Origin of the sequence: Novosphingobium sp. (assembly GCF_019748365.1) — a bacterium.
GTDB lineage: Bacteria > Pseudomonadota > Alphaproteobacteria > Sphingomonadales > Sphingomonadaceae > Novosphingobium.
On record NZ_JAIEPN010000068.1, the window covers coordinates 1 to 84,477 of the forward strand.

Here is an 84,477-nt window from a genome sequence, read left to right on the forward strand (position 1 = left end):
TCTAGCAGGACTGGCCCATTTTTAATCCGGTGCTACCGGCCGATCCGTGGCCCCTTTTATTCCCGGTGTTCTCAGATCGAGACGCGGATCGAGGACCAGAACGCCCAGCTCCTTCAATCGCTCGAAAGCGCGACCCGCACCCAGCTGCGCCTGCAGCATCTCGTCGAAGGTTTCTCCACCGTCGCGATCACCTACTACGCCGTCTCGCTGCTCGCCTATCTCAGCGGCGGCCTCGCGCTCTTTGGCGTTCATGTCGAGCACGATCTGTTCGCCGCGCTCGTCATCGTCCCCGTCTTCATCATGCTCTTCATCTACCTGCGCCGCGAACGCAGCCGCCTCGGCGCGCACTAGCAAATTTGCACCTCAAGCCCCGCTTTACGGCGCGCAAAAGGCAGGCAATAGCCTTCCGCAACAGACGTTTCCGGGAGTGCTGAGCCATGGCTGAAGATGAAACCTTTGCAGATCTGCGCGAGGGCGTGCGCAAGCTCTGCGCGCGTTTCCCCGGCAGCTACTGGCAAGCGCTCGACCGTGACCGGAAGTATCCCACCGAATTCGTGACGACGCTGGCGCAGGAAGGCTGGCTCTCCGTCCTCATTCCCGAAGCTTACGGCGGCTCCGGCCTCGGCCTCGCGGCAGCAACAGCGGTGCTCGAGGAAGTCCACCGCTCCGGCTGCAACGGCGGCGCGGCGCACGCGCAGATGTACACGATGGGCACGCTGCTGCGCCACGGCTCAGAAGAACAGAAGGACCGCTATCTCCCCGCCATCGCGCGCGGAGACTTGCGCCTTCAGGCCTTCGGCGTGACGGAGCCCACGAGCGGCACCGATACCACGCGCCTCACCACTTTCGCCCGCCGCGATGGCGACCGCTACGTGGTCAACGGCCAGAAGATCTGGATCAGCCGCGCCGAACATTCCGATCTCATGGTCCTCCTCGTGCGCACCACCCCGCGCGAGGAATGCGCCAAGTCCACCGAGGGCATGAGCGTCCTCCTCGTCGACATGCGCGAGGCGGTGGGCAAGGGCCTCACCATCCGCCCGATCCGCACCATGCTCAACCACGCGACGACAGAGCTGTTCTTCGATGATCTCTCCGTCCCTGCCGAAAACCTCATCGGCAAGGAAGGCGAGGGTTTCCGCTACATCCTTTCGGGCATGAACGCCGAGCGCATCCTCATTGCGTCGGAATGCATCGGCGATGCTCGCTTTTTCATCGACCGCGCGAGCGCCTATGCCAAGGACCGCAGCGTCTTCGGCCGCCCCATCGGCCAGAACCAGGGCGTCCAGTTCCCCATCGCCCGCGCCTATATCCAGACCACCGCCGCCGCGCAGATGGTGGCGGACGCCGCCGCGAAGTTCGATGCGGGCGAGGGCGCCGGCACCGAAGCCAACATGGCCAAGCTCCTTGCCTCCGAGGCCTCATGGTTCGCGGCGGACATGTGCGTGCAAACCCACGGCGGCTTCGGTTTCGCCGAGGAATACGACATCGAGCGCAAGTTCCGCGAAACCCGCCTCTATCAGGTCGCGCCGATCTCCTCGAACCTCATCCTCAGCCATGTGGCGACGCATGTGCTGGGCCTGCCCAAGAGCTTCTGAGACAAACCGTTGCGCGCGCAGCCGGGAGGCGTAGGATCACCCGGCGCGCGGAAACTTGGCCCGAGTCTGAAGGCCTTGGCCGTCTCGCCCTGCAAGGAGAAGATGCGATGACCAAGCTCCCCGCCCTCGTACTCGGCGCCTGCGCCGCTGCCTTCGCGCTCGCCCCTGTGGCCGCTGCGGCGGAGACGGTAGTCCTCACGGCAAACCTCTCCGGCGCCAACGAAGTCGGCGGCGGCGCTCCCGAAGGCAACGGCGCCTTCCGCGTCGAGATCAACACCGAAACCGGCGACTTCTGCTATACGCTCTATGGCGAGAAGATTTCCGCGCCGACCATGGCCCATGTCCACACCGGCGCCGCCGGCACCGACGGCGGCCCCGTCATCACGATGGACGTCACCGGCAAGGGCAGCGACATGTGCATCGCGGTCGAGCCCGACAAACTGAAGCCCATCATCGCCAACCCGGCCGGGTACTATGTGAACATCCACACCGCGGACTTCCCCGGCGGTGCGGTGCGCGGACAATTGGCGAAGGGGTAAGTCGTCCCCGCGCCGGAAGCGCCCTCAGGCGGCGGCGCCCGGTTCCTCCGCCGGTGCCTTGTCTCCCTCCCGCTTCGCGCGGTGCCGCTGCGGGCGGGGGGAGGGTAGCAGCAGCTGGTCGACCAGCGCCGCAAGCCGAGCCGTGCTCACTTGCTCCACCTCGTCCTGCAGCTTGCGATACTGCGCCAGGATCGCCTCGCCGAGCGGCGTCAGCTGCGCGCCCGCCTTCTGGTTCCCCGGCGTCGTCGCGACCAGCGGGCCCTGCCAGCACCGGTTCATCGCATCGACCAGCAGCCAGGTCCGCCGATAGCTCATCCCCATCGCCCGCCCTGCTGCCGAGATCGAGTGGTGCTGCGCAATCGCTTCCAGCAGATCGGCCTTGCCCGGACCCATGGCCACTTCATCGCCGCACAGGATCTGCAGTTTGAGCTTGAGGGGGAGCACCGATGTCATGCCCGCATTCTAGACCGCCGCGCCTGCCAGTCCACCAGGAATGAACTTGCGCGCAGAAGGGCTTTGAAGCCTGCCGTCCGAATCTGTACCAGCACCCGTCTGGTCACGCCCATCGCCTCCCGGCAGCCCCTGCAGGGCGGATCATCAGGATTCCGAGCCACCGTGAATTATCGCCATTCCTTCCATGCCGGTAACAGCGCCGATGTCGTGAAGCACAGCCTGCTGATCGCCCTCGTGCAGGCCCTGCAGCAAAAGCCAGGCGCGCTCACGCTTATCGATACCCATGCCGGCTGCGGGCTCTATGACCTCCACGGCGACGAGGCGGGGCGCACGGGTGAGGCCGCGCAAGGCGTGCTGCGCGCCATCGCCGATCCGACCCCCTTGCTCGCCGACTACCGCGCCGCCGTGCAGGCGGTGAATGCCGGGGCGGGGCCGCGGCTCTATCCCGGCTCGCCGCAGATCCTGTCACAGCTTCTGCGCCCGCAGGATTCGCTGATCCTCAACGAAAAGCATCCCGCGGATGTCCAGACCCTGCGCCAGGCGATGCGCGGCACCTCTGCCGCCGTGCACGAGCGCGACGCCTACGAGTTCTGGCTGGCGATGCTGCCGCCGCGATCCCCGCGCGGCGTTGTGGTGGTCGATCCGCCCTACGAGCAGACAGACGAGCGCGAGCGGATTTCCGCCACGCTCGCTGCCGCCATGCGCAAATGGGCCCATGGCGTGACGGTGATCTGGTATCCGCTGAAAGACCGCAGCACGCATCAGCGGTGGAAGGCGCAATTGCGCAGGCTGGGTGTGCCCAAACTGCTGGGGGTGGAGCATTGGCTCTACGACAGCGACCAGCCCGGCCTCTATAACGGCGCGGGCCTGTTTATCGTCAACCCGCCCTATGCCTTCACGCAGGCGCTGCCGCCTTTGCTGGAAGCCTTGCGCGCCGCGCTGGCGCCCGAGGGGCATCGGGGCGAGCTCGCAGCCGCGTGGCTGAGCGATTGAAGCCCGGGCGCCGCCTGCCGTGCTGCTCCGCCTCCTTTCGCGAGAGGGCCCGGGATGGCGCAGCGGCAAAAAAAGGTAACGGTTCAAGACGAACGCTTGGCCTGAAGGCTGGTTAACGTTAGCTTGGCCTCGCCGCAGAATTTGGAGTGCGCGCCGTGTTTGAAAGCAAGTAGGAAAGGCGCTCCTCCGACGTGATGCACGACTATTGGCGGACCCGGTTTTCGGCCAGCCATCCTGCTCGCAGCAAAGGCGGTTTTTGCACCATGCTGGGTGCGGCGGCCAGCCTTGGCGCGCTCCTGACCGGATGCTCGGGGGCGCCTGCCAAGCGTTCGCCGCCGACGCCCGAGGCGGGCTATGTCGTCCTGCGCGAGGAAGCTGTCGCGCTGCCGACGGTCCTTGCCGGCCGGACCGCCGCCTATGAAGTGTCCGAGGTCCGGCCGCAGGTGTCCGGCGTGATCCGGACCAGGCTGTTTACCGAAGGCGGTCAGGTCAGCGCCGGACAAACGCTTTATCAGATCGACCCCAGCCTCTACCGCGCGGCGGCGGCCGAGGCTGAGGCCAATCTCGCCAGCGCGAGTGCCTTGCAGGCTTCGGCAGCGCAGAAGGCCGAGCGGCTGCGTCCGCTGGCCGAGATCGAGGCGGTGAGCAAGCAGGACTACACCGATGCCCTTGCCGCATCCCGGCAGGCATCCGCGAGCGTGGCGCAAATGCGCGCGCAGCTCGAAACGGCGCGGATCAACCTGCGTTTCACGCGTGTTCCCGCGCCGATCAGCGGGCGTATCGGCCGGTCACTCGCGACCACCGGCGCGCTGGTGACGGCCAATCAGGCCGCCCCGCTCACCACCATCGAGCGGCTGGACCCCATCTTTGTCGATATCCAGCAGTCCAGTGCCGATCTGCTGAGGCTGCGCCGCTCGCTGGCGTCAGGCTCGACCGCGCCGTCTTCGGCGGCGGTCAGCCTCACGCTGGAGGATGGCAGCCGCTACAGCCACACCGGCACCTTGCAGTTCACCGAGCCGATGGTCGATCCCAACACCGGCACAGTGACCTTGCGCGCGCGCTTCCCCAATCCCGATGGCCTCCTGCTGCCGGGCATGTATGTCCGCGCGGTGCTGTCGCAGGCCACCGTCGCGCACGGCATGCTTGTGCCGCAAGCCGGCGTTTCGCGCGATGTGCGCGGGGGCGCCACGGTCATGCTCGTCGGCCCCGGAAACACGGCCAAACGCGCCGGCATCACGGCCGAGCAGACCATCGGCGACAAGTGGCTGGTGACCGGCGGACTGAAGCCGGGCGACCGGGTGATCGTCGAGGGGCTGGGCAAGATCAAGCCGGATGGCAAGATCATCCCTGTTCCCGCCGGTTCGAAGCCGGTGGCCGGCCCGAAACAGCCAAAGCCTTGATCGGGGCATGATCTCCCGCATTTTCATCGATCGGCCCATCTTCGCGTGGGTCATCGCGATTGTCATCATGCTGGGCGGGCTGGGCGCGGTCTTCACCCTGCCGATCGAGCAATATCCCGATATCGCGCCCCCTTCGGTCAATATCCGCGCCAGCTATCCGGGCGCTTCGGCCGAGACACTCGAATCCAGCGTCACGCAAGTCATCGAACAGCAGCTGACCGGCATCGATGGCCTGATCTACTTCACTTCGTCATCGAGCTCGTCCGGCTCGGCCACGATCACCGCGACCTTTGGCAAGGGCATCGATCCGGACATCGCGCAAGTGCAAGTGCAGAACAAGGTCCAGCAAGCGCTGGCCCGGCTGCCCCAGCAAGTGCAGCAGCAGGGGCTCACGGTCACCAAGGCCAGTTCCGACTTTCTGATGATCGTCACGGTCTACGATTCGACCGACCGGCTCAACAACAACGACGTCTCGGACTTCCTCGTCTCGAACCTGCAGGACCGGATCGGGCGGATCGACGGCGTGGGCGATGTCAGCGTGTTCGGGTCGCAATATGCGATGCGCATCTGGCTCGATCCGTTCAAGCTTGCCGCGGTCAAGCTCATGCCCTCGGACGTGACCGCCGCGATCCAGGCGCAGAATACCCAGGTTGCGGCCGGCCAGATCGGCGCGCAGCCTTCATCAAGCGAGCAGCGGCTGACGGCCACGGTCACCGCCCGTTCGCGGCTGACCACCCCCGAGGAATTCCGCAAGATCGTGCTCAAGACCCAGAGCGACGGGTCCCGCGTGCTGCTGCAGGACGTGGCGCGGATCGAGCTGGGCGCGGAAAGCTACAGCATCGTGAGCCGCTTCAACGGCCACCCGGGCGCCGGCCTTGCCGTCCAACTCGCGCCGGGCGCCGATGCGCTCAAGACAGCCGAGCTGGTCAAGGCCGAAGTTCAGGCCCGCTCGCCGACCTTCCCGGACGGGTTCAGGTTTACCTACCCGGTCGACAGCACGAAGTTCATTCGCCTCTCGGTCGAGGAAGTGGTCAAGACGCTGATCGAGGCCATCGTTCTGGTGGTCATCGTGATGTTCGTGTTTCTGCAGAGCTGGCGCGCCACGCTGATACCCGCGATCGCGGTGCCGGTTGTGCTGCTCGGCACCTTCGGCGTGCTCGCCATCGCCGGGTTCAGCATCAATACCCTGACCCTGTTCGGCATGGTGCTGTCGATCGGCCTGCTCGTCGACGATGCCATCGTGGTTGTCGAGAATGTCGAGCGGGTGATGGACGAGGAGCCCGAGATCTCGGCCCGCGATGCGACGATCAAGTCGATGGGCGAGATCCAGACAGCGCTCATTGCCATCGCCCTCGTTCTTTCCGCCGTGTTCCTCCCCATGGCGTTTTTCGGCGGTTCGGTCGGGGTGATCTACAAGCAGTTCTCGATCACCATCGTCGCCTCGATGGCGCTCTCGGTGATTGTCGCGCTGGTCCTGACCCCGGCGCTCACCTCGACCCTGCTCAAGCGCCCGGATGCCGAGGCAAGGCCGCAGACGGGCCTCGGCGCAAGGGCCGCGGTGCTGGGCGAACGCTTCAACGCCTGGTTCGCGCGCACTTCGGATCGCTACCGGGAACGCGTCGCGAAAACCATCGCGGGCGCGCGGGGGGCCATGGCCGCTTATGCCGCCATCGTCGGTCTGCTGGTGCTCGTCTTCAGCTTCCTCCCTTCGAGCTTCCTGCCGGTCGAGGATCAGGGCCGCGCCCAGCTGCAATACACGCTGCCCCCGGGCGCGACCCAGCCGCGCACCGAGGCGGCGGCGAAGATCATCCAGGACTACTTCGCCACATCGATGCGCGACGGGGTCGAGGCGGTCTACACCGTATCGGGCCAGGGCGGTGGCGGGGGCGGCGGGCAGAACGCCGGGCGCGGCTTCATCCTGCTCAAGCCGTGGGACGAGCGCACCAGCAGCGCGCTCACCTCCGATGCGATCACCAAGCGCGCCACGGCAGAGCTCGGCAAACGCTTGCGCGATGCCGAGTTCTTTGCGCTGGCGCCGCCCGCCGTGCGCGGCCTCGGCCAGTCGAACGGCTTCACCATGCAGTTCCTCAACACCGGGGGTTTGAGCCGCGCCGAGTTCAAGGCCCGGCGCGATGCTCTGGTGCAGGATGCGCAAAGCGATCCCGCACTCGCTGCCATCCGGCTCGGCACGCTGGAGGACAATCCGACGCTTGCCGTGAGCATCGACGACGAGAAGATCGGCGCGCTGGGGCTGACCTCAGCACAAGTCGACCAGACGCTCGCCACGGCATGGGGCGGCACCTATGTGAACGATTTCATCGACCGGGGCCGGGTCAAGCGCGTCTTTGTTCAGGGCGACGCGCCCTATCGCAGCCGGCCCGAAGACCTTGCCAACTGGTTCGTGCGCGGCAGCACGGGGACCATGGCGCCCTTCTCCTCCTTCGCGAAAGTGAGCTGGGGGCAGGCGCCTTCGAACCTCTCCCGCTTCAACGCCACGCCGTCCTACCAGATCCAGGGGCAGGCGGCGCCGGGCCACAGTTCGGGCGAGGCGATGAACGCGATTGCCGCGCTGGCCGCAGGGCAGCCGGGCACCTCGGTCGCATGGTCGGACTTGTCCTATCAGGAGCGCCTTTCGGGAAATCAGGCGCCGTTCCTTTATGCCATCTCGCTGCTGGTCGTGTTCCTGTGCCTTGCCGTGCTCTATGAAAGCTGGTCGATCCCGTTTGCGGTCATGCTGGTGATCCCCATCGGTCTGCTTGGCGCGGCGCTGGCCGTGTGGCTCCGGGGGCTCGACAACGACGTGTTCTTTCAGGTCGGCCTGCTCACCACGATGGGCCTTTCCGCCAAGAACGCGATCCTCATCATCGAATTTGCCGAGCAGGCCGAAAAGGCCGGGAAATCGGCGGTGGACGCCGCGCTCGAGGCCGCGCGGCTGCGGCTGCGCCCGATCATCATGACGAGCCTTGCCTTCATCTTCGGCGTCCTGCCGCTCGCAATCTCCACCGGCGCGGGGGCCAAGAGCCGGGTCGAGATCGGCACGGCCGTGATCGGCGGCATGGTCACGGCCACCGCGCTTGCCATCTTCTTCGTGCCGCTGTTCTTCGTGCTGGTCCGCCGGATATTCAGCCGCAGGAGCAAGCAGGCATGAGGCGCCCTGTGTCCCTCCAGCTGGTTGCGCTGCTCCCGGGCCTGCTCGGCGCCTGCAGTCTTCAGCCGAAATATGTGCGGCCCGATCCGGCCATTCCCGCAGGCTGGCGGATCGCTGACCCTGCCTTGCTCGCGAGCGAGAGCGATCTGGCCTCCCTCGGCTACCAAGCGGTGTTCCGGGATTCCCGGCTGCAGGCGCTGATCGGGCGCGGCCTAGAAAACAGCCAGAACCTGAAGGCAGCCGTGGCCAATGTCGCCGCCGCGCGCGGGCTCTACCGGGTCCAGCGGGCGGCGCTGCTTCCCGCGATCAACGGAACAGCGGCGGCCAGCGCCGTTGAGAACGGCAACGGCAACTTTTTCAATGGCGGTGCTGGCGGCGGTGCCGGCGGCGGGGCAGGCTCCGGCGGCCCGCGGGAGAATTACAGCGTCAATATCGGCGCATCGGCGTTCGAACTCGATCTGTTCGGGCGGCTGCGCAGCCTGAGCGATGCCCAGCTCAACGCCTACTTCGCCACCGAACAGGCCGCCCGCGCGACCCGGCTGACCCTGGCCGCCGACATTGCCGATGTCTACTTCACGCTCGCCGCCGACCGCAGCCTGCTGGCGATCGCCCGGCAGACCGCGGCCAGCGCGCAGCGCAGCGTTGCCCTGACCAAGGCGCGGCTTTCCGGTGGTATCGCCCCCCGCACCGATCTGCGTCAGGCCGAAACGATCGAGGCGACCGCGCGTTCGGATGTGGCGAACCTGACGACCATCGTCGAGCAGGACCGCAACGCGCTCGAGCTGCTGATCGGTGGCCCCGTCGCCGATAGCGAACTGCCCGCCGCGATCGAGAGCGTCGACGGCGCAGTCGGGCCGGTTCCGGTCGAGCTTTCATCGAGCATCCTGCTTCGCCGCCCGGACGTGGTGGAGGCCGAATACCAGCTGCGGGCCGCCAATGCTCGCATCGGTGCCGCCCGCGCCGCGTTCTTCCCGCGCATATCGCTGACCGCAACCGGCGGGCTTGCGAGTTCGGCGCTGTCCGCCCTCTTCACCGGCGGCGCGTTTGCCTACAACGCGGGCGCTTCGGCCAGCATCCCGATCTTCGCCGGTGGGGCCAACAGCGGCAATCTCGCGGCCGCGCGGGCGCAGGCGCAAGCCGCAATGGCGACCTACCAGCGCGCGATCCAGCTCGCTTTCCGCGACGTTTCGGACGCCCTTGCGCGGCGGGCGACGATTGCCGATCAGATCGCCGCGCAGACCGCGCTGGAGGCAGCGGCCCGCGATACAGCCTATCTGACCACCGAGCGGTACAAGGGCGGCGTCGCGTCGTTCCTCGAAAGCCTTGATGCGCAGCGGTCGCTCTATGCGGCGCGACGCTCGCTGATCAGCACGCGGCTGCTGCGGGCGAGCAATATGGTCGCGCTCTATCGCGCGCTGGGCGGTGACGATTTTTCCGGTACGGCGCTGTCTGCGCGGCCCTGAAATCGGCGAGTCGGCCCGCTTTTCATCGACTTGCGGCTGGATTCGGGCTGACCGGTAGCAGGTTGGCGGCGGCAAGGCCGGTGACTTGCGCCGTCGCAAAGCTGATGCCGTGGAGGTTGCGCTGCTGCGGCACCCCCTCGATCGGGCGCGGATAGCCTGAGGCGTGGTAGACGCCGTCGTCCGCCAGCCGGACCGACCCGCGCGCCACGTCCCAATCGAGCCCCACCGCGATGATGCCCGCCAGCATGCCGGGCCAGCAGGGCGCGTCATCTGCTGCCGTTCGCGGTGCGACGATGCGCGCGGTGCTGCGGGCCACCGCCGCTGCAAAATGATCGGCATGCGCGGGATTGGTGGTGCCAAGGCTGAGATTGATGAAATCGGCGCCCTCGGCGCTCGCCCAGTCCATCGCGGCGATCAGCGCGCGCGGCGAGGCGCGCAAGGCATCGCGGAATACCCGGATCGGCAGGATCAGCGCCCGTGGGGCCAGTTCCTGAATCGCGGCGGTAACGGCAGTCCCATGGCCGACCCGGTCGAGCGCCGCGTTCGCGCCTTGCTCCGGCGTCCCATCGGGGAGGATCGTCACGCCGGGCAGCAGGCGGCTGGCGGCGATATGCGGATGGCCGGGATGCACGCCGCTGTCGATCACGGCAATACGCACGGGATCAGCCACGCAGATTCGCCTTCCCATCGGTCAAGGTCACCACCATGTCAGCGCCTTCGGTCAGTGCGGGGCGGTGGGTGATCACGATCAGCGTGGCATCGGGCAGAGCTTCGCGCAATCCTTCGGCGACACGCTGTTCGGTAGCCGCATCAAGTGCGGCGGTGGGTTCATCGAGCACCAGCACCGATGGCCGCCGCAGCAGCGCGCGGGCAATCGCGATGCGCTGACGTTCGCCGGCGGACAGCGAGAGGCCGCGCTCGCCAACCGGGGTCTGCAATCCCTGCGGCAGGCGCTGGAGCAGGGGGCCAAGCCCGGCGGCTTCGGCGGCGGCCTGCACGTCTGCGGTGGTCGCACTTTCCAGCGCGAAGGCGATGTTGGCGGCGATCGTCGCGTTGAACAGGAACGGTGCCTGATCGACCAGCAGCACTTCGCGGCGCAGATCGGCAAGCGCCAGATCGCGGATATCCGCCCCGTCGATGGTGATGCGCCCTGCCTGCGGGTCCTGCAGCCGGACCAGCAGATCGGCCATGGTCGATTTGCCCGCGCCGCTTTCGCCGAGCACCGCGCAATGCGCGCCCGCCGGAATGACGAGATCGACGCCGTCCAGCACCGCCTCACGGTCATGCCGGAAATGCACGCCTTCGAAGCGGATCGCGCCGCGTACCGGGCCCATGGGCAGCGGATCGGCGCGCTGGATCACTTCGGGCGCGGTATCGAACAGCTCGAAAATGCGGCCCAGCGAGACGCGGGTGGAGGCAAGCCCCGACGAGAGCCCCAGCAGGGCCTGCACCGGCGCGAAGAGGCGCGCATGATAGGCCATGAACGCGACCAGCGTGCCGATGGTAAGCTCGCCCGAGAAGACGCGCCAGCCGCCATAGAGCGTGACGGCGGCGGTCGAGATCGCCAGCAGCGCGCCGGGGAGGGCACCGGTCAGGAACGAGGCGACCTGCATGCGCAGCATGGTCTCGACAAAGCGGCCATTGGCTTCGCCGAAGCGGGACAGTTCGTGCCGCTCGGCGCCGAGCGCGCTGACGACACGCATGCCCATCACCGTATCGACCAGCAGACTGCCGAGATCGGCCCCGCGCTCGCGCATCTCGCGCGTGATCTCGACCAGCCGTCGCTGCAGCCGCACGAAGGCGAGCACGGCGAGCGGCACCAGCACCGTGCCCACCAGAAACAGGCGCCAATCGAGCCAGAGCATCAGCACCACGCTGCCGATCAGGAACAGCACATTGCCCAGCGCCGCGAGCAGCGTATCGGCGGCGGCGCGCTGCACATCGCTGTCATCGCTGTTGATCCGGCTCATCAGATCGCCCAGCCGAAACCGGGCGTAGAAGCGCGGGCTCAGCATCTGCAGGTGGCGCAGCAGATCGACGCGGATATCGAACAGCATCGCCGCGGAGATCTTCACGTACCGGTAGCTGGAAGCGATATTCAGCGCGTAGCCGCCCAGCGTCACCCCGATTGTTGCTACCGCGATCCACCCCAGCGCCGCGAGATTGTGCCCGAGCAGCGCCTCATCGATCATCAGCTTTGAAAGGTAGGGCTGCGCCAGCGTGACCGCCGTCGCCATGAGACTGAGCGCGAGCACGAACAGCAGGCGGCCGCGATAGGGCAGGATGTAGGGCACGAGCCGGCGATAGGTGTGCCACTGCGCGACCGGTGGGGCGGGGTGGGCGCTGCTCATGCCGGGACGCTGCGCGGGACGAGGCGGCTGCCGGTGAGCACGAAAGCAGGCTCCGGCTCCACCGCGAGCTGGCTGGTGCACCAGGCATGGCCCTCGGCGGTTACCCGCGCCTGTTCCTGCCACCACGCCCCCGAACCGCCGCGCTGATAGAACGGCAGGCACGCCGCGAGATGGCGGCGCAGCGCGGCGATCAGCATCGCGCGGTAGTGGCGCAGCAGCGGCGCGGGGTCCTCGCCCGCCGCAACTGCGCTGGCGGCGGCGCCTGCCAGAATGCCGCCGCGCGCGGCCATCGCGGTACCGTCGCCGCAGAGCGGATCGAAAGCCAGCGCGGCGGAGCCGAGCACCAGCCAGTCGTCCCCGACCAGCCGCTCCAGCACGCGCGGTGCCGTCTCGAACCGGGCCTCGACTGCGCCAAGCGCGGCAATCGCCGGCGCCACGAGGCGGCTTGCGGCCAAGAGCGCCTCCGGAGCATCGCCCACCGCCAGCAGCCACGCGTGATCCTCGCCCAGCGGGATCAGAAACAGCCAGCCCGCCGCCACCGCCTCAACCAGCACGGCCGCAGCATCGGCGCCCGGTGCCAGGGTGACAGGCGCCGCCGCAGCCTCACGCCGTCCGAAGCGATGCAGGGCAGGGCCCGGCGCGTGGGCGTGGAGCGTGAAGCGCGCCGGTGCGGGTAGGGGGCAATCCGTGGCAAAAGGCAGCGCGCCGAGCAGGTCCATGCCGGACACGGCCCAGGCCCGATGCGGGATCGCCACCGGCTCGGCCTCGTTCCATAGCACGATGCGCCGCGTGATCCGGTGCGATCCGGTGACGCGGCCCGCGCCGAACAGGCTGTCCAGCAGATGCAGCGCCTGCTCGCCCAGCATGACAACGGGCGCTGCGCCGCGCTGCGGGCCTTGTTCTGCGGAGAAACCGGAACCATTCTCGGCCAGCACCGCCTGTGCGGCTGCCACGCCAACCCCGCGCCCCATGACATGCACGGACGACCGCCCGGCGGCGGTCATGCAGCCGGTCTCACTTGAGGACCAGCATTCCGGCCATGGTTGCGTCGGCACCGAGATCCCAGGTCTTTTCCAGCTTCATGGTCTGCGCGTCATAGACCTCGATATCGTAGCTCGCACCGTAGATATAGAGCTTGGTACCATCGCCGGACATGCCGAGCTGGAAGCGCGAGCGGCAGGCGAACTCGACCTTGTCCTTGAGCTTGAGGCTGGTCATGTCGAACTTCCAGAACTCGCAGCGCTTGTTGCCGGTCTGGCCGTTGGTGACGACGGTGTAGCCGGTCTTGCCATCGGGCGTGATTTCAAGGCCGGACATGCCGGTGGTGATCGGCCCCATCGGCGTGAACTTGAACTTGCGCGTGTTGAGATCGAACTTGCCGAGACCGAAAACCTTGTTGTGCACATAGGGATCGGCGGCGGTGAACAGCGAGACAAGCTCGCCCGCATTGGTCATCTGAAAGGATTCGACGCCGCCGCCGAAGGCGACGTTTTCATAGCCGGTGGATTCGGGCTTCTGCACATCGATGCGGTCCACCACCTTGAGCTTGGCGGTATCGACCAGCAGCACCTTGTCCTTGAACAGGTAGAGCGTCTTGCCATCGGGCGAGACCATCATCGGCGCGCGCCAGCCGCCGCTCAGCGCATCATCCTCGGGCTCGAGATCGGCGGTGCGCACCACTTTCCCGAGCTTGGTGTCGATCACCGCATACATCTGCTTGCTGACCTTCCAGCGGTCGATCAGCTTTTCCATGCGCAGCATCGTGGTGTAGAAATAGCGCCCGGTCGGATCGGGGGCGCCGCCGTTGAAGCGGTAGCGCGTTGTCGGCGTGTTGAGATCGAACTGGGTCGTGATGGTGCGGGACTTCGCGTCCATCACGATCACGCTGCTGTTGGTGATCGTCGTTGCGAAGATCTTCGCCTGATCAGGGGTGATCCGCAGCGAGACGGGGAGGCCGCCCGGTAGCTGGATCTTCTCGCCTATCTTGCCCGTCGCTTCATCGACCGTGAACAGCTTGTCCGGGTACGTGCCGAGCATCAAGGTGCCGGCCATGGCGGGCATGCTGGCGGCAAGGGCAAGGGCTGCGGTGCCGAGAACGGCCTTGCGGGCAAGCGTGATCATGCGAAAAGTCCCTTTGCAGTTCAGCAGCGCAGGCGGGCCGGATTCTTACGGGAAGACGATATCAAGGTTGCGCCAGTCCTTCGTCGCCGCCGCGCAGTTGCTGGCCCAGTCCGCCGAATAGTTGACATGGTCGGCCATCTGCACCGGCCAGAAGCAGGTGACGTAACAGTCATAGATGTCGCGCTCGGCCGGCTGGCACAGGCCCGCCGTGCCGCCCGTGGCATCGACTTCCCAGCCCGGCGAGAACGAGAGCGAGCAGCCCAGCGGCACATGCGGACGCGGGGTCTGCTGCAGCGCGACGACATCCTCTTCCATCGAGGCCATGTCGGCCTCGATCTTGTGCGCCTTGGCGTTGAGCGGTTTCAGGTGCTTCATGACAAGCCCTTTCGTTCGGCGAAACGTGTGAGAAATTCGGGATTGCGCTGGGCGAGCGCGCCGTAGATCTGCAGGCAGCGGTCGGTCCACTGGCGGATCCAGTCGCAGTAATGCAGGTTGGCATGGCCGGTATCGCCATAGCGGACGAAGGCTTCGTGGTGGCAGCCCCCGGCGCACATCGGGCGCGCCCAGCAGGTGCCGCATTCATATTTGGAGGCGACATGGCCGCGGGTGAGGAAGTCCTCGCGCTTGGTCTGGTCGAGCCCGGTATCGATATGGCCCAGCGTATGCGTATCGGCATCGGTGAAGCGGTGGCACGGCGAAAGATCGCCCGAGGGGCTCACGCCGAGGAGGCCGAGACCCGCGCCGCAGGGGTGCGACTTGTTGGTGCCCGCGATCAGTTCCGAAATGGTCTCCGAAACGTTGGTGAAGCCGTGGACCTTGCCTTGCAGCGCATAGTCCAGCCATTCGTCCGCCAGCGCTTCGAAATCGGCCAGAACGCCTGCCATGGCATCGCCATTGAGCGAATAATCGCGCTCCTCGGCGGTGGTGACGGGGGCGAAGCCGACTTCGTGGAAGCCGATATCGTGCTTCAAGTGCTGGTAGATGCGCTTCACGTCGGTCACCCCGGCGCTCAGCGTGACGCGCGCGGTGACGGCGCGGGTCTTGTGCCCGGCGATCAGCTTGCGCAGGCGCGGCTCCATCACCGCATAGCTGCCCTTGCCGTTCTTGTAGACGCGGCGGGCATCCTGCAACTCGGGCGGGCCGTCCATCGAGACGGTGACGCCGATCGCATGGTCCGAAAGGAAGGCGATGATCTCGTCTGTCAGCAGCGTGGCGTTGGTGGTCAGGCTGTAGGTGATGCGCTTGCCTGCCGCCGCCGCCGCTTCATCGGCATAGAGCACGACATCGCGCAGCAGGCGGAAGTTCATCAGCGTCTCGCCGCCGAAGAAAGTGATGTGCACCGCCTCGCGCCGATCCGCGCTGCGCAGCAGAAAATCGACCGAGGACTTTGCCGTCTCCAGCGACATGTACTTCGGCTTGCCCGCCGGGGTCGCGATCTTGTCCGCGCCGAATTCGTAGCAATAGGTGCACGCGAGGTTGCACTGGTTGGTGACGTTGAGCACCAGCGCCTGAAGCGGATAGTCCGCCGGGGGCGCGGCGGGCATCAGCGCGTGACGAACCTGCGTAGACTCGATGGCCCGCGCCAGCCGCAGCTCGCGCACCAGTTCCTCGGCATCGGTGGCGGAAATGCCATCGGCGACCAGCGCGCGGACCAGATCGTCGTGATCCAGCTCGCCATGCTGCCCCAGCAGATCGAGCACCTTGCGGGTCATCTCGTCGGCCGCGAAGATCGCCCCTGCCGTGACAAGATAGATGAAGTCCGCGCCCTGCGCCCGGAACTCGTGGATTTCGCCGCTGCGATAGCGGTGGTTGAGGGTCGTGGTCACTGCGATACCCCCGGATTGTCCCACCGCTTGTAGGCGGGCACCGTCACGACAAGGTAGGAACGCGCCGTCAGCGGCTGGCCGGTCGCATCCTTCTCGTCCTTCGCGGTCGCCACCACCCAGACATCGCCGTAGTTGTTGCGATTGCCGCTGCGCTCGGGGTTCGGTCCGTCGCTTGCGGGGGTGAAGAAGCCGGTCGGCGTGAGCTTGCCGACGAAGTCCTTGTCGTCGTCATAATAGGTCGCCTGGAATTCCTCGATGTGGAACTCGGCGGGCACCACGCCGACCTTGACGTCATCCGCAGTGTTGGGCTTGCCATCGGCGCCCGCGTCAAAGCCCCAGGCTTCGAACTGCGCGTAGCCCGGCGTGCGCTTGCCCGAACCCAGCCGCGAAATCCCGGTTTCTGGGCTGACCTTGAGGTAGGCAATTTTCTGGTAGACGGGCAGGGCATTGGCCAGCACCGCCGAGCCGACCGAGACATCGTGCACCGCAGGCTTCACGTCCGCCGCTGTATCGACCGTGACGACGACTTCACCGGGCGCGGCCGAAACCAGCTTGGTCACGGTGATCCCGCTGCCCAGATCGACGTCCTTTGCCGTCAGCCCCGCCGGGAAGGCGTCGCCATAGATGTGCACCGTCTGCGCCTTGCTGCCGCCCTTGATCGAAGCGGGCCAGACCGCGCCGATCACCGGGCTGCCGTCGGCGCGGGTCAGCGTCACGTCGTAGCCGAATTCCTGATAATCGCCCCAGAACCAGCGGCCCGACGCACTGCGGCGGTCCGTGCCGAACATCATCGTGCTGCGCAGCGGCTGGTTGAAGGCATTGGGTGCGGTGGGGGCCGCTGCCGGTACCGACCGTCCGCGCCAGGCATAGCCGCCATAGACGAGCCCGCCGCCCGGTGCGCTGAGCACATCGCCATCGGCCAGGTTCTTCAGTGCGGTTTCGGTCTTGAACTCGCCCTCCGCAGCGCCCGGCGCTACGGTGAAGGTGCCGTAGAACAGGCCCTTGCCCGGCAGCCATGCGCTTGCCAGCCACTTGCCGGCAAGGCGCGGCGCCTGCTTGCGGCCTTCCCACGCGGTCCATTCCGGCGTCTTGAGCGGGGCAACCTTGCGCAGATACTCCAGTGCCACTTGTCCCGCTGTCACCGGGATCATGCCAGGCTTGTTCACGATCGGCTCGGTCTGGCCGAACACCGCGCCGGGGCGGTCTACCGCCGGGCGGCGATACTGGGCATCGGCCTGCGAATAGAGTGCGACGTGGAATTCCTGCAGGTTCTTCCATTCCGCCGCCGAACGCCGCCAAGATAGCGGCTGGGCAAAGGCGTGGCAGGCGGCGCAGCTGGTGCGCACGGATTCGCTCGGAATATTGGTTTCGTCGATCACCCGCTTCTCGACGAGGTATTGGACCGGCTTCGCTTCTTCGGGCGCAAGGCCATGCGTATCGGCGAGGTAGCGCACGATATGGCGCGCTTCTTCGGGTGTGAGCACAGCCCCGTTGAGCCGGACCATGCGCTTGATGGCCGAATCCCAGCCTTCGGGCGTAGTGCGGACCCACGAGATGCGCGAGAGATTGCCCTTGTCGTCCGCCGTGTGGCACGCGCCGCACTTCTCGCGGGTGAGGGCATCGGTCACCGGGATGCCGTCTTCCTTCTCGATCCCCTCGTCAGCGGGGAGGCCGGCCTGACCGATCACCGCCGAGGCGGAAAACAGGCTGGCCGCGCCAAACAGCAGCGCGGCGGTCAGGCGGCGAAGGATCGGGCTGCGGGACGAAGGCGCTGGCGGCGCAGGCGAGGCGAGGTCATGGCCGAGGGCCTGGAATGCATCGTCTGCCGCGCCTGGAACGTCCATCTGCGTAAAGCCCCCTGAAGAATTATCCCCGTTACCCCTCCGGCACGACTCGAATTCTGTACAACTGTACGGGATTGGTCAATCGTTAACTTGCGCCATTTTGTGCGTTTGCGAAGATTCGTTTTGCCCCGCGAAAAATGCTGTTCAGGCCAGTTGCAGCGGGAGGCTGCGCAGGCGCTTGCCGGTCGCGGCGCGGATCGCGTTCGCAACCGCGGGAATGACCGGGGGCAGCGTCGGCTCGCCAAGTCCGGTCGGCGGATAGTCGTTCTTGACCCAGCTGATCGCAATCTCGGCGGGCTTGGCATCCATGCGCAGCAGCGGGAAATCGCTGAACGTCACCGTCTGCACCGCGCCCGCTTCCTGCACCACCGGCTGCCAGACCAGCGCCTGCGCCAGCCCGTCGATCGCCGCGCCCTGCGCCTGGTGCTCGGCGTTCAGGGGATTGATGATCTGCGAACCGATGTCGCCCGCGATCCACACCTTGTCGACCTTCACCGCCCCGTCCGTAACGGTCACGTCGACCACTTCGGCGAAGTAGCCACGGTGGCTGAAATAGAAGCCGAACCCGCGGCCCTTGCCGGGCACTGCCGAGGGCTTGCCCGTCCAGCCCGCAAAGGCCACCACGCGCTCGATCACCGCACGCGCGCGGGCCGTGCTGAACACCACGGTAGGGCGTTCGGTCGGCAGATCGCGCGGGGCGCCCAAAGTGCGCAGCATCAGCGCGGGAAGGTCGGTTCCCGCCGCCTCGGCCACTTCGTCCATGAAGCTCTGGTAGACAAACGCCATCGCGTTCGAGGTCGGCGCGCGCAGCCAGCCGGTGGTGAGGTTGGTCGTCAGGAATGATTGCGCCAGATGGGTATCGGGCACGACCGAGGCGGGAAACTCCGATGCCGGCATGTCCGCCGCGCGGATCGCCTTGCCGTTCGCGCCGAAGGTCACGAAGTGGTCCTTGAACGCCACCAGCGCGCCGCTCGCATCGATCCCGGCAGTGAACCGGTGCCAGCCACCGGGCCGGTAATAGTCGTTGCGCATGTCGTCGGTGCGGTCGAACAGCAGCTTGACCGGACGGCCCGGCACGGCCTTCGCGATCTGTCCGGCCATCACCATGTAGTCGTTCATCAGCCGCCGGCCGAACCCGCCGCCGATCCGCGTCATGTGGATGGTGATCGCCTCGGGCGCGATGCCCATCATCGCCGCCACATCCTTGCGGCCATTGCCGGGGTTCTGCGTCGGCGCCCAGAATTCGACCGTCCCGCCTTCATGCCACAGCGCCGTGCAGTTCTGCGGCTCGAGCGTGGCGTGGGCGAGGAAGGGATAGCTGTAATCGCCGGTGACGACCTTGGCCGCCTTGGCAAGGGCGGCATCGGCATCGCCCGCCTTGAACAAGGTGGCATCGGGCGCCTTGCCCAGCGCTTCGGCGGCCTGCCTGGCATAGAGTTCGGTCGAAAAACCCTGCTGCGCGGCGATGTCCCACTGCACCACCAGCTTGTCGCGCAGCTTCTGCACCGCCCACCACGATGTGCCGACAATCGCCACCGCATCCTGCTTGCCCGCCGGGCACTGGCCGCTGCTGATCGGCACCACCGCGACGACGCCGCGCGCGGACTTGACCGCGCTGTCGTCATAGCTGGCCAGCGTGCCGCCGATTGCCGGGCACTTCACCATCGCGGCATGCAGCAGCCCCGGCAGCCGCGTATCGATCCCGAACAAGGGCTCCCCGCGCACGATCTTCGGCGTATCGACACCCTTTTTCGGCGTGCCGATGATGTGGAATTCGTTCGGCTTCTTGAGCGGCACTTTGGCGAGATCGGGCGCCGGCTGCGCGGCGGCCGCCTTGGCCAGCGAGGCATAGGTCGCGCTGCGGCCCCCGGCCTTGTCGACGACGCGCCCGCCGGCGGTGGTCAAACTCGCGGCGTCGACCTTCCACTGCGCCGCCGCGGCGCTAACCAGCATCGCCCGCGCCGCCGCCCCCGCCTGCCGCGCGGGCAGCCAGTTCATCGGCGTCGCGGTGCTGCCACCGGCGACCTGCGGGCCATAGAGCTTCTCGTTGGCATCGGTCTGCTCGATCTTCACCTGCTCCCAGCTCACATCGAGCTCGTCGGCCAGCAGCATCGGCAGCATCGTCTTGATGCCCTGGCCGATTTCCGGGTTCTTCGCCCCGATGATCACGCTGTTGTCCGGCAGGATGCGGATGAACGCGTTGAGCATGGTCGCTTCCGCCACGCCCGGACCCGCCGCCAGCGCGATCTTCGCCTCGAACGTCAGCGCCGCACCCGCCGCGAGCGAGGCCGCGATGAACGAGCGGCGGTCGATCCCCTTGGTCCGGTCCCGGTTCATGCTTTCGTCTCCAGCCCGGCGGCTTCGCGGATGGCCCGCTCGATCCGCACATAGGTCGCGCAGCGGCAGATATTGCCGTTCATGCCGAGCAGGATGTCTTCCGCGCTCGGCTTCGGGTTCGCGGTCAGCAGCGCGGTGGCCGACATGATCTGCCCGGCCTGGCAATAGCCGCACTGCGGCACGTCGATCCTGGTCCAGGCCTCGACCACCTTCTGCCCGGCCGGCAGCGCGGTCACACCCTCGATCGTGGTGATCTGCTTGCCCGCCGCTTCGGAAATGAGGGTCTGGCACGAGCGGACCGCCTGACCATCGAGCAGGACGGTGCACGCCCCGCAGAGGCCCGCACCGCAGCCGAACTTGGTGCCCGGCATGTCCAGATCCTCGCGCAGGACCCACAGCAGCGGCTTGTCGGCATCGGCGTCCACGCTCCGTTTGCGGCGATTGACGGTCAGGACCATGGACATAGGCAAACTCCGATTCGGCGAGCGTGCGGGGAGGCAGCGCCTCGGCGAAGTGAAATCTGAACAGTCTTCAAGGATTGCGTCAAGCGCTGAGGGTGGGGGGCTGTTTGCGGCGCTCTTGCTGGCAGGTTACGACCAATGTCGGTCAGTCACACCCGACCCAATGAGCGCCCGGTGCTCCTCTTAGCCGCAATTCCTCTTAGAGATAGTGCATCGACCGGGCACATAGCGGTCTTCAAGCGTGCCACTGTAGCCTCGAAGCTAGAAGTCGCTCCACTCGTCCTTGCGGTGAGTAGGTTTGATGGCGAGATTGCCGACCACGTGCGAAAGTGGAGCGGGAACCAGGCTGGTAGGCATGCGAGCAGCAGTTTCTGACGGTGCCAGGCGGTTATGCGCCGGACGAGTCCGTACTGACATGGAAACACCCGCTCCGTTCACCGTACCGCTCAACCGGAACTGTGAGACCAGATCGCCCAGCCGCTGGGCTTCATTCGAAAGGCTGCGGGTTGCCGCAGTTGATTGCTGGACCATGGCTGCGTTCTGCTGGGTCATCCGACCGATAGTAGTGACCGCAGAGTTCACCTGTTCGAGATTGGTCGCTTGCGCGGCGGTTGTCTCGGCGATTTCGTTCACCTGCTGAGTCATCGCGCCGACTTGTCCGACAATCTCGGCTAGCAAGGTGCCGGTCTCGCCTACCAAGCTTACCCCCTCAGCCACATGCGCAGTCGACGCTTCGATGAGGGTCTTGATATCACGCGCTGCGTCGGCCGAACGTTGGGCAAGCGCGCGGACCTCGTTGGCAACGACCGCAAAGCCTCTACCTGACTCGCCGGCGCGCGCCGCCTCGACACCCGCATTGAGGGCCAAGAGATTGGTCTGAAAGGAGATCCCGTCGATCACATCGATGATCTGCGTTATCTCCTTCGCCGATCGCTCAATCGCCCCCATCGCTACCACTGCCTTGCCGACTACAACGCCGCCTTGAGTGGCACGAGTATGGGTCTGCATAATAGCCGATCGGGCTACACTGGCGCTGGCGGCTGCATGGCGCGTAAGGCTAACGGTCTGTCCGACCGCAGCAGTGGTCTCTTGGAGACTGGCGGCCTGCTGTTCGTTGCGCAAGGCAAGGTCTTCCGAAGCTGCACGGATCTCATCGGAGCCGTCCAGAACATCCGTTGCCGTGGCGCGAACAGCGGCAATCATCTCTTCAAGTTTGCCAACCGCAGCGTTGAAGGCTGTGCCGATGGCGTCAAATTCTTCGATTCCGGTTGAGGGAACTTGCTGGTCGAGCTGACCTCGCTCAAGCGCCTGCATCGCGGTCAGAACGGTATTCCGAGCCTGGCGGTGCGGGCTGACATCGGTCGCGATCTTTACGACCCGTTCAACCTTACCCCGAGCGTCGAATGCCGGACCGTAGGTTGCCTGAATCCAGATTTCCTTGCCGGATTTAGTTATGCGGGGATAGCGCGCTGTAAAGCTCTTGCCTGCCCTGAGGTCAGCCCAGAACTCCTTGTATTCGGGGCTATCAGCAATCTCTGGCGCGCAAAACATGCGATGATGGCGGCCTTGGATCTCGCGAAGGCTGTACTCGACTACGCTGCAAAACGCCTCATTGGCCTCCAATATGGTTCCATCCGGCGAAAACTGGATTATTGCTTGGGTGTTTTTGACAAGCTGCAACAGAGCATCATCGAATTTTGACAGCGCGGTGCTCCCAAAACCAAACATGATCAAGATATTCCAAGAATGAAGTGAATGTGGAGGTACGAGCGGTCTTGCACGCGCCTACCATTTACCCGCTAATGGATACGGAAATCTGCGTTACGTAAAAACCTGAGGTTCGGCGATCCGCTTTGAAAAACTTCAGCCTAGCGCGAACGTTGCTATCAAATGCCCGCTCCAAGCCGACGATCTGTGAGGAGGGTTCGACAGAAGATGCCTGCTGAGTGGCAAATCCTGCAACTCGGTTTTTGCAGAGTTGCCCGTTGAGAGCACTTTCCGACCAATCTGGCTCACCGTGACGGAGTCGATCTTGGCCCAAAGAACCAGACAGGGCGCAAGGCGAGAGGAGGGAGCTATGCTGGCCCATAGTGACCGACGATCAACGTGGCCATGGGCCAGAAGCGGCCCGCCCCTTCGGGGTTGCTTCAGGAAGCCCCTCGGCGAATGAAACTCAGGCAGCGTCGCGCCGCTGGCACGGGCTACCAGCCCGCACTGCATGGCCCTCCTTGCCGAGAAGGTTCCTGACGCAATCACGGAGAGCCAGATTGGTCGGAAAGGGCTCTAACGTCAGCTTTTAGTGATGTCGGTCTTACGACATGATGTTCTTGAACGACCGCTTCGTCCCACTTCGCGCCCTACGGCACAGCCAGCAACCCTTGGCCAAAGTCCGTCGCCATAAATAACAGACGCGTCTGTTATTTATAAAGCGCTGTCCTACATCTGCCGCTCTGCCGCATGATGGCGGGGTGTGTAGCGAATCGATCTCAGTGCCGCCGGTTTCAGCCGGTTGCAGGCAGGGGGGAGGGCCGTGTCAGGGCTTGGCAGTTTTTGCTCAGGACTGTGTCAACCGTGTCAACCTCGTCCCGAAACCGGATTCCTCGGCCGGTTTCTGGTGGGAGTATGCCCGAAGGCGAGAGCCGGAAAGCGGAGGCGGGAAACCGGTTGCCCCGAAAGCCAAATGGGGGCCGGCATTGCTGCCGGCCCCCACTGTCGCCGCTGCTGGCACTCTGGCTTTCCAGCGCCTGAGCTCACCGCGTCCTTCCGCCGTTCCCTGCCCTTCGGTTCCCGTCCTTTCGAACGGTCTTCCTCCAGTCCGCTTCGCCGTCCGGTCCCGCCTGCAAGCAGGCGCTTCCTTGTCCGCTCAGCCTTCAGTCCTGCGGCGTCCGCAGTTCCTGACCACATGGGCCTGGCAGTCGCTGGTGCCCGTACCGCGTTCTGCGCGTTGCCGCGCGTCCTGCCGCTGCGAGCGTGTTTCCTTGCGCTCTTCCTCGGGCGCCGCTCCCGTCAGCCCGGCCTTGCGGCCTCACCTTCGGACGGTTCCTCCCGGGGGGAGACAAGGGCCCTTCCGCGCGGCTTGGCGTGCTGCCCCTCGCTCCGTTTCCGCCGGCGCTTGCCCCCGGTCTTGCGACCATCGGCCTTGCCGCTTTCACTGTGCTTCGGGACGCCATTCCGGCCTCCGGAGCCAGCCCTTCCGGTTTGCAATCCGCCGCTTCCAAAGCGCGCCTCAGCACGCCGAAAGTGGTTTCATTGCATACTTTCCAGTCTAGCCCGATCAGGAAATTTATGCCTTTCAATCAGTGCCTTGCGGCGCTTTTTTCAGGCTTCGTTTCCCTCTCGACAAGACAGATGCTGCGCTTCGTGGGTGAGTCGCACAAGCAGGAAAATGCGAAGTTATCCACAGGCAGCCGAATGGCTGGTGGACAACTTCGCAAGCTGCGGAATCCGCTTTGTTTTAGTTTTGTGACGATTCGTCGCGGCGCTTATTGCCCGCGCTGCGCCAGCAACCGGAGGCGGAGGGCATTGAGCTTGATGAAGCCCGCCGCGTCCTTCTGGTCATAGGCGCCGGCATCGTCCTCGAAGGTCACGTGGCGCTCGGAATAGAGGCTGTCGGGCGACTTGCGGCCCACCACGCTGGCGTTGCCCTTGTAGAGCTTGAGGCGGACGGTGCCGTTCACCTTGGCCTGGCTGTGGTCGATCGCGGCCTGCAGCATCTCGCGCTCCGGGCTGAACCAGAAGCCGTTGTAGATGAGCTCGGCATACTTGGGCATGAGCTCGTCCTTGAGGTGCGCGGCGCCCCGGTCGAGCGTGATGCTCTCGATCCCGCGGTGGGCGCGGGCATAGATTTCGCCGCCGGGCGTCTCGTACATCCCGCGGCTCTTCATGCCGACGAAGCGGTTCTCGACCAGATCGAGGCGGCCGATGCCGTGCTTGCGGCCAAGCTCATTGAGCGCGGCGAGCAGCGTGGCGGGCGACATCGCCTCGCCATTGAGCGCGGTGCCGTCGCCCTTCTCGAAGTCGATGGTGATGTATTCCGGCGTGTCCGGCGCGTCCTCGGGATTGACCGTGCGGCTGTAGACGTAGTCCGGCGTCTCCTGCCACGGATCCTCGAGCACTTTGCCTTCGGACGAAGTGTGGAGGAGGTTCGCGTCGGTCGAGAACGGGCTTTCGCCGCGCTTGTCCTTCGGCACCGGGATCTGATGTGCCTCTGCCCAGGCGATGAGGGCGGTGCGGCTGGTCAGATCCCACTCGCGCCACGGAGCGATGACCTTGATGCCCGGCTCCAGCGCATAGGCGGACAGCTCGAAGCGCACCTGATCATTGCCCTTGCCGGTGGCGCCGTGGGCGACGGCATCGGCACCGGTCTCGCGGGCGATCTCGATCAGGCGCTTGGAAATGAGCGGGCGCGCGATCGAGGTGCCGAGGAGGTAATCGCCTTCGTAGCGGGCATTGGCGCGCATCATCGGGAACACGAAATCGCGCACGAATTCCTCGCGCAGGTCGTCGATGTAGATGTGCTCTGCCTTCACGCCCATGAGTTCGGCCTTGGCGCGGGCCGGCGCCAGCTCCTCACCCTGTCCGAGATCGGCGGTGAACGTCACCACCTCGCAGCCATAGGTCACCTGCAGCCACTTGAGGATGACGCTGGTATCGAGACCGCCGGAGTAGGCGAGGACGACGCGCTTGATATCGGACATGGCAGCCAGCTTCCCGTGGACAGGTACAGAATGGCGCGGCGGCTAGCAGGGCCGCGCGCGCGGTGCAACCTGTTGGGAGCGATCAGCCCTTACGCGCGGCGCGGTAGCCCAGTTCGGTCTCGTTGATGTAGTTGCGCGTCAGCGGCAGGGCATCACGGTTGCGCACGATCTGGAGCTGGAAATTGAGGAGATCGGCGTGTTCGAAGCCGGTCGCAGCGCCCGCGAGATAAAACTGCCACATGCGGAAGAAGCGCGCGTCGTAGATGCGCGTGATCGTCTCTTCCTGCTCGGCGCAGCGCTTGTACCATTCGCGCAGGGTCAGCGCGTAGTGGCGGCGCAGGACCTCGCAATCGGTGAGCATGAGCTTGCACGGCTCGATCGCCTTCACCGTCTCGCTGAGCGAGGGGATATAGCTGCCGGGGAAGATATACTTGCGGGTGAAATCGTCGGTGACGCTGGGCGGACCTGCGCGGCCGATGGTGTGGAGCAGCATCACGCCGTCCTCGCTGAGCAGATCGTGGCACTTGCGGAAGAAGGTCTCGTATTGCGGCACGCCGACATGTTCGAACATGCCGACCGAGACGATCCGGTCGAACGGGCCCTGCTGCTCGCGGTAATCGGTGAGGCTGAAGGTCACCTTGTCGGCGACGCCTTCCCGCTCCGCCCAGGCCTTGGCGTAGCCGATCTGCTCGACGCTCAGCGAGATGCCGTGGATGCTGGCGCCCGAGATCTTGTGAAGGTGCAGCGCGAGGCCACCCCAGCCGCAGCCGATATCGAGCACGCGCATGCCGGGCTTCAGGTCGAGCTTGGCGGCGATGTGGTCCATTTTGGCGAGCTGGGCTTCTTCCAGCGTGGTGACGCCTTCGTCCCAGTAGGCGCAGGAATACTGTCGCGCGGGATCGAGGAAGAGATCGTAGAGCCGGTCGTCGAGATCGTAGTGGTGCGCGACGTTGCGCTGTGAGGAGCGGCGCTGGTTGATCTGGCCGATCCGGTTGGTGATTCTCACGCGGGCCTTGTCGAACAAGTTGAGGTTGTCGAGATCGCCGCCCTTGTCCCACGGGTTGTTGCGCCGGATGAAGCCGACGAAATCCATGATGTCGCCGTTCTCGATCGTGACGCGCCCGTCCATGAAGCATTCGGCCATGCCGAGGCTGGGATTGCGGGCGATGGTGCCGGGCACGCGCGCATCATGGAGCTTGAGCCCGAGATCGGGCCAGCCCGGGGCCGCTGTGCCATAACGGCGCTTGCGGCCCGAGGACTCGGTAAGGGTGAGCGTGCCGTGCTTCACCAGACGGCGCAGCGCGGCATCAAGCAAAATCATCGACATCGGCGACCTCATTGACCGGTAAGAACGTTAAGCGGCCTATGGCGCGCCATGGCCGCGCGGGCAAGCCACGCAGCGCATAAGAGCGATGCGTCAGCGGCAGCGCGAGCCGCTGCGTTCGATTTCCCGGCCGAGCAGGGCGCCGCCTGCCGCCCCGAGCAGGGTGCCGAGCGTGCGATCACCGCGCGTATCAATGGCGCGGCCGACGAGAGCACCGCCGACGGCGCCGATCACGAGGCCGGTCGTGCCGTTGCTGCGCTTGCAATAGTAGCGCCCGTCGCGGCCGCGCCAGACCTGATCCCGGCTGTTGATAGGACGTGGTTCGACGTAGCGCCCATACTGATCGTATTCGCCGCTCTGGGCGCGTCGGCCGTTGGCCGGGGCCCACGACGGGGGATCGGCGAGCGCCGGAGCGGCGCCAAGTGTGGTTGCGGCAAGGACTGCGGCCGTGATGAACCTGTTCATGGAGAAGCATCCTTCTTGATGATCTTCGACGTGACGGACTTCTTCGCTCGAACCTGCGGACATGATGCCCAACCACAGATGAACGCGGCCGCAAAGGCGACAAGGCGAGGGCAGAGTGCGACGAACTGGGATAGTGGTTCACATAGCTTTCCTACATGAACCAAATGGGTTATTCCTGATCTTGCCAGTCCCTTCTGCCCATCTGTCTGGAGAGAATTCATGCCCAATCCGCCTGTCACCTTCCCTGCGCTCTTCACGCCCGCAAATGCGGTTGCCTTTACCAATGCCGACGGCACAGCCCAGACTGTCAGCACCGACGCTCCGCTGCCCGTTGCGTTTGCCGGCAGTGTGGGGACCCAAGCGGTGAGTGCAGTCAGCCTCCCGCTTCCAAACGGCGCGGCAACCGCTGCGAACCAGACAACGACCAACACCTCGCTCGCTGCGATTTCCGGGCAGCTTCCCGCCAGCCTGGGGCTCAAGACAGCAGCGGCAAGCCTTTCGGTGGGCCTGGCGAGCGATCTTGCCAACCTCGAGCCCGCTGCAACCGCCATCACCGGCACCACGATGCCCACTGGCGGGACAGGTCTCACCGGTTGGCTTTCGGCCATCTACCGTTCGTGCAGCGAAGGCGCGACGCTGGCGGGCAGCGTGACATCGGCTGCCGTCGTGGTTTCAACGAGCAACAATCTCTACATGGGTGGCTCGTTTCAGGTCACCAGCGCCGGAACTTCCTGCACGATCACGTACGAGCAATCGAACGATGGCATCAATTGGGTGACGCTTCCGGTCATTTCTGCCGCCGTGGCCAATGCGGCACCGGCTACCACCTCGACCGCTGCAGGCATCTATACCTACGTCTCCTCGGCTGCTTTCGTGCGCGCGCGCGTTTCTACATACACAAGCGGGACGGTATCGGTGGTGCTCAGCCAGAAGCAGGAGGTTGCCCCGTCGAGCGGTGTCTCGCTCGCCGGGGGCAGTGCGGGCATCGGCAGCGTTTCGGTGACCGGCACGGCGACAATCTCGGGCAGTGTCAACCTTGGCAACGGCTTCACCGATAGCACGACCGCGCTGGCCGCCTCGGCGACGTTCACAGGGACGGGCAGGGCCAACAGTGCAGCCCAGTTCGCCTTTTTCAATGCGACGGCGTTCGCCGATCAGGCTGGTACGCTTTTCATCGACCAGTCGCTCGATACCGGCACAAGCTATCAGGCGATCGCCAGCCAGGCCTTGGCGGCGGGCAGCGGTGCCAATCTCTCGGTGCGCTTGTGCGGGGCGGTCGGCACGGCGACGCTGTACCGCGTGCGCTATGTCAACGGCGCGGGCGCGCAGACGACCTTCCGGCTTTCGAGCAGCTTTTCGGCAAGCTGATCGCCCTCAGCCGAGCGCGGCCTGCTTCTCTTCAAGGAGCCGGTCGACCTCGGCGCGGGACTTGCGTTCGGCCGCGGTCTTGAGCTGCCCGCAGGCAGCATCGATATCGCGGCCGCGCGGCGTGCGCACCGGGGCGGAGATACCCGCGTCGAACACGATCTTGGCGAAGCTCTTGATCCGCTCCGGGGTCGAGCATTCGTAAGGCGCGCCGGGCCAGGGATTGAACGGGATGAGGTTCACCTTGGCGGGAAGGCCATACTGCTTGATCAGGCGGACCAGTTCGTGCGCATCGCTGTCGCGGTCGTTCTTGTCCCTGAGCATCACATATTCGAACGTGATGCGGCGGGCGTTGGACGCGCCGGGATAATCGGCGCAGGCCTGCAGCAGTTCCTCGATGCCGTACTTGCGGTTGATCGGCACGATCTCGTCGCGCACCTCCTTGGTGACGGCATGGAGCGAGACGGCGAGGTTGACGCCGATTTCCTCGCCCGCGCGGGCCATCATCGGGACGACGCCGCTGGTCGAAAGCGTGATGCGGCGCTTTGACAAGGCAAGGCCGTCGCCGTCCATCACCACTTTCAGCGCATCGCGGACGTGGTCAAAGTTGTAGAGCGGCTCGCCCATGCCCATCATCACGATGTTGGTGAGCAGGCGACCATCGGGGGTGTAGTCCGATGCCTCGTCGTCCTCGGCATCATCAAAGTCCAGACCCGCCATCGAACCGCGCGGCCATTCGCCTAGCACATCGCGCGCGAGCATGACCTGGCCGACAATCTCGCCCGGCGTGAGATTGCGCACGAGCCGCATCGTACCGGTGTGGCAGAAGCGGCAGTTGAGTGTGCAGCCGACCTGGCTCGAGACGCAGAGCGTGCCGCGCGTGGCGTCGGGAATGAACACCATCTCGAAATCGTGATTGTCCGCCGTGCGCAGCAGCCATTTGCGGGTGCCGTCGCTGGAGACTTGCGCCTCGACCACTTCGGGGCGACCGATCACGAAGCGCTCCGCCAGCCATGGGCGCATGGTCTTGGCGATATCGGTCATCGCCTCGAACTCGGTCACGCCGCGGTGATAGAGCCAGTGGAACACCTGCTTGGCGCGCAGCTTGGCGGCCTTGGCATCGAGCCCGGCCTGCTCGAAAACAGCAATGATCTGCTTGCGGCTGAGGCCGATCAGATCGACGCGTCCATCGGCGCGCGGGGTCACCTCACGCGGGACGGGGACGGGATCGATCAGTCCCGGGATCGGCATCGGCGTTATCTGCTGCATCGCGCGCATATAGGGCCAAGCGCGCGCCCGTGCAAACCGGCCCTAGTTCTGCGCGCAGCCGAGCAGTGCGGCGTCCATCGCGGAGGCGGCGCCGGCGAGCGTGTAGGTATCGGTGAAATTGCGCCCTGCGCTGCGCACCGTCACGCTCATGCTGGAGGCCGAGCGCATTGCGGCGACGACGGCTGCGTCCATGCGCCGGTCTGCGGACCAGGCATCGGCGGCGCCTGCGACGAGCGAGAAGCGCTGCCCGCCGACCGAGAGCGTGACCGTGGCGCCGGGGCCGATCTTGCGCGAGAGGCGAACGTGGATCTCGCCGCGCGCGCCGCGGCGGGGCCAGTTGCCGACGGTGAAGTAGGGCTGCAGCTCGTTCATCCGGCCCTCGACCTTGTCGGCCATGGCGATGGCATAGCAGCGCGGGACGCCGGCATCGGAAAAGGCGCCCCAGTTGTTCCAGATGCCGAGGCTGTCGCGTGCCATGGCGGGGGATGCGACGAGCAGCGCGGCAGCGAGAAGGGCGCGCCTCATGGATCGACCAGATCGAGATAGGCGACGACGTCGTTGTCGGTCGCGATGAAAAGATCGGCCTGAATCTCTTCGGGCTGCTGCGCGGCGAGGGCGAGCGCTTCGGCGAGGGTGCCATAGAGCAGCGTCTGTGCCGCGCCGCCCTCGGGGCCGTCCGAGAGGTGGTAGAGCCGGACGCTGGTGTCCTCGCTGGTGGAGCGCATCAGTCGTGTCCCTCGCGCTTGGCGCCGTCGAGCAGGCGGGTGGCGCGCTCCGCTTCGGTGCGGGTTGCTTCGCGCTCGGTGCGGGTGCGGCCATGGGCGAGGCGGTTGGCGGCGGCCTCGGCCTCCTTGCTGCGGCGCGCGGCGGCCTTGCGGGCAAGGCGCAGATTGACGATCTCGGCCATCAGGCGTGCTCGCTGCCCCGCTCGGAGCCGAACAGGACAGTCTCGCGGCCATCCTGCACCAGCGCGATCGAGCCCTGCACCAGCGAAGGGGCGATGGGCGCGCCGAGATCGGGGTGGACCGGATAGCCCGCCATCATCCCCCGCAGCACGCGGCTCGATATGCCGTGCATGACGACCACGTGATCGCCCGGCGCATCGCCCACTTCGGCCAGCCAGTTGGCGAGGCGGGCGGCGATCATCGGGTAGTCCTCGCCATCGGGGGCGGGGCGCAGCAGGTGATCGGCGATAACGATGGGGCCGACTTCGGTCTCGACATCGTCGTAGAGCCGTCCGCACCACGAGCCCATGTCGATTTCCTTGAGATCGTGCGTGCGACGGGCCGCGAACCAGTCGAGCCCCAGCACATCGGCGATCATCGCCATGGTCTGCAGCGCACGGCCGGTTTCGGAGACGTGGAGCGTGACATCGGGACGGTCCCCCAGCACACCGCGCAGCGCGGCGCCCATCGCCAAGGCCTGCTCCGCGCCGAGGCGGGTGAGGGGGGTGTGGATGTGGTTCGCCTGAAGGCGGCGGGCGGCATTATAGACCGTCTCGCCGTGGCGCATGATGAAGAAGCGGGGGCTGGCCATGGCGGGTCTGATAGCGGCTGGGGCTGCGGAAGGCGAGGGGTGAGCGGCCTATTCCTGGGCGGCATGGATATTCTGAGAATGTGCGGCGATGTGCGTGTCCGTCGATCGCTTATTCTGCCCCCAGCGATCCCGAGGGGATCCCAGTGGAGAACAGGACATGGCCAAGTTTGCAACCTATCGCGACGCTTTCCCCAATGCCCGGCTGAGCCGCAAGGACAACGGCGTGCTTGAGGTGACTTTCCACACCGGCGGCGAGAAGCTGGTGTTCGACGGGCACACGCACGAGCAGTTCGTCGACCTGTTCCACGCCATCGGCGAGGACCGCGAGAACCGTGCGGTCATCCTGACCGGTTCGGGCGATGCCTTCATGGATTCGATCAGCCCGGAAGGGTTCGATTTCTTCAGCCCGCAAGGCTTCGACAAGATCCTGCGCGAGGGGCGCAAGGTGCTCTCCAACATCCTCGACATCGAAGTGCCGATGATCAGCGCGCTTAATGGCCCGGTGCTGCTGCATAGCGAATATGTGCTGCTGACCGACATCGTGCTGGCGACGCCCGAGACGGTGTTTCAGGACAAGCCGCACTTCGAATTCGGCATTGTGCCCGGCGACGGGGTGAACCTGCTGTGGCCCGAAGTGATCGGCTCGATCCGCGGGCGCTATTTCATCCTGACGCGGCAGGTGCTCGATGCCGAGACCGCACAGGCATGGGGCGCGGTGAACGAGATCGTCCCGCAGGAGCGGCTGCTGGCGCGCGCGCACGAGATTGCCGACGGCATCGCCGCGCTGCCGCCGCTGACGGGCCGCTACACCCGCATCGCGCTGACACAGAAGCTACGCCGGATCATCGATGGCGGCGCGGGCTATGGTCTGGCGCTGGAAGGCATCAGTGCTGCCGATGTTGGCCGGATGATGGCGGCGAATGGCTGAGCCCTGCCTCAATTGGCGCGCAAGGGTTTCCGGCAGCCTGCCGTCAGGAACCCATGATTGCCCGATCCATGCGGGAGGCTGAAAAGGCTGTTGCGCCGGCGGCAAACCTGTCAGAATGCGGTTTGCTTTCCTCCCGCATGATCGGCGCTCTCCCGTGATATCGACACCCGTTCTCGTTGCCGCCGGCGGCGCGATTGCTCTTGGCGCTGTGGGCGGGCTGATGACGCCGATCGGGCCCTGGTACGCGAACCTCCGTAAACCCCGCCTGCAGCCGCCGAACTGGCTGTTCGGCCCGGCGTGGACGGTGATCCTGGGGCTGGCGGCGTGGTCTGCGGCGGCGGCGTGGGAGGCGGCGGTGGATGATGCGGCGCGGATGAGCGTGGTCATCCTGTTTGCCACCAATGCGCTGTTTCACCTCCTGTGGAGCCCGCTGTTCTTCAAGCTGCGGCGGCCGGACTGGGCGCTGATCGAGGTGGTGTTCCTGTGGTCCTCGCTGGTGGCGCTGGTCGTGGGCCTGTGGCCGATCTCGCCCTTCGCGGCGAAGCTGATCCTGCCTTATCTGGCGTGGGTGAGCTTTGCGGCTTGGCTCAATTGGGCGATTGTGCGGCTCAACGCGCCGTTTCGCTGATTACCCCTCCGACCCGCCTGCGGCGAGCCACCTCCCCATTTGTGCTTCGCAAAAATGGAGAGGAATTCAGCCCTCGGGATACGTGATTGCGATCACTTCCCATTCCTTTTCGCCGCCGGGGAGCTTGACCTTGCGCAAGTCTCCCACCTTGGCGCCGCGCAGGGCGCGGGCGATGGGGGCGCTCCAGCCGATGCGGCGGGCGGTGGCGTCCTGCTCGTCGTCGCCGACGAGGGTGAGGGTCAGCCGCGCGTCGTCTTCGTCGGCGATCTCGACGGTGGCGCCGAAGAGGACGCGGGTCTTGTCCGGCTGGCTGGCGGGATCGATGACGCGGGCCGCCTTCATCCGTTTGGCGAGGAAGTTGAGCTCGCGGTCGATCTCGCGCATGCGCTTGCGGCCGTAGAGGTAGTCGCCGTTTTCCGAGCGATCGCCGTTGCCCGCGGCCCAGCTGACAACCTCGACGATGGCAGGCCGCTCGGTGCCGAGCAGGTGGTCATAGCGGGCGCGCAGCGCGGCCATGCCGGCGGGGGTGATCGGGTTGCCATCTACTTGCATTGTTCGCCGTGTAGCGGGGGATGGCCGTGCTTGGAAGGTTGCCCCGGTGCCTGGGTGCGCCTAGGGCGGGGCATCATATTGCCGACGAGGAATTTATGGCCAAGACCATCGCGCTGACACTGACCGAAGACGAACTCGAAATCCTGGTGGACGCGCTGGAAGCGGACCTCGAAGGCTATGCCGAGGCGATCGAGGAAGCCAAGGCCGACAACAATAAGGAAGACGTCGAGACCTTCAAGCTGGCGGCGCTCAACATCCAGAAGCTGCTCGCGCGGCTGCAGGATATGCTGCCGGAGTAAGGCGCTGACAGGCCCACCCCCGGCCCCTCCCGCATGCGGGAGGGGAGTTAGCCGGGCGTGGGTTTGCCGAGGAAATGGCTGAGCGGATTGGCGCCGGTGTAGCTGGCCTTGTCCGGGTACATGGCTTCGTAGACCACTGCGTTTTCCATCACGCGCTGGACATAGTTGCGCGTTTCGGAAAGCGGGATGCGCTCGATCCAGTCGATCCAGCCGATGCCACCTGCACGCGGATCGCCATTGGCGCGCAGCCACTTGTTCACATTGCCCGCGCCCGCGTTGTAGGCGGCGACGGCCAGCGGGTAGCTGCCATTGTAGTAGGTCAGCAGGCGCTGGAAATAGGCGCCGCCGACTTGCAGGTTGAACCCCGCATCGTCGATCAGCGCGGAGCTGGAGTAGGAGAGGCCGAGCTTGCCCGCCTGCTCGTTGGCGGTGGCCGGCATCAGCTGCATCAGGCCCCGCGCGCCGGCATGGCTGACGGCGTTCTGCGCGAACTGGCTTTCCTGCCGGGCGATGGCGTGGATCATCGTCCAGGCGTGTTCATAGCCCTGCGGCACCGGGATCACCGGGAAGGCGACGTGCTGGAAATCGAGATATCCGCGCGCGGCGGCGGCCTGCCCGACGATCACGCCGAGATCGCGCCGGCCGAGGTCGCGCGCGAGCTGCGCGACAAGGATGTGCTGGCCCTTGGTCTGCTGCTGGTCGCTGATGGCACGGAAGAAGCGGACTGTGGTGCGCCATTCGGCGTCGCGCGCGGCTTCGCGCACGGCCTGGGTGAGGAGCGAGGCGTTGAAACTGGCGCGTTCCTGCGGCGTCGGCTGGACATCGGCATCGGCCACGAAGCGCGGGACCGGGCGGCCCAGTCGCTCGAGCGCGAGGAGGCCGTAGAACTGGTCGGCATAGGCGGCTGCCATTTCGAAATAGCGCTGCGCATCGTTCGCCTGTCCGCCCTGCGCAGCGGCGAGGCCCGCCCAGTAGAAGCCCTTGGAACGCGTGCCGGGCGTGCGCGCCGCCGAACCATAGCGCCAGAACAGCGGCGCGGCGTCGGCTCCGTTGTTCAGCTGGCGCAGCGCCTGCTGACCGCCCAGCCACATCAGCGAGGTATAGTCGTCGCGCAGATCGTAGGGCATCTGGCTGACGTCCTCGCCCCCTGCGAAGGCATCATCGATCCCGGCGGCAATGCGCCAGGCCGAGCGGGCATCGCCTGCCGCAGCCGCGCCGCGCGCGTTGGCGAGGAGTTCCTCAACCCACTTGTCCCGGCTCAGTGGAGGACGGGCGAGCAGCGGGCGATTGGCGATCAGCGCCTGCGCGGCGGCGCCGTTGCCCTTGCGGCGCAGCTGGCGCGCGCGGGAATAGATGAAGCCGGGGTCGGAGTTGAGCACATCCGTGCCGATGCCTTCGGCGGCGGTATAGGGATCGAGCCCGATGAGCGTCGCCTGCCGCGCGGCGAAGAGTCCGCGCCGGGCGGCACTGACCCGCGCGGTCTGGCGTGCTGCAGGAGAGGGGTTCCCCGCCCAGAGCAGCGCGTCCATCCGCGCATCCTCGTCATCCGGCGTGAAAGTGCCGCCCCAGCCGGCGAGGATGGCCGCTTCGGCCGCCTCGCTCATCGCGCCGCCGCGCCAGGCCGCGCGGGCCATGGCATCGGCTTCGGGACGGCCGAGCGCCTTCAGGGCAAGGGCATATTGCGCGCGCGCCGGATTGGTCAGCGGTGGCACGCGGTCGAAGAAGGTGACAACGGCGCTGGCATCGGCGCTCTGGCGATCGAGCGCGGCTTCGGCGGCGCGGCGCAGCTTCTCCTCCTCGGGAAAGCCGCGATAGCTGAGGATGAAGCCCGAATAGTCGCTGAAGGCATAGCGATCGGACGCGGTGAGCATCTGCCAGCGGCTGATCGCCTGCGCCATCGGGCCCTGGCCTTGCGCGATAAGCTTGGCGCGCGCGGCGTCCCACGCGGTGGCACCGGTATCCACATCGCTGGCATGGCAGGCTGCCGAAGCGGCCAGCGCGGGGAGCAATGCACCGCTCAGCAGCAGCTTTCGCAAGCTCACACTCATCTCCATGCTGGACATTCCGGCTTTCGTCTTCCTATCAGGCGCGTGTTACGGCCGTGAAATGACGCGCCGCTCAGACGCCTATTGGCGCAGATCGAAGGGTAAAGTCCATGTTTTCCGGCTCCATTCCGGCTTTGGTGACACCTTTTCGCGGCGGTGTGTTCGACGAGAAAGCGTTTCGCCGGCTGGTTGACTGGCAGATCGAGAACGGCTCTTCGGCGCTGGTTCCCTGCGGCACGACGGGCGAAGCGAGCACGCTTTCCAATGCCGAGCACCACCGCGTGATCGAGGTCTGCGTGGAGCAGGCGGCGGGGCGCGTGCCGGTCATCGCGGGCTGCGGAAGCAACGACACGATGAACGCGCACCTGCACATGACCTTCTCGCGCAAGAGCGGCGCCAAGGCCGCGCTCTGCGTCGCGCCCTATTACAACCGGCCGAGCCAGGCGGGGCTCATCGCACATTTCGGATATCTCGCCGAGAACAACGACCTGCCGATCATTCTCTACAATGTGCCCGGCCGCACGGTGACTGATATCCTGCCCGAGACGGTGTGCGAACTCGCGCGCCGCTATCCGGACAAGATCGTCGGCATCAAGGACGCAAGCGGCGACCTCAGTCGCGTCACCGACCACCGCATGGGCATCGGCAAGAACTTCTGCCAGCTTTCGGGCGATGACGAGCTCGCGCTGCCGGCCAACGCGGCAGGCGCGGTCGGGTGCATTTCGGTGACCGCCAACGTCGCGCCGCGCCTCTGCGCCGATTTTCAGGCGGCCTGCGCGGCGGGGGACTTCGAAAAGGCGCGCGAGATCAACGATCTGCTCTACCCGCTGCACTACGCGATGTTCGAGGATGCCTCACCCGGCCCGGTCAAGTACGCGCTCAGCCGGGTGCATGACTACCTGACGGACGAACTGCGCCTGCCGCTGGTGCCCTGCAGCGACAAGGCGCGCGCCGAAGTGGACGCGGCCTTGAAGCATGCGGGGCTGATCTGAGCGCAGCAGTTAGCGAGCGGGTTCCAGCTTGGTGTTGAGGACCCAGCCAACGTTGTCGTTGTCGTCCGCCACTTCCCACCACAAGCCGTTCTTGTTGCCGGTGGGATAGACGGTCGAGCCCGGCGCAAGGGTGCGGATGACCGCGCCGCTGGCGGCCGCGGTCTTGCGCATCGTGCTGGGGGCAATCGTCACATAGCTCTTGGTCGGCGATGCTTCGGCGGTGCCTTCAGCGCCTTGCTGGATACCGCCAAGATCGTTCACCAGCTTCGAATAGGCATCGATGAAGGCTAGCGTGACGATCCGGCCGATGTCGGTGTTGTCATACCCGCCGCCGACCGCGCCGACGCCAATCCCTGCGAAAAAGCCGCCACCGCCGCCGAAGCCGATGTCGTTCTTGGCCGCATAGCCCTCGACCGTGGCAATCGTTTCGGTGGTGCGCACATTGGTGACCGAAAGCACTGTGTTGGCCTCAAGCTTGCGACTGCGGATGCCGCCGATGAGGCCGCCGAAGGCACCGCCGATGATCCCGCCGACCGCCGCCGCGCCCCCGCTGCCCTGTGCATTGCTGTTGGCGGCCTGCACTTCGGCGACGAGCACATAGTCGGCCGCCTTGATCTGGTTCTGCCCGACGTTCGAGCGCCGCTGGAGGCCCAGCGTGTTGCCGATCTCGCGCTCGGTCTTGGCGGCATCGAGCCCGCTGCCGCGATCGACAAGGTTGAAGCAGCCGGAGCGCTGCACGATGACCTTGAGCAGCTTTTGCGGCGGGGCCAGATTGAACTGGGTCCAGCCGCTGGGATCATCACCATCGATGATCGAGATCGTACCGAGCTTGCGTGTGCAGTGCGGCACATCGTTCACAGCCTGCCGCTGCAGCTTTTCGGCATTCGATGCCTTGGCCTGACGGGGCTCGGCCAAGGCAGGTGTGGCCACCAGAGAAAGGGCAGCCGCCGACGCAATAAGGTTCTTCATCAAGTCCCCCCGGGATGAGATACGAATCGTGCGCCCTTGATTTGAGAATGTGCCTGCCCGCGCCATATGACAACGGCGGGACTTCATCTTTTTGCGCCGTGCGGTCAATCGCGCTCCGGATCGACCGACCGGTCATCAGGCGCTGGCGCGCCGTCTTGTCGCGTCGCCGTTCACATATGCCGATAGATCGCCCGTTCGTGGCTGAACGCCTTGAAACCGAAGTAGCCGTGATAGCTGCCGGTGCCACTGGCGTTGACGCCGCCGAAGGGCAGGTGGTTTTCAAGGTAGTGCGAGAACACGCCGTTGATCGTCATGCCGCCCGATGAGGTGCGGCTGATCACCTTCTCGATATTGGCCTCGTCGTCCGAGTAGACGTAGAGCGCGAGCGGCTTGTCGCGCGCGGCGATGTAGTCGATCGCCTGATCCAGGCTCTCGTAGTTCATGACCGGCAGCACGGGGGCGAAGATTTCTTCCTGCAGGATCTTCATCTGCGGGGTGACGCCGGTCAGCAGCGTGGGGTGGATGGTAAGGTCGCTCTCGTCCAGCGTGCCGCCGACGGCGACGGTCGCGCCTTGCGCCACGGCATCGTCGAACAGCGCTTTCACGCGGTTGAAGTTTGCCTGATTGACGATCTGGGCGATGCTTTCCTTCTTGATCGCGCCGGTCTCGTCATAGAGGTTCTTGGCGACGTTGGTCTTGAAGCCTTCGACGAGCTGCGCCTGCTGTTCTGCGCGCACGAAGACATAGTCCGGGCTGATGCAGGCCTGCCCGCCGTTGAACTGCTTGGCCCCGGCAAGCTGCGCCGCGACCTTGTCGATATCTGCGCCCGAATCGAGGATGACCGGTGACTTGCCGCCGAGTTCGAGCGTGACGCTGGCGAGGTGCTTCGCGGCGGCGGCCATGATGATCTTGCCGACGCGGGTGCTGCCGGTGAAGAACACGTGGTTGAACGGCAGTTCGAGCAGCGCGGTGGCGACGCTGACATCGCCTTCGACCAGCGCGACTTCGTTTTCATCGAAGGCCTGCGTGATGATGCTGGCGGCGACCTTTGCAGTGGCAGGGCAGAGGTCGGTGAGCTTCACCACGGCGGTGTTGCCCGCCGCGACGGCAGCCGCGAGCGGCCCGAGCGCGAGGCCGAGCGGGAAGTTCCACGGCCCGAGGATCAGGCAGACCCCGCGCGCTTCATAGCGGATCTGCGCGCGGTCGTTCGGGTTCAAGGAGGGGGCGACTTCGGTCGGCGCCATCCATGCATCGAGATTGTCGATATTGCGCTGGATATTGGCGGTGACGTTCATCACCTCGGTCACGCGAATCTCGCCCTCGGGCTTGCGCGTGTCTTCGAGCACGGCGGCGACGATGGCATCGGCATGGGCCTCGACTGCGGCCTTCAGCCCCGCCAGCTTGGCCTTGCGCACTTCGGCGCTGGAGGCCTTCACGTTCCACTGGTTCGCCTGCTGGAGTTCGAAGATGCGGAGGAGATCGGCAGTGGTCGGGTTGGTCATGGTTTTGCCTGCGCTTGCTTGGGGCCGGAGCGGCCGGGTCTGGATTCCCGGATGCTTTAGCCCAGCCGCGTGGTCAATGTAAGGTGACCTAACGGATCATGCTGTGCAACTTTGTGGGGGATGGGGTGTGCCTGGGCGGGACTGTCCGATTCTAGCTGGTCACTACCATATCGTATTGTTGTGGTTCTATTCCCACTCTGTTGGTCGGAAGGCCAATTCGTTGCTGTCGCTCAAACGAACGATGTTCATGCGCCCGCTGATTTCGGTTGCGGCACAAGAGCAACCAAGAGGACGATCGCCACGATCAGAAGCGCAGAAGCGATCGGACGGCTCAGCTCAAGACCGCCACTTCCAACCGGCTTGTCGAGAAAGTCTCCCACGGTCGCACCAAGCGGGCGTGTGAGAATGAAGGAGGCCCAGAACAATGCCACTCTGCTGAACGCCGTTCGCCAATAGAGCAGGGCCAAAGCGGCCAGCGCGGAACCAAACACCGTTGCGGCTCCAAGATACCCCAGCGGGCCATCAGCCAGCCAATCACCTAGCGCGGTGCCCAATGTTTGGGAGAGGGTGATCGTCACCCAATAGAACGCTTCCGCGCGCGGAGCGTGAATGTCCGCAACATTGATTGAGCCCATCGCGCGATACCAAAGCCAGAGGCTGGCCAATACCATGCTGAAAAGCAGTGCACTGCCACCCGGGTAGCCGATGCCTATCGACCGGGTCGCGAAGTCGGCCATCGTGGTTCCCGCAGTAGTGGAAGCGATGATTGTGCTCCAGTAGAGCCAGGGATGAAAGTTGCGCGCCCGTATCTGTGCTGCGACCAGCACCAAGAGCAGACTTGCGAAAATCGCGGTTCCGACGAGGTACCCATTGATGCCGCTCTGGCCCGCAGTTGCAGTCGTTTCCCCCAGCCAACTCATACTCACGGTATCACCGGCAGTTTCGCCGAACGTTGTGGCAAGAATCTTGATGATCCAGAAGCCTAGTGTGATCGCGGGAACCTTGCTCAAGGCAGTAGTCTCTGACGTGTTCATAGCTTATCTCGCATCGCCGACGACCAGTGCTTTGAAGCCTCGGGCGGTGAACGAGGGGTGAATTGTCGCTCACCCACCAGTCTCTACCATCCGACTGGCTCCCCCGCGATTTCCACAAGCGGTCCTTCGTTCCCGGCAAATCCGCCCAAGTCCCTACCCCATCGACCACCCATGGCTCGCCACCAGCGACTGCCCGGTAAGCGCATTGCTCGGGAACGCGGCAAAGAACAGCGCGAGTTCGGCGATGTCATCCACGGTGGTGAACTCGCCGTCGACCGTCTGGCCGAGCATGACTTTCTTGACGACTTCGTCCTCGCTGATGCCCAGTTCCTTGGCCTGTTCGGGGATCTGCTTGTCCACCAGCGGGGTGCGGACGAAGCCGGGGCAGATCACGTTGGTGCGCACGCCGTGGGGGCCGCCTTCCTTGGCGATCGTGCGGCAGAGGCCAAGGAGGCCGTGCTTGGCGGTGACATAGGCGCTCTTGAGCGGGCTCGCTTCCTTCGAATGGACCGAGCCCATGAACAGGATCGCGCCGGAGCCCTGCTTGTACATATGCGGAATCACCGCCTTGCTGGTGAGGAACGCGCCGTCGAGGTGGATGGCGAGCATCTTCTTCCAATCGGCAAAGGCGAAGGATTCGATGGGGTTGACGATCTGGATGCCTGCATTGGAGACGAGCACATCGACCGTGCCCCAGGCCGCGACCACGGCGGCGACGCCGGCGTTCACCTGATCCTCGTCGGTCACGTTCATGGCGACGGCCATCGCCGCGCCGGGGTAATCCGCATTGATCCCGGCGGCGGCGGCCTCGGCGGCTTCCAGCATGAGATCGGCAATGGCGACCTTGGCGCCCGCCGCTGCATAGCGCTTGGCAATGGCAAGGCCGATGCCGCTGGCGGCGCCGGTGACAATGGCGATCTTGTTGGTGAGGTCCATGGGGAGGCTCCTTTGCGGTTCAGGCGAGATCGAGTGTGACGATGCCGCAATCGTGGATCTTGCGGTTCTTCCAGCGCGGGCTGGCGAGCGAGCGTTCGACGTCCGCGCGGCCTGAGGTCCAGTGGCCCTCAACCGTCCCGCGCGAGAATTCGTAGTCCTTGCTGTGCGATTCGAAATTTTCGCTGCGGTTGATCAGGTGGAGGATCGTCACCGGCCAATCGCAGGCGTGGCTCGTCAGTTCCATGAGGTCCGGATCGGCGCGCAATTCTTCGGGCAGGCGCGCGGCGAGGCGGGCGGCGGCGGCGGTCATCGCCTCCAGTCGCACCTGCAGATCGGTGCCGAGCCGGGTGCGGCTTGAGAAGCGGATATCCTTCTCGCGCTGTATGGCCTCGCTGAGCGAACGCGGCATCATCCCGCGCGCGCTGAACAGATCGACCTGAAAGACCAGCAGCGGCGAAGTGCCGTCGCGCGTATCGAGCACATATTGCAGCGGAGTGTTGGAGACGATGCCGCCATCCCAATAGGGCTCGCCATCGATCATCACGGCGGGGAAGCCGGGGGGCAGGGCGCCGCTGGCCATCACGTGCTCAGGCCCGATCAGGCGCTCGCGGTTGTCGAAATAGGTGAAGTTGCCCGAGAGCACGTTCACCGCGCCGACGCTGAAGCGCATCGGGCCGTTGTTGAGCAGGTCGAAATCGACAAGCTCCAGCAACGTCTCGCGCAAGGGGGCAGTGTCATAGAGGCTGGTGGCTTCGGCCGATCCGGGGAGGGCGAGCCACGGCGGCATGAGGCGCGGGGAAAAGAAGCCGGGGATGCCGCTCATCGCGATCACGCCGGCGGCGGCTTCGTTGAACAGCCGGCGGCCCCAGCCATCGTCAAATGGCGAGAAGAACGGAACGCGCGAGGACGTGCGCTCCCAGAAAGTGCGCAGGGCTTCGAGGCGGCGCTCCGGCGGATTGCCGGCGATCAGCGCGGCGTTGATCGCACCGATCGAAATGCCCGCAACCCATGAGGGTTCGTGCCCGGCGGCGGCCAGCGCCTCGAACACGCCGGCCTGATAGGCGCCGAGCGCGCCGCCGCCCTGGAGCACAAGCACGTGCGCTTCGGCGTGATGGGGAGAAGGGGTATTCGTGCCGGCCATGCCGCTTGATCCTTGTCGCGCCGATGTTGCGCCCTGATTGCGTCTTGCCCGCCCCCGCTGCCTTTTGTGCGCTGCAGCGCGGGCTTGGCAAGTCCTGATTGCTCCGGTGTTCGCGCCGGAACGGCAAAAGGTTATGGCAATGCGACGGCGGCCTCCCTTTTCTTTCAGGCAGCAGCGGCCTACATGGCGATGACCATGGTCCGTCCTACTCCGCCCGCCTTCGACAAGAAGAAGATCGTTGCCGAAAACCGCCGCGCGCGCTTCGAGTACTTCATCGAGGATGTCTACGAGGCGGGCATCGCGCTGACGGGCACCGAAGTGAAGTCGCTGCGCTTCGGCGAGGGCTCGATCGCGGAGAGCTATGCCGAGGTGAAGGACGGCGAGGTCTGGCTGGTCAATTCCAACGTGCCCGAATTCAGCCACGGCAACCGCTACAACCACGAGCCCAAGCGGCCGCGCAAGCTCTTGCTGAAAGAGCGCGAGATTGCCCGGTTCACCGGCGCGGTGGAGCGCAAGGGCATGACGCTGGTGCCGCTTTCGGTCTATTTCAACGGGCGCGGGCGCGCCAAGGTCGAGCTTGCCCTCGCCAAGGGCAAGAACAACGCCGACAAGCGCGCCACGATCAAGGACCGCGACTGGCAGCGTGACAAGGCGCGCATCATGCGCGAACATGGCTGATGGCGCGTTCGGAGCGGGATGATCGCAGCGAAATGAAGGGCGGACTTTCCGGCTGGGCGCGGCGAATGATCCCGACGCGCGAAACGCTGGTGAAAAGCCGCTTCGTCCGCCCGCTGGCGGCCCGCCCCGAACTGTGGCGCTACAATCGCCGCTCGGTGCCGCGCGGCATTGCGGTGGGGCTGTTCGTCGGCATCTTTGCGATGATCCCGGGCGTCCAGATCGTCGGCGCGGCGCTGATGTGCGTGCCGTTTCGCGGCAACGTGCCGCTCGCCGCAGCAGCAACGCTCCTTTCGAACCCGGCGACGACACCGATGATCCTGCTTTGCGCCCTTTGGGTCGGGAGCTTCTTCGGTTTCGATGCCGATCTTGCCACTTTTCAGGCACTGATCGACCGGGGGGCGGGTTTTGGCGAGTGGGCGAACTGGCTGGTCTCCGCCGCCGCGCCCGCGCTGGTGCTGGGGCTGCTGGCCATCGCGGTGGTTTCGGCAGTGGTCGGTTATGGTGCCGCAATCGTGATCTGGCGCTGGTGGACCGGGCGGCGGCGGCGCCTGCGGCTCACCCGGAGTCCTGCGAGGACCCCGCGGGCATGAGCGTGAATGCGTTGACCGCCGACACAGACGGCCCACGGGAATCGCGCTGGCGCGAGCGGCTCACGGTCGCCTTTGCCGTGCTGGCAAGCGCGCTGCTGCTGTGGCTGGCTTCGGGACAGGCGGTTACCGCGCTGGCATATGCGCTGGGCGTGGGCTGCCTTGCCATCGCGCTCAGCTTTGCCACGCGCCCGCGCGAGGTGGCGGAAGCAAACGAATTTGCGCCGCCCGACTGGTCAGTCACCCATGCCGCGATCGAACGCGGTGAGGAAGCGACCGCCATCATCGACCGCGCGGGCCGCCTGACTTGCGCCAATGCGCGCTTTGCCGAATGCTTCGGCATCGGCGCAGCGCCGCCGCGGATTTCGGGGCTGGAAAGCGCAGCCAACGAGGCGCTTGAAAGTGCCGCGCGCGCCGCCTGGCGCGATGGCAAGGCTGCTATCGAGCCGATCATCGCCGGTGGGCGCGAATGGCGGCTGGAAATCGAGCGGGCCGGACGCGGGCAGGACTTCCTGATCTGGCGCTTTGCCCCGTTGGTACGCCGTGATCCGCTGCAGGATGTGATGGGCCACGTGCGCGGTAAAGTCGGCAAGGCGCTGGGGCGCGAAGGCATTCAGATTGCCGTCGTCGCGCCGGACGGGCTCATCCACGCGGCCAATTCCCTGTTCGCGCTGCGTGCCACCGGCGAGGCTGAGGCAGACATCGCGGGCAGCGACTTTGTCGGCTACTTCAGCGCCGACGAACAGGAGCGCATCTTCTATGCGCGCGAGGGCAATCGCGGGTCATCTGTGCGCATGCTCCATGTGCCGATTGCCGATCCCGAGGCCGTGGCGACAAGTTCTGTGGCGGCTGATCCGGCGCAGACGGCCTCACTGTTTCTTCTGATCGACAATCAGGGCGGGGTGGGTGACACCCGCACCGGCATTCCGCAGATCGAGGCCCTGCTCGCGCGCCTGCCGCTGGGCCTGGCGATGACCGACCGCGACGGGCGGTTCCTGTTTGCCAACAAGGCCTTCCTGCGCGCCGCCGGGCACGACGAGAGCGGCCCGCCGCCCTATCCGTCAGACCTCGTGATCCGCGAGGACAAGGGCGCACTCGCCGATGCGGTGCGCCGGTTTGCGCAAGGCAGCGGTGGCGCAGGCGATGTGGCGGTGCGGCTGCGCACCGCGCCCGAGGATCCGGTTTCGCTCAGCCTTGCCGGGGTGCGCGGGCTGGGCGAGGGCGCGGTGATCCTCAGCCTCAAGGATTCGTCCGAGGAAACCCGCCTCAAGCGCGAGATCGCGCAGGCGACCAAGATGCAGGCGGTCGGCCAGCTGGCAGGCGGCGTCGCGCACGATTTCAACAACGTGCTGACCGCGATCATCGGCTACTGCGATCTCATGCTGATGCGCCACACGCCGGGCGATAGCGACTACGACGACATCCAGCAGATCCGCGCCAATTCGAACCGCGCGGCGAGCCTCACGCGCCAGCTGCTCGCCTTCTCGCGCCAGCAGACCTTGCGGCCCGAAGTGTTGCAGCTGCCCGATGTGGTGGCGGAAATCTCCACCCTGCTGAAGCGCCTGCTGGGCGAGAAGATCCTGCTCGAAGTGACGCATGACCGCGGCCTCGGGCTGGTGCGGGCGGACCCGGTGCAGCTCGAGCAGGTGCTCCTCAACCTCGCGGTCAATGCGCGCGATGCCATGACCGGCAATGGCGCGCCGGGCGGCATTCCGGCGACCAAGGGCGGTGGCGTGCTCCGGCTCAAGACCAAGCGGGTCACCGCCGCCGACGTGCGTTCGATGAAGAGCGAGATTCTTCCCATCGGCGATTATACCGCGCTGATCGTGGAGGATACCGGGCACGGCATTCCCCCGGCGCAGATCGGCAAGATATTCGAACCGTTCTTCACCACCAAGGAGAAGGGCAAGGGCACCGGGCTCGGGCTTTCCACGGTCTACGGCATCGTCAAGCAATCGGGCGGGTTCATCTTTGCCGAAAGCGAAGTGGGCAAGGGCACGCGCTTCTCGATCTACTTCCCGGTCCACGTCCCCGATGCAGCCGATGCCGAGGAAGCGGCAGCTGCGGCGACCGCCGCCAAGCTGCCGCCCAAGCGCAAGCAATGGTCCGGTGGCGGACGCGTGCTGCTGGTGGAGGACGAGGACACTGTGCGCGCGGTCGCCGAACGCGCGCTGGTGCGGCAAGGCTATGAGGTGACCACCGCGAGCGACGGCGAAGACGGGCTGGAGGCATTGGGCCGCGCTATCTCGGCTGCCGAGGAGTTCGACCTCGTCGTCTCCGACGTGGTCATGCCGAGCATGGACGGCCCTGCCATGGCCCGCGAGATTCGCGCGCTGCGGCCAGAGCTGCCGGTGCTGTTCATGTCGGGCTATGCCGAGGAGCAGCTGCGGCGCGAGATCGACATTCCCAACATGTACTTCCTCGCCAAGCCCTTCAGTGTGGCGCAGATCTGCACGGCGGTGGAAGACGTTCTGAAAGCGCGCTGAGACGGATCAGGGGGCTGCGTCGAAGCTTGGGACCGGCTTGTCCTTCCACGCTTTTGCCACCACCGCGAGATTGTTGGCGTGGGCATCGCGATAGGGCCACCAGAGGCTGACATCGCCGCGCTTGATCGCATCGCCGACGAAGCTGGCGAGCGGCTGTTTCTGGAAATCGGCGTCGTGCGAATGCTCGACCAGCGCGCGGATATAGGCGCGCGTCGTGTCGATCAGGCCGAGTCCGTAGCCGCCGGCCGCGATCACCGCGGGATTGCCATGGTTGGGCAGGATCTTCGTGAAGCCCCAGCCGCGCATGGCACCCAGCGCCGCGTATTGCTGCGGGATCGAGTCCGGCTCGGCCACAAAAGTCGCGGTGTCTTCCAGCGTATCGCCGGCGAGGAGCAGCTTGTCGTCCGGCAGTTCGATCACGAGGCCGTCGGCGGAGTGGATCGCGACCGGGTGGAGTTTGACCTGCACGCCACCGATCATCAGCGTCACCACGCTGTCGTTCGCAATCCCGACGTTCGGCAGGATCAGCGGGCGGATGGCGGGAGGGCCTTCCTCGGTGCCGGCCTCGATCGCGGCACGCTTCACGGTGAGTTTCACCCGGGTCGCCTCGGTCGCGATGCGCATGCTGTCGGCATAGACCACGTTGCCGCCGATGTGATCGAGGTGCCAGTGGCTGGTGGCAAGGATGAAGCGCTTCACACCGGCCTTGGTGAGCCAATCGCGCACCCACTGCGCCGAGGCGGGATCGGTGAAAGTGTCGTAGACCAGCGCCGTATCGCCGTCATGAATGGCGTAAGTCGCGACGCCAACGAAGATCGCGCCGAGATCGGGCCAGCGGCGTGGGCCCGGCGGCACCGAGGCTTCTTCCGGGCGCCCCTGATAGAAGGCGGTGAGGTGATCGTTGATCGCGATTGCGCGGACAGCATGTGCTGCATCCTGCGCGGCGGCCGGCGAAACGTGCGCGAGGCACGATGCGGCAAATGCGAAAACTGCCACAGATTTGATCAAGATACTTCCGCCTGTGCTCATGGTTTGATCATGGTGCGCTGCAGCACAGATTAGGGGTGCCCCAATGTCTGTCAATCTTGCTTGCCGGTTTACCACCAATCTGTTCGTTTCTTGTCATAAGCGCGTGGTATTTTCGAATTGGCGCGATTCGAAAAAGATTGGTTTACCATGCGTTTAACATCTGTTCTGGTCCTGCTTTTTGCAGGATGTGCCACTGTGTCCGCTGCTCCGGCAACAGCCGCCGAAGTGCCCAAGCGCATCTACATCGCGCCTGATGACCACACCGACTACATGTGGTCTGCGAGTGCCGAAGCCTATTCCGACTATTTCCCCCGCGCGCTCGATGCCTATCTTGATCAAATCGATGCGACTGCGATGCTCCCGCCCGACCAGCAGGCCCGCTGGAACACCGACGGCTCGCTGTGGATGTGGGAATATGAGCGCCAGCGGACGCCGGCGCAGATGCAGCGACTGATGAACCGCGTGCGCGACGGGCACATCTCGATGCCGCTCAACACCCTCGTCGAAGTGCGCGGATCGATGCCGCTCGAAGCGCAGCTGCGCGACATGTACTACGCTGGCCGTCTGGAGCGCCGTTTTGGTGTGCGTTTCACGCTCGGCATTGCGATGGAGAACCAGACCCAGCCGCTGGGCCTGGGCTCGGTCTTTGCCGGCGCCGGCGCGCTCTACAGCTGGAGGGGCGTCTGCGCCTGCGCGACGCAAGTGACGGCCTCGGGGCAGCGGCTCAACCCGGCCTACTGGTGGACCGGGCCCGACGGCTCGCGCCTGCTCACCAAATGGATGTCGCTCGAACACCGGCTTCCCTCGGCGGTGGACGCAAACGGCAACCAGGGCCCGGGCGGCTATGCCGAGGCGCGCTATCCGCGTGAAGTGGTGCCGTTTGTCACGAGCGATGCCACCTTCCGCAGCCATTGGCCCTACGATGTGATCGGGCTGATCGGGCAGGGCTGGGACGATGCCGAACAGATCGTGCCGCTGAGCGACCGGGTGAACAGCTTCCCGGCCGTCGCGCAGGATCTTTCCGATGCCGACCGCCGCGTGATCGTCTCCAACACCGAGGACTTCTTCCGCGATTTCGAGAAGACCTATGGCGCCACGCTGCCATCCGAACAGGTGAGCTATGGCAACGAGTGGGAACTCGCGCTGGCCTCGATTGCCGAGAAATCGGCGCGTGTGCGGCGCGCGATCGAGAAACTGCGCAGCGCCGAGGCCATGGCAACCGTGGTCGCCTTGCAGGATCCGGCCTTCCTGAGCGGTCGCGATGCCGCGCGCGATGCGGCATGGCGCTCGGTGGGGCTGTTCTTCGAGCACGACATCGTGGGCGGCGGCGTTATCGGCGATGGTGCGCGGATCGTCTTCCAGGAAGCGCAAGTCGCCACGATCGAGCGCTACGTCGATACGCTGCTCGCCGATGCGTCGGCGAGGATGAGCCAGTTGGTGCCCGGCACGACTGCAGGCAGGCGCTTCTTTGTGTTCAATGCGCTCGGCTATTCGCGCACCGCGCCGGCCGAAGTGCCCTATCCCGGCACGGGGCCTTTCAGCGTTGTCGTCGCGGGCACAACCACTCCCCTGCCGGCAGAAGCGATCGGTTCCGGTTCCGAGCGGCGCATCCGCTTTCTTGCAACATCGGTGCCTTCGATCGGCTACCGGCTTTACGACATTCGCGATGTCGCTGCGTCGTCCGCATTGCCTGATACGGCGCGCTTTGAAGGCGGCGTGCTGATCACCTCGCGCTACCGGATCGTCATGGACGGGCGCGGTGCGATCCAGTCGCTGGTCGAGCCGGGGCGCGCCGGGCGCGAATGGGTGCGGCCTGACGGCGGCCGTGCGCTCAACGATCTGGGCGAGGGGGCCGGCACGGTCGTGCTCGAATCGAACGGCCCGGTTTCGGCCACTTTGCGTGCCGACATCGATGGGCCGCAGCCGCGCACGGTGCGCCTGACGGTCTATGCCGGCTCGGGCCGGATCGATCTCGAGAACCGGATTGCCGCCGGGTTCAATGATCTGAAGACCTACAGCTTCCCCTTCGCGATCGACAGGCCGCTGGTGCGGCATGAGGAAGTGGGCGCGGTGATTCCGGCCCGCCAGGCCGCTTCGGGCGGGCTCAGCACGCGCACGCAGAACACGCTCTACGAGTGGCTCACGCTGGGCCACTTTGCCGACATGACATCGGGCAGCGGTCGGGATGGCGTCACGCTCTCCAACAGCGATGCCTATTTCATGCGGCTGGGTACGTCCGATCCGCATCGGCTGGATATCACGACTCCGCGGATCGATGTGCTGGCTGGCGGTCGGATCAACGGGCTCGGCCTCCCCGGCCAAGGGGGCGATACCCAGTTCCTCCATCGCTTCTCGCTGCTGCCGCACGCCGCCTACAACCAGAACATCGCGATGCGGTTTGCGCTTGAGGCGCAGAATCCGTTTGTGACGGGGCCGGCGACCGGGCCGCTCAAGGGCGCGCTGCTTGCCTCGAAAGCGTGGAGCCTGCTTTCCCCAAATTCCGCCCAGGCGCTGGTCTGGGCGGTCAAGCCTGCCGAGGAAGGGATCGGGGCTGGGGTGATCGTGCGGCTGTGGAACCAGAACCGGCTGCCGGTGACGGCGGGCCTGCGCCTCCAGCAACGCTATACGGCCGCCACGATCCAGCGTACCACGAGCATCGAGACCGACGTCGCGGCGGATGATCCGGTCGCGATGCCAGATCCCACCGCACTGCGCGGCAACCAGATCGGGACCTTCCGAATCAAGCTTCCCTGATAATTTTTTTGCACCGTTTAGGCGAGATCTGGCCTGTGCGGTGATGGAAACCGGTCTTGCGCGCGGAAATTCCTTTGGAATATCCGTGATGTGAGACCGGTTTCTGCCGATTTTGCAAGGAACGCCGTTCCCCTCTTGTTCCAACAGAACAAAATGGGTACAAGGCTGGTGTTGACGGTTCATGTCAGCCATCTCTAGCAAGGGGAAGCAAGCCATGGCGGCGCAGTTGAAGCTTATCCAGGAAGGCAAAGACAAGGACATGGATCGTCAGAAAGCGCTCGATGCAGCGCTCGCACAGATCGACAAGGCATTCGGCAAGGGCTCGGCCATGCGGCTGGGCTCGAAACAGACCATGCAGGTCGAGGCGATCTCGACCGGTTCGCTCGGGCTCGATATCGCGCTCGGTGTGGGCGGACTGCCGCGTGGGCGCGTGATCGAGGTCTACGGGCCGGAAAGCTCGGGCAAGACGACGCTCGCGCTCCACGTGATCGCAGAGGCGCAGAAGACGGGCGGCACCGCTGCCTTCGTCGATGCCGAGCATGCGCTTGATCCGGTCTATGCCAAGAAGCTGGGCGTCAACATCGACGAACTGATCGTTTCGCAGCCCGACACTGGCGAGCAGGCGCTGGAGATCGTCGATACGCTGGTGCGTTCGAACGCGATCGACGTGCTCGTGGTCGACTCGGTCGCCGCGCTGGTGCCCCGTGCGGAAATCGAAGGCGAGATGGGCGATAGCCATGTGGGCCTTCAGGCGCGCCTCATGTCGCAGAGCCTGCGCAAGCTGACCGGCTCGATCAGCCGCTCGCGCTGTATGGTGATCTTCATCAACCAGCTGCGCATGAAGATCGGCGTGATGTACGGCAACCCGGAGACGACGACGGGCGGTAACGCGCTCAAGTTCTATGCCTCGGTCCGCCTCGATATCCGCCGCACCGGCCAGATCAAGGACCGCGACGATATCGTTGGCAACGCCACCCGCGTGAAGGTCGTCAAGAACAAGGTCGCCCCGCCGTTCAAGCAGGTCGAGTTCGACATCATGTACGGCGAGGGCATTTCGAAGATCGGCGAGATTCTCGATCTCGGCGTCAAGGCCGGGGTCGTCGAGAAGTCGGGCGCCTGGTTCAGCTACGATTCGATCCGGATCGGGCAGGGCCGCGAGAACGCCAAGAACTACCTGCGCGAAAATCGTGAACTTTGCGACAAGTTGGAAGCCGCGATCCGCGGCCAGACCGACAAGGTCGCCGAAGGGCTGATGGCTGGTCCGGACGCGGACGACGACATCTGATCCTTCAGGCGGCGGGCCCCCTCTATCCCCCCGCACCCTGCCGCCAGTCCAAAGACCGGCGCGTTCCCCGGAAGGAACGCGCCGGTTTTGGCTTGAGGGGTGGAGGGAAGGGCGCTCGCAGGCATCGTGGTGTCAAATCGATTGTTCTTCGGCTTCCCTGCCTCGCGGAAAACACCTAGCTTGCGGCCAAGACCAAACACGGGAAGGAAGCCTGATGTCGATCATCCTCCATCACCTCAACAACAGCCGCTCACAGCGCATCCTCTGGATGCTGGAGGAGCTGGGCGTTCCCTATGAACTGAAGCACTATCAACGCGATGCGGAGACCAACCTGGCGCCGCCGGAACTGAAGGCGGTGCACCCGCTCGGCAAGTCGCCGCTGCTTGAGGTTGATGGGCGGGTGATCGAGGAATCGGGGGCGATCGTGCAGTATCTGTGCGACACTTATGGCGACGGCAAATGGCAGCCCGCGCCGGGCACCGACGATGCGCTGCGGCACAACGAACTGATGCACTTCGCCGAGGGCTCGGTGATGACCCCGATCCTGCTCAACCTCTACGTCTCGCGGCTTGGCGATGCGGGGGCACCGCTGCGTCCGCGCATCGATGAGCAGCTTGCTGCCCACTTCGGCTATCTTGAACAGATCCTGCGTCCTTCGGGCCACTTCATCGGCGATGACTGGACCGGTGCGGATGTCATGCTGAGTTTCCCCGCCGAAGTCGTGGTCATGCAGGGCATGAGCGCGGCTTACCCGAAGCTTGCCGCTTTCGTCGCGGCGATCCACGCGCGGCCCGCGTGGCAGGCAGCGCGCGCCAAGGCTGGTCCCTATTTCGCAACCTGACCGGTTTTGCCCGATTAACGCTTGCCGGGTGGGCCACCGAGGCATAGCCTGCATGGCATGACGGGTGCGCAAGAGTGGCAAGGCCGGGTCGGCCAGAATTGGGCGGCAGAGTGGGAGCGGACCGACCGCAGCTTTGCCGCGCTTACGCCCTATCTTCTGGAGGCTATCGCGGCCGAACCCGGCAAGCGGGTGATCGATGTGGGCTGCGGCGCGGGCGAGCTTTCGCTGGCGGTTGCTGCTGCCCGGCCCGAAGCCCAGGTGACCGGCGTCGACATCTCCGGGGAATTGATCGAGGCGGCGCGGAACCGTTCGGCAGGGCTTGGCAACCTCGCCTTCACGGTGGCGGATGCTGCCACGTGGCAGGCAGATGGCGCAGCGCCCGATCTCTATATCTCGCGGCACGGCGTGATGTTCTTTACTGATCCGCCCGCCGCCTTTGCTCATTTGTCGGCCAAGGCCGCGCCGGGCGCGCGGATGGTGTTTTCCTGCTTCCGCCCCGCTGCGGAAAACCCCTGGGCGATGGACATCGCGCGGTTGCTGCCGCCTGCCAAGCCTGCGCCCGCGCTCGAATTTCCACCGGGGCCGTTCGCTTTTGCCGAGCCCGATCATATGCGGCGCTGCCTCAAGGGCTGGCGCGACATCGAGTTCAAGCCCCTCGACTTTGCCTACGTCGCGGGATCGGGGACCAATCCGGTTGCGGATGCGCTCTCGTTCTTCAGCCGGATCGGCCCGGCCGCAGCGGCCATCCGCATCCTGCCGGATCAGGCACGCGCGGCCTTCGAGCGGGGGCTGCTGGAGCTTGTCCAATCGCGCAGCGTTGGCGGGCGGGTCTGTTTTCCCGCGGCCGCCTGGCTGGTGACGGCGACCGCCGACAACACCTGAGAATCGGGATCTGACCCATCCATGATGGGGACAAGCGCACGCGCAGGGCCGAAACGTGCTTGTTCCGCGCCGAGGCCTCGCCTAATCGGCATGGCATGACTTCGACGAACGAAATCCGCCGGTCCTTCCTCGACTACTTCGGCTCCGCCGGGCACGAGATAGTGCCTTCCGCGCCGCTGGTGCCGTACAACGACCCGACGCTGATGTTCACCAATGCGGGCATGGTCCCGTTCAAGAACGTGTTCACCGGGCTCGAGACGCGGGCGACCAAGCGGGCGACCTCATCGCAGAAGTGCGTTCGCGCCGGTGGCAAGCACAACGATCTCGACAACGTGGGCTACACCGCGCGGCACCACACGTTCTTCGAGATGCTCGGCAATTTCTCGTTCGGCGACTACTTCAAGGATCAGGCGATCACCCATGCCTGGACCCTGCTGACGCGCGAATGGGGGCTGCCCAAGGACAAGCTGCTGGTCACGGTCTATCACACCGACGACGAAGCGTTCGGCCTGTGGAAGAAGATCGCGGGCCTTTCGGACGACCGCATCATCCGCATTCCGACTTCGGACAACTTCTGGTCGATGGGCGATACGGGGCCGTGCGGGCCGTGCTCGGAGATCTTCTACGATCACGGCGATCATATCTTCGGCGGGCCTCCGGGATCGCCGGACGAGGATGGCGACCGCTTCATCGAGATCTGGAACCTTGTGTTCATGCAGTTCGAGCAGGCCGCCGACGGCACCCGCACGAACCTGCCGAGCCCCAGCATCGATACCGGCATGGGCATCGAACGCATCGCCGCGGTGCTGCAGGGCGAGCATGACAACTACGACACCGACACCTTCCGCGCGCTGATCGCGGCGTCGGAAAGCCTGACCGGCACCAAGGCCGAAGGTGAGAGCCGCGCGAGCCACCGCGTGATCGCGGACCATCTGCGCTCGTCGAGCTTCCTGCTGGCCGATGGCGTGCTGCCGAGCAATGAGGGCCGCGGCTATGTGCTGCGCCGGATCATGCGCCGGGCGATGCGCCACGCGCACCTGCTGGGCGCGAGGGAGCCCTTGATGCACCGGCTGGTGGGTTCGCTCGTCACCGAAATGGGCCAGGCGTTCCCTGAACTGGGCCGCGCGCAGCCGCTGGTCGAAGAGACCTTGCTGCGCGAGGAAGTGCAGTTCCGCCGCACGCTGGCGAACGGGCTCAAGCTGCTCGACGAGGAAGCAGGCGATCTGGGCGAGGGCGACAGCCTGCCCGGTGCGACGGCGTTCAAGCTCTATGACACCTACGGTTTCCCATATGACCTGACCGAAGACGCTCTGCGCGCGCGCGGGGTGAGCGTCGACCGCGCCGGATTTGAAGCGGCCATGGCGCAGCAGAAGGCGGCGGCACGCGCGGCGTGGAAGGGCTCCGGTCAGACCGCTGACAGCGAAGTATGGTTCGACATCGCCGAGCGCGAGGGCGCGACCGAGTTCACCGGCTACACCGCCAATATCGGCGAGGGCGTCGTCGTTGCGCTGGTCAAGGGCGGCAAGGAAGTGGCTGAGGCGGGGGCGGGCGAAACCGTCACCGTGATCACCAACCAGACCCCGTTCTACGCCGAAAGCGGCGGTCAGATGGGCGATGCCGGCACGATCAGCACTGTCGAGGGCCTGCGCATTGCGGTGAACGATACCGCCAAGCCGCTGGGGCGCCTGCATGCGCATCAGGGCACGGTCGAGGCCGGCTCCGTCAAGGTCGGCGATGCGGTGCAGCTGGCCATCGACGTTGCACGGCGCGATGCGACGCGCGCGAACCATTCGGCGACGCACTTGCTGCACGAGGCACTGCGCCGGCGGCTCGGCGCGCATGTGACGCAGAAGGGCTCGATGGTTTCGGCCGATCGGCTGCGCTTCGACTTCTCGCACCCGGCGGCGCTGACCGCGGACGACATTGCGGCGGTCGAGGATGAAGTGAACGCCGAGATCCTGGCCAATGCGCCGGTGACGACGCGCCTCATGAGCCCCGAGGACGCGATTGCGGCCGGTGCCATGGCGCTGTTTGGCGAGAAGTATGGCGACGAAGTGCGCGTGCTGAGCATGGGCACGGGAGCAAAGCCTTACTCGGTCGAACTATGCGGCGGCACCCACGTGCGTGCGCTCGGCGATATCGGCTTGTTGCGTGTGGTGAGCGAAAGCGCGGTGTCTTCAGGCGTGCGGCGCATCGAGGCGCTGACCGGGGCAGGCGCGCGGGCCTATCTGGTGGGCCGCGAGGAAGCGCTGCGGCGCACGGCCGGCCTGCTGCGCGCTTCGCCCGATGAAGTGGAAGCGCGCGTGGCAGCGCTGGTCGATGAACGGCGCAAGCTGGAGCGCGAACTGGCCGAGGCAAAGAAGGCGCTGGCACTGGCCGGTGCATCGGGCGGCGGCACGGCGGCGGCTCCGGCGGATGAGCAGGTCGGCGGCGTGACGTTCTCGGGTCAGGTGCTCGAAGGCATGGATCCCAAGGAACTGCGCGGGCTGCTTGATCAGGCGAAGACGCGCATGGGCTCGGGCGTCGCAGTGATCGTGGCGGTCAACGAAGGCAAGGCGAGCATCGCGGCTGCCGTGACCGAGGATCTTGTCGGCAAGGTCAGCGCAGTCGATCTGGTGCGCGCGGGCGTCGAGGCTCTGGGCGGCAAGGGCGGCGGCGGGCGGCCGGACATGGCGCAGGGCGGCGGTCCGGATGGCGCCAAGGCGGCCGAGGCGATTGCAGCGGCGAAGGGTGTGCTTGGGGCCTAGCGGTCCCTCAGCCCAGCCGCTTTCAGGCGCGGTTTCTGCTCGAGCCCGCCGCCCTGCATGATCGCCTCGCGCAGTTCGTCGCGCATTTCGTGGATCGAGGCGATCACGGGGCCCATGGGGACGCCCATATCGACAAGCACGGCTTCGGAGAGCTGGAGCGAGCTTTCGAGCGTTTCGGGAACGGCATCGCTGGCGCCGGCGCGGTAGAGTTCGGCGGCGTGATCCGCATCGCGGGCGCGCACGATGATTGGCAGCTCCGGGTGTGCGGCGCGGATGCGGCGGACGGTGCGGCTGACGAGTACGGGTTCGTCCATGGTGACGATGACGGCGCGGGCGGATTCGAGGTGGAGCTTTTCCAGCAAGGCCGCATTGGCGACATTCCCGTAGATGACCGGATCGCCTGCGATGCGGGCCTGTGTGACGAGGGCTGGATCGGCGTCGACTGCAAGCCAGGGCACGTCATGCCGCGCGAGCATTGCGCCGACGAGGCGGCCGACGCGGCCGTAGCCGAAGACAAGCGCCTGGCCTGAGGCATCGCTGGGGGCGGCAGCGACCGGGGCATCACCGGGGCGGTCCACCGCGCTGGCGATGCGGCGGCCCAGCATGGCAAGCAGCGGCGTGAGCGTGAGGCCAAGCGCGGTGATGATCTGCCAGAACTGGGCATTCTGCGGGCTGATGAGGCCCGCAACTGCAGCGGCAGACAGCACGATCAGGGTGGTTTCGGACGGGGAGGCGAGGAGCAGTCCGACTTCGGCAGCAACGCCCCGGCTCGCCCCGCCGACGCGCAGCAGCAGTGCGGTGACGACCGCCTTGGCAGCCAGCACGGATGCGACGCCGAGCGCGATCTGGCCAAGCTGGCGCCAGATTTCGCCCACATCGATGCTCATGCCGACGGTGATCAGGAACACACCGAGTGCGAGGCCCTTGAACGGCGCGGTCAGCGCTTCGACTTCGCGCGAGTAGTCGGTTTCGGCGATAAGGAGGCCGGCAAGGAGCGCGCCCATGATCGGCGAGAGGCCGGCGCCCGCGGTGGCGAGCGCGGCGGCGATCACCACGAGCAGGCTGAAGGCGAGAAACAGTTCGGGGCTTTTGGTGCGCGCGGCGCTGGCGAAGAGGCGGGGGAGGAGGAAGCGGCCGAGCGTGAGCATCACGGTGACAATGATCGCGCCGCGCCAGAGCGTCGCGAAGAGCGCGGCGCCGCTTGTCCCGCCGGGCCCGAACGCGCCAAGCACGAAGATGATCGGGACGAGCGCGATGTCCTCGAGCAGCAGCATGGCAAGCGCTCGGCGGCCGACCGGGCTTTGCGTACCGGCGATGGGCAGAACCAGCGCGGTGGACGAAAGCGCGAGCGCAATGCCGAGCCCGGCGGCGGCAGGGATATCGTGGCGCATCGCGAGGAGCACGAGTGTGAGCAGCGCTGCGGAGAGCAGCAGCTTTGCCGCGCCAAGGCCGAAGACTTGCGCGCGCATGGCCCACAAGCGGCCGAAGCTGAGTTCGAGCCCGATCTCGAACAGCAGGAGGATCACGCCAAGCTCGGCGAACGGGGCGATCGCCTCGGGCCGGGTGATCGTGACGTAATAGAGCGCGGGAAACTGGCCGACGATCCGGCCAAGCCCGAACGGGCCAACCAATACGCCGACAAGGATGAAGCCGATCACCGGAGTGATGCGCGCGCGGGCGAAAGCCGGAATGACGATTCCTGCCGCCCCGAGGACGACGAGAACGTCGCTCATCGAGGTATTGAATTCGAGATGGCCTGCCATCGTAACATTCTAGCCGGATAGGCCGTAATGTCATGGGAATAAGGTGCCGATTGCCTGCCCTGCGATCGTGTGGTTAGTCTTGACGCTTGTCCGGTTTCTTGGGGGAATTTCAATGGCGACAACGACATGGCGCAAGGGTCTTGGCTGGGGCATGGCGGCTTGCGCACTGGCCGGGGCACTGCCGGCGATGGCTGAAGGCGGTGCGCCCGCAGTTCGCCATCCGGTCACGATCGACGACATTCTGGCGCTCCGTTCGCTCTCCGGGCTCGAATGCGCGCCGGATGGCAAACAGGCCGTCTATGTGGTGGGCGAGGCCGATCTCAAGGCCGACAAGCGGCGCAGCGCGCTGTGGCTGGCGGACCTTGCCGGCGGCGCGCCGCTGCAGCTGACGAGCGGCGAGGACAGCGCGAGTGCGCCTTCGTTCAGCCCCGATGGCACGCGGATCGCGTTTCTATCCAAGCGCGGGAAGGACAAGCTGGCGCAGATCTGGCTGCTCGATCGCCGCGGGGGTGAGGCGAGCAGGCTGACCGATGTGAAGGGCGATATCGCCGGATTCCGTTGGTCGCCGGATTCGAAGTCCCTGCTGCTGATGATCACCGATCCTGCGCCCGAGCCGCCCAAGGATGACCCGGAACGGCCGCTGCCGGTGGTGGTCGATGACGTGAAGTTCAAGGAAGACGGGACCGGCTTCATCACCGCAAAGGACCATGCGCATCTGGCGCTGTTCGATGTGGCAACCAAGGCCGAGATGCGGTTGACCGCCACGGATTCGTTCGATGTGACCACCGCCGAATGGTCGCCGGACGGCAAGACCATCGCCTATCTCGCCAACCATGCGCTCGACACGGATGCACCGGCAACGGAGTGGCTGACCGTGGTGGAAGCGAAGGCGGGCGCGCAGCCGCGCGTGGTGGCCAGGATACCTTCGGCATCGGGGCAGTCGCTGATCTGGTCGGCCGACGGGGCGAAGATCACGCATCTGATGGGCAACGAGCCCAAGCTCAACCAGTATAACCAGCCGCATCTGGCCCAGACCGAAGTGGCCAGCGGCAAGACCCGGCTCATCGTCTCGACAGCCGATATCTATTTGCAGCGGCTGGTCGATTTAGGCGGCGGACGGGTTGGCGCGATCCTTGCCGAGGACCGGCACGAGATCGCGGCGGTGATTGATCCTGTCTCGGGCGTGATCCAGCGGCTCGGCGATGGCAAGCTGGCCGTTGCGGACCAGTGTGGCAGCAGCAGCCCGAAAGCGCCACGCGCGGTGATCGCCAGCGGCGATGCCGTGATGCCCGAACTTTATGTGGTGGAAGGCGGCGCCATGCGCGTGCTGACGGCACACAACCGCGCCCTGAATGCCGGCATCGCCTGGTCCCCGGTGCGCGATTTTGCCGCGAAGACGAGCGATGGTAGCGAGGTTCATGGCCTGCTGACGCTCCCTGCGGGCTATGCCGAGGGGCAGCGCTATCCCACGGTGCTGTGGATCCACGGCGGGCCGACCGCGCAGGATGCGCACGAGATCGATACGATGCGCCAGTGGATTGCGGCGCAGGGCTATGCGGTGCTCGCGGTGAATTATCGCGGCAGTTCGGGGCGCGGCGATGCCTATGGCACGTCCATCGCGGCTGACTGGGGCAACAAGGAAGTGCTCGACCTTAACGCCGCGACCGACTGGGCGGTGGCGCAAGGCATTGCCGATCCGGCCCGCCTGATGGTGGGCGGCTGGAGCTATGGCGGCATCCTCACCGATTTCCTCATCGTGCGCGACAACCGCTTCAAGGCGGCCTTCAGCGGGGCGGGCGAGGGCAATATCTTCGCGCTGTTCGGGGTGGATCAGTACATCCAGCAATATGCGCAGGAAGTGGGCGCGCCGTGGAAGGAACCCGAATTGTGGATGCGGCTTTCGGAACCGCTGCTCCATGCCGACCGGATCAAGACGCCGACGCTGTTCATGGGCGGGATTGCCGATGACAACGTGCCGCTGATCGGCGGGCAGCAGCTCTATCAGGCGCTCAAGCTCACCGGCGTGCCGACCCGGCTGGTCGGTTATCCGGACGAGAACCATGGGATTGCGCGGCCGAGCTTTCAGCGTGACCGGTTGGAACGGATTGTCGACTGGTTCAAGCAACATCTGAAATGAGGTCTGCAAGTTCGTGACTGACATTGGCTCTATTGTTGCCGAGATCACGGCAGAAATGCGCGAGGCGACCGAGCGCGGGCGTGTGGCGGACTATATTCCGCCGCTGGCCTGCATCTCGCGCGACCGGTTCGGGATCGCGGTGGTCATGGCGGACGGCACGCTCCATCTCGGCGGCAATGCCGAGGAGCCGTTCTCGATCCAGTCGGTCTCCAAGGTCTTTTCGCTGACGCTTGCGCTGGGCATGGTCGGCGATGCGCTGTGGAGCCGCGTGGGGCGCGAGCCTTCGGGCAGCGCGTTCAACTCGATCGTGCAGCTGGAAACGGAGCACGGCATTCCGCGCAACCCGTTCATCAATGCGGGCGCCATCGTGGTGGCCGACGTGCTGCTGGCCGGCGGCGCCCCGGCCGAGGCGATCGCGGGCGTGCTCCGCTTCGTGCGCACGCTGGCGGCAGACGAGACGATCACCATCGATGCCAAAGTCGCCGCGGCCGAGCTTGCGACGGGCTATCGCAACATGGCGCTCGCCAACTACATGCGCGCGTTCGGCAATCTGCAGCACCCGGTGGAGCAGGCGCTGGGCGTCTATTTCCACCAGTGCGCGCTCGCGATGAGCTGTCGGCAACTGGCCATGGCGGGGCGGTTCCTCGCGCATGATGGGCGCGATCCGGCGACCGGGCGGTGCATCGTGACCCCGCAGCGCGCGCGGCGGATCAATGCGCTGATGATGCTGTGCGGGCACTACGACAATTCGGGCGAATTCGCCTTCCGCGTCGGCTTTCCGGGCAAATCGGGCGTGGGCGGCGGCATTCTGGCGGTGGTGCCGGGCACGGCCAGCATCGCGGTTTGGTCGCCCGGCCTCAATGCGAAGGGCAACTCGCAGCTTGGTTCGCTGGCGCTCGAGCGGCTGGCGGCAAAGACGGGCTGGTCCGTGTTCGAAGCCTGCCACGGCTAAATCGGGGAATAGCCTCAAGGCTGGACTCGTATTCCGCGCAGGTGCGTCTTATTTCCCGCTCCCACTGGAGGATTTCATGGCTACCACGCACAAGACCCGCATGCTGATCATCGGTTCCGGCCCGGCCGGACTTTCCGCCGCCATCTATGGCGCGCGCGCGGGGATGGAGCCGATTGTGGTGCAGGGCCTGCAGCCCGGCGGACAGCTCACGATCACGACGGACGTCGAGAACTATCCGGGCTTCCGCGATGTGATCCAGGGCCCGTGGCTGATGCAGGAAATGCAGGCGCAGGCCGAACATGTCGGCACGCGGATGCTGTGGGACACGATCACTGAAGTGAGCCTCGATGGCCCCCCGTTTCGCGCGCAGGGCGACAGCGGCGATGTCTATGAAGGCCAAGTGCTGGTGATCGCGACCGGCGCGCAGGCGCGCTGGCTGGGTGTGGAAGGCGAGCAGGAGTTCGGCGGCAAGGGTGTTTCGGCTTGCGCGACCTGCGACGGCTTCTTCTATCGCGGCAAGAAGGTGGTGGTGATCGGCGGCGGCAACACCGCAGTCGAGGAAGCGCTCTATCTCACCAACCATTCGCCCGAAGTGACGCTGATCCACCGCCGCGACAGCCTGCGGGCGGAAAAGATCCTGCAGGACCGCCTGATGAGCAATCCGCGCATCAAGGTGCTGTGGAACAAGGCGGTTGAACGCTTCACCGGCGCGCCGGGCGGTGTGCTCGAAGCGGTTGAACTGGTCGATACGGTGACGGGCGAAAAGTCCTCGCTGGCAACTGACGGTGCGTTTGTGGCGATCGGCCACGCGCCGGCGACCGAACTGTTCAAGGGCAAGCTGGAGCTCGACGAGAGCGGCTACATCGTGGTGCAGCCGGGCACGCCGAAGACGGCGATTCCGGGTGTGTTTGCCTGTGGTGACGTGATGGACCACACCTATCGTCAGGCCGTGACGGCTGCGGGGACGGGGTGCATGGCGGCGCTGGATGCCGAGCGCTTCCTGGCCGAGCACGCCTTTGCGGCTGCACAGGCGGTGGCGGCGGAGTAACCAGTCTAGCGAGTGGCGTCGATCAGCCGCTCCAGCAGCCATGTTTGCGCTTCCTCGCCGGCGAAGCTGTGGCCGCTGCTGGCGTGACGCTGGATACGCGGGTCGCTGGCGGGCCACACGGCTTCGAACATCTGCGCGGTGCGGTCTCCGGTAGCTAGGAGGATCGTGACCGGGCCGGTGAAACGGGTCAGGCTCGCAGCCATCCTATCGACCAGCGATGATTTGACCGGGGCGGAGGCCGCTTGGCGAAGGCCGCGCGCAAGCTTGGCGAGGTTCACCCCGCCGGTGAGGAGACGCAGGACCTCGCGCGGGTTGGCGAGTTTGGCGAGATAGCGCTGGCGCAGCGCCGCGGGGGGGGCCGCATCGGCCTCGTCCGTTTCCAGCGTCCACGGATTGGCGAGGACAAGGCCATCAAGCCCCAGATCGGCGCCGTGGAGCATCAAGGCGGCAGCAGCGTCGCAATTGCCGAAAGCGATCACCCGGCGTAGCGTTGGCACGGCGGCGCGGAAAGCGGCGAGCGCGGCGGCGATATCCTCGCGGGTGTGCTGGAAACCGGGATCGGTGCCGTCGCTCTCGCCCACGCCGCGTCGGTCGTAGCGGAACACGGGGATGCCTTCGGCAGCAAGTCTAGCCGCGATCTGTGTCTGTCCGCCCCAGCTGCCCGAACGGATTTCGCGTCCGCCCGAGACGAGCAGCACGCCGGTGGCGCCGGTCGCGGCTTCCATGTCGAGCGTGCCGACAAGGGTGTCCGGGCCGCATCGGAATGTAAGGTGGCGGCGCATCAGCCTTGCGCCTCTGCGGCGATCAGGCGGGCAAGCGCGGCGGATTGGGCGGGGTCCTCGCCGGGTTCGCTGCGCAGCCAGAGCGCGCTGCCGCCAAGATCGGACTGGCGGATCACGCGCTGCCCCTCGTCCTGCGGCACGGCGGCGTCGAGCCCGGCGACAAGTGCCGCGCTGAGGCGGTAGCCCGCGAGTTCAAGGCCCTTGTTGCGGCCCTGTTCGAGCAGATCCGCGCTGCTTTCCTCGCGCCCGGCTTCCTTGGCCGAGAGGACGCGGGCGCGTAGGAGCTGGCGCAGGATCGAGGCGCCTTTTTGCGGTTCGAGCACCCAGCCGGGCAGGCCGGTCGGAAACACCAGCGCGCCTCCGCGCACGGCAAGGACATGGGTCGCGCCAAAGTGCCGGGCGGCCGTGGCCATGGCATCGCGCCAGCTGCCAAGGCTCTGCGCCGAGAAGACTTGGCCGCTTTCGTTGCAGCCGGGGAGATCGGGCAGCATCGAATCCACGCCGAGCCCGTCCAATTGGCGCTGGGTTTCGACCAGCATGCGCCGCGTGCGGTTCATTTCCTCGAACAGCGGCGGCACGATCAGCAGGCGGACGGCGCGCGCGCGGTCGAACAGGACGGCGTATTCATCCGCAATGCCGGAAGGACCGGGGCAAGGCCAGGTTGCCGGCATACGCTTCGGCTCAGGCCTCGCCGCGCTTGCGGGCGATGAAGGCGAGGAGATCGCCATAAGTGCCGAGCATGTCGCCATCGACTTCGTCATCATCGATCACGATATCGAAGCGGTCCTCGATTTCGGTGAGCAGTCCGGCAACGGCCATCGAGTCGAGCTCGGGAAGCGCGCCGAACAGGCCGCTGTCTGCCGTCAGCGCGGCAGCGCGGGCGGCGCCAAGGCCGAGCACGTCGTTCAACAGGCTGCGCAGGTCGGTGTCGGTCTGGTCGGTCGAAGTCACGATTAAAGCCTTGTGATGAAAGGATTGGTGCGCGCCTTAACCAGCGGCCTGCGGGGAAACAAGCGCATCGCCGGCACGGGGGCGCAGCATGCGACGGGCTGCCAGGCGGGCGAGTGCTGGCCAGTGGCCGACGGCGGCGGGGCGATAGAACCGGAGCGCGTAGCGCGGGCGCTGCGCTTCCATCCAGTCCCGCTTGTAGGGATCGTCGCCGGTGCCGAAATCGACGGTGTGGACGTCGTCCTCGTCGATGACGTGGCGGAAAAGCGCGGCGGTGAGCAGGGTCCCTGGGGAATGGGCACGGTGGGCCTCATCGTGCGCAAGCTTGTGGATCCATGCGGTGCCGCCCTCGACCGTCCAGAACTGCGCGGCGACGGGCTGGCCATCGATCTCGGCGACCCCCATCCGCAGCGCGCCGGCGGCGCTTTCGGCCTTTGCAAAGGCACGCAGGAATGCGGGGTTTCCTTCCTGCGGCTTCCAGCTCTTCGCGTAGATCGCCTCGTAAGCGGCCCAATCGGCCTCGCCGAAAACCGTCTCGATACGCAGGGAAACCTTGCCGCGCGCGGTTTTGCGACGGACGGTTTCGCGCAATTGACCGGGGCGGGCGGCCCAGTATTCGGCGAAGCTGCGGCCCGCGAGCGAGAGGATGTGGTTGGTGTCGCAAGGTTCGGCCACGCCGATCCAGCCGGCGGCGCGGAACGCCTTGGCAAGCGATGCGGCTTCGGCTTCCGGCATGGGCGCGAGCTGGACAGCGCCGGTCGGGGCGAGGCTGCGGGCCAGCGCTTCGAGAAGCGTGGGGGCCTTTGCGGGATCACTTGCCAGCGGCCGCACGAAGAAGCTGTACCAGGTGCCGAGCGGGGCGGCGCCGCCGGGGCCTTCGCAGAACGGGAGGACGGCAAGCGCATCGCCCTCGCGCGCGATAGCAAGCTTGCAGGTGCTGCCGGGCAGGCAATGCTCGGCGAGGAGCGCGAGCCACTCCAGCCGGTCAAACGGCGCGCTGACGGGCGAACGGCCGAGCAGCGCAGCGAGCGCCGGGTCGGCTTGCGCTTCCCGCAAATCAGCGTGATAGACCGTCACACCCAATTGTCCGTTCCTGCCTTTACGCCCGAGAGAACCGCTTGCCTGCAGCGCCCGATCCAACCGTCTATCCGCTCGACCACCTCGCGCTGCGGGGACGGCCTGACGCGGAAGCGCTGGTCTTCAGAACGCACACGCTTAGCTATGAGGCGTTAAATCGGCGTTTAGGACAACTGGCGGCCTGGCTCGTGGCCGAGGTGGCGGAGCCGGGCGCGCGGGTGGCGACGTGGCTGCCCAAGAGCGAACTTGCCTGCCTGATGCCCTTGGCCGCGGTGCGGGCGGGACTGGTGCATGTGCCGGTGAACCCGCTGCTCAAGCGCGGGCAGGTTGCGCATATCCTTGCCGACAGCGGGGCGCGGCTGCTCCTTTCGAACGCGGGGCGGCTTTCCACGCTTGAGGGGGATGATTTTGCCGAGGCGTCGGCGATGGAGGAAGGCGCGGTCTGGGCGGAGGCAGAAGAGTTCGCGCCGCTGGGGCCTTCGGAGGCCGCGCCGGATGCGCTGGCGGCGATCCTCTATACCAGCGGTTCGACCGGGCGGCCCAAGGGCGTGATGCTCAGCCATGCCAACATGTGGCTCGGCGCGGTGAGCGTGGCGCACTATCTGGGCGTGGGCGAGGACGACCGCGTGCTGGCGGTGCTGCCGCTGGCGTTCGATTATGGGCAGAACCAGCTGCTTTCGACCTGGTACGCGGGCGGGGTGGTGGTGCCGCTCGATTATCTTATGCCGCGCGATGTGATGAAGGCGGTGGAGCGCCATGACGTCACCACGATTGCGGCCGTACCGCCTTTGTGGCTGCAACTGACGGAACTCGATTGGCCCGAGGCGGTGGCGGCGAAGCTCAGGCGGCTGACCAATAGCGGGGGGGCGCTGACCGAGCCTCTGGTGCGCAACTTGCGGGCTCGGTTTCCTGAAGCGCGGCTGTTTCCGATGTACGGGCTGACGGAGGCGTTCCGCTCGACGTATCTCGATCCGTCGCTGGTCGACGCGCATCCCACTTCGATCGGCACCGCGATCCCGTTTGCCGAGGTCATGGTGGTGGCGGACGATGGACGGGAGGCCGGGCCAGACGAGGAGGGCGAACTGGTCCACGCCGGGCCGCTGGTGGCGCAAGGATACTGGCGCGATGCCGAGCGGACGGCGGAACGGTTCAAGCCGGCGCCGGCGTTCTCGCGGATGGGCGGCATGGCGGTGTGGTCGGGCGATCGGGTGCGGCGCGATGCGGCGGGGCTGCTCCACTTTGCCGGGCGGCGCGATGCGATGATCAAGACCAGCGGCAACCGGGTGAGCCCGCAGGAAGTGGAGGATGCCGCCATCGCAACCGGGCTGGTGGCCGAGGCGGTAGCGCTGGGGCTGCCCGATCCGGCGCTGGGGCAGGCAATCCACCTTGTGGCGCGGGCCAAGGGCGATGCGGCTCAGGCCGAAGCGGCGCTGCCCGCAGCACTGGCGCGCGAGCTGCCCGGTTTCATGGTGCCGCGCGTGATCCATTGGCGCGAGGAAATGCCGCTGAGCCCCAATGGCAAGCTCGACCGCACGGGTCTTTACCAGGAATTATCGGCCGCCGTGGCAGGGGGCTGAACCATGAAGCCGCTTGGGCCCATCCCTGCCGGATATGCTGCGATCGATGGCGAGCTTGCCATCGGCGGGCGCAAGGCGTCCGATCTGGTGGCCGAGGCGGGTTCGCCACTGTTTGTCTATGATGGTGCGTTGATTGCCGCGCGCGTGGCGCAGTTGCGCGCGGCGCTGCCGGGGCGGCTGGGGCTCCATTATGCGATGAAGGCCAACCCGTTCGGGCCGGTACTGCGCCATATGGCGGGCCTGGTCGACGGGTTCGACATAGCTTCTGGCGGCGAGCTCATGATGGCCGAAGCTGCGGGCGTGCCTGCAGAGCGGATCAGCTTTGCCGGACCGGGCAAGCGCGATGCCGATCTCGAGGCGGCGATTGCGCGTGGCGTGACACTCAATCTGGAATCAGCGCGCGAGGCGGAGCGGGCACTGGCCATCGCTGAGCGTTTGGGCCGCGCACCGCGGCTGGCGATCCGGGTCAATCCCGATTTCGATCTCAAGGGTTCGGGGATGAAGATGGGCGGTGGCGCCAAGCCCTTTGGTGTCGATGCGGCGATGGTGCCGGCGCTGGCCAAGCGGATCATCGCATCGGGCGCGCAGTGGCGCGGCTTTCACATCTACGCCGGGAGCCAGACGCTCGATGCCGCTGCGATTGCCGAAATGCAGGCCGCGACGCTGGCGCTGGCCGCGCGGCTGGCGGAGGAAAGCGGGGCGGTGCTGCCGGCCTGCAACCTCGGCGGCGGGTTTGGCATTCCCTATTTTCCGGGCGATGTTCCGCTTGATCTCGAAGCGGTGGGGGCTGCGCTCTCCGAACAGCTTTCCCGCTTGCCGGACGCACTGGCAGAAACCGCGTTCTGCATCGAGCTCGGGCGCTATCTCGTTGGTGAGGCTGGCGTTTATCTGACGCGGATCATCGACCGCAAGGAAAGCCACGGCGAGGTTTTCCTCGTCACCGATGGCGGGCTGCATCACCAGTTGGCGGCCAGCGGGAACTTCGGCACCGTGGTGCGGCGCAACTATCCAAGCGCGATTGCCACGAAGTTCGCCGCGCCGGTGGAAGAAGAAGCCAGCCTCGTCGGCTGCTTGTGCACCCCGCTTGACCGGCTGGCCGACAAGGGCGGATTCCCGTGCGCCGAGGAAGGCGATCTCGTCGCGGTGTTCTGTGCCGGTGCCTATGGCGCCAGTGCGAGCCCGGTGCATTTCCTGGGGCACGGCCCGGCGGCTGAACTGCTGGTTAACGCAAGGCCCTGATTTTTAGGTATTAACCTTTAGCCAGAGCGCCGTCCCGTTACGGGACTTTGGCGGAAATGCGCTTGTGCGGGCAGCGCCATGCGCATCAGGACTAACGGTATCTTCACCCTTTTTGGCGATAGCCCGGAAGTCATGGGAGGTCCCCGTGGTCCCGCTGCGGGACGAATGGGACAGCCAGCCCAGTGCGCGCAAAGGACGGTCGATGCCCAGATATACGCGTTTCACCCGCCTGCTGGCCTCCACGGCCATGCTGAGCGTGCTGCTCGGCGGCTGCGCGGGTGGCGGCGGAGGTGCGCAATTGCCGCCCGCGTCATTCGTGGCGCTGCAGGAAGGCCCGGGCGAGGAATACGTGATCGGGCCGCTCGACGATCTGACCATCTTCGTCTGGCGCAATCCCGAACTGGGCGCTTCGGTGCAGGTGCGGCCTGACGGGCGTATCACCACACCGCTGATCACCGACATGCCGGCCGTGGGCAAGACCCCCTCGATGCTGGCCGAAGACATCAAGCTCCAGCTCTCGCAGTACATTCAGGAACCGATCGTCTCGGTCATCGTCAACAAGTTCTCGGGCACTTTCAGCCAGCAAGTGCGCATCGTGGGGGCGACCGGCAAGCCGGCCTCGATTCCCTATCGCGCCAACATGACGCTGCTCGACGCGATGATCGCGGTAGGCGGGCTTTCCGAATACGCCGCCGGCAACAAGGCGCGGCTGGTGCGCTTCGACAAGCAGACCGGCCTGCAGAAGGAATACGGCGTGCGGATCGGCGATCTGCTGCGCAAGGGCGATACGCGCGCCAATGTCATGCTCATGCCGGGTGATGTGATCATCATTCCGGAAAGCACGTTCTGAGGATGCCCGCCGCATGACGAGCATCTACGAAGAAGTGCGCATCGCGCTCTACAGCATCTGGCACCGCCGCTGGCTGGCGCTGGGGGTTGCCTGGCTGGTCTGCCTGCTGGGCTGGCTGGTGGTTGCCACGGTGCCCAACACCTACGAATCGAAGGCGCGCATCTTCGTCCAGATCGACGATGTGCTTTCGGACCAGATCGGCATCGGCGGGGACCGCAAGCGCGATATCGAGCGCGTGCGCCAGACGCTGACCAGTTCGGTCAACCTCTCCAAGGTCGTCCGCGCGACGCGGCTGGGCGACAAGGTGACGTCCGACAAGCAGATGGAAGCGGCGGTCGCGGGGCTCGGCAAGAACATCAAGGTGGTGAGCCAGCAGGACAACCTGTTCGAGATCACCGCCTATTCGGGCAGCAAGGCCTATTCGGATGTCCAGAACGCCAAGCTGGCGCAGGACATCGTGCAGAAGATGATCGACATCTTCCGCGAGGAGAACCTCGCCGGCGGGCGCGGCGAGATGAGCGATACCTTGGCCTTCATGGACCAGCAGCTGGCCGACCGGCAGAAGGATCTCGAGGCGGCGGAGCAGAAGCGCCAGGCCTTCGAGGCCAAGAACGCCGAGATGATGCCGGGCAACGGCTCGCTTTCCAGCAAGATCGAGGGCGCGCGCGCCGAGCTGCGCGGGGTCGAATCCGATCTGCTGGCGGCGCAGAGCGCGCTCGCTTCGATCCGCGGGCAGCTTTCGGGCACGCCGCCGACGATCGTGATGCCCGGCGCAAGCGGCGGCGCGCGCGGCTCGCTGGCGCAGGCGCAAGCTGACCTCAGCTCGATGCGCGCGCGCGGGCTGACCGACAGCCACCCCGATGTGATCGCCCTCAAGGCGCAGGTTGCCGCGCTTCAGCGTGCGGCGGCGGGAGACAGCGGCCCCGGCGGCATGCCGAACCCGGCCTATTCCTCGCTGCAATCGATCAAGGCGGACCGCGAGGCGAGCATCGTCGCGCTGCAGTCGCGCCGCTCGTCGCTGACTCAGGAACTGGCCCAGCTGACCGGCAGGCAGTTCAGCGAGCCCGGCCTTGCCGCCGAGGCCGCACGCATCAACCGCGACTACGACGTGCTCAAGGAGCAGTACGACAAGCTGCTGCGCGACCGCGAACAGCTGCGCCTGCGCGGGCAGGTCGAGACCGAGCGCAATGCGGTGAAGTTCGAAGTGATCGATCCGCCGACGACACCGCGCAAGCCTTCCGCGCCCGATCGGCCGATGCTGCTGTTCCTTGTCCTGATCGTGGGTGTCGCGGCGGGGGGGGGCTGCGCCTTTGCCGTGGGCCAGCTGCGTTCGACTTATGCAACGACGGGGCAGCTTGAACGCGCGACCGGGATGCCGGTGGTCGGTTCGGTGTCGATGACCCTCACACGGCGCGCGCGGGCGCAATACTGGCGCCAGCTCAAGTGGTTCGCCGGCGGCGTTGCCAGTCTCGCCCTGGTGCTTGTCGTGCTGCTGGCGGTCGAATTCATGAAACGCGGCATGGTCGCCTGAGGGAGCCCGAGAAGATCATGACCGAACAGAGCAAGATCCCGCTTCCCAAGGACACCTCCGAGGCGCGCTCGCTGATCGAGCGGGCGGCTGGAACGTTCGACTTGCGCGCCTTCCAGGCCCCGGTCGCGCCGAAGCTGCCCGAACCGCGCGAGAAGCCGCCGATTACCGCAGAAGCTGTCGAACCTGCAGAACCTGTGCAGCGCATGACGGCGTCGGTGCGTCCCGCAATGCCGCCCGCTTTCGATGGCATCCCTGCGCGTCAGGCCTTTCGTGGCACGTTCCATCCGGTCGACCGCAAGCACCTGCGCGAACAGTGCCTGATCGAACCCGAGGGGCCGGTGACCGGCCTGCTCGAGGAATTCCGCATCGTGAAGCGCCAGCTCCTGATGACGGCAGCGGATTCGCGCGCCGGCCGCGGGGCGAAGCATGGCGAGCGCATTCTTGTCTGTTCGTCGCATCCGGGTGAGGGCAAGACCTTCTGCGCGGTCAATCTCGCGCTCTCGATGGCGGCGGAGAAGGACACCGAAGTTCTCCTCGTCGATGCCGATTTCGCCAAGCCCAGCGTGCTTTCCGCACTGGGCCTGCCCGGCGGACGCGGTCTGATGGACGCGCTGGCCGATCCCGCGATCGCGGTGGAGGACTGCATCATCGGCACCGACATTGCCGGGCTTTTCGTACTGCCCGCAGGCAATTCGACCGGCCACGATACCGAACACCTCGCCTCAGCCTATACCGCGCAGGTTCTTGACCGGCTGACCTCCCAATCGCCCAACCGCATCGTCATCTTCGACAGCCCGCCGGTGCTCGCGGCATCGCCCGCGTCGGAACTTGCGCACCATGTTGGCCAGGCGCTGATGGTGGTGCGCGCCGATCAGACCGGCGAGGCAGCCCTGCGCGATGCGGTGGGCATCCTCTCGGGCTGCGATGACATCAAGCTGCTGCTCAACTGCACCCGTTTCTCACCCACCGGACGCCGTTTCGGCTCCTACTACGGGTACAAGGAATGACCATGGCGCCTAACCCGACCCATGTGTTCGCGGCCAGTGCATTGGCCATGATGCTGCTCTCCGGCGCAGCACATGCGCAGTCGCTGCCCTACGGCGATCCCGGCGATAGCGAGGCGATCTCCGGCGGGGACAGCGCACCCACCGGCGGCGATGCGGACCGCAGCGGCGAATCGCGGCGCGGGGGGCGCGGCGGGCACAGCTTGGGCAGCGCGGGCGGTTCCGGCCGGATGAAGATCCAGCCCTATATCGAACTCAGCCAGAGCGTGCTCGCCCGGCTCGAGCCGGTCCACGATGTGCTGACCTATTCGAGCGTGGCGGTGGGCGTCGATATGTCGCTTGCCGGGCGGCGGACCGAAGGTGCGGTCTCGGTGCGCTACGAACGGCGTTTTGCCGAAAGCGGCAACATTGTCAGCAACGACACGATTTCGGGCCTCGCGCGCGTTCGCCACGACCTTGTCCCGCGCGAACTGACAATCGAGGCAGGCGGGCTCGCCACGCGCACCCGCTTTGACGCGAGCGGGGCCTCGCGCCTCGGGTCGGTGGAAACCGGTGACCGGGTCGCGCAGGTCTATTCGCTCTACGCGGGCCCCGCGGTTTCGACCCATGTGGGCGACGTCGCGGTCAAGGGTTCCTACCTTATCGGCTATACCAAGGTGAACACGCCGCGCCTACCGGTGACGGGGTTGCCGCCCGGCCAGCCGCAGCCGCAGGGCGATATCTTCAACCATTCGGTGGCGCACTCCGCGCAGGTATCCGCCGGCGTGGCGCCGCACACCGTGCTGCCGATCGGCCTGACCGCGAGCGCCGGCTACAATCAGGAAGACATCGCCAACCTCGATCAGCGCGTGCGCGAGCTGCGCGCGGGCGTTCAGGCAACGCTGCCGATCAATTCGGAGCTGGCGCTGATCGGTGATGTGGGTTGGCAGGACGTCAAGGTTTCCTCGCGCGATGCCGTTCGCGGGCCGGACGGTGTACCGGTGGTCGGCAGCGACGGCCGCTATGTGACGGACAAGTCCAGGCCGCGCCAGATCGCCTATGATGTCACCGGGCTGACCTGGGATGTCGGCGTGATGTGGCGTCCCAGCCGCCGCACGTCGCTGAGTGCCTTCGTCGGCCGCCGCTATGACAGCATGACCTATTACGGTTCGTTCTCCTACACGCCGAACGCCCGCAGCGCGCTGCAGATCGATGTGTTCGATGCGGTGAGCGGGTTCGGATCGACCGTTGGCAACGCGGTGCGCGGCCTGCCAACCGACTTCACGGCGGATCGCAATCCCTTCAGCGGCGATATCTCGGGCTGCGCGGCGGGCGCGCAGAGCGGTGGCTGCGTCAACGGCGCGCTGGGTTCGATCGCCTCGGCGGCGTTCCGCAACCGAGGTGTTTCGGCATCCTACAGCCGCCAGCTCGGCAAGCTGCGCATGGGGCTGGGCGCGGGCTATCTGCGCCGCAAGTTCATCGGCGCGAACGGCACGGTGCTGGAGGCCGCCAATGGCCGCACCGACCAGAACTTCTACGTGACCGGCCAGATTTCCGGGCCGATCGACCGGCTCACTGCCTTTACCGTCGCGGTCTACGACAGCTGGTACAAGTCCGGCGTTTCGGACCTGGCTGACGTCAATTCCATCGGCGTCAACGCCGGCATCACGCACCAGTTCACCCGCCGGCTGGTCGGCAATGCCGGGGTCGGGCTCGATGCGCTCAATCGCAAGGCCTTCCCCGACGACGTGATTGCGACCGGTCAGGTCGGCCTGCGCTACAACTTCTGATAAAGGGCGTCCCCCACGATGTACGATACCTATTACCAGCTGACCGGACGGCCCTTCCAGCTCACCCCCGATCCGGAGTTCTATTTCGAGAGCGGAACGCATCGCAAGGCGTTGTCCTACCTCGGTTATGGTCTGGCGCAGGGTGAAGGCTTCATCGTCATCACCGGTGCCGTGGGCGCGGGCAAGTCGACGCTGGCAGCGCACCTGCTTGCCACGATCGACCGCCAGCGGCTGACGGCGGCGCAGATCGTGACAAGCCGCCTCGATGGCGGCGAGATGGTTCACATGGCCGCGCGCGCGTTCGGGATTGCGGTTGCCGGGCACGACAAGGCGAGCGCGCTCGCGCTGATCGAGGCGTTCCTGCACGAGGAAGCGCGGGCCGGGCGCCGCTGCCTGCTGGTGGTGGACGAGACGCAGAACCTTTCGATCGAGGCGCTGGAGGAGCTGCGCATGCTCTCCAACTTCCAGCTCGGCGCGCACCCGCTGCTGCAGATCCTGCTGCTGGGCCAGCCCGAATTCCGCGATCTGCTGCAGACCTCGCCGCGGCTGGAGCAGCTGCGCCAGCGCGTTATTGCAACGCACCACCTCGAGGCGATGGAGCCGCGCGAAGTCGGCCCTTATGTCCTGCACCGCCTCGCTTGCGTGGGCTGGAGCGGCAACCCGGCGTTTGACGAGCGTGTGTTCGCCGATCTGGCCCGCGCGACCGGCTGCCTGCCGCGCCGCATCAACCAGGTGGTCGGCCGCCTGCTGCTGATGGGCGCGGTCGAGCAGAAGTCGCACATCGACAGCGCCATGCTGGCCGAAGTGATCGCCGATCTGGAGCGCGATGGCACGCTGGCCGATCCGGCGGCACCCGCACCTGCGCCCGCGCCGCTCATCGCGCCGGAAGCGCCTGCGGCAGCCACCGCAGAGATTCCTGCGGCCGCCATTGCCAGTCTTGCGGGCCTGCAGAAGGCCCTTGCGGCGCATGCCGAGCAGATCGTCGAGCTGCAGAAGGCCGTGCTTGAGCTGGCCGACATGCCGGCACCGCCGGCGGCGGTTCCCGCGGCGGATGCGCGGCTCGAAACCCTCGATGCCATGCTCGGCGCGCTGCAGCAGCGCATTGTCGCGCTCGAAGCGCGTGGTGCGGAGCAGGAGCAGGCGATCCGCCACGTGCTGACGATGCTCATCGAGTGGCTCGAAAGCGAAACGCCGCGGCGCGCGGCCTGAAGGAGCCATGGCGCCATGTCCCGCCCCGATCTTGGCCATCCCCAGCCTTCTGGCGCCGTGCTCAATGGCATGTCGGTCGACGTCGAGGACTGGTTCCAGGTCGGCGCGTTCGAACATGTGATCGCGCGTGGGGACTGGGACGGGCTGGACCGGCGCGTGGAGACGAACTGCGACCGTGTGCTGGCGCTGTTTGACGAGGCCCGGGTCAAGGCGACGTTCTTTACGCTGGGCTGGGTGGCGGAGAAACACCCCGCGATGATGCGGCGGATCGCTGCCGAGGGGCATGAGATCGCGAGCCACGGCTGGGACCACAAACGCGTGTTCGCGATGGGCGAAGCCGCCTTTGCCGAAGATATCGCGCGTGCCCGCGCCGTGCTGGAAGATACTAGCGGCAGCGCGGTGACCGGCTACCGGGCGCCAAGCTTCTCGATCGATGCGCGCACGCCCTGGGCGCACGAGGTGCTGGCACGGCACGGCTATGCCTATTCCTCCAGCGTCGCGCCGATTGTCCATGATCACTACGGCTGGCGCGAGGCGCCGCGCTTCGCCTTCCGCCCCGTGGCAGGCTCGCCGCTGGTCGAAGTGCCGGTGACGACGGTGGAACTGGCAGGGCGTCGGATGGCGGCAGGCGGGGGCGGGTTCTTCCGGCTGCTGCCCTATGCCGTCTCGCACTGGGCCGTGGACCGCGTGAACCGGCATGATGGACGCCCCGCCGCGTTCTATTTCCATCCTTGGGAAGTCGATCCCGGCCAGCCGCGCCGCACCGATGCACCACTGCGCTCGCGCTTCCGGCACTATACCAACCTCTCCGCAATGGCGCCCAAGCTGCGGCGGCTGCTCGGCGCGTTCCAGTGGGGGCGCATGGACGCGGTTGTTGCCGCCGAAGCCGCGCGGCTCGATGCCGAACAGGTTGCGGCATGAACGCGCCCTTTCGTCCACCGCTGACCAGTGTGCGGCTTGCCGACGCGGGCGATCGCGGCGCCATTGCCCGCTTCGTGGCGGAATTGGACGGGGCGACGCCGTTCCATCGGCTGGAATGGCTGGAAGCGGTGACGCGCGCGGCACGGCATCCCGCGCATGTGCTGCTGGCCGAACGCGATGGGGCGATGGCGGCCCTGTTGCCGCTCCATGCGGTGCATTCGCCGCTGTTTGGCCGCGCGCTTGTTTCGAGCGGGTTCGCCGTGGGTGGCGGCGTGCTGGGCGATGCGGACGCGGCGCCGGAGCTGTTTGCCGCAGCAACCGAACTCGCGCGGCGGCTGACGTGCCCGACTGTCGAGGTGCGCGGCGGGCCGATGCCGGAAGACCCGGCCTGGCACATCAAGCGCGATAGCCATGCCGGCTTCGTCGCGCCGCTGGCCGCCGATGACGAAGCGCAGCTCACCTGGATACCGCGCAAGCAGCGCGCCGAAGTGCGCAAGGGGCTGGGACACGCGATGGAAGTCCGCGTCGGCCGCGAGGCGCAGCACCGCGACTGGCACTACAGTGTCTATGCCGAATCAGTCCGCAATCTGGGCACGCCGGTGTTTCCGCGCACCCTGTTCGAGGCAGTGCTGGATGCCTTTGGCGAGGATGCCGACATCCTGACCGTGCTGCACGAGGGCCGCGCGGTCGCCTCGGTGCTCAGCCTCTACCATCGCGGCGCGGTCATGCCTTACTGGGGCGGCGGGGTGCATGCGGCGCGCGCGCTGCGGGCGAACGACGTGATGTATTACGCGCTGATGTGCCATGCTCGCGGGCGGGGCTGCGACCGCTTTGATTTCGGGCGCTCCAAGACCGATACCGGCGCCTATCACTTCAAGCGCAACTGGGGCTTCGAGCCGCAGCCGCTCAGCTATGCGGTCTGGAGTGCCGATGGCGCGCCGCCGCGCGACGTCAATCCGCTGAGCCCGCGCTACAAGGCCAAGATTGCGCTGTGGCAGAAGTTGCCGCTTGGCATTGCCAACCGGATCGGCCCGATGATTGCGGCTGGCCTCGCATGAGCGAGGTCCTGTTCCTTGCACACCGCGTGCCCTTTCCGCCCGATCGGGGGGACAAGATCCGCTCCAACCACCTGCTGCGCCGGATTGCGGAGATGGCGCCGGTCCATGTCGGCGCACTTGCCGATGATGCGGCAGACCTTGCGCAGGAAAGCGCGGTGGCGGCGATTGCGACCAGCCATTGCATTGTCCGCCGCAGCGCGCCGCTGCCGCTGGCCGCGCTTGCCGCGCTGGGGCAGGGGCTGCCGGTCAGTCTGGCCGCCTTTGCCTCCGCAAAACTGCAGCGCTGGGTGCATCATGTGCTGGAAACCCGGCCGATTTCGGCGATTTTCGTGTTTTCCGGGCAGATGGCGCAATATGTGCCGGGCGCGTTTCGCGGCCGGGTGGTGATGGATTTCGTCGATGTCGATTCGGCAAAATTCGAAGCCTATGCCCAGACCGGCGCGCTGCCGCGCCGCCTGCTCTACGCGCGCGAGGCGCGGCTGCTGCGCCGCTTCGAGGAAATGACGGCGCGCCGCGCGACGACCAGCCTTTTCGTCAGCCGCGAGGAGCGTGCGCTGTTCGAAAGCCGGCTTTCGGGCAGCGCGCGGCCCGATGTGCGCGCGCTGGGCAACGGCATCGATACCGAACTGTTTGACCCGGCCGCGGTTGTGCCGGCTCCTGAGCTGGCAGGCGGGGGCCCGAACATCGTGTTCACCGGGCAGATGGACTATCCGCCCAATATCACCGCGGTGGAACTCTTCGCGCACGAGGTCATGCCGCGCATCCGGGCAGTGCACCCTGAAGCGCGCTTTGCCATCGTCGGCCGCGCGCCGACCGCTGCTGTGCGAGCGCTGGAGGGGGTGGGCGGCACGCTGGTGACCGGCGCTGTTCCGGATGTGCGGCCCTGGCTGGCAGGGGCGGATCTGGTGACCGCGCCATTGCTGATCGCGCGCGGGGTGCAGAACAAGGTGCTCGAAGCCATGGCCATGGCGCGCCCGGTGCTGCTCACACCAGCGGCGGCAACGGGCATCAGCGCAGCTGACGGAGAGCACTTCGCCCTGGCCGAAGCGCCGCTCGCGCTTGCCGATCGCGCGCTGGCTCTGCTGGCAGACCAAGCTGCCGCGCACGCGATGGGCCTTGCAGCGCGGCGCTTCGTGATCGCGGAATGCGGCTGGGACCGTGTTCTGGCACCCTTGCGGGCCCTGATCTCTGGTCTGCGCGAGTCCGAGGCCGATGCTGCCTGAAAGCGCGCTCCCGGTGCGGCCTCCCAGCCTGTTTGCGCGTGTCCCGGATCATTGGCGCGCACCGCTGATCCGGCTGGCCGCTGTGTGGCTGGCGCTGATCGTTCTGTTCGTGGGCGATTGGCGCGACATGGCGTGGCAGTGGTGGGACAGTTCTACCTACAATCACATCCTGCTCATTCCCCCGATCCTTGTCTGGCTGGCGATGCAACGCGCCGCCGAGACGGCCCAGATCACACCGCACGCGTGGTGGCCTGGGCTCGTCATCATGGGAGGCGCCGTATTCCTGTGGGTTCTGGGCGAGTTTGCGGGGCTCAATCTGGCGCGGCAACTGGCCGTCGTCGTCATGCTGCAAGCCACTGCGCTGGCGCTGCTGGGGCCGCGCGTCGCTGCGGCACAGCTGTTTCCGCTCGGCTACATGCTCACGCTGGTGCCCTTCGGCGACGAACTGATCCCCTTTCTCCAGACGATCACTGCCAAGCTGACCATGGCGTTTCTGGCGCTGAGCCGGATCCCGGCAACGATTGACGGCGTCTTCATCACCACGCGCTTCGGCTATTTTGAAGTGGCGGAAGCCTGTTCCGGGGTGAAGTTCCTGATCGCGATGATCGCCTATGGCGCGCTCGTTTCGAACGTATGCTTTGCCAGCTGGTGGCGCCGCGCAGCCTTCATGGCGCTTTCCGTTGTGGTGCCGGTGCTGGCGAACGGCGTGCGCGCGTGGGGGACGATCTACATCGCCAGCTGGCGCGGGATCGAATTCGCGGCGAGCTTTGACCATATCTTCTACGGCTGGGTGTTTTTCGCGCTGGTGATGGGTCTGGTCATGGCCGTGGGCTGGCGCTTCTTCGACCGGAAGATCGATGCGCCGCTCGTCGATGGGCCGGCCATTGCTGCCTCACCGCTGCTGGCACGGCTGGAGCGCATGGCGCTGCCTGCCCCGGCTGCGCTGGGCGGACTTGCCGCGCTCGCCTTGGCGGGCCTTGCCTGGAGCGCGGCGGCAAACCGGATCGCGGCGCCGATGCCCGACCTGATCACGCTGCCGGCGGTGCCCGGCTGGCGGTTCGATGACGGCAGTCCGCGCGCCGAATGGCGTCCCCTTCACACCGGCGCCGACCACCGGCTGGTGGCGCGCTTTACCGATGGCAAGGGACACGTGGTTGATATGTCCTTCGCGCTTTATGCCGCGCAGGGTGATGGCAAAGAGGCGGGCGGCTTCGGCCAGGGCGCGCAGCCGCTGGGCAGTCGCTGGGCCTGGGAAAAGCCTGGCGCGGCCTTTGCCGATGCCAGGAGCGATGTGATCCAGGCGCCCGGCCCCGTCCACCGCCTCGCCGTCACCTGGCTGCGCACCGGCGATGTGCTGACGGGGAGCAACACCCGGCTCAAGCTTGCCAATATGGAAGACCGCCTTCTGCTGCGCGCACGCCCGACGATGGCGCTGATTCTGTCGGCCGAAGCTGGAGAGGGTACGCCACCACCCGAGGAATCGATCCGCAGCTTCCTTGCTGCCACCGGACCCATCGCACCGTGGATGGACCGCATGGCCCGCGTCCGGTAAGCGCACCTCCATCATGTGCGGCATCGCCGGAATCTTTCATACCGAGGGCCTGAAGCCCGTCGATCCGGACCGGGTCGCGCGGATGTGCGCGGTTGCGGCGCATCGCGGGCCGGATGGGCAGGGCGTGTGGACTGCGCCGGGCGTGGGGCTTGGGCACTTGCGGCTTGCGATCATCGACCTTGCCGGATCGCCGCAGCCGATGGCCTCGTCCGATGGGTCGGCGATGCTCGTGTTCAACGGCGAGATCTACAACTTCCGCGAACTGCGGCGTGAACTGCAGGCCGAAGGCGCGACTTTCCGCACCGATGGCGATAGCGAAGTGATCCTTGCCGCTTGGCAGAAGTGGGGGGTGAACTGCCTGCCGCGCCTCCACGGCATGTTCGCCTTCGCGCTCTATGACCTGAGGCAGCGCACCTTGCTGCTGGCGCGCGACCGGCTCGGGGTGAAGCCGCTCCACATGGCGACACTGGCCGATGGCAGCGTGATCTTCGGGTCGGAACTCAAGCAACTCCTCGCGCATCCCTCGCTCAGGCGGGAAATCGATCCGCTGGCCGTCGAGGACTATCTCGCCTGGGGCTTCGTGCCCGATACACGCGCGATCCTGAAAGGCGTCGAGAAGCTGCCGGCGGGGCACTACCGGCTGCTGCGCCACGATGCGCCGCCGCCGCCGCCGGTGCAGTGGTGGGACGTCTCGTTCGAGCAGCGCGAACGCGGCAGCGAGGCCGATCTTGGCGCGCATATGCTGCACCATCTGCGCGAGGCGGTCACCTCGCGCATGGTCGCCGATGTGCCGCTGGGTGCGTTCCTTTCGGGCGGCGTTGACAGCTCGAGCGTCGTCGCCCTGATGGCCGAGGCAAGCCGTGAGCCGGTCAAGACCTGCACGATCGGCTTCGATGTGAAAGCGCTCGACGAGACCGAATATGCGGGCCGCATCGCCGCGCAATATGGCACCGAGCACTACCAGCGGATCGTGGGCGCTGATGATTTCGCGCTTGTCGACAACCTGGCCGCGATGTTCGACGAACCTTTTGCCGATGCCTCCGCCTTGCCGACATACCGCGTCTCGCAGCTGGCGCGCGAGCACGTGACTGTGGCGCTATCGGGCGATGGTGCGGACGAGGCCTTTGCCGGATACCGCCGCCAGACGTTCCAGCACCGCGAGGAGCAGGTGCGCGCTTTCCTGCCCGGCGCACTGCGCCGCCCGCTGCTGGGCGGGCTGGGTGCGCTCTATCCCAAGCTGGACTGGGCGCCGCGCCCCTTGCGTGCCAAGACCACCTTGCTCAGCCTCGCAGGGAGCGGCGAGGAGGGCTATGCGCGGGCTCTCGCGGTGACCGGACCGGAACTGCGGGCAAGCCTCTATTCGGACGAATTCCGCCGCTTGCGCGGGGATTACCGCGCCGAACAGCCCTTCGTCGAGCTTATGCGCGCAGCTCCGGCCCGCAGCGGACTTGACCGGGCGCAGTATGCCGATCTCAAGTTCTACCTCCCCGGCGATATCCTGACCAAGGTCGATCGCACCAGCATGGCCGTCAGCCTCGAGGCGCGCGAGCCGCTGCTTGATCACCGCCTGATTGAGTTCGGCGCCCGCTTGCCCGAGCGTGTTCGCGTGCGCGGGAAGACTGGCAAGTGGTTGATGAAGGAGGCCATGCGGCGCTATTTGCCGGATGATATCCTGTTCCGCCCCAAGATGGGCTTCGTAACCCCGATTGCCGCCTGGCTGCGCGGACCGCTTGCCGGAGAGGCGCGGCAGGTGGTTTCCGGCGGTACACTTGCCCGCACCGGCTGGTTCGATACCGCCCGCCTTGCCGCATTGGCCGAGGCTCATATCGCGGGAACGAGCGATCACAGCCGATTGATCTGGCAATTGCTGATGCTGGACAAGAGTCTCGGAATAGTTCTTTAAAAACATATATTTGCATGGTCCATTCTGACGGGGCCAGCGCCAGCTGGTAAGACAACGTAAACCAATTTCGGTTAGAGCGGGGCGTCCGTATCCGGTTGGGCAGTACATGCGACGATTTGTGCGATCCACTCTTGGTTTCTCTGTGCTAGTGGCGCTACTGACCGTAGTGCTCTCGGCTGGTGAGCCCTTGGCGCACGTATACTGGAACGTCGGCTACAAGATTTTCCAGCGCAACGCTCCTGCCGGGATAGTCCTGATCACGCTCAACGACCGTCCCCGCTGGACGGCAGCCGAGCTTGCGGAGCTCCTCAACCGGTTGCGCCGACAGATGCCTCGCCGCGTGTACTTCGACGCGGCGATCCCGACCGGCGAGAACGCCCGGGACGATGCCGCGCTGACCAAGGCGATCCGCAGTTTCGGTGATGACATCACGTTCGTGGCGCGCGGGGAAAAGGTCGATACGTTCAACAGCATTTCCTTCGCCATGCCTCCGCGCCGGATCATCGGCTCGGCCCGCGTGGCTGTTTCGACGTGGCAGACCAACTTCCTCGATTTTGCCGTGGCAGCGCCTTACCAGGTTCTTGTCGGCGGCCGGTCCTATCCGACCTTGAGCACCGAACTTGCGGGCGTACATTCGGCCTTCGAGCGCTCCTATTTTCCCGACTTTGCAGTCGATCCCGCAACGATCCCGCGCTTCGCTTCGCAGCGCCTGATCGACTATGACATGCCGACAAGCATCCTTGCCGGCCGCACAGTAATCGTGACCGCACCGGACCGCGTGGCGGCGGCGCGGTATTTCGGTCACGCCACTGTCCCGGCAGTCGCGCTTGATGTCGCCGGGGCCGAAGGACTGGCCCGGCCGTTCTCGCTGTCGCTGGGCCAGACGTTCGGTTCGCTGCCGATCCTTGCGTTGGTAGTGGTTCTTGTCGCGGCAGGCGCACGGACGCATCGGCGGCGCAAGGCGGCATTCTATGCACTCGCGGTCCTCGCAACTTTTGTGCTGCCAATGCCTCTGCGCCTGCAGGGGATTGTTTTTGCACCTGATTGCGCGCTGATCTTCCTCGCGGTCTACGGCAGTCTGCGTCTGTGGCAAAAGCGGACCCGGCGCATCCAGCTGACGAGCGCATCGGGCTTGCCCAACCTTCTCGCACTGGCCGCTGATCCCCTGCCGGTGGGCTCCGACCTCGTTGTTGGCGTGATTGCCCGTTACGAGGAAATGCTGGCGACATTGCCGCGGGATCTCCACGGCGAATGTGCGCGCCAGATTGCGAGGCGGATTTCGGCCGGATCGGGCACAGCGACTATCTATCACGGAGAAGGTGGACAATTCGGCTGGAGCGAGGAGGCGCGTCCGCTCGAGATGCAACTGGATCACCTGGAAGGACTGCGTGCGCTGTTTGCCGCGCCGTTGACGATCGGCAGCCATACCTTCGATACCAACATCCACTTCGGCCTTGATCGCAACGAGGGTTTCGACACGCTAACGCGCGTCAACTCGGCGCTTGCCAGCGCCAACGAGGCGCTCAGCAATGGACGCGCCATCGAGCTGTTCGAGGCCAACCGTCTGGCCGAGGCGCCATGGGAGCTCTCGCTTCACGCTCGCATCGAGGAGGGGCTGCGCAATGGCGACATCTGGCTCGCCTACCAGCCGCAGTGGAACATTGCCGAGAACCGCATCTGCGGCGCCGAAGCGTTGATCCGGTGGAACCATCCGACACGCGGCCCAATCACGCCCGATGCGTTCATTCTGCAGGCAGAACGTGCCGGCCGGATCGATGCCCTGACCTACTGGGTACTCGATCTGGCGATAACCGCCGCGTTGGCGCTCAATGCTCGCGGACCGCGTTTCCAGATGAGCGTCAACCTGTCGGCGCAGATGGTCGACAAGCCGGACCTTGTTTCCAACTTCGCGAATATCGTTAACCGGCGCGGGATCGATCCGGCGCTGCTGACGGTCGAGGTGACCGAGACCTCAAGCCTGCGCAACCGGCCCGCGGCTTGCCAGAACCTGACGAAATTGCGCGAGCTGGGGTTCCGCCTGTCGATCGACGATTTCGGAACCGGCGAAGCAAGCCTTGCCTATCTGGCCGATTTGCCCAGTGATGAACTCAAGATCGACCGCCGTTTCGTGTCGCGGATCACCAGCAGTCCGCGTGACGCCACGATCGTCGCGAACACGATCGCTCTGGCTCATGCGCTCGGGCAATTGGTCGTAGCCGAAGGCATCGAGAACCCGGAAACGCTGGCGATGCTACGCGAAATGGGCTGCGATCTTGCCCAGGGATATCACCTGGGGCGTCCGCAGGCCTTCGACCTGCTCGAACAGGAATATGACGCCAATTTGAACATGATACGCTCTGCTTAGGACTTGTTAACCACGATCCTTAGTGCTAAATATACCCTCATCACCCCGAGGGAGGCACATATGTGGCTGTGGCGTTTTCTGGTCAATTGATCAAATCATAGGCGGATTTCCTGGAGTTTCAGGGGTCCGCCTTTTGATTCGTGCTTGATTTGTTCCTTTCGATCGCGTCTAAGAGGTGTGGTTAATCCAAGTGCTTCTTGGCGGTCCTGGAAGCCTTTGGCCCCTTCTTCGTAGGCCTTGTGCCGGCGCGTCATTTTGGTCGCGCGCCAGAGCATGGACCACATGCACAGCCCGCAAGAACTTCGTTGAGTTTGACTAGCGAGATTGAATGGGCCCGTGGGCTCAGTCGTTGCCGTGTCCAAGCGCCAAGTAGTCGCGGCTTTGCATCTCGATCAGTCGGCTGACCGTCCGCTCGAACTCGAACCGGCCATCGCCCGCTGGGTAGAGCGCCGCAGGCTCTGCATCGGCCGTCGCGATCAGGTTAACCTTGTGCTCGTAGAGCGCGTCGATCAGCGTCACGAAACGCGCGGCTTCATTGCGTTGGTCTGGCCCCAACTGCGGGATGCCGACAAGGATCACCGTGTGATAGTTGCGCGCGATGGCGAGGTAATCCGCCGCGCCGCGCGCCTCTCCGCAAAGCCGCTTGAAGCTGAAAACGGCGACGCCCTTGAGGCTCTTTGGCACATGCAGCGTCCGTCCGCCGCCGAGATCGAGCGAGCCGGTGGGAACGTGCAGACTGTCTTCGGGCGGGTAGTCGGTCATGCGGAAGAACGCTTCCCGCACGGCAGCGGTTGATGCGGGGCCATTGGGGACATGCCAGGTGCCGACACCCTGCATACGCACCATGCGGTAATCCGTCGGCCCGTTGAGGGCGACGACATCGAGCCGGCTCTCGATCAGCGCGATGAAGGGCAGGAAGTGCTCGCGGTTGAGCCCGTCCTTGTAAAGCTCGCTCGGCGCGCGGTTCGAGGTGGTGACCACGGTGACGCCGAGATCAGCGATGAGTGCGGTGAACAGGCGGCCCATGATCATCGCGTCCGCGCTGTTGTTAACCACCATCTCGTCGAAGGCGAGCACGCGGGCTTCGGCAGCGATGGCGGCGGCGACCGGCGGGATCGGATCGCCGCGTTCCTTCTGGCGTTCGACGCGCAGGCGGGCGTGCACGTCGAGCATGAATTCGTGAAAGTGCGCGCGGCGCTTGGGGCCTGCTTCGAGCGTGTCGTGGAACAAGTCCATCAGCATCGACTTGCCGCGCCCGACGCCGCCCCACATGTAAAGCCCTCGCGGAGGCGCAGGGGGCTTTGCCCCGAGCAGGCGACCGACGAGGCCGGGTTTGGGGGCAGGGCGTTCCAGCGTCTGCTGGAGGGCGTCCAGACGGGCAGCGGCGGCGGCCTGCTCCGGATCGGGCTTGAGCTCGCCCGCAGCCACGAGCGCCGCGTAGCGCTGCGCAAGACCGCTCATCGCGCGGAGGGCTTGCGCACGGTTCCGTTGAAGGCTGCGACGAGGTGGTCTTCCTGCACCACCGTGCCGCGCAGGAACAGAAGGCGGCGCGTTTCGCGCAGGACTTCCACCACGGCATCGAGCGGCTTGCCGACAATGCCCGCGCCGATGAACTGGGTGGAAAGATCGAGCGTGACCGAACCCGCAGCATCGCCATCGATCGCATGACGCATGCAGGCGAACAGCGAAACGTCGATCAGCGAAAGCGTAATGCCGCCGTGGACCGCATCGAGCAGATTGCTGTGCCGCCGCTCCGGAAACATGCGCAGGCGCACGGCGGGGCCGCCCCCGGGCAGGTCTTCCCGGCGCACCAGCAGCGGGCCCATGACATGGCTATTGAACCGGTCCTGATCCTTCAGATCCCAGGTATACCAGCCCGGATGGTCCGCAGAGGGACCATAGGTGAAGGCGCTGTTGTCGACGGTCATGTCAGGCGCGGGGGAATGCAGGTCAGAGCGAACGCTCGACCTGCATCTTCTTGATTTCCGCAATCGCGCGCGCCGGCGAGAGGCCCTTGGGGCAGACGTTGGCGCAGTTCATGATCGTGTGGCAGCGATAGAGGCGGAA

70 protein-coding genes and 1 pseudogene are annotated in these 84,477 nt (G+C 66.0%); 36 read left to right on the forward strand and 35 right to left on the reverse strand.

The window, feature by feature from the left end; genetic code table 11:
• From K5Q19_RS08985 to K5Q19_RS08995, 3 genes are all read left to right on the forward strand, one after another.
• On the forward strand, positions 1 to 351 hold a 351-nt coding region (locus K5Q19_RS08985; RefSeq protein ID WP_292943730.1), incomplete at its 5' end, for a DUF3422 family protein.
• An 86-nt stretch (positions 352 to 437) separates the two neighbouring features.
• Entirely contained in the window at positions 438 to 1,595 is a 1,158-nt protein-coding gene (locus K5Q19_RS08990) for an acyl-CoA dehydrogenase family protein (protein WP_292943733.1), read from the forward strand.
• Positions 1,596 to 1,702: 107 nt separating this feature from the next.
• Entirely contained in the window at positions 1,703 to 2,134 is a 432-nt protein-coding gene (locus K5Q19_RS08995; protein ID WP_292943736.1) for a CHRD domain-containing protein, read from the forward strand.
• A gap of 24 nt (positions 2,135 to 2,158) precedes the next feature.
• On the opposite strand, the gene K5Q19_RS09000 is transcribed toward K5Q19_RS08995, so the two are convergent.
• Positions 2,159 to 2,587 (reverse strand): LysR family transcriptional regulator, encoded by a 429-nt coding sequence (locus K5Q19_RS09000; RefSeq protein ID WP_292943739.1) that lies wholly within the window; start codon positions 2,585 to 2,587, stop codon positions 2,159 to 2,161.
• A 162-nt stretch (positions 2,588 to 2,749) separates the two neighbouring features.
• Here K5Q19_RS09000 and rlmJ point away from each other — a divergent pair, with 162 nt between their 5' ends.
• From rlmJ to K5Q19_RS09020, 4 genes are all read left to right on the forward strand, one after another.
• Entirely contained in the window at positions 2,750 to 3,580 is an 831-nt protein-coding gene (gene rlmJ / locus K5Q19_RS09005; protein WP_292943742.1) for a 23S rRNA (adenine(2030)-N(6))-methyltransferase RlmJ, read from the forward strand.
• Positions 3,581 to 3,843: 263 nt separating this feature from the next.
• Complete coding sequence (locus tag K5Q19_RS09010) at positions 3,844 to 4,980, forward strand: efflux RND transporter periplasmic adaptor subunit (RefSeq protein ID WP_292943907.1); 1,137 nt, start codon at positions 3,844 to 3,846, stop codon at positions 4,978 to 4,980.
• A 7-nt stretch (positions 4,981 to 4,987) separates the two neighbouring features.
• On the forward strand, positions 4,988 to 8,128 hold the full coding sequence (locus tag K5Q19_RS09015) for a multidrug efflux RND transporter permease subunit (RefSeq protein WP_292943744.1): 3,141 nt from the start codon (positions 4,988 to 4,990) through the stop codon (positions 8,126 to 8,128).
• Complete coding sequence (locus K5Q19_RS09020; RefSeq protein ID WP_292943747.1) at positions 8,125 to 9,591, forward strand: efflux transporter outer membrane subunit; 1,467 nt, start codon at positions 8,125 to 8,127, stop codon at positions 9,589 to 9,591. Before K5Q19_RS09015 ends, K5Q19_RS09020 begins: the two co-directional genes overlap by 4 nt.
• Positions 9,592 to 9,613: 22 nt before the next feature.
• Here K5Q19_RS09020 and K5Q19_RS09025 read toward each other — a convergent pair whose 3' ends face one another.
• From K5Q19_RS09025 to K5Q19_RS09085, 13 genes are all read right to left on the reverse strand, one after another.
• Complete coding sequence (locus K5Q19_RS09025; protein WP_292943750.1) at positions 9,614 to 10,261, reverse strand: S8 family serine peptidase; 648 nt, start codon at positions 10,259 to 10,261, stop codon at positions 9,614 to 9,616.
• A complete protein-coding gene (locus K5Q19_RS09030) occupies positions 10,254 to 11,942 on the reverse strand; it encodes an ABC transporter ATP-binding protein (RefSeq protein ID WP_292943753.1) in 1,689 nt (562 codons plus the stop codon). The genes K5Q19_RS09025 and K5Q19_RS09030 overlap by 8 nt, the downstream gene beginning before the upstream one ends.
• Complete coding sequence (locus tag K5Q19_RS09035) at positions 11,939 to 12,946, reverse strand: hypothetical protein (protein WP_292943756.1); 1,008 nt, start codon at positions 12,944 to 12,946, stop codon at positions 11,939 to 11,941. Before K5Q19_RS09035 ends, K5Q19_RS09030 begins: the two co-directional genes overlap by 4 nt.
• 10 nt (positions 12,947 to 12,956) lie before the next feature.
• Positions 12,957 to 14,063: a hypothetical protein gene (locus K5Q19_RS09040; protein WP_292943759.1), complete on the reverse strand. Its 1,107-nt coding sequence runs from the start codon at positions 14,061 to 14,063 to the stop codon at positions 12,957 to 12,959.
• Between the two features lie 45 nt (positions 14,064 to 14,108).
• Entirely contained in the window at positions 14,109 to 14,438 is a 330-nt protein-coding gene (gene qhpC, locus K5Q19_RS09045; RefSeq protein WP_292943762.1) for a quinohemoprotein amine dehydrogenase subunit gamma, read from the reverse strand.
• Positions 14,435 to 15,889 (reverse strand): quinohemoprotein amine dehydrogenase maturation protein, encoded by a 1,455-nt coding sequence (gene peaB, locus K5Q19_RS09050; RefSeq protein WP_292943765.1) that lies wholly within the window; start codon positions 15,887 to 15,889, stop codon positions 14,435 to 14,437. The genes qhpC and peaB overlap by 4 nt, the downstream gene beginning before the upstream one ends.
• Positions 15,886 to 17,733, reverse strand: coding sequence for a quinohemoprotein amine dehydrogenase subunit alpha (gene peaA / locus K5Q19_RS09055; protein ID WP_292943768.1), 1,848 nt, complete (start codon positions 17,731 to 17,733; stop codon positions 15,886 to 15,888). Before peaA ends, peaB begins: the two co-directional genes overlap by 4 nt.
• Positions 17,734 to 17,877: 144 nt before the next feature.
• Positions 17,878 to 20,070, reverse strand: coding sequence for a molybdopterin cofactor-binding domain-containing protein (locus K5Q19_RS09060; RefSeq protein WP_292943771.1), 2,193 nt, complete (start codon positions 20,068 to 20,070; stop codon positions 17,878 to 17,880).
• Complete coding sequence (locus K5Q19_RS09065; RefSeq protein WP_292943774.1) at positions 20,067 to 20,534, reverse strand: (2Fe-2S)-binding protein; 468 nt, start codon at positions 20,532 to 20,534, stop codon at positions 20,067 to 20,069. Before K5Q19_RS09065 ends, K5Q19_RS09060 begins: the two co-directional genes overlap by 4 nt.
• Before the next feature lie 258 nt (positions 20,535 to 20,792).
• Positions 20,793 to 22,259 (reverse strand): methyl-accepting chemotaxis protein, encoded by a 1,467-nt coding sequence (locus K5Q19_RS09070; RefSeq protein WP_292943909.1) that lies wholly within the window; start codon positions 22,257 to 22,259, stop codon positions 20,793 to 20,795.
• 1,754 nt (positions 22,260 to 24,013) lie between these two features.
• Positions 24,014 to 25,228, reverse strand: a complete 1,215-nt coding sequence (locus K5Q19_RS09075) for an argininosuccinate synthase (protein WP_292943777.1) — start codon at positions 25,226 to 25,228, stop codon at positions 24,014 to 24,016.
• A gap of 82 nt (positions 25,229 to 25,310) precedes the next feature.
• Entirely contained in the window at positions 25,311 to 26,549 is a 1,239-nt protein-coding gene (locus K5Q19_RS09080) for a cyclopropane-fatty-acyl-phospholipid synthase family protein (RefSeq protein ID WP_292943911.1), read from the reverse strand.
• A gap of 96 nt (positions 26,550 to 26,645) precedes the next feature.
• On the reverse strand, positions 26,646 to 27,017 hold the full coding sequence (locus tag K5Q19_RS09085; protein WP_292943780.1) for a glycine zipper 2TM domain-containing protein: 372 nt from the start codon (positions 27,015 to 27,017) through the stop codon (positions 26,646 to 26,648).
• Positions 27,018 to 27,236: 219 nt separating this feature from the next.
• Between K5Q19_RS09085 and K5Q19_RS09090 the strand changes: the two genes are divergently transcribed.
• Complete coding sequence (locus K5Q19_RS09090) at positions 27,237 to 28,385, forward strand: hypothetical protein (protein WP_292943783.1); 1,149 nt, start codon at positions 27,237 to 27,239, stop codon at positions 28,383 to 28,385.
• A 6-nt stretch (positions 28,386 to 28,391) separates the two neighbouring features.
• On the opposite strand, the gene rlmN is transcribed toward K5Q19_RS09090, so the two are convergent.
• From rlmN to K5Q19_RS09115, 5 genes are read right to left on the reverse strand one after another with little or no spacing between them, the layout of a single operon-like run.
• Positions 28,392 to 29,651 carry a 23S rRNA (adenine(2503)-C(2))-methyltransferase RlmN gene (gene rlmN, locus K5Q19_RS09095; RefSeq protein WP_292943786.1) on the reverse strand — a complete coding sequence of 420 codons (1,260 nt, stop codon included), beginning with the start codon at positions 29,649 to 29,651 and terminating at the stop codon, positions 28,392 to 28,394.
• Between the two features lie 42 nt (positions 29,652 to 29,693).
• A complete protein-coding gene (locus K5Q19_RS09100; RefSeq protein WP_292943789.1) occupies positions 29,694 to 30,176 on the reverse strand; it encodes a hypothetical protein in 483 nt (160 codons plus the stop codon).
• Positions 30,173 to 30,376, reverse strand: coding sequence for a hypothetical protein (locus K5Q19_RS09105; protein ID WP_292943792.1), 204 nt, complete (start codon positions 30,374 to 30,376; stop codon positions 30,173 to 30,175). The genes K5Q19_RS09100 and K5Q19_RS09105 overlap by 4 nt, the downstream gene beginning before the upstream one ends.
• Entirely contained in the window at positions 30,376 to 30,558 is a 183-nt protein-coding gene (locus tag K5Q19_RS09110; protein ID WP_292943795.1) for a DUF4169 family protein, read from the reverse strand. Before K5Q19_RS09110 ends, K5Q19_RS09105 begins: the two co-directional genes overlap by 1 nt.
• A complete protein-coding gene (locus tag K5Q19_RS09115) occupies positions 30,558 to 31,187 on the reverse strand; it encodes a phosphoglycerate mutase family protein (RefSeq protein WP_292943798.1) in 630 nt (209 codons plus the stop codon). Before K5Q19_RS09115 ends, K5Q19_RS09110 begins: the two co-directional genes overlap by 1 nt.
• A 157-nt stretch (positions 31,188 to 31,344) precedes the next feature.
• Here K5Q19_RS09115 and K5Q19_RS09120 point away from each other — a divergent pair, with 157 nt between their 5' ends.
• Positions 31,345 to 32,115, forward strand: coding sequence for an enoyl-CoA hydratase/isomerase family protein (locus K5Q19_RS09120; RefSeq protein ID WP_292943801.1), 771 nt, complete (start codon positions 31,345 to 31,347; stop codon positions 32,113 to 32,115).
• 154 nt (positions 32,116 to 32,269) lie between these two features.
• A complete protein-coding gene (locus K5Q19_RS09125; protein WP_292943804.1) occupies positions 32,270 to 32,743 on the forward strand; it encodes a TspO/MBR family protein in 474 nt (157 codons plus the stop codon).
• Between the two features lie 66 nt (positions 32,744 to 32,809).
• Here K5Q19_RS09125 and K5Q19_RS09130 read toward each other — a convergent pair whose 3' ends face one another.
• Positions 32,810 to 33,295, reverse strand: a complete 486-nt coding sequence (locus K5Q19_RS09130; RefSeq protein WP_292943807.1) for a GreA/GreB family elongation factor — start codon at positions 33,293 to 33,295, stop codon at positions 32,810 to 32,812.
• Between the two features lie 95 nt (positions 33,296 to 33,390).
• Here K5Q19_RS09130 and K5Q19_RS09135 point away from each other — a divergent pair, with 95 nt between their 5' ends.
• On the forward strand, positions 33,391 to 33,594 hold the full coding sequence (locus K5Q19_RS09135; RefSeq protein ID WP_147158283.1) for a hypothetical protein: 204 nt from the start codon (positions 33,391 to 33,393) through the stop codon (positions 33,592 to 33,594).
• 47 nt (positions 33,595 to 33,641) lie between these two features.
• Here K5Q19_RS09135 and K5Q19_RS09140 read toward each other — a convergent pair whose 3' ends face one another.
• Entirely contained in the window at positions 33,642 to 35,642 is a 2,001-nt protein-coding gene (locus tag K5Q19_RS09140; RefSeq protein ID WP_292943913.1) for a lytic transglycosylase domain-containing protein, read from the reverse strand.
• A 107-nt stretch (positions 35,643 to 35,749) separates the two neighbouring features.
• Here K5Q19_RS09140 and dapA point away from each other — a divergent pair, with 107 nt between their 5' ends.
• Positions 35,750 to 36,631, forward strand: coding sequence for a 4-hydroxy-tetrahydrodipicolinate synthase (gene dapA / locus K5Q19_RS09145; RefSeq protein WP_292943813.1), 882 nt, complete (start codon positions 35,750 to 35,752; stop codon positions 36,629 to 36,631).
• Positions 36,632 to 36,640: 9 nt separating this feature from the next.
• On the opposite strand, the gene K5Q19_RS09150 is transcribed toward dapA, so the two are convergent.
• From K5Q19_RS09150 to K5Q19_RS09170, 5 genes are all read right to left on the reverse strand, one after another.
• Entirely contained in the window at positions 36,641 to 37,600 is a 960-nt protein-coding gene (locus tag K5Q19_RS09150) for a CsgG/HfaB family protein (RefSeq protein WP_365759013.1), read from the reverse strand.
• A gap of 170 nt (positions 37,601 to 37,770) precedes the next feature.
• Entirely contained in the window at positions 37,771 to 39,102 is a 1,332-nt protein-coding gene (locus K5Q19_RS09155) for an aldehyde dehydrogenase family protein (protein WP_292943819.1), read from the reverse strand.
• 245 nt (positions 39,103 to 39,347) lie between these two features.
• On the reverse strand, positions 39,348 to 40,136 hold the full coding sequence (locus K5Q19_RS09160; protein ID WP_292943822.1) for a hypothetical protein: 789 nt from the start codon (positions 40,134 to 40,136) through the stop codon (positions 39,348 to 39,350).
• 153 nt (positions 40,137 to 40,289) lie between these two features.
• Positions 40,290 to 41,072: a 3-hydroxybutyrate dehydrogenase gene (locus tag K5Q19_RS09165; RefSeq protein WP_292943825.1), complete on the reverse strand. Its 783-nt coding sequence runs from the start codon at positions 41,070 to 41,072 to the stop codon at positions 40,290 to 40,292.
• A gap of 19 nt (positions 41,073 to 41,091) precedes the next feature.
• Positions 41,092 to 42,213 (reverse strand): patatin-like phospholipase family protein, encoded by a 1,122-nt coding sequence (locus K5Q19_RS09170; protein ID WP_292943828.1) that lies wholly within the window; start codon positions 42,211 to 42,213, stop codon positions 41,092 to 41,094.
• A gap of 195 nt (positions 42,214 to 42,408) precedes the next feature.
• Here K5Q19_RS09170 and smpB point away from each other — a divergent pair, with 195 nt between their 5' ends.
• The 3 genes from smpB to K5Q19_RS09185 are packed head-to-tail and all read left to right on the forward strand — an operon-like array spanning position 42,409 to position 45,964.
• Complete coding sequence (gene smpB, locus K5Q19_RS09175; RefSeq protein ID WP_067909775.1) at positions 42,409 to 42,891, forward strand: SsrA-binding protein SmpB; 483 nt, start codon at positions 42,409 to 42,411, stop codon at positions 42,889 to 42,891.
• A complete protein-coding gene (locus K5Q19_RS09180; protein ID WP_292943831.1) occupies positions 42,891 to 43,481 on the forward strand; it encodes a DUF2062 domain-containing protein in 591 nt (196 codons plus the stop codon). Before smpB ends, K5Q19_RS09180 begins: the two co-directional genes overlap by 1 nt.
• Positions 43,478 to 45,964 (forward strand): ATP-binding protein, encoded by a 2,487-nt coding sequence (locus K5Q19_RS09185; RefSeq protein ID WP_292943834.1) that lies wholly within the window; start codon positions 43,478 to 43,480, stop codon positions 45,962 to 45,964. The genes K5Q19_RS09180 and K5Q19_RS09185 overlap by 4 nt, the downstream gene beginning before the upstream one ends.
• 6 nt (positions 45,965 to 45,970) lie before the next feature.
• Here K5Q19_RS09185 and K5Q19_RS09190 read toward each other — a convergent pair whose 3' ends face one another.
• The gene (locus tag K5Q19_RS09190; RefSeq protein WP_292943837.1) at positions 45,971 to 46,960 is read right to left on the reverse strand and encodes an MBL fold metallo-hydrolase; all 990 of its coding nucleotides are present in this window, start codon (positions 46,958 to 46,960) and stop codon (positions 45,971 to 45,973) included.
• A gap of 228 nt (positions 46,961 to 47,188) precedes the next feature.
• Here K5Q19_RS09190 and K5Q19_RS09195 point away from each other — a divergent pair, with 228 nt between their 5' ends.
• The 5 genes from K5Q19_RS09195 (at position 47,189) to alaS (ending at position 55,502) form a co-directional block, all read left to right on the forward strand.
• Positions 47,189 to 49,747: a hypothetical protein gene (locus K5Q19_RS09195; RefSeq protein WP_292943840.1), complete on the forward strand. Its 2,559-nt coding sequence runs from the start codon at positions 47,189 to 47,191 to the stop codon at positions 49,745 to 49,747.
• Between the two features lie 214 nt (positions 49,748 to 49,961).
• Entirely contained in the window at positions 49,962 to 51,032 is a 1,071-nt protein-coding gene (gene recA, locus K5Q19_RS09200) for a recombinase RecA (protein ID WP_292943843.1), read from the forward strand.
• Positions 51,033 to 51,246: 214 nt separating this feature from the next.
• On the forward strand, positions 51,247 to 51,873 hold the full coding sequence (locus tag K5Q19_RS09205) for a glutathione S-transferase (RefSeq protein WP_292943846.1): 627 nt from the start codon (positions 51,247 to 51,249) through the stop codon (positions 51,871 to 51,873).
• Positions 51,874 to 51,930: 57 nt separating this feature from the next.
• The gene (locus tag K5Q19_RS09210; RefSeq protein WP_292943849.1) at positions 51,931 to 52,755 is read left to right on the forward strand and encodes a class I SAM-dependent methyltransferase; all 825 of its coding nucleotides are present in this window, start codon (positions 51,931 to 51,933) and stop codon (positions 52,753 to 52,755) included.
• Between the two features lie 95 nt (positions 52,756 to 52,850).
• The gene (gene alaS / locus K5Q19_RS09215; RefSeq protein WP_292943852.1) at positions 52,851 to 55,502 is read left to right on the forward strand and encodes an alanine--tRNA ligase; all 2,652 of its coding nucleotides are present in this window, start codon (positions 52,851 to 52,853) and stop codon (positions 55,500 to 55,502) included.
• Here the strand turns inward: alaS and K5Q19_RS09220 are convergent.
• Positions 55,499 to 57,265 (reverse strand): cation:proton antiporter, encoded by a 1,767-nt coding sequence (locus K5Q19_RS09220; protein WP_292943854.1) that lies wholly within the window; start codon positions 57,263 to 57,265, stop codon positions 55,499 to 55,501. The two genes, alaS and K5Q19_RS09220, sit on opposite strands and share 4 nt — an antisense overlap.
• 112 nt (positions 57,266 to 57,377) lie before the next feature.
• On the opposite strand from K5Q19_RS09220, the gene K5Q19_RS09225 reads away from it, so the two are divergent.
• From K5Q19_RS09225 to trxB, 3 genes are all read left to right on the forward strand, one after another.
• On the forward strand, positions 57,378 to 59,402 hold the full coding sequence (locus K5Q19_RS09225; protein ID WP_292943856.1) for a S9 family peptidase: 2,025 nt from the start codon (positions 57,378 to 57,380) through the stop codon (positions 59,400 to 59,402).
• A 13-nt stretch (positions 59,403 to 59,415) separates the two neighbouring features.
• Entirely contained in the window at positions 59,416 to 60,354 is a 939-nt protein-coding gene (locus K5Q19_RS09230) for a glutaminase (protein WP_292943858.1), read from the forward strand.
• A 76-nt stretch (positions 60,355 to 60,430) separates the two neighbouring features.
• Positions 60,431 to 61,402: a thioredoxin-disulfide reductase gene (gene trxB / locus K5Q19_RS09235; protein WP_292943861.1), complete on the forward strand. Its 972-nt coding sequence runs from the start codon at positions 60,431 to 60,433 to the stop codon at positions 61,400 to 61,402.
• Positions 61,403 to 61,407: 5 nt separating this feature from the next.
• Here trxB and K5Q19_RS09240 read toward each other — a convergent pair whose 3' ends face one another.
• The 4 genes from K5Q19_RS09240 to K5Q19_RS09255 are packed head-to-tail and all read right to left on the reverse strand — an operon-like array spanning position 61,408 to position 64,209.
• Positions 61,408 to 62,184 (reverse strand): hydrolase 1, exosortase A system-associated, encoded by a 777-nt coding sequence (locus K5Q19_RS09240; RefSeq protein WP_365759026.1) that lies wholly within the window; start codon positions 62,182 to 62,184, stop codon positions 61,408 to 61,410.
• A complete protein-coding gene (locus tag K5Q19_RS09245) occupies positions 62,184 to 62,855 on the reverse strand; it encodes a hypothetical protein (RefSeq protein WP_292943864.1) in 672 nt (223 codons plus the stop codon). Before K5Q19_RS09245 ends, K5Q19_RS09240 begins: the two co-directional genes overlap by 1 nt.
• Positions 62,856 to 62,865: 10 nt before the next feature.
• Positions 62,866 to 63,138: a phosphopantetheine-binding protein gene (locus K5Q19_RS09250; RefSeq protein WP_292943924.1), complete on the reverse strand. Its 273-nt coding sequence runs from the start codon at positions 63,136 to 63,138 to the stop codon at positions 62,866 to 62,868.
• Positions 63,139 to 63,171: 33 nt separating this feature from the next.
• The gene (locus K5Q19_RS09255; protein ID WP_292943867.1) at positions 63,172 to 64,209 is read right to left on the reverse strand and encodes a GNAT family N-acetyltransferase; all 1,038 of its coding nucleotides are present in this window, start codon (positions 64,207 to 64,209) and stop codon (positions 63,172 to 63,174) included.
• A 41-nt stretch (positions 64,210 to 64,250) separates the two neighbouring features.
• Here K5Q19_RS09255 and K5Q19_RS09260 point away from each other — a divergent pair, with 41 nt between their 5' ends.
• The 13 genes from K5Q19_RS09260 to K5Q19_RS09320 all read left to right on the forward strand — a co-directional run bounded on the left by K5Q19_RS09260 (position 64,251) and on the right by K5Q19_RS09320 (position 82,410).
• Positions 64,251 to 65,786: an acyl-CoA ligase (AMP-forming), exosortase A system-associated gene (locus K5Q19_RS09260; protein ID WP_292943870.1), complete on the forward strand. Its 1,536-nt coding sequence runs from the start codon at positions 64,251 to 64,253 to the stop codon at positions 65,784 to 65,786.
• A gap of 3 nt (positions 65,787 to 65,789) precedes the next feature.
• A complete protein-coding gene (locus K5Q19_RS09265; RefSeq protein WP_292943873.1) occupies positions 65,790 to 67,025 on the forward strand; it encodes a pyridoxal-dependent decarboxylase, exosortase A system-associated in 1,236 nt (411 codons plus the stop codon).
• 247 nt (positions 67,026 to 67,272) lie between these two features.
• Positions 67,273 to 67,875 carry an XrtA/PEP-CTERM system exopolysaccharide export protein gene (locus K5Q19_RS09270; RefSeq protein WP_292943927.1) on the forward strand — a complete coding sequence of 201 codons (603 nt, stop codon included), beginning with the start codon at positions 67,273 to 67,275 and terminating at the stop codon, positions 67,873 to 67,875.
• Positions 67,876 to 67,888: 13 nt separating this feature from the next.
• The gene (locus tag K5Q19_RS09275) at positions 67,889 to 69,406 is read left to right on the forward strand and encodes an XrtA system polysaccharide chain length determinant (protein WP_292943876.1); all 1,518 of its coding nucleotides are present in this window, start codon (positions 67,889 to 67,891) and stop codon (positions 69,404 to 69,406) included.
• Between the two features lie 17 nt (positions 69,407 to 69,423).
• Entirely contained in the window at positions 69,424 to 70,413 is a 990-nt protein-coding gene (locus K5Q19_RS09280; RefSeq protein WP_292943879.1) for an AAA family ATPase, read from the forward strand.
• Positions 70,410 to 72,179, forward strand: coding sequence for a preprotein translocase subunit YajC (locus tag K5Q19_RS09285; RefSeq protein WP_292943881.1), 1,770 nt, complete (start codon positions 70,410 to 70,412; stop codon positions 72,177 to 72,179). The genes K5Q19_RS09280 and K5Q19_RS09285 overlap by 4 nt, the downstream gene beginning before the upstream one ends.
• Positions 72,180 to 72,197: 18 nt before the next feature.
• Positions 72,198 to 73,388, forward strand: coding sequence for an XrtA/PEP-CTERM system-associated ATPase (locus K5Q19_RS09290; RefSeq protein ID WP_292943884.1), 1,191 nt, complete (start codon positions 72,198 to 72,200; stop codon positions 73,386 to 73,388).
• 15 nt (positions 73,389 to 73,403) lie between these two features.
• Positions 73,404 to 74,309: an XrtA system polysaccharide deacetylase gene (locus K5Q19_RS09295; RefSeq protein ID WP_292943887.1), complete on the forward strand. Its 906-nt coding sequence runs from the start codon at positions 73,404 to 73,406 to the stop codon at positions 74,307 to 74,309.
• The gene (locus K5Q19_RS09300) at positions 74,306 to 75,367 is read left to right on the forward strand and encodes a FemAB family XrtA/PEP-CTERM system-associated protein (RefSeq protein ID WP_292943889.1); all 1,062 of its coding nucleotides are present in this window, start codon (positions 74,306 to 74,308) and stop codon (positions 75,365 to 75,367) included. The genes K5Q19_RS09295 and K5Q19_RS09300 overlap by 4 nt, the downstream gene beginning before the upstream one ends.
• Positions 75,364 to 76,590 (forward strand): TIGR03087 family PEP-CTERM/XrtA system glycosyltransferase, encoded by a 1,227-nt coding sequence (locus K5Q19_RS09305; protein WP_292943892.1) that lies wholly within the window; start codon positions 75,364 to 75,366, stop codon positions 76,588 to 76,590. The genes K5Q19_RS09300 and K5Q19_RS09305 overlap by 4 nt, the downstream gene beginning before the upstream one ends.
• Entirely contained in the window at positions 76,580 to 78,142 is a 1,563-nt protein-coding gene (gene xrtA / locus K5Q19_RS09310; protein ID WP_292943895.1) for an exosortase A, read from the forward strand. The genes K5Q19_RS09305 and xrtA overlap by 11 nt, the downstream gene beginning before the upstream one ends.
• 13 nt (positions 78,143 to 78,155) lie before the next feature.
• Positions 78,156 to 80,045: an XrtA/PEP-CTERM system amidotransferase gene (locus K5Q19_RS09315; RefSeq protein ID WP_292943897.1), complete on the forward strand. Its 1,890-nt coding sequence runs from the start codon at positions 78,156 to 78,158 to the stop codon at positions 80,043 to 80,045.
• 187 nt (positions 80,046 to 80,232) lie between these two features.
• A complete protein-coding gene (locus K5Q19_RS09320; RefSeq protein ID WP_292943900.1) occupies positions 80,233 to 82,410 on the forward strand; it encodes an EAL domain-containing protein in 2,178 nt (725 codons plus the stop codon).
• Positions 82,411 to 82,752: 342 nt separating this feature from the next.
• Here K5Q19_RS09320 and zapE read toward each other — a convergent pair whose 3' ends face one another.
• From zapE to K5Q19_RS09335, 3 genes and pseudogenes are all read right to left on the reverse strand, one after another.
• Positions 82,753 to 83,871 (reverse strand): cell division protein ZapE, encoded by a 1,119-nt coding sequence (zapE, locus tag K5Q19_RS09325; RefSeq protein ID WP_292943902.1) that lies wholly within the window; start codon positions 83,869 to 83,871, stop codon positions 82,753 to 82,755.
• Complete coding sequence (locus K5Q19_RS09330; RefSeq protein ID WP_292943905.1) at positions 83,868 to 84,338, reverse strand: PaaI family thioesterase; 471 nt, start codon at positions 84,336 to 84,338, stop codon at positions 83,868 to 83,870. Before K5Q19_RS09330 ends, zapE begins: the two co-directional genes overlap by 4 nt.
• Before the next feature lie 22 nt (positions 84,339 to 84,360).
• Positions 84,361 to 84,477 (reverse strand): annotated as a pseudogene (locus K5Q19_RS09335) (succinate dehydrogenase iron-sulfur subunit); the annotation flags it as partial.

Bases quoted from the DNA above. Each gene is read 5' to 3' on its own strand.
- K5Q19_RS08990 (WP_292943733.1), top strand. From the start codon at position 438: ATGGCTGAAGATGAAACCTTTGCAGATCTGCGCGAGGGCGTGCGCAAG.
- K5Q19_RS08995 (WP_292943736.1), top strand. From the start codon at position 1,703: ATGACCAAGCTCCCCGCCCTCGTACTCGGCGCCTGCGCCGCTGCCTTC.
- K5Q19_RS09000 (WP_292943739.1), bottom strand. From the start codon at position 2,587: ATGACATCGGTGCTCCCCCTCAAGCTCAAACTGCAGATCCTGTGCGGC.
- K5Q19_RS09010 (WP_292943907.1), top strand. From the start codon at position 3,844: ATGCTGGGTGCGGCGGCCAGCCTTGGCGCGCTCCTGACCGGATGCTCG.
- K5Q19_RS09015 (WP_292943744.1), top strand. From the start codon at position 4,988: ATGATCTCCCGCATTTTCATCGATCGGCCCATCTTCGCGTGGGTCATC.
- K5Q19_RS09020 (WP_292943747.1), top strand. From the start codon at position 8,125: ATGAGGCGCCCTGTGTCCCTCCAGCTGGTTGCGCTGCTCCCGGGCCTG.
- K5Q19_RS09030 (WP_292943753.1), bottom strand. From the start codon at position 11,942: ATGAGCAGCGCCCACCCCGCCCCACCGGTCGCGCAGTGGCACACCTAT.
- K5Q19_RS09035 (WP_292943756.1), bottom strand. From the start codon at position 12,946: ATGACCGCCGCCGGGCGGTCGTCCGTGCATGTCATGGGGCGCGGGGTT.
- K5Q19_RS09040 (WP_292943759.1), bottom strand. From the start codon at position 14,063: ATGATCACGCTTGCCCGCAAGGCCGTTCTCGGCACCGCAGCCCTTGCC.
- qhpC (WP_292943762.1), bottom strand. From the start codon at position 14,438: ATGAAGCACCTGAAACCGCTCAACGCCAAGGCGCACAAGATCGAGGCC.
- peaA (WP_292943768.1), bottom strand. From the start codon at position 17,733: ATGGACGTTCCAGGCGCGGCAGACGATGCATTCCAGGCCCTCGGCCAT.
- K5Q19_RS09060 (WP_292943771.1), bottom strand. From the start codon at position 20,070: ATGAACCGGGACCGGACCAAGGGGATCGACCGCCGCTCGTTCATCGCG.
- K5Q19_RS09065 (WP_292943774.1), bottom strand. From the start codon at position 20,534: ATGTCCATGGTCCTGACCGTCAATCGCCGCAAACGGAGCGTGGACGCC.
- K5Q19_RS09070 (WP_292943909.1), bottom strand. From the start codon at position 22,259: ATGTTTGGTTTTGGGAGCACCGCGCTGTCAAAATTCGATGATGCTCTG.
- K5Q19_RS09075 (WP_292943777.1), bottom strand. From the start codon at position 25,228: ATGTCCGATATCAAGCGCGTCGTCCTCGCCTACTCCGGCGGTCTCGAT.
- K5Q19_RS09080 (WP_292943911.1), bottom strand. From the start codon at position 26,549: ATGATTTTGCTTGATGCCGCGCTGCGCCGTCTGGTGAAGCACGGCACG.
- K5Q19_RS09085 (WP_292943780.1), bottom strand. From the start codon at position 27,017: ATGAACAGGTTCATCACGGCCGCAGTCCTTGCCGCAACCACACTTGGC.
- K5Q19_RS09090 (WP_292943783.1), top strand. From the start codon at position 27,237: ATGCCCAATCCGCCTGTCACCTTCCCTGCGCTCTTCACGCCCGCAAAT.
- rlmN (WP_292943786.1), bottom strand. From the start codon at position 29,651: ATGCAGCAGATAACGCCGATGCCGATCCCGGGACTGATCGATCCCGTC.
- K5Q19_RS09100 (WP_292943789.1), bottom strand. From the start codon at position 30,176: ATGAGGCGCGCCCTTCTCGCTGCCGCGCTGCTCGTCGCATCCCCCGCC.
- K5Q19_RS09105 (WP_292943792.1), bottom strand. From the start codon at position 30,376: ATGCGCTCCACCAGCGAGGACACCAGCGTCCGGCTCTACCACCTCTCG.
- K5Q19_RS09110 (WP_292943795.1), bottom strand. From the start codon at position 30,558: ATGGCCGAGATCGTCAATCTGCGCCTTGCCCGCAAGGCCGCCGCGCGC.
- K5Q19_RS09115 (WP_292943798.1), bottom strand. From the start codon at position 31,187: ATGGCCAGCCCCCGCTTCTTCATCATGCGCCACGGCGAGACGGTCTAT.
- K5Q19_RS09120 (WP_292943801.1), top strand. From the start codon at position 31,345: ATGGCCAAGTTTGCAACCTATCGCGACGCTTTCCCCAATGCCCGGCTG.
- K5Q19_RS09130 (WP_292943807.1), bottom strand. From the start codon at position 33,295: ATGCAAGTAGATGGCAACCCGATCACCCCCGCCGGCATGGCCGCGCTG.
- K5Q19_RS09135 (WP_147158283.1), top strand. From the start codon at position 33,391: ATGGCCAAGACCATCGCGCTGACACTGACCGAAGACGAACTCGAAATC.
- K5Q19_RS09140 (WP_292943913.1), bottom strand. From the start codon at position 35,642: ATGAGTGTGAGCTTGCGAAAGCTGCTGCTGAGCGGTGCATTGCTCCCC.
- dapA (WP_292943813.1), top strand. From the start codon at position 35,750: ATGTTTTCCGGCTCCATTCCGGCTTTGGTGACACCTTTTCGCGGCGGT.
- K5Q19_RS09150 (WP_365759013.1), bottom strand. From the start codon at position 37,600: ATGAAGAACCTTATTGCGTCGGCGGCTGCCCTTTCTCTGGTGGCCACA.
- K5Q19_RS09155 (WP_292943819.1), bottom strand. From the start codon at position 39,102: ATGACCAACCCGACCACTGCCGATCTCCTCCGCATCTTCGAACTCCAG.
- K5Q19_RS09160 (WP_292943822.1), bottom strand. From the start codon at position 40,136: ATGAACACGTCAGAGACTACTGCCTTGAGCAAGGTTCCCGCGATCACA.
- K5Q19_RS09165 (WP_292943825.1), bottom strand. From the start codon at position 41,072: ATGGACCTCACCAACAAGATCGCCATTGTCACCGGCGCCGCCAGCGGC.
- K5Q19_RS09170 (WP_292943828.1), bottom strand. From the start codon at position 42,213: ATGGCCGGCACGAATACCCCTTCTCCCCATCACGCCGAAGCGCACGTG.
- smpB (WP_067909775.1), top strand. From the start codon at position 42,409: ATGGTCCGTCCTACTCCGCCCGCCTTCGACAAGAAGAAGATCGTTGCC.
- K5Q19_RS09180 (WP_292943831.1), top strand. From the start codon at position 42,891: ATGGCGCGTTCGGAGCGGGATGATCGCAGCGAAATGAAGGGCGGACTT.
- K5Q19_RS09185 (WP_292943834.1), top strand. From the start codon at position 43,478: ATGAGCGTGAATGCGTTGACCGCCGACACAGACGGCCCACGGGAATCG.
- recA (WP_292943843.1), top strand. From the start codon at position 49,962: ATGGCGGCGCAGTTGAAGCTTATCCAGGAAGGCAAAGACAAGGACATG.
- K5Q19_RS09205 (WP_292943846.1), top strand. From the start codon at position 51,247: ATGTCGATCATCCTCCATCACCTCAACAACAGCCGCTCACAGCGCATC.
- K5Q19_RS09210 (WP_292943849.1), top strand. From the start codon at position 51,931: ATGACGGGTGCGCAAGAGTGGCAAGGCCGGGTCGGCCAGAATTGGGCG.
- alaS (WP_292943852.1), top strand. From the start codon at position 52,851: ATGACTTCGACGAACGAAATCCGCCGGTCCTTCCTCGACTACTTCGGC.
- K5Q19_RS09220 (WP_292943854.1), bottom strand. From the start codon at position 57,265: ATGGCAGGCCATCTCGAATTCAATACCTCGATGAGCGACGTTCTCGTC.
- K5Q19_RS09225 (WP_292943856.1), top strand. From the start codon at position 57,378: ATGGCGACAACGACATGGCGCAAGGGTCTTGGCTGGGGCATGGCGGCT.
- trxB (WP_292943861.1), top strand. From the start codon at position 60,431: ATGGCTACCACGCACAAGACCCGCATGCTGATCATCGGTTCCGGCCCG.
- K5Q19_RS09240 (WP_365759026.1), bottom strand. From the start codon at position 62,184: ATGCGCCGCCACCTTACATTCCGATGCGGCCCGGACACCCTTGTCGGC.
- K5Q19_RS09245 (WP_292943864.1), bottom strand. From the start codon at position 62,855: ATGCCGGCAACCTGGCCTTGCCCCGGTCCTTCCGGCATTGCGGATGAA.
- K5Q19_RS09265 (WP_292943873.1), top strand. From the start codon at position 65,790: ATGAAGCCGCTTGGGCCCATCCCTGCCGGATATGCTGCGATCGATGGC.
- K5Q19_RS09270 (WP_292943927.1), top strand. From the start codon at position 67,273: ATGCTGAGCGTGCTGCTCGGCGGCTGCGCGGGTGGCGGCGGAGGTGCG.
- K5Q19_RS09275 (WP_292943876.1), top strand. From the start codon at position 67,889: ATGACGAGCATCTACGAAGAAGTGCGCATCGCGCTCTACAGCATCTGG.
- K5Q19_RS09280 (WP_292943879.1), top strand. From the start codon at position 69,424: ATGACCGAACAGAGCAAGATCCCGCTTCCCAAGGACACCTCCGAGGCG.
- K5Q19_RS09285 (WP_292943881.1), top strand. From the start codon at position 70,410: ATGACCATGGCGCCTAACCCGACCCATGTGTTCGCGGCCAGTGCATTG.
- K5Q19_RS09290 (WP_292943884.1), top strand. From the start codon at position 72,198: ATGTACGATACCTATTACCAGCTGACCGGACGGCCCTTCCAGCTCACC.
- K5Q19_RS09295 (WP_292943887.1), top strand. From the start codon at position 73,404: ATGTCCCGCCCCGATCTTGGCCATCCCCAGCCTTCTGGCGCCGTGCTC.
- K5Q19_RS09300 (WP_292943889.1), top strand. From the start codon at position 74,306: ATGAACGCGCCCTTTCGTCCACCGCTGACCAGTGTGCGGCTTGCCGAC.
- K5Q19_RS09305 (WP_292943892.1), top strand. From the start codon at position 75,364: ATGAGCGAGGTCCTGTTCCTTGCACACCGCGTGCCCTTTCCGCCCGAT.
- xrtA (WP_292943895.1), top strand. From the start codon at position 76,580: ATGCTGCCTGAAAGCGCGCTCCCGGTGCGGCCTCCCAGCCTGTTTGCG.
- K5Q19_RS09315 (WP_292943897.1), top strand. From the start codon at position 78,156: ATGTGCGGCATCGCCGGAATCTTTCATACCGAGGGCCTGAAGCCCGTC.
- zapE (WP_292943902.1), bottom strand. From the start codon at position 83,871: ATGAGCGGTCTTGCGCAGCGCTACGCGGCGCTCGTGGCTGCGGGCGAG.
- K5Q19_RS09330 (WP_292943905.1), bottom strand. From the start codon at position 84,338: ATGACCGTCGACAACAGCGCCTTCACCTATGGTCCCTCTGCGGACCAT.